Source organism: Saccharibacillus qingshengii, from assembly GCF_013185195.1.
In the GTDB taxonomy this organism is placed as follows: Bacteria; Bacillota; Bacilli; order Paenibacillales; family Paenibacillaceae; genus Saccharibacillus; species Saccharibacillus qingshengii.
The window spans coordinates 169,640-284,982 of the sequence record NZ_JAAZWC010000003.1 but is presented as its reverse complement, the minus strand read 5'-3'; the positions used below and the strand labels follow the sequence as shown (position 1 = coordinate 284,982).

Genomic DNA, 115,343 nt, shown 5'->3' with positions numbered 1-115,343 from the left:
CTTGGTCGCCTGGGCAACAGCCGCAAAGTGCGCGTACAAGCCGTCCTGGTTCGGCCGGTTGTAATAAGGGACGACCAGAAGGACTCCGTCGGCTCCGGCTTTTTCCGCTTCCCGTGTCAGTTCGATGCTGTGTTTCGTGTCGTTGCTGCCGGTTCCCGCAATGATGCTGCAGCGTCCCGCCGCATGACGCACCGCAAGATCCAGCAGCTTTATTTTTTCTTCGTCGCTCAATGTCGGCGATTCGCCCGTCGTGCCGAACACGACGATCGACTGTGTCCGCTGCCGCTCGATCAGCATATCGATCAGAGGGGGAACCTGCGTCCAAGCCACTTCTCCCTGCTCGTCAAAAGGAGTGACCATGGCGGTTATCAGTCGTCCGAAATCCATTTTCATTCTCTCCTTCTTCGTGCTCTTTGATAGGCGCTGTCCGGGTCCGGATTAACGGTGCAGCTCGAAACGGGCATGCAGCGCTTTGAGCGCTTTGACCATATCGTCCTTTTTGACCAGAACCCAAATTGTCGTATTCGAGTCCGCCGATTGAAGGATCTGCACGTTCTGCAGCGTCAGTGCTTCGACGATATGCGACATAATTCCCGGAACTCCGTTAATGCCTCCGCCGATGACGGATACTTTGGCACAGCCTCCCAAAGCGCGCGGTTCATACCCGATAGCCCGTAGGGCAGCCAGCGCGCGTTCCGCTTCGGAGTCGAATACCGTATAAACGGCACCGACCGGCGTTACATTGATAAAGTCGACGCTGATCGCGTTTTCGGCCATCGCCTTGAACACGTTCAGAGACAGCTGTCCGCTTGGATCCGGCTGCTCGACCGTAATCTGCGTCACGCTGCTCACATAGGCAATACCGGTCACGAAGCGGTCGATCACACCTGCCGACACGTCCGCAAAGTTTTCCGGATGCGTAACGAGAGTGCCTTCTTCTTCGGAAAAGGTCGAACGTACCCGGACCGGAATTTGCGCCTGCATGGCAATTTCCACGGCGCGCGGATGAATGACTTTCGCACCCTGATACGCCATATTGCAAATTTCCGTATAGCTGACCACTTCAAGAGGTTTGGCGTCTTCCACCAAACGCGGATCGGCGGTCAGAATACCGTTCACATCCGTATAGATATCCACGATCTCTGCATGCAGGGCAGCGCCAAGCGCCGTCGCCGACGTATCGCTGCCGCCTCTGCCGAGGGTAGTGAGATCTCCGTATTCGTTTTGTCCCTGGAAACCGGTGACGATCACGACACTGTGGTCCTGAAGCTCGCGCAGTACCCGTTCCGGACGCATCTCCAGAATCCGCGCGTTGCCGAAATGACTATCCGTCATAAATCCGGCCTGCGCACCCGTCAGAACGGTTGCGTCGATCCCTTCTTGATGCAAAATGCCGCATAGGGTAGCCGCGGAAATAATTTCTCCGCAGCCCATCAGCAAATCCTTCTCTTTGGCGGGAAGCGATTTGCCGCTTGTTCCCGCCGCCCAGCCCAGAAGCGTGTCGGTCGCGTAAGGATCGCCGCTGCGCCCCATTGCGGAAACGACGACGACCAACTGATAACCGGCAGCCAGCTCGCGCTGGATATGACGGACGACGTGCACTCTTGCTTCTTCCGAAGACAGCGACGTTCCGCCGAATTTTTGAACCCGAATAGCCATGGTCTCTTCCTTTCGTTTATGCCTGCTGCGAACGAGCCGCAATAATTTCCGCGATTTGCACAGCGTTCCACGCCGCGCCTTTGAGCAGATTGTCGGAGACGATCCACAGGTTCAGACCCGTCGGCGAATCGAGATCGCGGCGCAGACGGCCCACGAATACATCGTTTTTGCCGGCGGCTTCGGTAGCCAGCGGATAGGCCTGATTGGCCGGATCGTCGATCACGGTAAGGCCAGGGGCATTTTCCAGCAGTTCGCGAACTTCCTGCAGGTCGTATTCCGAACCCAATTCGACATATACCGATTCCGAATGTCCGTAGACAACCGGAATACGCACACAGGTTGCCGTCACTTGAAGCGACTCGTCGCCCATGATTTTTTTGGTTTCGTTGATCATTTTCATTTCTTCATAAGTAAATCCGTTGTCCGTAAACTTGTCGATCTGCGGCACGGCGTTAAAAGCAATCTGATGCTTTACCGGCAGCGAAGCCACAGGCAGTACATCGGGATTGACCGGTTCGCCGTTCACAATGGCACGGGTCTGGCGGTTCAGTTCGGCAATCGCTTTGGCACCCGAACCCGACACCGCCTGATACGTCGAAACGATGATCCGTTTAAGGCCATAGCGATCCTGCAGCGGTTTGAGTGCGGCAACCATCTGGATCGTCGAGCAGTTCGGATTGGCGATTACGCCGTTGTGCTCGAAAATCTTCTCCTCGTTCACTTCCGGAACGACCAGCGGAGCGGTCGGATCCATACGGAACGCGCTTGTATTGTCGATACATACCGTACCGCGTTTGATCGCTTCAGGCACGAGTGCCTTGCTGACGTCTCCGCCCGCACTGAAGAGCGCAATCTGCACGCCTTCAAAGCTTTCCGGCTTGGCTTCTTCGACGATAACGTCTTGTCCCTTGAACGAAAGCTTGCTTCCGGCGCTTCTCGCGGACGACAGCAGTTTCAAGGTTTTGACGGGGAAATTGCGTTCTTCAAGCAGTCTGAGGATTTGTTCGCCGACCGCGCCGGTTGCGCCGACTACGGCTACGTTAAACGTTTCATTCGACATCTGGGTCTCTCCTTTTATAGGGCAAAATCGCTAAACATCAAGGTTCGCATTGTGAATATCATAGTTTGTATCCAGGCAAAATGCAAGACGAATACATCCGATGTCAACGTTCCGAAACAAAAAAAACCCGCGGCTTTCTTCGAAGCGAAGAGGCCGCGGCTTTCCGCAAAAAGCGCATTATCTGCCGGTGTGGCCGAAGCCTCCGCTGCCGCGAACGGTCTCGGACAGCTCTTCGACTTCGGCAAGTTCCGTCTCCGGCACTTCGTGGAATACCATCTGCGCAATCCGTTCCCCGCGCGCGATCGTAAACGGCTCTTGGCCGAGGTTGATCAAAAGTACCTTGATCTCGCCCCGGTAGTCCGCGTCGATCGTTCCCGGCGTATTCAGGCACGTAATGCCATGTTTGAAGGCCAGTCCGCTGCGCGGACGAATCTGTGCTTCCAGCCCGCCGGGCATAGCGATCGCAAGGCCTGTCGGCACAAGTACGCGCTGCATCGGTTCAAGCACCATCGGCTCGAGGACGGCGGCGTGCAGATCGTAACCTGCGGCAAGTTCGGTCATTTTGCGCGGAATCGCCAGGTCTTCATGACCCGCTAACCGTTTAATTTGTATCAGATGGGACAAGTTCATCTCTCCTCAATGCGTTGATTGCCCGGTCCGAGTTCCCGACCATCGAAACGGCGAACGGTTTGGCAAATAAATGATCGAGTGCAAGGCGGACGTCGGCCTCGGTTACGGCTTCGATCTTGGCAATCGTCTCGTCGAGCGTCTCGTGGCGCCCGAGCATCAGCTCGTTTTTGCCCAGACGGTTCATCTGGCTTCCGCTGCCTTCGAGCCCCATGATCAGACTGCCCTTGAGCTGCTGCTTGCCTTTATGGATTTCAGACTCGCTCAACCCGTTGGCCCGGACGTCGTTCAACACTTCACTGGTCAGCTTGAGCACATCGGCGGTTTGTTTGGGCGCCGTACCCGCATAAATCGTAAAATAGCCGCTGTCGATATGCGCGCTGTGATACGAATACACGGAATAAGCCAGACCTCTTTTTTCCCGGATTTCCTGGAACAGCTTGGAACTCATGCCTCCGCCGATCGAATTGTTCAGCAGTGCCATGGCATACTGCCTCGGATCGTCATAACCGAATCCTTGAAAAGCGAGGCAGATATGATTTTGTTCGGTTTTCTTTTTCCGGTAGACCAGTCCGCCTCCGAAGGACGGAACCGTAATCGGAGATTCGGTCCCGCGGCGATCGAACGAACCGAAATGCTGTTCGAGCATGGCGCGCACATCTTCTCCGAGATTGCCGGCTATAGCCACAATCGTATTGTCGACCGTATAACGTTCGCGAAGGAATCGCTGCAGATCTTCGGAAGACATAGAAGCCAGATGCTCCTGCGTTCCGAGAATCGGCATCGCCAACGGATGACCTTCGTAAGCCGCTTCGACGATCAAATCATGTACGAGATCGTCAGGGTCGTCCAAATACATCGAGATTTCTTCAAAAATCACATTTTTCTCCCGTGCCAGTTCTTCCGGATCGAATTTCGAATTGAAGAACATGTCGGACAGGATATCCATCGCGATCGGCAGGTGTTCATCCAGCACTTTTGCATAATAGCTTGTGTATTCTTTGGATGTAAAAGCGTTCACGTTGCCTCCGATCGCGTCGAACTGCTCCGCAATCGCTCTCGCATCATAACGGTCCGTGCCTTTGAACAGCATGTGCTCGATAAAATGCGAAATCCCGTTATCGGCTTCCGTCTCGTTGCGCGATCCGTTTTTGACCCAGATGCCGAAAGAAACGGAGCGCGAACCCGGAATATGCTCGGCGACTACCCGAAGACCACTGCTTAATGTATATTTTTCCAAAGCTTTATTCCCCTCCTGTGCGCTCTGTCGATAGGTACCGGTTCAAATAAACGTGCAAATTCTATCCTAGCAAATTTTCGCCTTGCACTCAACCGAGTCCGAATGTTTGCTCTTCCTCCCCCTATGGCCGTGTCCGCCGGAGACGTATGCAAAAAAAAGAGCCAGAAGCGAATTCTGTCTCTTTTTTCTACTTTTATGAGAGAAGTCGTTTTACGATTTTGCCGGCGCGCTTTCGGTCAGCAGGATTTTGTGCGACAGATTCACACGGCCCTGTCCGTCGATTTCCGTGACTTTGACCTGAAGCTTGTCTCCGATCGCTACAACGTCTTCGACTTTGGCTACGCGCTCCGCAGCAAGCTGCGAAATGTGTACCAGTCCGTCTTTGCCTGGCAGAAGCTCCACAAACGCACCGAATTTCTCGATCCGTCTAACAGTGCCTTCATATACTTCGCCGACGACCACTTCACGCACGATCCCCTGAATGATCTCGGACGCTTTGGTGATCATGTCTTCGTCGTTGGAAGCGATAAACACCCGGCCGTCCTGCTCGATATCGATCTTGACGCCGGTTTCTTCGATGATCTTGTTGATGATCTTACCGCCTGCGCCGATTACATCGCGGATCTTCTCCGGCTTGATGTTGATGATCGTGATCTTCGGTGCGTATTTCGACATTTTCGTTCTTGGTTCCTGGATCGCCTGCAGCATCTGCTCAAGGATGTGCATACGGCCTTCACGGGCCTGCGACAAAGCTTCGGCCAAAATCTCGCGGCTGATGCCGTCGATTTTGATATCCATCTGGATTGCCGTTACGCCGGCTTTTGTTCCTGCAACCTTGAAGTCCATATCGCCGAGGTGATCTTCCATGCCCTGAATATCGGACAGGATCGAGATATGCTCGCCGTCTTTGATCAGACCCATCGCCACGCCCGCAACCGGCGCTTTGAGCGGCACACCCGCATCCATCATGGCCAGCGTGCTGGCACAGATACTAGCCTGCGAAGTGGAACCGTTTGACTCCAGTACTTCCGAAACGAGACGGATCGTGTACGGGAATTCGGTCTCCGAAGGCAGAACCTTCATCAACGCGCGCTCTCCGAGTGCTCCGTGTCCGATTTCGCGGCGGCCCGGCGCTCTCAGCGGACGGGCTTCGCCTACGCTGAACGGAGGGAAGTTGTAATGGTGCATAAAGCGTTTGGTTTCTTCCGGTGCAACGCCGTCAAGCATTTGGGCATCGCCCAGTACGCCAAGCGTACAGATGCTGAGTGCCTGCGTTTGGCCGCGGGTAAAGAGGCCCGAACCGTGAACGCGCGGCAGCAGAGCCACATCGGAACTGATCGGACGAATTTCGGCAAGGCCGCGTCCGTCCGGACGGACTTTGTCATGCGTAATCAGACGGCGCACTTCTTCTTTGACGATATCGTGCAGGACTTCTTTTACGTCATCCATTTTGTCCGGAGTTTCCAGATACTGCTCAACAAAGCTAGCCACCGTCTCGTCACTGATCGTGTCGATCGCGTCTTGGCGGGCATGTTTTTCGGCGATGCGGACAGCTTCGATCAAACGATCGCCGGCAAAAGCACGTACGGCCGTGTTCACTTCGGCATCGACAGCATGCAGTTTGACTTCCATTTTCGGCTTGCCCGCTTTTTGAACGAGTTCTTCGATTGCGGCAACGATGTCTTTGACGGCATCGTGTCCGAACATGATCGCTTCCAGCATGATTTCTTCCGGAACTTCGTTGCCTTCGGCTTCAACCATCATGATGGCGTCTTTGGTGCCGGCAACCACGAGGTAAAGATCGCTGACTTCCTGCTGGGCAAGCGTTGGGTTCACGACGAATTGACCGTCTACGCGTCCGACAGCTACGCCGCCGATCGGTCCGTCAAACGGCACATCAGAGATGCTGAGTGCAGCGGAAGTGCCGATCATCGCTGCGATTTGCGGCTCGTTGTCCTGTTCGACGCTCATGACGATATTTTGAATCTGAACGTCGTTGCGGAAACCTTCCGGGAACAAAGGGCGAATCGGACGGTCGGTCAGACGGCAGGCCAGAATCGCTTTTTCGCTCGGACGGCCTTCCCGTTTGATGAATCCTCCGGGAATTTTGCCTACCGCATACATTCTTTCTTCATAGTTTACGGTCAGAGGGAAAAAGTCGAGGTCTTTTGGCTGCGTGGAAGCGGTAACCGTACACAGTACGACCGTTTCTCCGTAATGCACCATAACCGCGGCATTAGCTTGTTTGGCCAAGCGGCCTGTTTTGAGCGTGAGTGTACGTCCCCCAAGCTGCATTTCTACTTGCTGTTCCATCAAATTCCTCCTCAGGACATCTATAATCTATGCTAAGTATATAAGAATATTGAAAAATCTTCATTACAAAAACAACCCGGCTGCTGCCGTCGGCTCCAAAAAAGACCATACGGTTCACAACCAGGCTGCTTGTGCAAGACTTTTTAGTTTTAGCGACGCAGGCCGAGCTTTTCGATCAGTGCGCTGTAACGTCTAACATCGTTATTCTTCAGGTAAGCCAGCAGTCTACGACGCCGTCCAACCATTTTCAGAAGACCACGACGCGAATGGTGATCTTTCTTGTGCGTACGCAGGTGATCCGTCAGGCTCAAAATGTTGGCCGTCAGGACAGCAACTTGAACTTCAGGAGATCCCGTATCGGATTCGTGAGTTCTGTGCTCCTCGATCAGTTGATTCTTGCGTTCTTGTGTCAATGCCATCCTAATTCACCTCCTAATTTCATTAAAAGTATCCCCGATAGCCTCGTAACGGCCGGTGAAAGCCAGAGACCAAGCCATGGTTAAGCAGCTTACGCGTGCGCAAGCAACGTAGTTTAGTATATCAAAACTCTATTGAAAAGTAAACCGTTGGTTTATCGGAATAAATTAACCTTTTAAAATGTTCCGCGCTTCATCCGCGTCTTTTGCAATTTGGGCCACCAGTTCTTCAATGCCCGCAAACTTGCGTTCGGAACGGATAAAACGTACCAGATCGATCCACACTTCTTCTCCATAGATACTGCGGTCGAAATCAAACAGATGCGTTTCGAACGTAGGTTTGATATGGCCGTCCGTAAACGTAGGTTTGACTCCCACGTTCATCACCCCATCCAGCACTTCGCTTCCCAAGCCCAGACGCACGGCATATACGCCTTTGGCCGGAAGGACATAGTGACCGGAAGGATCGACGTTGGCTGTCGGAAAGCCGATCGTTCGACCGCGTTTGTCACCGCCTACGACCGTACCTCGAACCCGATAAGGGCGGCCCAGCCAATGAGCGGCTTTCTCGGCATCGCCTGCTTTGAGCGCGGCGCGAATACCGGAACTGCCGACCTTCTCGCCTTCCAGCAGAAAAGGAGCGACGGTCTCGACCGAAATCTTTCCACCGCTGAGCGGAGCGATCTTCTCCGAAGTACCTGCACCTTGAAAACCGAAACGGAAATCGAATCCGACGACTGCCGTTTCCACTTCAAGAGGCATGAGTACCCGATTGACAAAATCGGACGGAGTTACTTTGGAGAATTCCGGCGTAAACTCGCCCACATACAGATAATCGACACCCAGCTGCTCCAGAATCCGCTCTTTGTCCGGCAGCGGAGTCAGATAGCCTTCGTAGTCGCCTTTGCCCATGACGTCTTTCGGATGGGGATGGAACGTCAGCACCGCGACCGGAAGCCCAAGGCTGCGCCCCAATTCCAATGCACGCCGGATGACGCTGACATGTCCCAGATGAAGTCCGTCAAACTGTCCGATCGCCATAACCTGCCGTCCGACGGGGATGGACTCTCCAACCCCGGTTAAAGGATAAGTTAGCGTTACCGTCTTCACTTTTCGATCACCTGCATTTTCCGCCGATCGCCGTTCCGGATCACTGCTTCTCTTCGCCCGAGCGCTGCGCGCTCAGGGAAGAAAGACTTTGACCGGAACGACTTTGCCGGCTTCTTCGTCCCATCTGTAAATCCCGATAAAGCGGTCGTCCGGCGTATACAGCCGGAATTCGCGATCAAGCCCTTCCGCCGAAGGCAGAACTGCCCAAGCCGGAAGTTTCTGTCCTTGAAGCGCATTGATCATCTTACGTTCGTCCACCGTATGCTCCGGCATATGCAAAGCCGCTTTATCGGCGCGAATCAGCACTTCCTGAAGCGTGCCCGCTTCTACCCGCTCTGCAATTTCTTCAAAAGTCAGGCAGCGGTCGAGGGAAAGACCGGCAGACTGCGTACGCTCCAAGCGGGCCATTGTCGAAGGCACGCCCAGCTTGGCGCCGAGATCGACGCAAAGCGTACGGATGTAGGTACCTTTGGAACACAATACGCGAAGTGACACTTCGGGCTGGTCGCCTGCGGCAAAACCGGTTACTTCCAGCTCGTGAATCACGACTTCGCGCGCTTTGCGTTCAACCGTCTTGCCTTCCCGGGCCAACTCGTACAGCCGTTTACCGTCGACTTTGACCGCCGAGTACATCGGAGGTGTCTGCATGATCGGACCGATAAAATCGTTGATTGCTTCTCGGACCTGCATTTCGGTAATGCCGGTCTTCGGCATCTCTTCGATCACCGTACCTGTCAGATCTTCGGTATCGGTCGCAATTCCGAATTTGAGGACTGCCTGGTATTCTTTGGGCATTTCCTGCAAATACTCCACCATCCGCGTAGCGCGGCCCAGGCAAAGCGGAAGTACGCCGGTCACCGAAGGATCCAGCGTCCCGGTATGGCCGATCCTTTTCATCTGGAGCAGTCTGCGGCACTTGGAGACGACATCGTGGGAAGTCATTCCCGCCGGCTTGTGTACCGGAAGCACACCGTCGAAATCGTTCATAGCGATTGTCCGATTCTGGCAATTACCCGTTGGGTCACTTCCGCAAGCGAACCTTCCAGACGGCAGCCGGCCGCGCGGACGTGGCCGCCGCCGCCAAACTCGGCGGCGATGGCAGCAACGTCTACTTTGCCCGCCGAACGCATACTGGCTTTGACCGCATCGCCATTGATCACTTTGAACAGAACGCCCACTTCAACGCCCTGAATATTGCGCGGATAGTTTACGATACCTTCCAGATCTTCATTGGAGGCTCCGGTTTGCATCATATGTTCCGGTGTCACATGCACCCAGGCCACTTTTCCGTCATTCGACATCTTCAGTGTAGCGAGAGCCTGCGTCAATACATCGAACTGCGGCTTGGTCAGCTGCTCCAGCAGCGAATCCGCCAAATCGGGTCCGTTGACTCCGAGTTCCAGAAGATGCGAAGCGATCCGCATGACTTTGGGCGAAGTGCTGGAATAACGAAAACCGCCTGTATCGGTAAGAATACCGGTATAAAGCATTTCTGCAAGATCCCGGTCCCATTCCAATTCGAATGAAGCCAGCAGATCGTACAAAATCTCTGCCGTCGCAGCCGCATCCGCCTTGATCAGGGTCTGGGTTCCGTATTCGTCGTTAGTCGGATGATGATCGATATTGAGCATATTCGCTCCGTCTTCCATCCAATCCGAGACCAAACCTACCCGTTTGAAGTCCGCACAATCCACACAGATCACGTTGCCGTAGGTCCGGGTACGCTCCGTCACACTCATATTGAGAATTCGGTCCGCTCCGTTCATGTACATCATGCGCTGGGGAATAGGGCCTTCATTGATCAACGTGAAGGTTTTGCCTAAACGCGAGAGAAGCCAGCCCACCGCAAGGGTGGAACTGACTGCATCTCCGTCGGGCTGTACGTGCGCCACGACCAGGAAATCATCGTGCTCTTCGATAAATCGTCGCGCATCGATCAATTCCTGCTCATACGTCCGCATCGCCGTCTCCTTTATTGTCCGGACTGGCTTTTTCCGGTTCGTTCGTCTTGATTTGTCCCAGAAGAGTCTCGATCTTGTTGCCGTAGGCAATCGACTCGTCCAGATAGAACAGCAAGCTTGGCGTATGGCGCAGCCGGATTCTTTTTCCGATTTCGCTGCGAAGGAAACCTGTCGCTTTGGCGATTCCCGCCAAAGATTGCTGCTTCGCTTCTTCATCGCCCAGAATGCTCAGATACACGTTTGCTTCGGACAGATCGCCCGTCACCTCTACATCGGTGACGGTCACAAATCCGATCCGTGGATCTTTCAATTCGCTTTGGATAAGCTGGCTGAGTTCCTTTTTGATTTCTTCCGCAACACGGCCTACTCTGATCTTAGCCATTTGTTTTCACCCACCTTTTAGCGCTCGACGGCCTCCATCACATATGCCTCGATGATGTCGCCTTCTTTGATATCGTTGTAATCGAGCGTAATCCCGCACTCGTAGCCTTGGGCTACTTCTTTGGCGTCGTCTTTGTAACGCTTCAGGGAGTCGATTTTGCCTTCGTAGATCACGATGCCGCCGCGGATCAGACGAGCTTCCGCATTGCGCGCAATTTTGCCCTGGATAACCATGGAGCCCGCGATTACGCCGACTTTGGTAACTTTGAACGTACTGCGGACTTCGGCTTGGCCGATGACCGTTTCTTTGAAGATCGGATCGAGCATGCCTTTCATGGCTTGTTCGATTTCTTCGATTACGTTGTAGATGACGCGGTGCAGACGAATGTCGACTTTCTCCTGCTCGGCCGTCAGCGCTGCCTGGTTGTCCGGGCGAACGTTGAAACCGATCACGATGGCATTGGAAGCCGCCGCAAGGATAATATCCGATTCGTTAATGGCACCGGCACCGCTGTGGATAATCTTGACGCGAACGCCTTCGACTTCGATCTTAGCAAGCGATCCTTTGAGCGCTTCGACCGAACCCTGTACGTCGCCTTTGATGATAACGTTAAGGTCTTTGATCTCGCCGTCCTTGATATGCTTGAACAGATCGTCAAGCGTAACGCGGGTGTTGGCGCCCATATCGGATTCGCGCTGCGTAATCGAACGCTTGTCGGCGATGCTGCGCGCTTTGCGCTCGTCTTCGAAGACCATGAACGGATCGCCCGCCTGCGGCACTTCGGTCAGACCCGTAATTTCGACCGGAGTCGAAGGGCCCACTTCCTTCAGACGGCGGCCTTTGTCGTTCACCATCGCCCGGATACGGCCGAAGCAGTTACCGGCTACGAAGGCGTCGCCCACTTTGAGCGTACCGTGCTGAACGAGAATACGAGCAACCGGTCCGCGGCCTTTATCCAGCTCGGCTTCGATGACCGTACCGCGCGCACGCTTGTCCGGATTCGCTTTGTAGTCGTTGACTTCGGCTACGAGCAAGATCATTTCAAGCAGGCCTTCAAGGCCCATTCTTTGCTTCGCGGAAACGTTGACGAAGATCGTGTCGCCGCCCCACTCTTCCGGAACGAGGCCGTACTCGGTCAGTTCCTGCTTGACGCGGTCCGGATCGGCACCCGGCTTGTCGATTTTGTTGACCGCTACGATGATCGGCAGGTTCGCCGCTTTCGCGTGGTTAACGGCTTCGACCGTCTGAGGCATAACGCCGTCGTCGGCCGCTACAACGATAATCGTCATATCGGTAACCTGGGCACCACGGGCACGCATCGCTGTGAAAGCTTCATGACCCGGTGTATCGAGGAAAGTAATTTTTTTGTTGTTAATTTCGACTTGATAAGCGCCGATATGTTGAGTGATACCGCCGGCTTCGCCGCCGGTTACGTTCGTCGAACGAATCGCGTCGAGCAGAGTCGTTTTACCGTGGTCGACGTGACCCATGATGGTAACGACCGGAGGACGTTCTTGCAGATCCGTCTCTTCGTCGGTTTCTTCAAGCGTTTCGAAACGATCGTCTTCGACCGGAATCTTGATCTCGACTTCAACGCCGAAATCGCCTGCGAGCAGTTGGATCGTTTCCAGATCGAGTTCTTGGTTGATCGTTGCCATGACTCCGAGCATGATCAGCTTCTTGATGACTTCCGAAGCATCCTTATGCAGAAGTTTGGCTGTTTCGCCAACAGTCATTGTACCGCGTACAATGATTTTCTTCGGCGTATTGTCGATCTTTTCTCTTGGCGGCTGGTTGCGATTGCCTCCGCGCCCGCCTTTGCCTCCACGTCCGCCTTGACCACCGCGGAATCCGCCACGGCTGTCGTCGGAACGGCGCTGACCGCCTGGACGTCCGCCTTGACCGCCGCTGCGCTGTCCGCCCGGGCCGCCGCTGCTGCGGTTGCCTCCTTGGCCGCCTTGACCACCGCCGCTGCTGCGATTGCCGCTGTAGCTGCTGGTCGAAGAAGTGGTGCTGCGTCCTTGCGAAGAAGCGCCTGCAGGACGGTTTTGCGAACCGGTGCTAGGACCTGTTCCCGTACCTGCCGGACGCGAACTCGATGTGCCTTGACCGCCGGTGCGGCTGCCTTGGCTGCTTGGGCCGCCGCTTGGACGTTGGCCTTGACCGCCGGAAGCCGGACGGCTTGTTCCGCCGCTCTGAGGACGACTTTGTCCTCCGCTTACGGGTGAAGAACTGCGGGTGCCCTGAGGACGGTTACCGCCTTGACTTTGCGACTGACTACTGTTTGGGGTTTGAGGTTTATTATTCATACCTACCTGCTTTTCTTGTGAATTTTTTATTTGACTATCACCGTTCGATTGCGGCTTACTGCTTGGAGATGCCGGTTTAGAGGCGTTCGACTTGATCTTTTGAAAAAATTGTTCCACTTTGCCGATCGCCTCCGGTTCCATCACACTCATGTGATTGTTCACCGGCATTTCGAGTCTTTTCAAAATGGTAATAATTTCTTTGCTGCTCATGTCGAGCGACTTGGCGTATTCATAGACCCGAACTTTGTTCTCTGGTTTACTCAATATACTCCACCTCCGACGTTGTCCCCAGTTTCCTGCGGATCATGTCGGCGAACCCCTGGTCCGTTAGTGCAAACACGAGTCTTTCCGGCTTGCCGATGCTTGCACCGAGACGTTCTCGGTCGAAACCGATCAGCAGGGGAACGCCGTACGTTCCGCACTTGTCTCGAAACTTCTTTTGGGTGTTGGACGAGGCGTCGCCGGCCAAAACGATCAATTTGGCTTCGCGCGACCGGATGGCTCTAAGGACCAATTCGTCTCCGGTAACCATCTTTCCGGCGCGCATGGCCAGCCCCAGTCCCGAAAGCTCATTATTCATCGTCTGCTTCTTTCTCCTGTAACTCCCGGAATTGTTGTTCGACCCGGATAAAATCCCGGGCGAGCTCTTCGTAAATTTCGGCCGGTACCTGCTGTTTCAGCGCGCGGTCGAGCGACTTGTTCTTCTGAGCAAGCTTGAAGCAGTCCGCATCCGCACGCAGATAAGCGCCTCTACCGGATTTTTTGCCCGTCAAATCGATCTCGATCCGGCCTTCCGGTGTACGGACGACCCGGATCAATTCCTTTTTGGGCAGCATTTCCTGGCTCGCTACGCATTTACGCAGCGGCACTTTTTTTGTTTTCATGTTTGAATCCCCCGCTTTCGCCGAATCCGGCTATCAGTCGAAGGACGCGGAGTCCTGCGAAACTTCGCTGTCGTACGTGCGCGCTCTGCCGAACTCTTCCTCCGCCTGCGTTTCACTCTTGATATCGATTTTCCAGCCCGTCAGCTTCGCCGCAAGGCGTGCATTTTGGCCTTTGATTCCGATGGCAAGCGACAGCTGATAATCCGGCACGATGACGCGGGCCATTTTCTCGGCTTCAAACACTTCGACTTCGATAACCTTAGACGGACTAAGGGCATTGGCCACATAATCTTCCACGCTCTCGGAGTAATTGACGATGTCGATTTTTTCTCCGCGCAGCTCGTTTACGATCGTCTGTACGCGGACACCCTTGGGGCCCACGCACGAACCCACCGGATCCACTTCGGGATTGCGGGAGTAAACCGCAATCTTGGAGCGGAATCCCGCTTCGCGGGCGACCGACTTGATTTCGACGACTCCGTCGAAAATTTCCGGCACCTCGAGTTCGAACAAACGCTTCAACAATCCCGGATGAGTCCGCGACAGAATGATTTGTGGTCCCTTGGTGGTGTTCTCCACTTTGGTAATATACCCTTTGATCCGTTCGTTATGCGCGAACTTCTCTCCCGGCATCAATTCGGTCAGCGGCAGTGCCGCTTCGATCTTGCCGAGATCGACGTACAGATTGCGGGCATCCATGCGCTGCACGGTACCTGTCACGATATCTTCCGTCTTGTCGACGAACGCATTGTAGATCAGACCGCGTTCGGCTTCCCGTATACGCTGCGTCACGACCTGTTTCGCCGTTTGAGCGGCGATACGGCCGAAATCGCGAGGCGTCACTTCGAGTTCCGCGATATCGTCGATCTGCAGGTGCGGGTTGATCTCCCGCGCGCCTTCGAGCGATATTTCGGTTCTGTCGTCGAGAATTTCCTCTGCAACCAATTTGCGCGCATATACTTTGATTACCCCAGTATTGCGATTCATATCCACACGCACATTCTGAGCCGTATTGAAATTGCGCTTGTAACTGGAGATCAACGCCGCTTCAATCGCTTCAAAAAGAATTTCCTTGCTGATTCCCTTCTCGCGCTCAAGCTCGTTCAAAGCCTCTATGAAATCCGTACTCATTTCCCCAACGCTCCCCCTTTCAGGACTATCTATATTTAGAAGATAATAGCCAGTCTGGCACTGGCGACCTTGTCGTAAGGCACGGTCGCCTGCTTCTTCCCGATGGCGATCACAAGTTCTCCGTTCTCAAACGAAAGCAGCTTGCCTTCGAATTCTTTGGATCCGCCGATCGCTTCGTAAGTCGTTACGAAAACGTCTTTGCCGACCGATTTCAGCACGTCTTCCGCTTTTTTCAGCGGCCGTTCGGCGCCAGGCGACGATACTTCCAGGAAGTACGCCTCGTCGATCGGATCGTTCTCGTCCAGTTTCTGGCTCATGTACTCGCTGATCAGTCCGCAGTCGTCGATATCGATACCGCCTTCTTTGTCGACGTAGATCCGAAGGAAATAGCTTCCGCCTTCTTTGACATACTCCACATCCACCAATTCGAATCCTTGTTCGATCAGATACGGTTCGATCATTTCTTCTACGGTTGTTTTAATCTTTGGTGTGCTCAAGCATTCACCCTCCAAGCGTTGTCAGGTTCCGTCCGCAAGGGCGGCGCAGAAGATATCAGCCCAAAAGTAAAGAGTGGGTTGCCCCACTCTCTACACAAAGATCTATCTCCCGCTGTGTGTAACTCCAAAATCCTACTCGTATTATACCATAAACCCTTGATGGTGACAAGTACGAAGGCTTTACAAACGCCGCCGCTGCGCTCTTTCTCAGAACAGCGACAGCTGGTTGCTCTCGGGAAGTCCCCGGAAACAGCCCAGTTGGTTAAGCAGTTCGATGATCGTTTTCGAAGCTTTGGATTTTTGCTGGAAGTCTTCGATCGACAGGAATTCGCCGTGGTCGCGCGCAGCCGCAACGCTCTTGGCCGCATTTTCGCCGAGACCCGCAAGCGCCGAGAACGGGAACAAGAGGCTCGTTCCGTCGACGGTAAACTTGTTGGCATCCGAGTGATACAGGTCGATCGTCTTGAACGTGAAACCGCGGGCCGTCATTTCGAGCGCCATTTCCAGAATCGGCAGCATCGCTTTTTCTTTCGGCAGCGCCTGGAAGCCTTTCTGCTCGATTTCGACGATTTTGCGGCCGATCGCTTCGTATCCCTGACAGAACAGTTCGATATCGAAGTCGGCGGCGCGGACCGAGAAATAAGTCGCGTAATATTCGATCGGATGATAGAGCTTGAAATAGGCCGTACGAACAGCCGAGATGACATAGGCGGCCGCGTGCGCTTTCGGGAACATGTACTGGATTTTGAGACAGGAATCGATGTACCAGTTCGGCACTTTGCAGCGCTTCATTTCGTCGATCCATTCCTGGGACAACCCTTTGCCTTTACGTACGCTCTCCGTGATCTTGAAGGCAAGACCCGCGTCCATACCCGCTTTGTAGATCAGGAACAGCATGATATCGTCCCGGCAGCCGATAACGGTTTTGATGTTGCAGGTCCCATTCTTGATGAGCTGGTCGGCATTGCCGAGCCATACGCCCGTTCCGTGCGACAGTCCCGAGATCTGCAGCAAATCCGCAAAGCTCGACGGTTTGGCTTCGATCAGCATCTGCCGTACGAACTTCGTTCCCATCTCCGGCACCCCGTACGTCGCGACCGGTGTACGGATCTGCTCGGGCGTGACGCCAAGAGATTCCGTCGAATTGAACATGCTCATGACCTTGGGATCGTTCATCGGAATGCTCGTCGGATCGACGCCGGTGAGATCCTGCAGCATCCGCATCATGGTCGGATCATCGTGGCCGAGAATATCGAGCTTCAGCAGGTTTTCGTCAAAAGCGTGATAGTCGAAATGGGTCGTTTTCCATTCCGCATTCACATCGTCGGCCGGGAATTGAACCGGCGTAATGTCTTCGATCTCCATATAATCCGGCAGAACGACGATACCGCCCGGGTGCTGGCCGGTACTGCGTTTGACTCCGGTACAGCCGGAGGCGAGCCGGTTCAGTTCCGCCGAGCGCCAGCGTTTCTGATGCTGTTCTTCGTACTTTTTCGCAAAACCGAACGCCGTCTTCTCCGCGACCGTACCGATCGTGCCGGCACGGAATACGTTATCCGGACCGAACATGATTTTCGTAAAGTTATGCGCCTGCGGCTGGTACTCGCCGGAGAAGTTCAAGTCGATATCGGGAACCTTGTCGCCTTTGAAGCCCAGGAACGTCTCGAACGGAATATCGTGTCCTTCGCCCAGCATGGTCGAACCGCAGTCCGGGCAGGTCTTGTTGGGCATATCGAATCCGCTTCTTACACTGCCGTCCAAAAACCACTCGCTGTGCTTGCATTCGGAATTGCGGCAGATGTAGTGCGGCGGCAGCGGGTTGACCTCGGAAATCCCGAGGAACATCGCGACGACGGACGAGCCGACCGAACCCCGCGAACCGACCAGATAACCGTCCTGGTTCGACTTTTTCACAAGCCGTTCGGAAATCAGATAGTTGGCGGAGAAACCGAACTTGATGATCGGGCCCAGCTCTTTTTCGAGCCGCGCGACAATGACTTCAGGCAGTTCGTCTCCGTACATGGCTTTGGCCGTCGAATAGCACGTATCGCGAATTTCCTGATCGGCCCCTTCGATGACGGGCGTATACAGTTCGGAAGGGAACAGTTTGAGCTCTTCGAACCGGTCGGCCAGCTCGGACGTATTGGTGACCACGACTTCTTTCGCTTTCTCCGCGCCCAGGAACTTGAATTCCTCCAGCATTTCTTCGGTTGTCCGCAGATGCGCGTCGGGTTTGTTCTGGTCTTTGAGCGGGCTGAAGCCCGTGATGCCGTGAATAGTGATATCACGGTACAGTTTATCCCGGGGATCGAGATAATGCGCATTGCCTGTCGCCACGACCGGCTTGTTCAGCTTGCTGCCGATCTTGCATACTTTTTCAACCGCAATCTTCAGTTCTTCCGCGCTTCCGACAAGCCCTTTGTCCACCAGATGCATGTACATGGTCAGCGGCTGGATCTCCAAAATATCGTAGAACTGCGCAATCTCTTCCGCTTCTTCGACCGTCTTGTTGAGTACCGCTTCGAAAAACTCGCCTTTTTCGCAGCCCGACAAGATCAGCAGGCCTTCGCGCATTTTCTCAAGCTTCGACTTCGGCATGCAGGGAACCCGCTTGAAATGCTCGGTATGGGACATGGAAATGAGCTTGTACAGGTTTTTTTTGCCTACATTGTTCAACGCGTAGATCCCGCAGTGGAACGGACGGGAGTTGGATAAATCTTTGCCGACAAAATCGTTGAGCCGGCTCAGGTTTTTCAAATTGCGTTCTTTGACGGCTTCGTCGATCAGTCCGTTCAAAATGCCGCCGAGCGCAATCGTATCGTCAATCGCGCGGTGATGGCTTTCAAGAGCCACTTTATATTTGGTTGCCAGTGTATTCAAACGGTGGTTTTTCATCGACGGGTGCAGCAGACGTGCCAGCTCCAGCGTATCGAGTACCGGGTTATGGAGCTCCGGCAGACCGAAGCCTTTGAGCGTCGCCTGGATAAAACCCATATCGAAGCGCGCGTTGTGCGCAACAAGTACGCCGTCGCCGGCAAACTCCACGAACTCGCGGATTACGCTGTCGATTTCGGGCGCGCCCCGCACCATATCGTCGGTAATATTGGTCAGCTGCTGGATATGGTAAGGAATCCGCTCGTGCGGATCGACAAAAGTGGAATAACGTCCTGTCTCTTGTCCGTCTTTCATTTTGACCGCCGCAATTTCGATGATCTTGTTCTGCGTGATCGACAAGCCGGTGGTCTCGATATCGAATACGATATACTCCGCCGACTTCAGTTCTTCTTCGCGGGGATTCAAGACAACCGCCACCGCGTCGTTCACGACATTGGCTTCGACGCCGTAGATCATTTTGATCCCGTTTTTCTTGGCCGCTTTGGCCGCATCCGGGTAGCACTGAACGCCGCCGTGGTCGGTGACCGCAATCGCTTTGTGGCCCCATTTTGCCGCGCGCTTGACATATTCTTCGATCGAACAGACGGCATCCATCGTACTCATCTTCGTGTGCAGATGGAATTCAACCCGTTTTTCGTCCGCTTTGTCCATTCGGATCGGCGGCGTCTTGATCTCCATCAGATCCGAAGGGATCATGACGAGTTCCGGAATCTGCATAAAACGGTCCAGCTCTACGCGTCCGCGCGCTTTGACCCATTTCCCGTTGGCCAGCAGGCTCATCACTTTGAGGTCCTCTTTGTTCTTGGCAAACATCTTCATCTGCAGCGAATCGCTGTAGTCGGTCAGATAGTAAGTGAACAAAGTACTTCCGTTGCGGAGTTCCTTGCTGTCCAATCCGAAGATCAGGCCTTGAATGGTCACTTTCTTCTCTTCGTCCTGAAGATTCTGCAGCGGAATCGCTTCGTCGCGAATATCGTATCCGACCTGGAGCTTGATATTCTCGTCGTCTTCGCTGCCTTCTCCGGCACTGACCTCGGCATCGATCTCGGCCATCATCTTCTCGATTGCAGCCAATTCGTCGCGTTTACGCATCTCGTCGAATTCGGCTTTGGCAGCCGCGGCCGCGCCTTCTTCTTCGCCTACGGTCAACTTGACCTGAAGCTGGAGCCCGAAATATTTGGCATAAAAATCGGTCAGTGCACGGTCAATGTTCCGTTTGCGGCCAAGTTCAAGCGATGTGGCATCGGAAAAAGAAACCGTCGTGACCGTCCCCTGCGTAACGGCACGGGATCTTGCCATCCAGCCGTTAACCGAAGGAATCTCCCGCTGGGCCCATTCGATGAACAGTTTCCAATATTCGTCCACGATTTCGCCCTGCCGATCCTCGCCCGTGTATTGGAACAAGAACCCGATCTTGGCGATATGTTTGAGCCGCTCCTGGATCTGCAGACAAAAGGTCCGATAGATCTGTGCGGGTACCAGGGTGTCTTTGGCAATTACGATTTTCCAATCCCGGTTCGAGCGGCTGATTTCTACCCGGTCGATATAGCCGTCGTTAAAATAAGGGTCCGCCGCGCTGGCCGGCATCTCGGCCTGCCTCATCAGCAGTTCGAGCCGCTGTCTGCGCTCCGCCGTCTCACTCATCGTCTGTCCCCCTTTGTTTCTTAAAAACGAAGAGCTTCCGCGGAGGGCTTCAAACTTTGCCCGCCGCCGGAAGCTTTATTCCGAGCCCGTCTTCATCCGGTTGTCCGGCCGTACCGGCCCGGTCTGATACATCTGTGCCCGATTCGCCGAAAACTCGGATCAATAGGCTTTGGCGAATACGACCGTGTGTTTGGCCGCTTCTCCGCAGGCCACGCAGGTCGATTTGCGTTCTTGGGGATCAAACGGAATGTTGCGGCTTGTCGCGCCCGTTTCGGCACGCACCGTTTCTTCGCAGGCTTCGCTTCCGCACCAGCCGGCGAGGAAGAATCCGCGTTTCGCTTCCATCTGTGTACGCATTTCGTCCAGGTTGTCCACGGAGTGGAAATGTTCGCTGCGGAACTCGAGCGCGCGCTGGAACATCCCTTTTTGAATGTCTTCCAGCAGCTGCTGCACTTCGGCAACCACATTGTCCAGCTGAACCGTCAGTTTGTCGCCGCCAAGGCGCGAAGCCAGCAGGCAGACGCCGTTTTCGATATCGCGTGGTCCGATCTCGATCCGTACCGGTACGCCGCGCATCTCGTATTCGTTGAACTTCCAGCCCGGACGCACATCGGCGCGGTCATCCATATTCACCCGGATACCGGCAGCCTTAAGTTCCGCAAACAAAGCGTCCGCACGCTCGATGACCATGTCGCGCATTTTGGGAGGCCCGATCGGAATCAAAATGACCTGTGTCGGCGCCACTTTTGGAGGAAGAACAAGCCCGCGGTCGTCGCCGTGCGCCATAATAAGCGAGCCGATCAGCCGGGTACTGGTTCCCCAGGAAGTGGTATGCGCGAATTCAAGTTCATTATCCCGGTTCAGATACTGAATCTCGAAAGCTTTGGCAAAGTTGGTTCCCATGTAATGGGAAGTACCGGCTTGAACCGCTTTGCCGTCTTTCATCATCGCTTCGATCGAGAACGTGTCAACGGCGCCCGCGAATTTCTCGGAAGGCGTCTTCTGACCCATAATCACCGGCAGTGCCAAATAATCTTCGGAGAAATCGCGGTACAGTTCAAGCATGCGCATCGTTTCTTCGCGTGCGTCCTTCTCGTCTTCGTGCGCCGTATGGCCTTCCTGCCACAGGAATTCGCTGGTACGCAGGAACGGCATCGTCCGCTTTTCCCAGCGCATGACATTGGCCCATTGGTTGATCAGGACCGGAAGATCGCGATACGACTTGATCCACTTGGAGTACATATGGCCGAACATCGTTTCCGAAGTCGGACGTACCGCCAGGCGCTCTTCCAGAATATCGCCGCCGGCTTCCGTAACGAACGGCAGCTCCGGATTGAATCCTTCGATATGTTCTTTTTCTTTTTGGAAAAAACTTTCGGGGATCAGCATAGGGAAGTAAGCGTTGCGATGACCCGTTTCTTTGAACCTGCGGTCCATTTCCTGCTGAATATGTTCCCAGATCGCATAACCGTCCGGACGGAACACGATACAGCCGCGAACCGGCGCATAATCCATCAGTTCGGCTTTTTTGATGACATCGATATACCAGCGCGAAAAGTCTTCGCTCTGTGGTGTGATTTCGGTAACGAACTGCTTGTCCTGTTTGTCGCTTGCCATGGGTTTCCCTCCGTTTATCAAGCGAACCGCTTCTGCCGCTCCAAGGCGGCAGGGCCGGTTCTTAACCCTTGCTTACTTATTTGGGGTGTTACCCAATTATCCGTTGATAATGCGCAAAATGTCGTTGTAGGTCACCGCGATCATCAGCAGGAAGATCAGTGCGAAGCCGACGAAGTGAACGATGCCTTCTTTGTTCGGATCGATCGGTCTTCTGCGGATCGCTTCGATCGCGAGGAAGATCAGCCGGCTGCCGTCGAGCATCGGAATCGGCAGCAGGTTGAAAATGCCGAGGTTGATACTGACAAGAGCCGTCCACAGAATCATCTGGTCGATCCCCTGGCTGGCAATCTGCCCGGTTGCCTGAAGCGTACCTACAGGGCCGGCCAGCTGATTGATATCAAAACGTTCGAATACCAGGCGGCGAAGCGCATCCAGAATGGCCGTGCTGCCTTTCTGGAAAGACTCGCCCGCAAACTGGAACGTTTCCGTAAAGGAAGCCGTACGTTTGAGCTGCCCCAGCGCAATACCGACCTGAAGCACTTCGCGGCCGTCTTCCGCCGTCACCTTTTTCGGGGTAACCGGAATCTGCACGGCTTCTCCGCCGCGTTCAACCGACATTTGGACTTCTTGACCACCCGAAGCGTTGATCAGCGTCGTGACCTTGGACAAGTCGCCGTCAACCGGCTGTCCGTCGATCGACTGCACAATATCGCCTTCTTGAAGTCCCGCAGCGGCTGCAGGCGTACCCGCGACCACGCTCGAAACTTTGACCCCTGCTGCATTTTCGTCCGGCACTCCCGCGACCTGAACATAAATCAGGAACAGGACGAAAGCCAAAACGAAGTTCATCATCGGTCCGGCAAAAATCGCCAGCGCTCTTTTGCCCACGCTTTTGCTGCGGAATTGACGATCTTTCGGGGCAACCTGAAGTTCTTGTCCGCGCGTCACGATGTCCGCTTTGCGATCCACTTCGAGATGCTGCGTCTCCCCGTCGACATTCAACCGGATTTGCATCCGCTCTTCGATATCCATCCACTCGATCTCGCCGATCACTACATTCCGCCGGGTATCCAAGCGGTCGAGATAAATTTTCTTGACGAGTCCTTCGTCCGACAGCCGCACGGCGATGGTCTGCCCCGGCTGGATCGGATCGAGCTCCGGATCGTCTCCGGCCATCCTCGCATAGCCGCCGAGCGGCAGCAGACGCAGGGTGAAGACCGTTTCGTCTCGTTTATAAGAAAACAGCTTAGGACCGAAGCCGATTGCAAACTCGCGGACGAGAATTCCCGCGCGTTTGGCAAAAAAGTAATGTCCCCATTCGTGCACCGTAACGACGATGAAAAACATCATTACGGTCAGCACAACGATCTGAAGTGTCATCATGTCTGGTCTGATCCTCCCTGTTCGTGTAGCCCGAATCCGCTAAGGCTTTACTTCCGGACGGCAAAATAGAGAAGCCGTATTCGGTTTGTCAGACTCCGGATTGCCGATTATTCGGCAGCCATCCGCCGTGCCCATGTATCGGCTTCGCGAATGATCGAAAGGTCCGGATCCGGATCCGATTCGTGCCGTTGAACGACTTTCTCAAGCGTGTCTTCAATCTGCAGGAACGAAATTTCCCCGCGCAAAAAGCGTGCGACTGCCACTTCGTTCGCGGCATTGAATACGGTCGGAGCGGTTCCTCCCATTCTACCACATTCGTAAGCCATCCTTAAACAAGGGAAGCGCTCGAAATCCATTTCCCGGAAATTCAATTTTCCGATCTCGGCCAGCGACAACCGCTTGGTCTTGAGCGGGATACGATCGGGATAAGTCAGCGCATATTGGATCGGAACCCGCATATCGGGATTGCCGAGTTGAGCGATGATGCTTGTATCCTCAAACTCCACAAACGAATGAATAATACTTTCCGGATGCAGCAGGACGCCGATCTCATCGTAGGACAAACCAAACAACCAATGGGCCTCGATCACTTCCAGTCCTTTGTTGACCATGGTCGCCGAATCAATGGTGATCTTGGCTCCCATCGACCAGTTGGGATGCTTGAGCGCATCTTCCACCGTCACATTGGCCAAGTCTTCCCGGCTCAAATGCCGGAACGAGCCTCCCGAAGCGGTGAGCGTGATCCCGAGAAGCCGATCCCGCGGTTCCCCGTTCAGGCATTGAAAGATCGCCGAATGTTCGCTGTCCACCGGAAGAATCGATACGCCTTTTTCCGCGGCGCGGCGCATAACCAGATGGCCGGCCGTCACAAGCGTCTCCTTGTTTGCCAAAGCGATCGTCTTGCCTTCGTCGATCGCGGCAAGCGTCGCCGGAAGCCCCATGCTTCCGGTCACTGCCGTCACGACGGTGTCCGCATCGGTACCGGCCGCAATCTCGATCAACCCTTCTTCACCGAAATAGACGGACGTCCCACCCGGAACCTGCCCTTTGAGCTTTTCCGCCGCTTCCCGGGTAGCTACCGAGACTTTGGAAGGCTTGAACAAATGAATCTGTTCCAACAGCAGATCAATATTCCCGCCTGCCGCCAGAGCTTCGACTTCGAATCGTTCCGGATGCTCCGAAACGACCTGCAGGGTCTGGGTTCCGATCGAACCCGTCGAACCGAGCAGCGCGATTTTTTTTGTCATTATGGGTGTGCCCCTTTCCGTATCGCTGCGCAATCTCTGTCCGGCTCACTAGTAAGGAAGCAAAAACAGGATATGTACAAAAGGAAACACGGCCAGCCAACTATCGCACCGGTCCAGAATTCCCCCATGTCCCGGAAGAATGCTGCCGGAATCCTTGATTCCGTAGATCCGCTTGTAGGCCGACTGGATCAAATCTCCCATCTGCCCGACTACCGAAGCGGCAAATCCGATCAGCATGGCTTGAAGCGGATTGACCAATTCCGGAGCGGCAAACGAAAAGCCGAGCGCAATAAGCACCGCAATCAAAATCCCGCCCACGGCGCCTTCAATCGTTTTGTTCGGACTGATTGCCGGCCACAGCTTGTTTTTACCGAAAGCTTTCCCGGTAAAGTACGCTCCCGCGTCGCTTCCCCAAATGCTGAGCAGCAGCAGGAACGTCCAAAACAATCCTTGTCCGTCCGGCGTTTCCCTCGAGATGGAAATATAATAAAAACCCAAGCCGACATAAGCCGCACCTAAAAACAGCAGCGATGCCTGCTTGATATTGATTTCGTTTTTGGTGAGCACCGTCGCCGTAAGCAGCAGAAGCAGAAGCAGCCAAGCCGCGTGCATCGGAGGAATCGGAAACTCAAGGTTCCATATATGCCAAGGAAAAGTTAAATAGGCCACTCCCGCATAACCGATCCAGGCTTCCGCACGAAACGGGGCCCCTGTGCTCATTTTGGCAAACTCGTAATAACCGACAAGCGCCATCAGCATGATCAGCGCAGGGTACCAGATTCCCCCCACCACGCATAATCCCAAAAACAACACGCCGGCTACTACGCCGGTTATAATTCGCTGTTTCACCGTTTCATCCTCCGTCCGGGCGACGCCGCTATTTCGAACCGCCGTACCTGCTCACTTGATTTTCGGTGTCTTCAAGTGCCAGGCGGTTATTTTAAACCGCCGTACCTGCGTGTACGACGCTGGTATTCGGCCACTGCTTCTCTAAGATGTTCTCTGCCGAATTCCGGCCAATAGGCGTTCGTGAACCAAAGTTCACTATAGGCAATCTGCCACAGCATAAAGTTGCTGATGCGCAGTTCGCCGCTCGTGCGGATCAACAGATCGGGGTCAGGCATATCGACGCTCTGAAGATGGGCCGAAATCATATCTTGATCGATATCTTCCGGACGAATCCGACCGGTCTCGACCTGACGGGCAATTTCCCGGATTCCTTCAACCAATTCACGCCTTGCTCCGTAATTGAGTGCAAAATTCAATACCAGGCCCGTGTTGCTTTGTGTGAGCCGGATCGCTTCCCGCATCGCTTTCAGTGTATGTTCGGGCAGATTTTCCATATTGCCCATCATGCGTACCTGTACATTCTTTTCGATCAATTCCGAGAGTTCAAGCGCCAGAAATTCCTGCGGCAGCCGCATCAAAAAGTCTACTTCCTCTTTGGGTCTGCTCCAATTTTCTGTGGAAAAAGCATACAGCGTCAGATAGCGAACACCCAGTTCATCCGCGGCGATCGTGGCGCGTTTGACCGCCTTCATCCCGCTCTGGTGGCCCACAATCCGCGGCATGCCGAGCTTCTTGGCCCATCGGCCGTTGCCGTCCATGATGATGGCAATATGCTGCGGCACGTTCTCCGCCGACGGTTCAGCCGGTCCCGAAACTTCTTCGCGCTTTTTGGAACCGATCCACGAGCGAAACCGATTTATCATGTTTTCTCCCCCATGCCTTCAGCTCCCGCGCATGTCCCTGAAAAAGACACAACCCCACCTGGAACGGAGGGGTCGCGGGGTCTTAAACTTCCATAATTTCTTTTTCTTTTGCAGCGATCACTTTATCGACTTCCGCGATATATTTATCCGTAAGCTTCTGGATATCTTCCTGATGGCCACGAGATTCGTCTTCGGAGATTTCGCCTTTTTCCATCTTCTTGATATCGTCGTTGGCATCGCGGCGGATGTTGCGGACAGCCACTTTGCCTTCTTCGCCGAACTTTTTCGTCAATTTGACGAGTTCGCCGCGGCGCTCTTCGGTCAGAGGCGGAATGCTCAGGCGAATCGCGTTACCGTCGTTACCCGGAGTCAAACCCAGGTCGGACTTTTGAATAGCGCGTTCGATTTCGCCCAGCGAAGATTTGTCCCAAGGCTGAATCATCAGAGTGCGCGAATCCGGCGTGTTGATGTTCGCCAGTTGGCTCAGCGGAGTGGGAGCTCCATAATATTCGACTTGAATCCGATCGAGCAGAGCGGGTACTGCGCGTCCCGCGCGCAGCGTGCTCAGGTCGCGTTGAAGCGCCTGAATCGCTTTGCCCATACGTTCTTCCGCGTTTTTCTTCACGCTTTGTGGCATTTTAATCTACACTCCCTTTGACGATCGTTCCGATTTTCTCACCGAGAACGACTCTTTTGATATTACCCTTTTCGGTAATGGCAAATACGATCAGCGGAATATTGTTGTCCATGCACAAGGAAGAAGCGGTAGAGTCCATGACGCCCAGGTTAAGGTTCAGCACTTCCATATAGGTCAGCTGCTCGAACTTCTCGGCGGTGCTGTCGAGGAACGGATCGGCCGAATAGACGCCGTCCACTTTGTTCTTCGCCATCAAAATCACTTCCGCTTCGATTTCCGCGGCGCGCAGCGCAGCGGTCGTATCGGTCGAGAAGAACGGGTTGCCCGTGCCTGCTGCAAAGATCACGACGCGGCCTTTTTCCAGGTGGCGGATGGCTCTGCGGCGAATGTACGGTTCAGCGATCTGCTGCATGGCGATCGACGTCTGCACGCGAGTCGGCACATTGATCGACTCCAGTGCATCTTGAAGCGCCAACGAGTTCATCACGGTGGCAAGCATCCCCATGTAATCCGCGGTCGAACGGTCAATTCCGCTCGCACTGCCGGCGATTCCCCGCCAGATGTTGCCGCCGCCGCAGACGACGGCAACTTCGACACCAAGTTCCACGACTTCTTTGATTTGTTCGGCAATATCCGCAATCGTCAATCCGTCGATTCCGTATCCGTTCTGTCCCGCAAGCGACTCGCCGCTGACTTTGAGTACCACTCGCTTAAATGCAGGCTGCATCAATTATACCCTCCGCTTTTTTCCACTGCCTGCGTACGGGCGAGAACCCTGCTTAAAAAAGAAGGAACACCAAGTGTTCCCCCCATACACAGAAGCTGTGATTATTCTTTAATGGCTTGGCCGAATTACTTAACTTGAGCCATAACTTCTTCTACGAAGTTATCGACTTTTTTCTCCATGCCTTCGCCCAGCTCAAAACGAGCAAAACGACGGATCGAGATGTTTTCGCCGATTGTGCTGACTTTTTCGTTCAGCAGCTGCGAAATGGTTTTGTCTGGATCTTTAACGAAAGATTGCTCCAACAGGCAGTACTCTTCGTAGTACTTGTTGATGCGGCCTTCAACCATTTTCTCAACGATTTTTTCTGGTTTGCCTTCGTTGAGGGCTTGGGCTTTCAGGATTTCTTTTTCTTTCTCAAGTGCTTCTGTCGGTACTTCTTCGCGGCGAACGTAGAGTGGGTTAGCGGCAGCGATATGCATCGCGATGTCGCGCGCGAAGCTTTTGAATTGGTCGGTTTTGCCGACGAAGTCTGTTTCGCAGTTGATTTCCACGAGAACGCCGATACGGCCGCCTGCGTGGATGTACGATTCAACCGTGCCTTCTGTAGCGGTACGGCCGGCTTTGTTCGCTGCTGCGGACAAGCCTTTTTCGCGGAGTACGTCTACGGCTTTGTCGATATCATTGTTGGTTTCTTCCAGTGCTTTTTTGCAATCGAGCATACCTGCGCCCGTTCTTTCACGAAGTTCTTTTACTGCGCTCGCGTTTACTGCCATTGTTGATGACCTCCAGATAAGTATTTGGTTTCGAAATTTACTCCTAAAAAAAGGGCGGTTAAGAGGCTATTCACCACCAACCACCCTCTTTTATTAACTCTGCGATCGTCGGGCATTACGTACCGATTCCGGCACAGCCTGACTTATGCAGTTGTTTGTTCGCCTTGGTTGCCTTCGATGATCGCATCGGCCATTTTACCTGTCAGCAGTTTAACGGCGCGGATTGCGTCGTCGTTGCCTGGGATAACGTAGTCGATTTCGTCCGGATCGCAGTTTGTATCTACGATACCTACGATCGGAATGTTCAGCTTGCGAGCTTCAGCAACAGCGATACGCTCTTTGCGTGGATCGATGATGAAGAGTGCGCTAGGCAGTTTCTTCATGTTCTTGATGCCGCCGAGGAATTTTTCGAGGCGATCCTTCTCTTTGCGGAGCAGGATAACTTCTTTCTTAGGCAGAACTTCGAACGTGCCGTCTTCTTCCCAAGCTTCGAGCTTTTTCAGACGATCGATCCGTTTTTGGATCGTTTGGAAGTTGGTCAGCGTGCCGCCGAGCCAACGTTGGTTGATGAAGTACATGCCGCAGCGTTCCGCTTCGTCTCTCACGGAGTCTTGAGCTTGTTTTTTGGTACCTACGAACAACAGGGTACCGCCTTCGCCAGCCAGGCTTTTTACGAAGTTATAAGCTTCGTCAACTTTCTTGACTGTCTTTTGCAGGTCGATGATGTAGATTCCGTTTCTTTCGGTAAAAATGTAACGATCCATCTTCGGGTTCCAACGACGAGTTTGGTGACCGAAGTGTACGCCAGCTTCGAGAAGCTGTTTCATGGAGATAACTGCCATTCTCCATACACCTCCTATGGGTTTGGTTTTTTGATGTACCTCCGCCGAAATCATTTCCTGTGGAGACTCCGCCCCGGGCGAAGCACCTTCCGCAGAATCAATCAGCGTGTGTTTTAACACCGTTTTCTAGTTTAACATATGCAATGAGACTGTGCAATCCCTGTTAGGCATTATTTTGGTGCGGTTTTGGTTCGGATCTACCGAAAAAGCAAATTGAAAAAGGCCGCAAATTCCGATAGGAATCCGCAGCCCGTTGTCGCTTGCTATTCTTTTTTGGGTGTCGAGATCTCGCGTATGATGTCCGTATACGAGTCTCCCGGTTTGAACGAGTAATTGCCGACTTGAAGTTTGGCCGTTGCACCGGCTTCCGCAGCTTGGCGCTGGAAAGTCACGGCGTCGTCGACAATACCGGCCTGCTCGAGTGCCCTCGACACGGATTGAAGATTCATGCCGCTCTCAATCTCGAACGTCACCCGCGACGAAGCGGCGGCTTCCGACTGCTGGGGCTTTACGTCGCCAGATGCTTTCGGTTCTTCCGGAGCTTGGGGCGCCTGAGCCTGCTCCGTAGAAGCCGCTTTGTCGGGTTTCTGGGGAGCCGCAGGCTTCGTCGAAGCTGCAGCCTGCGGCGCAGAAGGCTTTACCGTCTCCTGCGCTGTCGGTTCGGATACGGAAGGTTTTTCTCCGGCATCCGGTTTCTCTGCAGGCGTGGAGACAGGCTCCGTTGGAGCCTTGGCCGGAGCAGCCGCTTCTGCCGGCTTGGATGCTTCCGCCTTGCCCGTATCCCCTGCAGCGGTATCCGGTTTGTCCACCGTGCCTGCCGGCACGGATTCCGCAGGCTTCGATTCCGCCGGTTTACCTTCGGACGGTGCGGACTCTTCACCAGCGGAGGTTGTCGGCGCGGAGTCTGTCGATGCGGATTTCTCCGGGGCTTCGCTTTTGGAAGCGGACGGTTCCCCAGCCGGTTCTTCCGCAATGCCGGCCGCCTGCTGCTCCGTCCGGGTACTTGGCGAATCGACGGCAGCCGAAGGCGCCGCTTCACGCCCGCTTTGCGCAAGCAGCATCAACTGCAGCAGCAGTGCCCCTGCCATAATTCCGATTCCGAGTCCCAGCATAAAAGAGCGATTTTTGAACACTACGTTTCCTCCCTTTTCGCCAAACGCAAAATCAGTTGGATTTCGCCGCGTTGAAGACCGATAGCCTTAGCAATGGCATCAATGGACTTCCCCTGATCGTGCAGCTCGAAAAGCTGAGGATAACGGAGACGAACCGAATCTTCCGGTTCGGGCTCCGTTTCCACTTGGACTTGCTGGGGGGCAGCGCTCTCGATCAATTCGTTACGCAGCTGCCTTGCCGCTTCCTGCATGGCTCTTGTATCGACAGCCGACATTTCCGCAGACGCCAACTGTTCGATTCTCGCTTCATGCTTGCCCGAGGTGCGCTCCATTTCAGCCAGGCGGCTTCGCATTTCTCCCAGCTGTTCCTGAAGCGAAGACTGTTTGGCCCCCGTCTCCTGCCGGATCTGTACCAGCAGGTTGACGAGGTCGTCATTTTCTTTTTCCATCTCGGCCATATACTGTTCGAGGGTCTTCTCCACTTCGCGTACAACTCGGTCGCTGCCGGTGGCTTTTGGGCCCGTCTTTCCTTTAGGAATAAGAAAAGCATACACAACCGACGCCGCGCCGAGCAGAACCACGTAAAGCCAAGCATCGTTCATCTCAGTTTCCTTTCTTACAGCGACAAGTCAAGATGTTTTCCTTTGAAAGGATGGGGAGCGGCGATTTTGGCGACGCCCGCTTCCTGTTCTTCCGACTCGCCGGCTGCGTTTCGCTGGGAAGTATTCCCTTCCTGCCCGCCGCTGTCTTTGCGAATTCCCGCATCCGATGCTTCGGTAGTGGGCGCACTGCGATGACGAGCCCTTTCAACCTGGGTGTTCGTTTGTCCGGCAAGCAGAGCTTGATCGGTCAAGGGGCGCTGCATCTGATCCTGCTGCATCCGGCTTGTCTCGGGAGCGCGATGAACTGCCAACTGGACCTCTATCGCCTTCATGATCGGACACCCCTATTCCTGTATTCTTATCGAATCTCCGGTACTCCTACCGATCGATCAGTGATTAACGGACATCACGATGTCGCCTTCCAAATATTGAAAAGATACGCGATGTGTCGTTTCTTTCACAAACTTGGTGTAACGGCCGATTACGACCTTAGCGCCGCCATAGATGGTATCGTTCACGACAACGCGCGCGCGGCCGGTATCTTCCAAAATATGTTCGATCTCGAAAATGCGTTCTTTTGCATAGGCGCGTTCCTGCTCCTGCTTGCGCTTTGTCACGCTCAACTTGGCACGAAGGGCCAATTTATCCGCGTTCAGCGTTCCGGCATGCGCCATTTGATCCAACAATCCCAAAGCCTGGGTCGTTTTTTGCATGTTTTCGGCGGTTTCCCGCAGTCGTTTATGTAGGTCCGCCAATTCGTTGCGAAGATTCGGCAGAACGCCTACTTCGATTGCGGTGGCCGTAGCCATCGTATTGCCCACGGTGCGAGCCGTCACCGTCTCGCCGGCTTGTATATGACCGCCCACGATCAATCCTTTGCTTCCGCTGCAGACGACGTTTTTGCCGGCTCTGATTTCGGAATGCAGGATACTTTGCGAAACGATGATATCTTCACCCGCTTCGACATTGCCATCTTGGATAAAGGAGCTTTTTATATTCATTCCGGCTTTGACGATCCCTTTGTGGTAGCCGATCACGCCGCCCGTAATCTCGATAGATCCGTCCGCGAACAATTCGGCACCTTCAACACCGCCCTGAACGCGAATGTCTCCTGCCGCTTTGACACGAAAACCCGGCAGAACGCTTCCGCGAATAACGACCGTTCCTACAAAGTCGACATTGCCGCTGCTGTAATCCACGTCCCCGTGCACTTCGTACACCGTGAATACATTGATTTTTCCATTGTCGGTTTGGCTGACCATTCCTTCGATCGTCGCGTACATCGAAGTTTGCTTTTCATCCGTCACCACGTTTTTCCCGACTTTGAACCTTGCTTCCTTGCCAGGCTTGAACGGAACTTCTTCGCCCGTTACCGCTGTGCCCGGCGTACCCCGACGAGTCGGATGACGACGGGCGAGAAGCTGGCCTTTGCCGACATTTTTAAGACGGATGAGTTCTTTGTAATCGACCCGTCCGTCTTCGCGTTCCATCGGTCTGGCTTCTTCTTCCTTGTCGAACATAAATTCGATCGTGCCATCCACACCGTCTATCGCAGAGGTCCCTCTGGCAATTTCGATTTCGTCAAAAAAGTAGTTCTCCGGCAACGCGACGAAACTTCTGATCGCCTCGTCCAGCAGACCGTGACGCACGTTTTGGTCGTGCAGAAACTGTCTCAAACTTTCTTCCGTACAAGCAAAGTCTTCTTCCGCCTTTGTAAAACGCAGACGGGCCGACATTTTGGACGGTTCTAATACGATGGCAAGATGCCGATCCAAAGCCAGACGCTCAACCACGGACAACCCCTCTTTTCAACTGTGCTTATCGCTGGCCAGTAGCCCCCCGGCCGCCTACCATCCGATGTTACCGATCCTGCATCAGCAGGCTTTTTTGTTTATCCAGTGTCCCGCGCAGGCGCAGAATCGCTTTGGAATGCAGCTGCGAGATTCTTGAAGGCGACAGCGACATGACCTCGGCAATTTCGCTGAGCGACAAATCTTCGAAATAAAGCAGCGAGATGACAATCCGTTCTTTTTCGGTCAGTTTCTCGATTCCTTTGGCCAATGCTTCTTTGAGGTAAAACTCATTGACTTTGTGATCGGGATTCTTGGCCTTCTCGTCGACCAGGACGGAGATCCGAGTTTCCGATTCTTCTTCGCGGATTGGATCTTCAAGCGAAACGAGCGACATGACCGAAACGTCCTGCAGCATCTGCTGGAATTCTTTTTCGGATATGCCCAAGAATTCGCTCATTTCCTGATCGGAAGCGCCTCGCATATTTTCCTGCTCGAGTTTTTGGTAAGCTTCCTCGATTTTCTTCGCTTTTTCCCGTACGGAACGAGGGACCCAATCTCCTTGACGCAGACCGTCAAGAATGGCTCCTCTTACGCGCCAGGAAGCGTAGGTTTCAAACTGCAGTCCGCGCTTGTAGTCGAACTTTTCGATTGCGTCGATCAGCCCCATGACTCCGTTGCTTGCCAAATCGTCCTTGGAAACGTTTTTCGGGAGTCCCACCGCAAGCCGCGAAGAGACGTAATCGACAATGGATAAGTGATTCTCGATCAGTTTCTTCTTGGCTTCGACGTCATTGTGCTCTTTCCAGCTTATCCATAAATCCAGGTGATTCAACTGACCGGATTTGCGTTCATCCATTGTTATCTCCCTCCTTCATCTTCCGTGAGATGACGTACGGCTTTCGCCAGTTCTTCGGGATCTTTATCTTGTGTTGATACCAATTTGGGCGGGTTTAGCGGCTGAAAATCGTTTACTTGTTCTCTTTGCTGCCCGGCTGCACGAGTCTTATCCGCATCCGGTCTCAACAAATCGTTCAGTTCGTCGCTTTCATCCGGCGTTACCAGATCCAGCCGGGCCCCCCGCATCTCTTCTCCCGTTACCGGGTCTGCCACCAAAGAGCCGCTGCCGGTCTTTTCTTTGGGCAGCGGCTCGAGTGCTCCAAGCACGATGCGAAAAAGGAAGGCCAAAAGAAACCAGACCAACGCCCCAATCCCTCCCCGGGTCAAACTTGTAAGGGGGAGGTTGTTTCGGATCGCAAACAAAAAAGTGATGACGAATCCGATTAAAGCGAATATCAGATTTACTCGTATGGTTCCCTTCATCTCTACAATTCCTTTACCCCTTTTTGAACGCTGCGTATGGTCAAAATCCCGTTTTCCGAACTAATCTCGATCGTCCGGCCATAATTGGCCCCCGTGTCTTCGGCATGCAGAGGAATACCCAATTTCTTCAGCATTTCCTTGCACGATTCCACATTGCGGGGTCCGATACGCATCGTGTCCCCACTGCCTGCGAACGCAAACATCTGCGCGCCGCCAGCCATTTTGGCGATGAGCCGCCGCTTGGACGCGCCCATGTTAACCAGTTTGTCAACGAGAACCGGCAGAGCCGTGTCCGCATACTTGGCGATATTAATCTGGTTTTCGCGGGCAATGTCCGATGAAGGCAGCATCACGTGAGCCATGCCTGCCACTTTGGTCTGCGGATCGTACAGCGTCAACCCGACACAGGAACCAAGTCCCGTGGTACGAAGAATTCCGGAATTCCCCACTACATTCAGATCGGCCATGCCCACTTTTACAAGATTCTGTCCGTCAGTCATTGTCGAACGGAACTCCAAGTGCTGTGAAAATTTTGTTAAACGATTCCGGATCCGGAATGAGGAAAAACTGACCCTCGACCTCATCGTTGCCCTGCACAAACGTGGTATCGATCAATAACGCGGCATCGCCCATTTCGCCGAACTGGATCATGCCGTAGCTGAGAATGGCTCCCGCCATATCCAGCGCGAGCGCCGGTACGGTAGGAGACATGGCCAAATTGGTGAAATCCGCAAGCGAAGACAGATAAGAACCGGCCAGAATATTGCCGATTTCGCCCAGTGCGGATTGTTCCATTTCGGTCAATTCCAGTCCTTCACTCGTTTCGAAAGCGGCCAGCCGCCGCAGCAGCGATTTGCCGGCTTCGGGCGCCATAATGTAGAACAGGTTGCCCGGTGCATCGCCTTCGACCCGGAAAAAGACGGTCAGCACGATTTTTTCGGCGCCGCCCACTTTCTCCGCAATGTCTTCGAAAGGCAAAAGCTGTACTTTGGGTACCGCCATATCGATCGGCTTGTTCAAAAGCTGCGACAGCGCCGTGGCCGCATGACCGGCTCCGATATTCCCTACTTCTTTTAGTACATCAAGTTTGAAGCCTTCGAGTTTCGAATAAATCTCCATACTTCTAGTCCTCTAACTGCTCGAGGTGTGCCACTTCACCCCGGTTCAGTACTTCCGCCAGATTCAACATAATCAGCAGGCGGTCTTCGCCGACTTTCGCTACTCCGTCCAGATACTTCGCTTTGACTCCTCCGACGACTTCCGGCGGCGAATCGATGTTGTCGCGATCCAGATCGACGACGTCGTTCGCGGCATCTACGATAAAGCCGACTTCCATATCTCCGACAGCGACAATAATGATACGGGTCTGATCCGTGTATTCCGACTCCACGAGGTTAAAGCGCCCTCTGAGATCGATCACCGGAATAACCACACCGCGAAGATTGATCACACCTTTGATAAACGAGTAGGTCTTCGGTACGCGCGTGATCGGCATCATACGTTCGATCGTACGCACTTTATCAACGTCAATACCGTACTCTTCATTACCCAATGCAAACACAATTACCTTGATTTGTTCTGCCACAAAAAAATCCCCCTTTATTGGGCCCATGGCCCTTGACCGTTCCGCTTATTCCGGCAGCCGCTTTTGCCTGCTATCCGGCATCGTGCGGCGCTGCGAAATGTCATTCGAACCGGCCAAGGATTTGGGTCCCGATCATTTAATAAGCGCGTTTGGATCGAGAATCAAGGCCACTTGACCGTCGCCCAGGATGGTAGCACCGGAAATCCCCTGAACTTGAGGCAAATATTTGCCCAGGTTCTTGATGACGATTTCGTTCTGGCCAATGAAAGAGTCGATAGCCAGTGCAGCCAAACGATCTCCTTTGCGAATGACCACGATTTCCGTCTCTTCTTCGTCGTCCTCGTTGTAATCCGTGGCGTCGAAGAAACGGCTCAGCGACATGAGCGGAATATGAGCCTCGCGGTAAGGAATCAATTTGCTTCCGTGAACGTTTCGAACCTGTTCTTTGCGGATAATGCCCGTCTCTACGATCGAAGACAGCGGAATTGCGTACTTCTCCGAACCCAGGCGAATCATCATGGCGGAGATAATGGACAGCGTAAGCGGCAGTTGAACCGAGAAGAGCGTTCCTTCGCCGAGTGTCGACGTAACGGCCACATGGCCGCCGAGAGAAGCGATTTTCGATTTTACTACGTCCAGACCTACACCGCGTCCCGAAATGTCGGAAATGACCTCCGCCGTACTGAAGCCTGCCGCGAACAGCAGTTGATACACCTGCTCGTCGGTCATGGTCCGCGACTCGTCTTCGGTTACGACGCCTTTTTTGATCGCCGAAGCCAGAATCTTGTTGCGGTCGATGCCTTTGCCGTCGTCCTGGATTTCGATAAACACGTGGTTGCCGCTGTGGAATGCGCGCAGATGAACGGTGCCCGTTTCCGGTTTGCCGGCCGCAATCCGCTCCGCGATCGATTCGATGCCGTGATCGACGGAGTTGCGCAGAAGGTGGACAAGCGGATCGCCGATTTCGTCGATAACCGTACGGTCAAGCTCCGTTTCGGCGCCGGTGATCACCAAGTCAAGCTTTTTGCCGAGCGATTTGGCCAAATCCCGTACCATCCGCGGGAAGCGGTTGAAGACGGTATCGATCGCCACCATCCGAAGTTTCATGACGATGTTCTGCAGGTCGCTGCTTACGCGGCCCATATGCTCGACCGATTCGGTCAGCTCCTGGCTCTTGATCTCGGTAGCCAGTTGTTCCAGACGTACACGGTCGATCAAAAGTTCGCTGAACAGATTCATCAACACGTCGAGACGTTCAATATCGACCCGAATCGTACGCGAAGGTGCGGCGACCACTTTTTTGGTTGCAACCGGTTTGTCTTTCTCGGCGACCAGCGCTTTGTCGGCCTCCACGGGAGCCGCTTCCGAAGGTGCGGTTTCCAAAGCGGCCGAAGCTTCTTCGAGTTCAAGCTTCTGGGCCAGTTGGGACAAGGTGTCGGAATCGATCGAAGCCAGTTTGGCATCTTCGATCTCGGACAGATTCAGAATCATCGAACGCAGTTCTTCCGGATCTTTTTCGGTAATGAAATAAAGGGAGAAACTGCGATCGAATTTCTCTTGTTCGATTTCCTGGACGGTTGGATGCGATTTCACGACTTCGCCGCTTCGCTCGAGCAGATCGAACACCATATAGGCGCGGGCTGCTTTCAGTTGGCAATCCTCCCGAATGGAAACTTCGATATAGAGTACCCGATGTCCTGCCGCGAGCGACTGTTGAAGAATCGAATATTGAAATTCGTCGAGCTGAACCTGTTCTTTGGAAATCGGAGTACCCGAAGCGGCTGCTTGGGGAGCCGCCTCTTTCGCGGCCGGAGCCGCACCGTCGCTGCTTGGCACTTCGCCGCGCACGATCGATTGAAGGGACGTGACGATGGCGGTAACGTCTTCTTTGCCTTCTCCGCCCTGCGTAATGTCTTGAACCATAGCTTCGAGGGCATCGAGACTTTTGAACAAAGTATCGAAGATAAAGTTCTGCATCTTCAACTTGTCGTTGCGGACCAGATCGAGCACGTTTTCCATCTGATGGGTCAGCGCAGCCAGATCTTCGAATCCCATCGTGGCGGCCATCCCTTTCAGCGTATGCGCCGAGCGGAAAATAACCTGTACGATCCCGATGTCTTCCGGGCTTGCTTCAAGCTCCAACATTTTTTCGTTTAACGATTGCAAATGATCATTCGACTCATCAATAAACATGGATAGATATTGATTCATGTCCATCGCGAGACACCTCCTCCGTTAAAATGCAGTTAAGATTTGACGACCTGATTTAATTTTGTTGCGATTTGCGGCAGAGGAAGCAGGTGCATCACACAGTTTAATTCGGCTGCCGATCTTGGCATCCCGTAAACCACGCAGGTCTCTTCGCTTTCTGCAATCGTGGTGGAAATTCCCGAGTCGTACAACTTTTTCATTTCTTTGGCTCCGTCGCTGCCCATCCCCGTCATAATGACCGCATGCCGGCGAACTTCGCTGATCGGAAGAATCGAGTCGAACATGGCGCCTACCGAAGGTCGATGACCGTTCTGAGGCGGAGCGTCGGAGAGCTCAATCGCATACTGGCCGCTGCCGGTACGTTTTACAAGCAAATGCTGGCCACCCGGAGCGATATAAGCCGTTCCTTTTCGCAGAGGCATGCCCTGCTGGGCTTCGACCACCTCGAGCGGACTCAGCGTGTTGAGACGCTGTGCCAGAGAGTGGGTAAACTTCGGCGGCATATGCTGCACGATGACGATCGGAGCCGGGAACGACGCCGGAATATTTTCCAGCAGTTCTTTGAGAGCTCTTGGTCCACCGGTCGAGCATCCGACCGCCACAATCTGGTCGATCACATCGCCGCCCGCCGAAACACGGGAAACCGGCGAAGGCGAAGCCGGACGCTCGGATACTTTGTCGGGTACTTTACGTTCCGACGGCAGCGGCGTTTTCGATCCGGTAAGCGGCGGTGCGGGCTTTTTGATCGATGATGCCGCTGTATCGCCGCGAGGCTGGATCTTGTCTACCGAAGCGGAAGGCCGGGGCGCTGCTGCCGGACGCTCCACTTTTTTCTCTTCGCGCGGCGCCGCTGGACGCGGAGGCTGCGAAGAAGGAGGTACGGCAGGCGTTTTGGCTTTGGGCGCAGGCGAGCTGCCGGTAGATGCCTTGGTTTCTCCCGTGATTTCTTTGCGGTTTCGGTCTGCCGTCAGCGAAGGATCGCTTTTCGGCCTCGGTGTTTCCGCCGCTTTTTCTTCCGGATGTCTATTTTCCTGAGATGAAATACCAGGCTCCACCCGCCGGTCTTCTGCCGGATCGGGCAGCGCGCTTAATGCTTTCGAAGGCGCGGGCTTGTCTTTTCTCCAGGCGGAGTCGTGTACGGCCGCATGCAGTTGACGCAGCAGTGCTTCTCCTACCGCTTCGATATCCTGGGAATTGGATACGGAAGGTTTGCGGATAAAATCGAATGCCCCTGCTTCCAGAGCCATAATCGTCTCTCTCATGCCTTCTTCATTGATTCCCGAGAGCATGATGACCGGCAGGGGATATTCGCCCATAATGACCCGGAGAGATTCCAGGCCGTTCATCTCGGGCATTTCCACGTCCATCGTCACAATGTCCGGTTTGATTTTTCTGATTTTCTCGACCGCTTCCCGTCCATTCGTTGCCGTACCGGCAACAGAGAAGGATACGTCCCGTTCGATCAGGTCGGATACGATCTTGCGCATAAAAGCGGAATCGTCGACCACTAACACGCGATATGGCGTCATTCCCTCAACTCCTGTCCTGCTCCAGAATCAGTTTCACCGTTTTAATAGTCTGTTTACAAAGCCTTTGATTCCTTTCGGCGAATCGGCTCGAACCTGCAAGGAATGTTGCGTATAACGAAAGGCCAGCTCTTGGATGTCTTTCGAAGCCGGACTGTTCGGAAACCGGATAGAGAAAGGCGTCTGCTTTTTGACCGCCTGACTCACATGGGGGTCGTCGCTGACATGCCCGAGAACCGGAATATCCAATTGGAGAAATTTTTGGGCCACCAGCCTGATCTTGTCCGCCGTCTGTTGGGCTTCACGCCGGTCCATGGCCCGGTTCACGACTAGTCGGAATACTGCGGAATGTTCAAGGTCGTGCACCACTTTGACCAACGCATACGCATCGGTAATGGCGGTAGGTTCCGGCGTGGTAACCACGATGCATTCATCGGAGGCGGTAATGAATCGAATCGTCTCTTTGGATAATCCCGCACCGGTATCGAATAGAATGTAATCCAGATCCCGAGCGATTTCTTCAATTTGTCCGGTAAAGTGCAGCAGATCGTCTTCGGAAAGCGAGAACAACTCGGTCATGCCCGATCCTCCTGCGATAAAAGGAAGCGAATTCGGACCCGACTGAATAATTTCGCTCATGCTTTTTTCTCGCTTTAGCAGATGAAACAAATTGTACTGTGAACGGACACCCATTAATACGTCGATGTTGGCCATTCCGATATCGGCGTCGAACACCAGCACTTTTTTTCCCAACTTTTGGAGTTCGAGAGCAAAGTTCAAAGTAAAGTTCGATTTGCCGACTCCTCCTTTTCCGCTTGTAACCGCAATGATGTGTGCCGTTTTCTCGGAAGGATCGGAAGAGTCGGGCTTCCTGGACGGAGCGGGTCTGAGTGAAGAAATCATCTCCCGGAGTGCCGCGGCCTGATCACTCATAAGCTTTGTTCTCCCAGCAGGACATCAACAAGGAGTTCCCCGCCGGGAAGCAGCAGATCATCCGGTACGTTTTGTCCGTTCGTGATGTAGGAATACTTAAGCGGGTACTGATGGAGGAGCCTGAAAATACTGCCAAAGCTTCCGGTTTCGTCGGCTTTGGTGAAGATGACTTTATCCAAAGGATATTGGCTGAAGTTCTCCGTAATTTCGGCCATGTCCCCATACTTGGATGTCAGGCTCAATACCAGATAGGTTTCACTGTGTTCGACGGGAGCGATCAAAGCCTGAAGTTCGGACACCAGCATTTCGTTGCGGTAATTCCGCCCTGCCGTATCCATCAAAATCAGATCGCAGCCTTCAAGCTTCTGAAAAGCTCTCTGCAGATCCCCGGGCGACTGAACGACTTCTAGCGGAACGTTAAGGATTGACGCATAGGTCCGAAGCTGTTCGATCGCGGAGATCCGGTAGGTGTCGGAAGTAATAAAGCCGACCTTTCTTTTTTTCTTGAACATTTGCTCGGCAGCCAGTTTTGCAATCGTTGTCGTTTTCCCGACCCCCGTAGGGCCCGCGATATACACGATGCGCGTTTCGGCTCCGATCCCTCCTCCTTCGCGAGTGGTCGCGAAGTCCCGAATGGTCTGCTTCAACGCCTCTGCGGAAGAGATGGAAAAAGCGGCTTCGTCTGAACTGCGTACATTTTCCAGCCATTCTTCAATCAGGGTTTCCTCGACATGCTGCTCGCGCAGTCGGGTCAACAGCTTCTCCAGGTTTTCCGGAAGCGGGTCGGACCGGTCATCGCTTTTGGACAATTTGTCGATCATCAGACGCATCCGATGAAGCTCTTCGTACAACCTGTCTTCTCCCGCTTGTACCCGTTCGCCCTGGAATTCCCGGATGCTGCGTTCCAACTGGAGCTGCTGCTCGGCTTGGACGGCGGGGGTGTAATCTTCCGGAACCGTCGTCCTTCTTTCCGGAGAAGGCGCGGGCCTCATACTCCCGTTAAAAGAATTATCGGAAGATTGGGCCTCAGGTTTTATATGAAGGTTCTCAAGACTCTTAATTGAAGAAGAAACCGCGACATTTTGCCCAGTTTCCAGCGTTGTAACTTTTTCCTTTTGAGCGTCCGGCATCTGCTGGGATGCACCTGCGGCACTAGCTTTGCGATAAGCGCCAGCCCCCGCACTGCGCGGTATTGCAGCAGGAACGGACAGCGTCGGAGCCGGCGGTTCGGTCGTCTTGCGCGCTTTTTCGTCGGCTTTTTTTTCGGTTTCCAGGGCCGCTACCACTTCCAACATTTTTTTGCCAAACAGTCCGAACAATCCGCCGACTTTCGTTTCTTTGGTGCTCAAGATCACGGCATCGGAGCCCAGATCGGTCCGGATTTTCTGCATGGCTTCAATCATCGTCTCCACTACATAACGCTTAACGATCATAAGTTCACCACTCCGACACTTTGAATTTCAACACTCGGTTCAAGTTCACTGTAGGAGAGTACCGGAATGTCCTGCATGGTACGTTCGATAATTTGGCGCATATACATACGGATGGTAGGCGAAGCGAGCAGAATCGGCTGCTGTCCGGATTGAACGGCACGGTTTACCTGCTCGGTCAGCTTTTGATAGACCGTCTGTGTCGATACCGGATCGAGAGCCAGATAACTGCCTTGTTCGGTCTGCTGCACGCTTTCGGCGATCTTCTTTTCAAGATTCGGCCCTACGGTAATCACCCGCATCGTTTCTCCCTGCTGCGTGAACTGCTGGGTGATCTGGCGCGACAGCGCTTGACGTACATATTCGGTCAATATTTCGGGATCTTTCGTGTAAGTGCCGTAATCCGCCAGCGTTTCGAAAATCGTCACCATATCGCGGATCGAAATTTTCTCCTTAAGCAGCTTCGCCAGCACTTTCTGGATATCCCCGATTGCCAGTACCGAAGGAATAAGCTCGTCGACAAGCACCGGATAGCTTTCCTTGAGATTGTCGATCAGAGCTCTGGTCTCCTGACGGCCCAGCAGTTCGTGGGCATGGCGTTTGACCAGTTCGGTCAAATGCGTAGCTACGACGGAAGGAGGATCGACCACCGTATAACCCGACAGTTCGGCACGTTCTTTGGTCGTCTCGTCGATCCACAGCGCCGGAAGCCCGAACGCGGGTTCCATCGTCTCGATCCCGGTGATACTCTCGTCGTCGAAGCCGGGGCTCATGGCCAGATAATGATTGAGCAGAAGCTCTCCCCGTCCGACCACGTTTCCTTTGATCTTGATCACGTATTCGTTGGGCCTCAGTTGAATATTGTCGCGAATTCGGATAACCGGAACGACAAGCCCCAGTTCCAACGCACACTGCCGGCGTATCATAATGATCCGGTCCAGCAGATCTCCGCCCTGCTGCATATCCGCCAGCGGAATCAGTCCGTAGCCGAATTCGAATTCGATCGGATCGATCTGCAGCAGACTGACCACACTTTCGGGACTGCGTACTTCTTCGATCTGCTGCTCTTCTTCCTGAAGTTCTTCCGCGACCTGCTGCCTGGTCAAGTTGCTCTGCATACGCCGGGCGGCGAAGAAGAGCAGACCGGCAAGCGGAAGGGTCGAGAACCAATGAATCGGAGTCAGGAAGCCAAGCAGGGCGATTGCTGCAGCTACGATATACAGAAGTTTAGGGAACGAGAACAGCTGTCCGACTACATCGTCCGCCAGGTTCCCTTCCGAGGTAGCGCGCGTTACAATCAGACCCGATGCGGTCGAGATGAGCAGCGCCGGGATCTGGCTTACCAGTCCGTCCCCGATAGTCAAGATCGAATACGTCGATAAAGCGTCCGAGAACTCCATGCCGTGAATCGTCATGCCGATAATGAAACCGCCGACCAAGTTGATAATCAGCAGGATAATGCTGGCGATCGCATCGCCTTTTACGAATTTACTTGCTCCGTCCATTGCGCCGTAGAAGTCCGCTTCGCGCTCGATTTTAGAACGTCTTTCCCGCGCCTGCTGTTCATTGATCAGGCCGGCGTTCAGATCGGCGTCAATGCTCATCTGCTTGCCGGGCATCGCGTCGAGCGTAAAGCGCGCTCCTACTTCGGCTACGCGTTCAGAACCTTTGACAATAACGATAAATTGCACGGCGACCAAAATCAGAAAGACGATAAAGCCGATCGCGATCTCTCCGCCCGCAACGAATTCGCCGAATGTCGCGACAACGGAACCCGCATCAGCCTGTCCCAAAATCAGTTTGGTTGTCGAAATGTTAAGCGACAACCGGAAAAGCGTCGTGATCAACAGCAGGGCAGGGAAGATCGAAAACTGCAGCGCTTCCTTGGTACTCATCGCAAGCAGCATGATCAGCATCGCAATCGCAATATTGATTACGATCAAAATGTCGAGCAGCCAGGTCGGAATCGGCAGAATCATCATCAGAATGATTCCAAGCACGCCGGCAAGAATGACTATGTCCGTTTTCTTCATAATTTTCTCCCTCCGGGCTCGATTACTTCACTTTGCCTTTTAACTTGTATACATAAGCCAGCACTTCCGCAACCGCCTGGAAAAGATCTGCGGGAACGGTATCCCCAATCTCCGCTTGAGCGAACAGCGCGCGTGCCAAAGGCTTGTTTTCCATAATAAGTACACCGTTGTCTTTCGCAATCTCCCGGATTCGCAGTGCGACGAAATCCTGGCCTTTTGCAACCACTTCGGGCGCCTGCATCTGGGTACCGTCGTATTTGAGCGCCACCGCATAATGCGTAGGGTTCGTAATGATGACATCGGCAGTCGGAACATCCTGCATCATCCGCTGCATGGCCATACGGCGCTGCCGTTCGCGAATTTTGCCTTTGATCATCGGATCGCCTTCCGCTTTTTTGTACTCATCTTTGATATCCTGCTTCGACATCCGGATGCCTTTTTCGAATTCATACTTTTGGTACATAAAATCGAACACACCAAGAATGAGCAGCGCCGCGCTGATTTTGATACCCAACGATACCGTAACAGACGCTCCAAAATCCAAAATGGCTTCAAGGGACATGGCATGCATTTTTGAAATCACACTGATCTGTCCTTGAAGCGTCGTGTACACCAGGTAACCGATGATAAACATTTTGAACAACGATTTAAGCAGTTCAACTACCGATCTCATCGAGAAAATATTTTTGAATCCCTTAATTGGATTAAGCTTGCTGAATTTGGGGACGAGCCCTTCACTCACAAACAAAAGACCATATTGTCCAAAGCTGGCTAAAATCGCAATCAGCATGGCAGCAATAAAGATTGGGGCCAACAGCTTCATAATCTCGAGCATATACTGCAGCATCATATTCATCACATTGTCGATCGTGATTTCCATATTGATGCGATCCGTAAAGACTTCCGTAAACAGGTGAGTGATAACGGTCAGAAACTGGCCTCCGAAAACCATCAAAATTGCTACCGAAATTAGCAGGACGGCTGCAGCCGGAAGTTCTTGACTCTTGGCAACCTGCCCCTTTTTTCGGCTTTCTTCTCTTTTTTTCGGCGTGCCCTTTTCTGTCTTCTCTCCCGAAAACATCTGCAGGTCGAGTTTATGCCTGAGCTCCAATGTTCCAGCTCCTTTCACTGTCCGCCTTGCTGCGTGCATGCTCATTCCGGCCTGCCCCCAACTGTTCCCAAAAACCCCTGCATACTTTCGGACATCAATGAGAATAAGTGATCGAAAATGTATGTGAGACTTGGCATCAGCAGTAACATCAAGACAAGACCCACAATGATCTTGATCGGAATTCCGATCACGAATATGTTGAACTGCGGAGCGGTTTTTGCCAAGAATCCGAGTCCCACATCCGTTAAAAATAAGGCTACGACGATCGGAGCCGCCATCTGGAAAGCAACGACCATCACCATCGAAAAGGCTTTGAGCAAAAATTCCATAAGGCTGCCGTCATAAATCCTCATAAACAGCTCATTGTCGATAGGTACCCAATTATAACTGTACACAATGGCATCCAACAGCCTGTGATGTCCGTTCATGGACAAAAAGAGCAGCATAGCGATCATGTACTTGAAATTGCCGGTCAGCGGCGTTACAGCGCCTGTTGTCGGGTCGAAAACGCTTGCCATACCGAAACCGATTTGAATATCGAGAACCGCACCGGCGATTTGAATCGCTATGATCATCATGTAAGCAACATAACCGAGCAGAAGTCCGATCAGCATCTCACGTATGATCAGCAGCACATATTCTCCGTCAAAAGCAGCCGTCTGGGTCGTTCCGTAACTTAGATAGACGAGAATCGCAACCATTGTCGCAAGACCGACTTTAAAGCGGGTTGGTACATTTCGCGAAGAAATCAGAGGTGCTATAACAAAAAAAGTAGTCACCCGACAAAAAATGAGTAGGAACACCGGAAAAGCCTGCATCAGATTTATCATCATAAACCGGCCTTATCCGACATATAGATACAAGTTATTTAAAATCGTGTAGGTAAAGTCGACAAGCGTATTCAGAATCCAAGGACCAAAAATCAGAACCGACAGCATAACGGCCACAATCTTGGGTACGAACGCCAGCGTCTGTTCCTGAATCTGTGTCGTTGCTTGAAACACACTGACAATCAAACCTACTACAAGTGCCAAAATCAGCATCGGAGCACTGGCCTTTAATACGACGTAAACCGCCTGACCGGCGAGACCGATAATGAAGTTTGAATCCATATCGTTTCCCTCCCGAATTTATCCGATCCTGGGTAGTTAACCCGTGTCGAAGCTGAGAAGCAGCGACTTGACGACCAGATACCAACCATCCACGAGCACGAACAGCAAAATCTTGAACGGCAGCGAGATGACGGTCGGAGGAAGCATCATCATGCCCATCGCCATAAGCGTACTGGATACGACGATATCGATCACCAAAAAAGGAATATAAATCATAAAGCCCATTTGAAAAGCGGTCTTCATTTCACTGATGGCGTAAGCGGGTACCATGACAGTGAGCGGAATATCCTGAAAACTTTCAGGTTTCTCGGCACCGGTGTACTCCATAAACAGCAGCAGATCTTTTTCACGGGTGTGCTTGAACATGAACTCCTTCATAGGAACAGCGGCCTCATTCAAAGCTTCCATCTGAGTAAGATCGCCCTTAATATAAGGCTGCAGCGCTGTGTCGTTGATCGCAGACATTGTAGGAGACATAATAAAAAGCGTTAAAAAAAGTGCCAGTCCCACGAGCACCTGATTCGGCGGCATCTGCTGCGTACCGAGCGACGTTCTGACGAAACTGAGCACAATGACGATCCGGGTGAAACTTGTCATCAGAACCAGCAGAGCCGGTGCAATACTGATAACCGTAATCAAAAGCAGCACGGAAAGCGTGCTTGTTGCCGGTGCTCCTTCCGAATCGCCGCCTATCTGAAGATCGATATTCGGGATCGGATTTTCCGTGCCGGCGGCATGTACGGTCGGCAGAGCTTGAATAAATACGAATGCGAGTAACAATAGGAAGGTTAACGTTAACTTTTTTTTCATGGTTCCCTCGATCGGTCGGCAGATTCTTCTGGATCCAATAGCTCGTCGACTTTGCGCCGGCGGTCGGATGATTCGCGCAGACGCGTTTCAAATAACTGTTGGAACGAAGCCGCTTCAAGCTCTTCCGCTTCGGGAGGAGGATTTGATCCGCTTCGGAATCTGGATGTGAGTTTGTCTGCCCACGCGGGCAGTGCGATGTTCGGGCCGGTATTTTCCTGTTCCAGTGCCTCGATCAACTGCTTCACTTCCTCAGGACCTGAAATTTTGTCGATCAGCGAAATGTTCTCGCCAACGCCGATCAAATAAATGCTGCCGCCGATCTCTATGATCTGCAGTGATTTATTCTGGCCGAGACCTACTCCGCCGAGTGTACGGACAGAGCGGCCGCTAAACCAGCCCCGGTTTTTTTTGCCCAGGTAGCGGATCAAAAAAACAATAAGGGCAACGATCGCAATCAGGACGAAGATTACCCATACCAGATAAGAATAGGCGCCGGTATCTGCCGTGAAATTCGGCTGCTCTTCGTTCAATAAAAGCATAGGCGCATTACGCGCCAAGCGTTTTATTGATAGCTTCGACAACGCGGTCGGATTGGAACGGTTTGACGATAAAGTCTTTTGCGCCCGCTTGAATGGCATCGATAACCATGGCTTGTTGGCCCATAGCCGAGCACATGATTACTTTTGCGCTTGCATCGATTTTCTTGATTTCTTTCAGAGCGGCGATTCCGTCCATTTCCGGCATTGTGATATCCATGGTGATCAGATCCGGTTTAAGCTCCTTGAATTTCTCGATTGCCTGCGATCCGTCTTGAGCTTCACCTACGACTTCAAATCCGTTTTTTGTCAGGATATCTCTGATCATCATGCGCATAAAAGCGGCGTCGTCCACGATAAGAATACGGTTTGCCATTGATTAAAAATCCTCCCTGTCGTTTACGTTATTGTATGTTTTGAATGCGGTCCCACTGGCTTACGATATCCGTCACGCGTACACCGAAGTTTTCGTCGATAACGACGACTTCGCCTTTGGCGATCAGCTTATTGTTAACCAGGATGTCAACCGGTTCGCCGGCAAGTTTATCCAGCTCGACGATAGAACCCTGGGACAATTCAAGAATATCTTTAATCTGCTTTTGGGTCCTTCCTAATTCTACGGTTACTTTGAGGGGAATGTCCATCAATAATCCTAAATTATTTTCATCTGATGGGCCATATCCGCCGTTTTGCAAATTCCCGAACTGAACAGGCTGAACATTGACATTGCGCCCCGGGGTTCCATAATGATTAGGCTGGGGCGGCTGCTGCATCTGAGGCTGCATCGGCATCTGCCCATAACCCGGATAAGGCGTACCGTAATCCGGCTGCATCCCAGGTGCTCCGTAGCCCGGATAAGGCATCTGGGGCTGTCCTGGCATACCGTAAGGCGGCATTCCCTGCTGCTGTCCCGGGACACCATAAGGATCCGGATACGGGGCATTTTGAGCGGGAGGCTGCTGCATCTGCGGAGCTGGCTGCTGCACTTGGGGTTCCGGAACTGGTGCTGCCGCCTGAGGCTGCGCAGGAGCCGCCGGCTCTTCTTCGGTCATCCCTCCACCCAGAAGCATATTGACCATGTTTTTGGCAAATTCGACCGTAATCAACTGCATGATGGTCGAATCGATCAGATTCCCGATCAGGAGACGGAACGAAACTTTAATCAATGTTTCTTCCATCGGAAGATTACTGACTCCGTCTCCGTTGCTGACGTCGAGAATATCGATCGCCGGCGGAGATATGTTGACAAAACGGTTGAAAAGGGTGGACATGGACGTAGCGGAAGAACCCATCATCTGATTCATGGCTTCCTGCACGGCACTAATATGGATTTCGTTCAGTTCTTCATCCTGGGGATCCCCTTCCCCGCCAAGCATCAGATCGGCGATAATCTGGGCGTCTCTAGTCTTGATGACAAGCGAGTTGATTCCCTGGAAACCGTCTACGTAGTTGACATGCACGGCTACGTGGGGCTTTGGAAACTCTGATTCAAACTGGCTTCTTGTAATGATGGAAACTTTGGGCGTCGTGATATCAACCTTCTGGCCAAGCAGCGTAGACAAAGCCGTCGCTGCGCTGCCGAACGTAATATTCCCGATCTCTCCCAGCGCATCCTGTTCCAAAGAACTCAAAAAGTCGTCGACCGTCTGTTCCGCTCCCTCCGACGAGCCTCCGTCGTCCGATTCGGACTGCCGCAGCAGCGCATCGATCTCTTCTTGGGACAAATAATCCTTACTCGTCAAATTCTTCAACTCCTTCGTTGACGATCTCATCGATTTGTATGGCAAGCCGATCCTTGATCATGCCCGGACTGCCGATAAACTTCAGGTTTTCCCCGACGCGGATAGCCAAACCGTCCTCCGTAGCCTTGTTCAGCGTAATGACGTCTCCCGGAGCCAAACTGAGGAATTCTTGAATCGTCAGCTGCGATTGTCCGAGTTCCGCAATAATCGGAAGTTCCGCCCGCCTTACCCGTTGACGCAGCGCTTCGAGTTCTTCCGGAACACGCGCTTTTTTCTGCGAAACAAACCAGTGGTGCACCGACAACTTAGACATGATAGGCTCAATGACGACGTGGGGAATACAGAGGTTAATCATCCCTGTCGTATCCCCGATTTTTGTACTGAGCGAAATCAGCGCAATTGTCTCATTGGGCGAGACAATTTGCATAAACTGCGGATTGGTCTCCAGCGCTTCCATTCTTGGCGTAAGATCAAAGACCGTTTTCCAGGCTTCCTGCAAATTCTCCAAGGCCCGGCTGAAGATCCGCTCCATGATGATGGTTTCGATCTCGGTCAATGCTCCCGGTTTAAGAGGCGCCGTACCCGAGCCTCCCAGCATCCGGTCTACCATCGTAAACGCAATGTTCGGGTGTACCTCGAGTACCATGCGTCCTTCCAGCGGCTCCGCTTCGAAAATGTTCAGAACGGTCATTTTCGGAATGGAGCGAATGAATTCGTCATAAGGCAGCTGCTCGACCTGCACAACGCTGATCTGAACAAAGGTGCGAAGCTGTGCGGAAAAATAAGTAGTCAAGTTTCGCGCGAAATTCTCATGAATCCGGGTCAAACTTCGAATATGATCTTTGGAAAAACGTACCGCTCTTTTAAAATCGTAGGAACGGATTTTTCGCTGCGTATCTTCTTTTTTGAGTTCGTCGGCATCCATTTCGCCAGATGAAAGCGCGGCTAATAGGGCGTCGATCTCGTTCTGGGATAATACATCAACCAAACCTTTCACCCCCTTCCCATAAACACGGCCGCCCCTTGCGGCACGGCCTCGAATTCATCCAGCAGATTGCAAAACTCTCTGATCAGATATTTGCCAAAATGAAGTTTGTGATACTGACATTCACGACTTCGCCTTCCGGCATCGCTTTGTTGATCAGGTTTTTGAGTTTCGTATTCAACTGCATTTTTCCTTTTGCGGTACCCAGATTTTCAGGCGACATATCCGCAAGTGTCATCAGGATAATCGGTTTGATCGTAATCTCTTTGATTTCATCGAATTCCGCTTTGACCTTCGCGCTATCCAATTGGAACGAAAAGTCCACTTGTACAATGAAGGAAGGATCGGACAGATTCGTTTTGATTCCGGAAATATCGGAACTCACGGCCACGATTTCTTTCGCCGTCAGCTTCTTTTCCTGCTTGGCTTCTTCTTTCTTTTCAGCCGCTGCCGCCGTCGTGTCTTTGTCGTTGTTCCCCAGCACCAGGAATACAGCCACGACGATCAGCGTAATCGCCAGAAACATCGTAATGATCCATGGTAAAAGTTTTTTCATTATTCTTCTTCCCCCGTATTCTGCACTTTGATCGAAGCGGTGTGCAGGCCGATTGCGGCATAATATTCGGTCATCAGCTTGACGACGTCGGCGGACTTTTCCAGCACGATCATACGCTTGCCGTTAACCAGTGTCACGTAAGTGTCCGGCGTTTCTTCGACCATCTCGATCTGCAGCGCATTAAGCCACAGCGGCGATCCGTTCAAACGAGTAACTGGAATCATGTTTTTCCTCCCGTAAATGAGCGGAAAGGAGGCTGTAATCAGCCCGCCCTTCCGCCGCTAATCAAGCCCGGATTAACGTTTCAGGTTAACGACTTCCTGCAGCATTTCGTCGGATGTGGTGATAATTCTCGAGTTCGCTTGGAAACCGCGCTGAGCTGTGATCATTTCCGTGAATTCGCTTGTCAGATCGACGTTGGACATTTCCAGCTGACCGGCTACGATACCGCCTGCTCCGCCGTTGGCTTCGTCTTCCGGATCAAGAGAAATTGCAGCTTCGGGTCCCAAAGCATTCTGGCCAACCCGGTACAGGTTGCCTCCGGCTTTTTCCAAACCTTCAGGATTACGTACCACAACAACCGCAAGGCGGTTTTCCGCATCTACTTCGCCCTCGGCATTCTTGATAGCGACCGTTCCGTCACTTCCGATTTGGAAACTGGAACCCTGCGGTACGTTGATTGCTTCACCGGCTGTGTTCAAGACGAACAATCCGTCGGAGTTGACCAGGTTACCTGCTCCGTCGACATGGAAATCGCCTGCTCTTGTCAGGAATGTGTTCCCGATTTCTCCGCCGCCTTCAAGAGCAACCGCAAAGAATCCGTCGCCGTCGATCCGCAGATCGGTTGGGTTATTGGTTGTCATTGCACTGCCCGCCAGGTGAAGAGTATCAATCGAACCGATCGATACGCCGAGGCCGATCTGTTTGGCATTCGAACCGCCGGTAGGACCGTCTGTCGGCGCTGTTGCTCCGGCTGCCGTTTGGCTGAGAATGTCTTTAAACATAACGCGGGAGGATTTGAATCCGGCCGTATTGACGTTCGCGATGTTATTACCGATGACGTCCAACTTGGTTTGAAAGCCTTTCATACCCGACACGCCCGAATACATAGATCTCAACATTAAATAATTCCTCCTATGGTTTCACACATTTTGATTTGTTCGACTCTTTTGATCTGATTTCATTTTACTTGACTTTGCCAGGAAAAAACCCGGCTATAAAGTGCTATTTTTTACCGCGTCATGCGTTCGGCGGTAATACGGCTTCCTATCGGGCCAGCCGTTTAAACTAGGAAACAATGACGGCGCTGTCGATTTGGGTGAATACATTGTCTTTCATCGATCCCCCGTCGACTGCCGTAACTACGGTTCGGTTGCGGACGTTTACGATCAGGGCCATATCCTGCATAAGAAGCAGCGATTCTTTGGACCCTTTGGCCGCGGCTTTATCGATCGCGCTGCCGATTTTGCGAAGCTGTTCGGGATTGAATTCGATTCCACGCTGCTCAAGCCTTTTGGACGCATGCCCGCTGAATTTCAGCATTTTGTCTTCGAGCACCGTCTGGAAACTTTCTTTGCCGACGGCCGGAGCTGTCGTTCCCCGCGATGTTTTTGGCGGTATTTTCGCCGGATATAGCTGTCCTACGCGAATCGGGTCATTCATTTTACACCTCCGTTATCGCCGGATATCGAAGTCCCGGCAGCCTCCTCTGTAGAGTTTGGTGAGGGCTGGATTTGATTCGTTTGCGCTGCCGCGGCTTGAGCTTCCGCTGTCGGTTCCGCTGCTTTCGTATCGGTTGCGACCGCCGCTTTATCCTCGGCTGAAGCCTCTGTTTCGGCTTTGACAGGCACTGCACCTTCGGTTTTTTCGCCGGTTGTTCCTGCGGGTTCTACCATGGTGATATCCGAGGTAGGAACCAGATATTTACCGACTGCCGCAAACATCTTGCCGTCTTTTTGCAGAACGGAAGCCACATCGCCGGTCAAATAATTTTTCGATTCTTCATCGTACCAAGTGATTTTCTGACCGATCAGCTGCGAAGCCGATCCCATCGAAGAATTCATCTGTGTCAGCTGCGTGGACATATTCATCAACTGCTCCAGCGAGGAAAACTGCGCCATTTGAGCGGTAAACTGCGAATTATCCATCGGAGCGAGCGGATCCTGGTTTTTGAGCTGTGCAATCAGAATCGTCAGAAATTGCTCTTTGCCCATCGTTGCCGAGTCTTTGGAGGAAGCGGCCGATGCCTTTTGCACATTCTGCGCCGAATAGTTGGGCCAAATGTTTGAAGTCGAGACATTATCATTTACCAAAAAGTTGCCCTCCTGTCTAAGTTAAGCTTCTGCGATGAACGAGCTTCCGGACTGTACGGCCGTCTTCTGTCTCAACCATTCGCCGAGTTCTTCGCCAAGTTCAGCCGTCAATCTTGCATCCTCATTAGCTTCTTCCCGTGTACGCGAACGTCTTCCCTGCTGCTGTCCGCTGTTTGCCTGACCGCCGTTTTGATCCATCTGCGACTGCAGCGAAGAACTTTGTGTAACTTCAAGTCTTTCTACGGTCAACCCTTGTCCTTGCAGCGAGCCTCTAAGTTGAATCATCTGCTGTTCCAGCATATCCTTGGCTGCGGCATGTTCCGTTACAAAGTGCGCAACCAGCTGTCCGGCGTGCATCGTAATCCGAATATCCACTTTACCGAGATGATCCGGTGTCAGCGATATTTTCGCTTCGGTAAATCCTTGCTTTTGCAAAATTTCCAAACGGTCTACCACGAGCTTCTCTACTTCTTGAGCCATCCGATGGACCGGTACGGCTTCAACAGGCTTGGCTGGAGTCAGACCGTTTGTGCGAAGCGCCAACTCTCCGGCCGTGATCGTTCCCTGCAGCTTGAATTCCTGCGGAGCTTCTTCCGAAGTCTGTCCGTCCTGCTGGGTTCCATTTCCGGACGACTGACTTTGGTTTTTCGACGATACGACCGTCGAATCTCCCGCGTGTTTGATCTGTCCTTCAACCGCTGGCTTGACCGTCGATTGTTCGGTTTTCGCAGACTGGGTTTCTTCTTGAATCGCAGTAACTTCCGTTCCCTGCAGTACCGAGGCCGACTTAACCTGACTCTGTTGAATCTTGGTTTCAATCGTTTGAATCGTCTCTTCCAGAGCCGCGAGTGCCTGCCCAGCCTGTACTTTCAGTTGAGGATCCGTTTCATTCGACTGCTGCAGTTCAATAAGCTGGGCCACCGTATCCTGCAAAGCAAATTTTAACGTGGCAGGATTGGAAGCCAGGGCTTCGATTGCTGGAGTCTGCTGAGGAAGACCCGCTTCACTCTGCTGACCGGTTACCGGTTGCGGCATCACGCCATTCGTCTGTACGACTTGAACCGTTTGATTCGCCTCGCCCTGCTCACCGGACTCTTCTTTCGCCAACAGCAGCGTTTGAGCCTGTTGAATCCAACCTTGAAGGGTGGACATCAATTCCGGATTTTCCGTAATCTGTTCATCGAGTGTGTCCAACTGCTTCATCAATTCTTCAAGTTTTACGTCAAGTTCTTCCGCGGCCGGCGCGTTGGAGCCGCGGCCGTCTTCCGTAGTTCCCGCTGCTGCCGCAATCAACTGCTGCAGGGCGGACAACAAGGGGTTGGTTGGCGTCTCGGCCGTTTCTCCCGAGGCGGTTCCCGCTGCTGTGGCTCCCATTAACTGCTGGAGCGACTGACCGAACACGGCTGCCGCACCACTTCCCGCAGCAGCGGCTGTAGCTTTTCCTCCTGCCGCAGGTGCCGAAGCGGCGACTGTCATACCTGGAATCGTCATTCCCATTTTTATTGTTTCACCTCCTCTCAAGTGGCTTTAACCGCCGATTAATTTGTTAGCCAACGAAGCGGCTGTTTCGCTGTCCGTACCTGCCATTTGCGACAGGATATTGGAACGCGTCGTATCGTCTACCGATTTCAAAATGGTCAGCACCTTTGTTTGGTTGGTTTTGGCCATTTGGGCCAGTAAGGTTGAAGCACTGGAAGCTTCCATGGAAGAGAAAGTTTGAGCCAACTGATCCTGGTTGAGCGAAGCTCCGCTTGGAGATGCCGCCTGTGCAGGTTGTGCCGCCTTGTCCGCAGCCGCACGCGCCGTGTTGGCCGCCGCTTCCAGCTTGGAAGGAGACGACGCATTTTTAAGCATAATCGATACTTTGGCCGCTTTGTCGGCTGCCATCTTCTGCATGATCGAGGAGCGCTGCTCCGTGTTCATAGCATTCAGAATCATGGCAATTTCCGCATCTGTCAGCGTTTCAAGAATAGGAGCCGCTTTGCTGGCGCTCATGGAACCGTAAGTTTGAGCCAACTGCTTGACCTGATCGCTTGGCTTCTCGGGTTCTTTTTCAGCGGCCGCGTCTTTTGGCTTGGCCTGCGCCGTCTCCAGCTTTTTCGTCAAATCGTCCACTTTCTTTTGCGTGTCGACTTGAGCCTGCTGGACCGTTTTCAATTCGGTATTTTTCTTGGTCAGCTGCGTTTTTAGTTCATTGATTGTCGCTTCCGCGCTTTCGACCTGTTTCTCTTCCTTCTTCTGCGCCTGCTGTTCCGGCGTATAGGTTGGTTTGGGAAACATCGATCCTACGACCGGCACCTTGTTCGCCGTCTCCAATACGGTATTGCGTGTAGTGGGATTGGATAAGGCCAACAGCGCCCCAACCAATACAACCGTGAACAAGATCGGTACGGCGAACAAGAGAATTCGTCCGGCTTTACTGCCCGAAGGCTGCTCCAGATCCAATTCGACTTCCGTTCCGGCTTTTGCCATGTATTTGACCTCCTTTTGCACCTGCGCTGCCCGTTTTGCTGTTAGCGGGCCCGTGAGGCGAAACGAACGGTCGCCATCTCGTCAAGTTCATTTTGCTCGCGCAGTCCTTCGTCTTTTTGGAACGATTCCAGCGCTTTTCCGCGCGCCTGCAGCCATACTTTTTCGTCCAGCATTTTGGTGGTCAGGTGCTCTTTCTTTTCTTCGACTTTTACCTGTGCCATTTGAATGTCTTGACGTTTTTGTAAAATGCACTGATCGATATAGTTGATATAATCCTGCATCTGCTGGAGTTGGAAAGCTGAAACCGCGTTTGTGGCTTTGTCCTGAAGGGAATCGACCATATGATCTTTATCGGAAAACAGTTGTCCTAATGTGTGCGTCTCAGCTTGCAGTTGTCCGATTGCCGAAGAAAGATGCATTTCGGCATGATTTTTTTCGCTTGTTTTCAGATCCACGACTTTTTGGAAAGAATAGTTGAATTTCAACATTTCTTAAGGTCAGCTCCTTGAGAATTCTTGGATTAAACGCTCTATCGTTTCGTGCAGCGTCGTTTTTTCGTCTACCTTTTGTTTCGTGAAGTCCCAGATGCGTTGGATATTTTCTATCGCTTCGTCGATCTCGGCGCTTGAACCTCTTTGGTAAGCTCCGATGTTGATCAAGTCTTCCGATTCTTTGTATACCGAGAGCAGCCGTTTGAGATTGTTCGCCGCATCCGTTTGAATTTCCGGCGAGATATCTTTCATGACCCGACTGATGCTGGCCAGTACGTCGATTGCCGGAAAATGTCCCCGATTCGCAATGCCGCGGTTCAGTACGATGTGGCCGTCCAGAATCCCGCGTACCGCATCGGCGATCGGTTCGTTCATGTCGTCGCCGTCGACGAGCACCGTGTAGAAAGCGGTGATCGATCCGGTAGGCCCCGTTCCCGCACGTTCCAGCAGCTTCGGCAGGCTTGCGAACACCGAAGGCGTATATCCTCGCATCGCCGGCGGCTCGCCTACGGCCAATCCGACTTCGCGCTGGGCCATCGCGTAACGCGTTACCGAGTCCATCATCATCATGACGTTCATTCCCCGGTCCCGGTAATATTCGGCGATGCTCGTTGCGATTAGGGCAGCCTTGATTCGAACCAGAGCCGGCTGATCGGAGGTAGCGACGATCACGACCGAACGTGCCAGCCCTTCCTCTCCCAAATCCCGTTCAATGAAGTCCAGTACTTCCCGGCCCCGTTCTCCGACCAAAGCGATCACGTTGATGTCGGCCGAAGTATTACGTGCAATCATTCCCATCAGCGTACTTTTTCCGACACCCGATCCGGCGAAGATGCCGACCCGCTGTCCTTTGCCGATTGTCAGCAGTCCGTCGATCGCCCGCACACCGACGTTGATCGGCTCGTGCACTCTCGGACGCTGCAGCGGATTGCTTGGAATGTTGAACGTTGAAGCATGGGCCATTCGTGCCGGAAGCAGCGAACCGTCAAGCGGTCTTCCCAGACCGTCGAGCACTTTGCCCAGCAGCTCCGACCCTACTTGAACGGTCAGTGGTTTACCTGTGCCGACCACGTCGCATCCCGGGCCGATCGACTGCAGCTCGCCCAGCGGCATCAGCAGCACTTTGTTGTCCCGGAATCCGACGACTTCGGCCTGGAGCGGCGCAGCGGTTTTGGTGGGATAGATGTAGCACACCTCGCCGATACTTGCATCCGGCCCTTCCGATTCCACCATCAGCCCGATAACCTGTGTTACCTTGCCGTTCACTCGAACCGGATCGAGCTGTTTAAGCTGTTCCAAGTATTTGTCGACTAGAAATTCTTTCATCCCATCACCTCCGCACCGTCATTCGCTTTATACCCTTATTCTACATGCTTATAAAAAAACCACTAAGGCTAAAAAGTGCTATTTTGTCATTAAAAAAAACCCGGGCTCCTACTGAAGTTCCTATAGGAATCTTCATCGACTAGGAGTACCCTTCCGATTCTAGCTCCCCGACGTTTCTTCGTGCAGAGCCAATCGAAGCAGTTCGCGTTTGATTTCGGCGAGCTGGGTATCGATTCTTGCATCCACACTGCCAAAATTCGACCGAATGACGCAGCCGCGGTCTTTGACCGTGGAATCAGGCAGGATTTGAAGCTCTGCCTGCGAGTCAATCGACATAGCAAGCTCTTCACGAGCCGAATTGATCAGCGAAAATTGGGCCGGTGCCACACAGAGCGTGATCGTTCCCTGTTCCCTTTTGCGCGCAAGGGTCTGACGGATCAAGGACAGGGTCAATGCCGCGTCTTCCTCCAGCTTGCGGTCGATAATCTTTTCGGCGATGGCCGAGCTGAGTTCGACAAGAAACGGTTCCGCTTCTTGAATGATTTCACCCTTGGTACGAACCGCTTCCTGGATCAACAGCTGCGATTCTTCGGCAGCCTGCTGGATTTGAACATTCAGCTCCGCTTCCGCTTGAAGCCGGCCTTCCTCATAACCTTCGCGAAATCCCTGAGACTTGACTGCTTCGATCAGAAGCTCATCTTGCTCCCGCTTTTCCTGCCACCAGAGTTCGATCTGCTGCTCCGCTTCCGCCAGCATCCGTTCGGCCTGCTCGGCGGCATCGCGAATCTGGAATTCCGCAAACTCTTTCGCGTCCCGGATCATTTCGTCTTTGGTCTGTATCGTGTGTTGATCCACTGCCGGAAGATACGTTTCGTCGGATCCTTCCGTACCCTCCGGCTTGGGCGAAGCGTAATGCCGATGCAGATCCAGTTTGACAAAGTCTTCTTTTGGCACATACTGCGAAGATTTAATGAGGTTAGACAATAATATCATCTCCTCCACCGCGTGCGATGATGATCTCGCCTGCTTCTTCCAGCTTACGTATAATGCTTACGATACGAGTCTGGGCTTCTTCAACGTCACGCAGCCGCACCGGGCCCATGAATTCCATTTCTTCGCGGAACGTGTCGGCCATCCGTTTGGACATGTTCTTGAATACCACTTCGCGAACTTCTTCGCTCGCGACTTTGAGCGCAAGCTGCAGATCGGCATTTTCCACATCGCGAATGATCCGTTGGATCGAACGGTCGTCGATATTGACGATATCTTCGAATACGAACATTCTTTTCTTGATTTCTTCCGCCAGTTCGGGATCCTGAATTTCGAGCGAATCCAAAATGGTACGTTCCGTTCCCCGGTCGACGCCGTTCAGGATCGAGACGATCGATTCGATGCCGCCCGCCGTAGCAAAATCCTGCGTAACGGTCGAAGAAAGTTTCTGTTCGAGAATCCGTTCGACCTGGGCAATGACTTCCGGAGAAGTACTGTCCATCATCGCAATCCGGCGCGCCACCTCGGCTTGTTTCTCCTGAGGCAGCGAAGAAAGAACGATCGACGCCTGCTCGAACTGCAGGTAAGACAGCACAAGAGCGATCGTCTGCGGATTTTCGTTTTGGATAAAGTTCAAAATCTGACTCGGATCGGCTTTGCGTGCAAAGTCGAACGGGCGAACCTGCAGGGTAGCGGTCAGACGGTTGATCACTTCCAAAGCTTTTTGTTCGCCGAGCGCTTTTTGCAAAATTTCTTTTGCATAGTTGATGCCGCCCTGCGAAATGTATTCTTGTGCAAGACAGATCTGATGGAACTCGGCAAGCACCGAGTCCTTCTCCGAGCTGTCCACTTTACGGACGTTCGCAATTTCGAGCGTAAGCTGCTCGATCTCTTCATCGCGCAGATGCTTGAATATTTGAGCCGAGACTTCAGGCCCCAGCGAAATCAACAGAATGGCAGCCTTCTGCCGACCGCTTAACGTTTGCGCGCTTGCTTTGGCCACACTTCTTCACTCCTATTCATCAGCTAGCCAAGTGCGCAGCAGATTAACGAATTCGTCCGGCTTTTTCTTGGCGAGCGATTCAAGCTGCTTGCGCATCTGGCTTTCTCCGTTGACCGTATCCAGATTGATGGACGGCATTTCGGCAGGAGTCGGAAGCGCCATTTCTTCAAGCAGCTCTTCTTCTTCCCGATTTCTTTTTCTGCGGCGCAGAACCAGGAATACCGCTGCGGCAAGCAGAACGGCCAATCCGGCAATAATTCCCCACAGCAGCGTTCTCGACATTCCGGCGTCGGCTGCTGCCTCTTGTCCTGGTGGAACCGAGCCAAACACAAGAACTTTGGCTGCAAGATCATCTGCGCTATAGTCCACTCCGGAATCAGCCAGTGAGGCTGACACAATATTAGACAAAACATTTTTCACAGGGTCCGATACGTTGTCGTCCAATTCACTTTTGCCCTCAGGTGGTTCAATCGCCACGTTTATGGTTAAATCTTTTACGACATAAGGGCTTTGCACGATTTGCTTGGTGATTTGGTTGACTTGGTAATTGACAATTTTATTGGAGCTTTCCGAAGTGGACTGGCCGGATGAAGTATCGCCCGGATAAGTCGGAACGGCTTCCGTTCCGGTTCCTGCGACTCCGCCTTCTGCCGCGCCCGCTCCGGTGTAACTCTCCTGAATATCCTGAACGCTGAGCTCGATCCCCCGCATGTTTTCTACATCAACGGGCGAATACGTAACTTCTTCCGCGTTGACCTGATCAAAATTCAGCTTCGAAGCCACGAGTACATTCACCCGATCCGGCCCAACTATACTCCCGAGAAACATTTTCACGCTTTTTTCGATATCACTTTCGTATTTGCGCTGGATCGCCAGGTTATCCTGAATCGCTCCTGCCGCTCCGGCTCCAAAGCCGTTGCCTGCATTCGAAGCGTACAATTCGGTGTTATCGCTTGTAATCGTAATATTGTCAACAGGCAGATTCGGCACCGATGTCTTGACGAGATTGAAGTAGCCGTCTACAACTTCCTGACTTGGCCGGTAACCCGGTTTGAAAGTCATGACGACGGAAGCAGACGCCTGCTCCTGATCTTCGCTGCTCGCAAACAAACTTTCTTTCGGCAGGTTGATCAGCACTTTCGCGGTATCCACACCACTCATCATTCTCAGCAGCGATTCAATTTCTCCATTTAAGGCGCTGTTGTATTTGACGTCGAATTCATTTTCGGTCATTCCCAGAGCCGAAGTGGTCGTTCCGAACATTTTGTTGAAACCGACCGAACCGTTCTGAATGATCCCCTGCGATCCGATATCCACACGAACTCTCGCGGCATCCGTACTCGGTACCGACAAAGTCGTACCGTCAGCGCCAAGTTTGTACGGAATGCTGGCCGAATCCAGATAAGTCATGGCCGCAGCCGCATCTTCGCTGTTCATATCCTGAAAAGCCACTTCATATTCCGTTTTGGAAAATTGCATGGTCAGAATTACGATGGTCAGCAGCGTAATGGCGACCGTCGATACCAGCAGTCCCTTTTGGGTTTTGCTGAGCCGGTTCCAATAGCCCAAGAGCGAATCCCTTATTCGGGTCAGTCTTTCGTTCACAATTTCACCCCACTACGCAGCATTGTACTTGACTTGCTTTCGATTACTTTTACAGTTGTGTCCGCATGATTTCCTGATACGCTTCGATGACTTTGTTTCGCACCTGCGAAGTCATTTGAAGACCGAGAAGAGCTTGTTCGGCGGTAATCATGACCTGATCCACATTCGCTTGTCCAAGCATGAATTGTTTCCCGGTCGTATCGGCCGTTTTCTCCATGTCCGATACCCCTTGAAGAGCGTCCTGCAAATACTGGCCGAAGTTCTCGATCGATTCCTGAGGCGTTGCGCCCCCGCTCTCCTGAACACCGGAAACCGCACGGTTAGCCATTTGAACCGGGTTGAACATATGGTTTTGAATCATCGCAATCTCCCTTTCTGCTAGGTCCGCTTAAGCGTCCCGCTTAAAATTTAAAGATCCGTTTATTCCTGCAGCATTACTTGCCGATCTGCATAGCTTTGGAAAGCATAGCCTTGGTCGCATTGAGAGCCGTTACATTCGCTTCATAAGAACGCGTGGCCGAAATCATGTCGACCATTTCTTTGGCGATATCCACATTCGGCATTTGGACGTATCCGTCTGTGTTCGCATCCGGGTGAGTCGGGTTATAGACCAGTTTGAACGGTTCCTGATCTTCTTGAATAGCCGTTACTTTAACTCCGCTTGCCGAACTTTTCCCTTTCATCGCCGAATTCAGCGTCTGGGCAAAAGGCGTTTGGCTGTTTTCCGAAAGGACTGCCACTTTACGCCGGTAAGGCTGGGCTTGACCGTCGACCACTTGGGCACGTGTCGAATCGGCATTCGCAATGTTCGACGAGATGATATCCATCCGAAGACGCTGTGCTGTAAGAGCCGATGCGTTAACATCAAAACCGCTGCTGATTCTCATAATTATCCGTTGCCTCCCAGCGCTGTACGCATCATTTTGATTTGATGATTCACTTCTTCGATGTACGTGTTATACCGCAGCTGGTTTTCGGCAAGAGATGTCATTTCGCTATCGATATCCACATTGTTCTTGTTGTTGTTCATCGCCGTACTGTTGTCGCTGGTAATGCGCGCGGTAGGAATGGAACCCGAAGAACCGATTGCAATATGACGCGAACTTGCCATACGCCCTTTAATCGAACTTACACCGTTCATCTCCGACTGAAGCAGGCTCTCAAAGGATACTTCGGAACGCTTGAAATAAGGCGTATCCGCATTGGCAATGTTGTTGGAAACGACCTGCTGCCTTGTGTTCGAAGCATCGATCGCGCTGCGCAGGCGGTTAAAACCGGTGTCGTTCAGGATATTCATCGATTCCACTCCTTTAGGTATTAAAAACTTGTGCGTATTAAAAACTTGTGCGTATTATAAATTATACAAAATTAACTTCGACTAAACTATTGTTTTTTTGCCCGTACTGCCGATATTTGGTGTATGAACTTGTACTTATTGCTTTAAAACCGCAATATGTCTGTCGTTATAAACTTAATAATGTCTAATCTAAGTTTCTTCGAGTTGGACCTATAAAACAATGAGAAAAAAGCCCTATCTTTCCATGGTTGGAAGACAGGGCTTTTTCTTATTTTAATCAATCCTAAGCAAGCGGCGTCCGATAGCAAAAATGAATAGGCTTACAACGCGTATACGCCGCCCAAAACGGTACCGCTCCATATTTCTTCCATTTCAAAAATATAAAATGAAAGGTCCGCCTCTACAGGATGTATTGGCTCAAATCGCGGTCCTGCGCGATATCGGACAATTTCTCCCGAACATATTCTGGCGTAATCGTCATCTGCTCAAGATTCAGTTCCGGAGCTTCGAACGACAAATCTTCAAGCAGCTTTTCCAAAATGGTATGCAGACGGCGCGCACCGATATTTTCCGTATTCTGATTCACGGAAGCGGCGATACTGGCGATTTCGTGAATCGCTTCCGCCGAGAACGAAATTTCGATATTTTCGGTTTGCAGCAGATTCACATACTGTTTGGTCAAAGCATTCTGAGGTTCGGTCAAAATGGCGATGAAATCTTCCAGCGTCAAACTCTCCAGCTCTACCCGAATCGGGAAGCGGCCTTGAAGTTCCGGAATCAAATCCGAAGGTTTGGACACGTGGAAAGCGCCGGCCGCGATAAACAGAACGTAATCCGTTTTGACAGGACCGTACTTCGTCACAACCGTCGATCCTTCCACAATGGGAAGGATGTCCCGTTGCACGCCTTCGCGGGAGATATCCGGACCGTGGCCCCGGCCTCCGCCGGCGACTTTGTCGATCTCATCGATAAAGATGATTCCGGCCTGTTCGGCCCGGCGTACCGCTTCCTGATTCACGTCGTCCATGTCGATCAGCTTCGATGCTTCTTCCTGGGTCAGGGCTTTACGGGCTTCTCGGATCGGAAGCTTGCGGCGTTTGCTCCGCTTGGGCATGAAGTTCCCGAGCATTTCCTGAATATTCATGCCCATCTGGTCGTTTCCTTGCCCGGCCAGCATATCGAACATATTCGGCATCGCATCTTCGACATCGATCTCGATCACATCGTCTTCGAGTTTTCCGGCAAGCAGCTCAAAACGAATCTTCCGGCGGCGTTCGCTGAGCGTGCCTTCTTCATAACGCGTTTTCTCCGGTTCGGGTTCGGAAGGCGTTTTGCCCTGGCCTCCAAACAGCATTTCGAACGGGTTGCGCTGGGAAGATGAAGATTTGGAAGCCGGTGCGAGAATTTCGACGATCCGTTCGTTGGCCATCTCTTCCGCACGGTCTTTCACTTTTTCCGTACGTTCCGCTTTGACCATCCGGATCGAAGTTTCGACCAGATCGCGAACCATCGATTCCACGTCACGGCCGACATAACCCACTTCCGTGAATTTGGTTGCTTCGACTTTGATAAAAGGCGCGCCTACCAGCTTTGCCAGCCGGCGTGCAATTTCCGTTTTGCCGACGCCCGTAGGTCCAATCATGAGGATGTTTTTCGGCACGACTTCGTCACGAGCTTCTTCGGACAGCAGGCTGCGGCGATATCGGTTGCGCAGGGCAACGGCTACCGAACGTTTCGCATTCTTCTGTCCTACGATGTACTTGTCCAGTTCCGACACGATTTCACGCGGTGTCAGGGCTTCGTTTTTCATGACCATACCCTCCACTCCTTGGTCTATACGCCGCTTCGTTCGTCCGCTGCCGGACTTTGTAGAAACGGACGTACCCACCTGTAATTGGCATTAAAGTTCTTCGACAATAATATTATCGTTCGTATAGACACAAATCTCGGCCGCGACTTTCAACGATTCAAAAGCGATCTCTTTGGCTTCCAGATCCGCATGACGCTTGAGTGCTCTTGCTGCGGACAAAGCGAAGTTGCCTCCCGAACCGATTGCGATAATATCGTCGTCCGGCTCGATAATCTCTCCGTTGCCCGAAATCAGCAGCATGCCGTCTTTATCCATAACGATCATCAGGGCTTCAAGCTTGCGCAGCATCTGGTCGGTACGCCATTCTTTGACCAGTTCGACGGCTGCACGCTGCAGATTGCCTTGATGCTCTTCCAGTTTACCTTCGAATTTTTCGAACAAAGTGATCGCATCTCCGACAGAGCCGGCGAATCCGGCCAACACTTGACCGCGGTACAATCTGCGCACTTTTTTCGCATGCTGCTTCATGATGACGTTCTGTCCCATGGTTACCTGGCCGTCGCCGGCTATGGCCGCTTTACCGTTTTTGCGCACTGCGCAAATGGTCGTCGCGTGAAACGAAATTTCCATCGTGATCCTCCTCTTTCTGCGGCGCGATCAACCGCGGACGGCGTGCAGCGAATGTTCCGCTATAAAAGCCGTCAGCGAGTCGAGTGCGCGCATGGCCAGAGCTTCGTTTTTTTCTTTTTTGTTGCGGATTTTCTGTTCCGGTTTCGGCAGCAGTCCAAAATTGGCGTTCATCGGCTGGAAATGATCCGGATCGGCTGTCGTGATATAACGCGCCATTCCGCCAAGCGTCGTTGCTTCCGGGAAAACGATCGGCTCACGGCCAAGGGCCAGATGTGCCGCATTGATTCCCGCAATCAGACCCGACGCCGCCGATTCGACGTAGCCTTCCACGCCGGTCATCTGCCCTGCAAAAAACAGATTCGGTTTGTTTTTGCACTGATAGGTAGGTTCCAACAGCTTCGGCGAATTGATGAACGTATTGCGGTGCATCACCCCGTAGCGCACAATGTCCACGTTCTCCAGACCCGGAATCATCCGGAATACCCGTTTTTGTTCGCCCCACTTCAGATGCGTCTGGAAACCGACCAGATTGTAGAGCGTACCCGCCGCATTGTCCTGCCGCAGCTGCACCACGGCAAACGGATTTTTGCCGGTGCGGGGATCCGGCAGTCCAACCGGCTTCATCGGACCGAACAAAGCGGTCTGCCGACCTCTTTGCATCATGACTTCGATCGGCATGCAGCCTTCGAAATAGATTTCTTTTTCGAACTCTTTCAACTCCGCTTTTTCCGCCGTAATCAGCGCTTCGTAAAAGCGATCGAATTCTTCTTCGGTCATCGGGCAGTTGAGGTAAGCCGCTTCTCCTTTATCGTAGCGGGAAGCCAGATAAACTTTGTCCATATCGATCGAATCTTTCTCGATGATCGGCGCAGCCGCGTCATAAAAGTAAAAATACTCTTCACCCATAAAGTTCCGAATCTGTGTCGACAGGGAAGGCGAAGTCAAAGGGCCGGTCGCGATAACCGTAATGCCGTCTTCCGGAATCTCGGTTACTTCTTCTTCGCGCACATCCACCAGCGGATGTTCTTTTAGCGCCTGGGTAATCCCCCCCGAAAAAAGATCGCGGTCGACAGCCAAAGCGCCGCCCGCGGGAACGGCACTTGCGTCCGCTTTCCCGAGAACCAGCGAGTCGAGCCGGCGCATTTCTTCTTTCAATACGCCGACCGCTCCCGTAAAGCCGTTCGCCCGCAGCGAGTTGCTGCAGACCAGCTCCGCAAAATAAGAAGTATGATGCGCCGGAGTTTTCACTTTCGGCCGCATCTCGTAAAGCGTAACCGGAACGCCGCGGCTGGCAATCTGCCAAGCCGCCTCGCTTCCCGCCAGTCCCGCTCCGATAACCGTTACCCGTTGATTGCTGCTCACTTCATGTTCCCCCTATATTAAACTTCCGCCGCGTCTTCGCTGTCTTCAAGCACTTCCGTATGATCGCACGACGTACATTGAAGCTTTGTTCCCTGTTTGCTGCGTTTTTCGACCATCAGCGAACTGCATACCGGACAAGGCTTCGCCGAAGGACGATCCCACGAAACGAAATCGCATTCCGGATACTGGTCGCAGCCATAGAATATACGCCCTTTTTTACTGCGGCGTTCCACTACATGTCCTTCTTTGCATTTTGGACAAGTCACGCCGATATTTTTGATGATTGGGCGTGTATTGCGGCAGTCCGGGAAACCGGAACAAGCCAGGAACTTGCCGAACCGTCCCATTTTGTACACCATCGGTTTGCCGCATTTGTCGCACACTTCATCCGAAACTTCATCCTGAATTTCGATTTCTTTCATTTCTTCTTCGGCAAATTCGAGACGTTTCTCGAACGTACCGTAGAATTCCTGCAGAACCCGAACCCATTGTTCTTCGCCGTCTTCTACATGGTCAAGACTTTCTTCCATGTGCGCGGTGAACTCGGCATCCAGAATTTCCGGGAAAAATTGTTCCATCTGCTCGTTGATCAGCTCTCCGAGTTCCGTCGGCATGAATTTCTTTTCTTCGATGGCGACGTAACCGCGTTTTTGGATGGTTTCCAAAGTAGGGGCATACGTACTCGGACGTCCGATTCCCAGCTCTTCCAGCGTTTTAACCAGGCGCGCTTCCGTATATCTTGGCGGCGGCTGCGTAAAATGCTGTTTCGGCTCGATCTCTTTGTTTTCGAGTTTGTCGCCTTTCGCAAGTGCCGGCAGGAATTTGTCTTCTTCCACGCTGCCGTCGTCGTTGCCTTCCACATAGACTTTCATGAAACCCTGGAACCGGACTTTCGAGCCTACCGCCCGGAAAGTCGCGCTGCCCGCGGCAATGTCCACCGACAGCGTATCGAGCACTGCCGACGACATCTGACTGGCCACGAAACGTTCCCAGATCAACTTGTACAACCGGAACTGATCGCGGCTCATCGATGCTTTTACCGATTCGGGATCGCGATCCATCGAAGTCGGACGAACCGCTTCGTGCGCATCCTGCGAGCCTGCGGACTTTTTGGAATATTGACGCGGCGTTTCCGGCGAGAATTCCGCTCCGTACCGTTCGGTGATAAACGCTTTGGCTTCTTCCTGGGCGCTGCCTGCGATCCGGGTAGAGTCGGTACGCATATACGTAATCAGACCGACGGTTCCTTCTTTGCCCAAGTCGATCCCTTCGTACAGCTGCTGGGCTACCGACATGGTCTTGGCTGCACGGAAGTTCAGCTTGCGCGCGGCTTCCTGCTGCAGCGAACTTGTAGTGAACGGCGGCGAAGGATTCCGCTGGCGTTCTCTTTCCTTGACTTCGCTTACCGTAAAGTCTTTCCCTTTGAAAACGGCCATGACTTCCTGCACTTCCTGCTCGCTGTGCAGTTCTTTCTTGCTGCCGTCCAATTGGTGGAACTTGGCTTCGAATTCGTTGCCTTTCACAGCCAATTTGGCCGTAATGCTCCAGTATTCTTCCGGCGTGAATTCCGAAATCTCGTTTTCACGGTCAATGATCAATTTGACGGCCACGGATTGTACACGTCCGGCGGACAGTCCTTTTTTGACTTTTTTCCACAGCAGCGGACTGATCTTGTAGCCGACCAGCCGGTCCAAAATGCGGCGGGCCTGCTGGGCGTTAACCAGATCCATATTAATGGGTCTTGGCGTCTTGAACGCATCTTTGACCGCCTGTTTGGTGATTTCGTTGAAGACGACTCGGCAGTCCTGCGTATTGTCCAAATCGAGCGCGTGCGCCAGATGCCAGGCAATTGCTTCCCCTTCACGATCGGGGTCGGCCGCGAGATACACTTTTTTCACTTTTTTGCTGGCGTCTTTCAGTTCTTTAAGGATAGAACCTTTGCCGCGTATCGTAATGTATTTTGGATTGAATTCGTTCTCGACCTCGACGCCAATTTGGCTTTTTGGAAGATCCCGGATGTGTCCCATAGAAGCTTTAACGATAAATTTACTGCCTAAGTACTTGCCGATCGTTTTTGCCTTTGCGGGCGATTCCACGATGACGAGCGCATCCGCCATAGGTTCGTCCTCCTCTCAGGTTGTGCAAGCGCGGCTTTTCGGACCTCATGTCCTGAACCGCGACGTTTCTTCGGATATTGCGTTGATGAATGTTGGATAGATTTAGGGTCGGAGTTAGCCGTTCGGTTCTCCTACCCATGTATAAACGGCACCGGAGAGCGACCTTACCTGGCTTTTTATGATTAACGATAGCAGAACGGAATGTAAAAGTCCAAAGTCCCACGACGTCTTCCGCTGCAGCTCGTCGATGCTGGCATCCCCTTGCTCCAATATAACGTATATCTTCCGCTCCTCTTTTGTCAATTTTTCATGTCTCTCTTTTTTTGCAGGGCGCTGCGCGGACGGAATGAACAAATGCGCATACTCTTCCAAAATGTGATCCGCGCTGCCACAAGGTTTTGCTCCGTTTTTGATCAATTCAAAAGTTCCTGCGCTTTTCGGCGAAGTGACGGGACCCGGCACAGCGAAGACGTCGCGGCAGGCTTCGAGTGCATAATCGGCCGTAATCAGCGAGCCGCTTTTCTCGGCCGCCTCCACAATCAGCACCCCGCGCGACAAACCGGCGATGATCCGGTTGCGCAGCGGAAACAATCCCGGAGAAGGGCGCGTGCCCGGCGGGAATTCCGAAACGATCAGCCCCTGCTCGGCAATATCGCGGTGAAGCTGCCGGTGTTCCGGCGGATAGGCGATATCGGGACCCGCACCAAGTACCGCAATAGTCGCCCCTCCGCGCTTCAACGCTTCCCGGTGGCAGCAGCCGTCTATCCCCCGTGCCATCCCGCTTACCAGGCATACACCCTGCTCCGCCAACGACCCGGCAATCCGTTCGCAGACGATTTTCCCGTAGGAGGTCGGAGCGCGCGTACCCACGATAGCGATTCCGAATTCATGCAGAAGTTCCCGCCTTCCGACCGTGTACAGGATCCAGGGAGGTTTGGCGGTTTCCTTCATTAAAGTAGGATAAGCGTCATCGTAAAAAGAAATCGGCTCGATCCCGAGCTTCTCCAACTGCAGGGCACGGTCATGGGCCAAGCCTATATTCAGCTGTCCCGCGGCGAGCGCGGATTTACTGTCCGCTCCCAACGCGATCCATTCCCGTTCGGTCATTCCAAACAGCCGATCATAAGGAATCTGCTGCCTGGAAACGATTCTTACCAAACTGTAAAGGCTCTGCCAGCCGATTCCTTTCGTTTCGTGAAGTGCCATCAACCATAAAGCTTCGGGCAAGGGCTGCCGGATCATGGATATTCATCCTCCTTGAGTGATTTGGCAAAAGCAAAAAAAGGCAGCCTTTCTTCCCATAGGGAAAGAAAGGCTGCCTGCCTTGTTTTGATTACTATTTAAGGTTCATGTGGCTTGGACCGCAAATGCCACGTCGATCAACCTGCCGTGAACGTCTCCAGCACACCGCGTTCTTCGAGTACGGCTACAAGAGTCGCGCCCATTTCGGCCGGAGTCGGAGCAACGCGAATGCCGCATTCTTCCAACTTGGCGATTTTTTCGGCTGCCGTACCTTTGCCGCCCGAGATGATCGCGCCGGCATGGCCCATGCGTTTGCCTTCAGGCGCGGTAGCGCCGCCGATGAAGCCTACGACCGGTTTGGTCATATTGGCTTTCACCCATTCGGCTGCTTCTTCTTCCGCCGTACCGCCGATTTCGCCGATCATGACAACGGCCTGCGTGCCTTCGTCATCGTTGAACATCTTCAGAATGTCGATGAACTCCGAACCTTTGACCGGGTCTCCGCCAATGCCGACCGCAGTCGACTGGCCGATACCGCGCGTCGTCAGCTGGTGTACCGCTTCATACGTCAGCGTTCCGCTGCGGGAAACGACGCCCACTTTGCCGGCTTTGTGGATATAGCCCGGCATAATGCCGATTTTGCAGGCTTCCGGCGTAATGACGCCCGGGCAGTTCGGCCCGATCAGGATCGTCTTTTTGCCTTCCATGTAACGCTTGACCTTGACCATATCCAGTACCGGAATGCCTTCCGTGATACAGATGACCAATTCAAGCTCGGCGTCGACCGCTTCCAGAATGGAATCCGCGGCGAATGCCGGCGGAACGTAAATGACGCTCGCCGTAGCACCCGTGGCTTTTACCGCGTCGTTGACCGTGTTGAAGACCGGCAGTTTAACGGTGCTGCCGTTCTCCAAGGTGATCTCGATATCGGTACCGCCTTTGCCCGGCGTTACGCCGCCGACCATTTGAGTGCCGTATTCGAGGGCGCCTTTGGTATGGAAAAGCCCTGTCTCGCCCGTAATGCCCTGTGTAATGACCTTCGTATTTTTATCCACCAGAATACTCATGTCCGATCCACATCCTCCGTATAAATTCGGTTTGCGAAGCTGAAGCCCAAGGAATTAAAGTCCTGCGCGTTAAGCGCTTAGTCCGTATTAACGGACCAGCTCAACGATTCGCTGTGCGCCGTCGGCCATCGAGTCCGCCGAGACGATATTCAGTCCCGATTCGTTCAAGATTTTCTTGCCCAGCTCAACGTTCGTGCCTTCCAGACGCACGACAAGCGGCTTGTCCAGCTTGATCTGCTTCGCGGCTTCAACTACACCGTCCGCAATGACGTCGCAGCGCATAATGCCTCCGAAAATATTGATGAAGATGCCTTTGACCTCGGGATCGGACAAAATGATCTTGAAGGCTTCGGTTACCTTTTCCTTCGTTGCACCGCCCCCTACGTCCAGGAAGTTGGCGGGTTCGCCGCCGTAGTATTTGATAATATCCATGGTGGCCATGGCCAGGCCCGCACCGTTAACCATACAGCCGATATTGCCGTCCAGCGCAATATAACTCAGGTCGAACTTGGACGCCGCGATTTCTTTCTCGTCTTCTTCATCCAGATCGCGCAGCGCCAAAATGTCTTTGTGGCGGAACAGGGCGTTGGAATCGAAGTTGAGCTTGGCATCGAGCGCCATCACGTCGCCGCCGCCGGTCACGACCAAAGGATTGATCTCGGCGATCGAGCAGTCTTTGTCAATGAACGCTTCGTACAGCGCCAGCATGAACTTCGCCGCTTTGTTGACGAGCTCTTTCGGAATATTGATCGCATACGCCAGACGACGGGCCTGGAACGTCTGCAAACCGACAGCCGGGTCGACCACTTCACGGAAGATCTTCTCGGGCGACTTGGCCGCCACTTCTTCGATCTCCGTTCCGCCTTCTTCCGAAGCCATCAGCACGACGCTGCCGGTTCCCCGGTCCACGACGACGCCAATATAATACTCTTTCTTGATATCGCAGCCTTCTTCAATGAGAAGCCGCTTGATCTCTTTGCCTTCCGGACCTGTCTGATGGGTCACGAGCACCTTGCCGATCAATTCTTCGGCGTAGGTCCGCACTTCATCCAGACTTTTGGCGATCTTGACCCCTCCGGCCTTGCCTCGTCCGCCCGCGTGGATCTGCGCCTTAACGACGACGACTGGACTTCCGAGCTCGCGGGCTGCGTCAACGGCTTCCGCCGCACTGAACGCCACTTTACCGCGCGGCACGGAAACTCCGTACTGCTGCAAAACTTCTTTGCCTTGATATTCATGGATATTCATGTGTGAATCCTCCTATCAAATTGGCTCGCACCAGGCGGGTTGCCAGGCAGAAAAAGTACAACCTCAATCATTATAGCACGAGTGACAATCAAAATTGAAACGCTTTCTTAAAATTCGAACTATTCCGCTTTTTTCGACATTTTTTTCAATGCCCGATCCGCTCTTTAAACCAAAGTCCGCGCGATCCGACAAAAAGCCCTAATCCGCTCAACCGCGGGCATGCAAAAAACCGGAACCCCCAAGGGTCCCGGCTGCTTTATTCGATCAGAGCCGCTATAAAAAAACGGATTTATTTTCCCGACGAAGATACGTTTGCCTGATGCGCACGTGCCAGCAGATTCTGGAATCGGCCCAGCAGTTCTACAAATTCCGGTACGTCCATATTCAGATCCTTGGCGAGACATTCCGGAATGGGAGCGGCTTTGTCTTGCAGCTCGCGTCCTTGTTCCGTCAGCGAAATAAACACTTTGCGCTCGTCTTCCGTCGATCGTTTGCGTGACACAAAACCGGCATTCTCCAACCGCTTAAGCAGCGGAGTCAATGTACCCGAGTCCAAAAACAGCTCCTCGCCCAACTCTTTGACCGTTCGTTCGTCCTGCTCCCACAATACGATCAGTACGAGATACTGCGAATACGTTACGCCCAGCGATTCCAGGTAGGGCTGATACATCTTCGTAATCTCGCGCGAGCTGGCATAAATCGAGAAGCACAGCATATTATCCAGCTGAAGCTGTGGATATTCGTTAACCTTGCTCATTCTGCGCACTCCTCTCCTTGCTTCGGTTACTTCCGAATTTGATGTACAAACATAATCGCATTAAATTTGATTGTTGTAAATACGTTTGACGCGAATTATGTAAAAAACCCGCTTATTGACTTACTCGGCAGCTGGCTTACAATAAAGAAAGAACGATTCCGAAAAAGAGGAAGCACCCTTTTCGAGGCCTGCGAGGCAACTCTGCCATCCTGTGAAACGAGGTGTTTTTTGTTATGTATGGAAAAAGTTATAGTGCCTGCCTGTACGGTGTAGACGGCTTTATTGTCGAAGTGGAAGTGGATATCGCGAACGGACTGCCCCAGACAACGATCATCGGTCTGCCCGACTCGGCGATCCGGGAATCGACGGACCGTGTCAAAGCGGCGCTCAAGAACTGCGGATTCCGCTTCCCGAACCGTCGGGTCACCATCAATCTGGCACCGGCCGATCTGCGAAAAGAAGGTTCTTCGCTTGATCTGGCGATCGCGCTGGGCATTCTGCTCAGCGACGAACAGCTGAGTCTGCCGGATGGCCGGCGCTTCGTCGCGGTCGGCGAACTGTCGCTCGACGGCGCTCTCCGCCCCGTCCCTGGCGTTCTGGCCATGGCCGACTGCGCACGGCGCCAAGGATTCGATGCCATGCTCGTCCCGCCCGGGAACGCGGACGAAGCTTCGCTCACCGGCGGCCTTGCCGTTCACGCGCTGCCGCACCTGAGCCTGCTCGTTCCCGAGCAGGAACGCGCGGAACTGGCTTCGGGCAAAGAAAAACGCTATACCTTTGATGCGGCAGGCCTGCTGCACAAACCCGGCCGCTCCGCCGATCCGTCGGAAACGGCTGCCGCGAACGAAGATTACGTGGACGTGCTGGGTCAGGAGCAGGCCAAACGCGCACTGACGATTGCAGCAGCCGGGATGCACAACATTCTGCTGTCGGGACCGCCCGGAACCGGAAAAACAATGCTGATCAAACGGCTGCCCGGCATCATGACGGAGCTGACCGACAGCGAAGCGCTGGAAGCGACCAAAATTCTCAGCGCGGCCGGCCGGCTGCAGAGCGCACGCGCACGCCAGGGCTTGGTTCGTCTTCGGCCGTTCCGTTCCCCGCACCACACCATTTCGCCGTCGGGTCTTGCCGGAGGAGGATCGATTCCGCGTCCGGGAGAAGTCAGTCTGGCCCATCGCGGTGTGCTGTTTCTGGATGAGCTGCCCGAATTTTCGCGCGGAGCGCTCGAGGTACTGCGCCAACCGCTGGAAGACCGCAATGTGACAATCAGCCGCGCCCGCGCCGCTTTCACGTTCCCGGCCCATTTTATGCTGGCATGCTCCATGAACCCCTGCCCCTGCGGCGGAGGTCCGGGGCAAGACGGAACTTCTTCCTGCGTCTGCTCGCCGGCGGCCATCGCCCGTTATCGCGCCCGGATTTCCGGTCCGCTTCTCGACCGGATCGATATGCAGGTCGAAGTTCCGCGGCCTTCCACGAATGAACTGTCCGCATCGGGTACGTCTTCCGCCGCGCTGCGTATCCAGGTGGAAGCGGCTGCCCGGCGGCAGCGGGAACGCTACCGATCGCTGGGGATACAGGTGAACAGCGACCTTAGCGGTGCGGCGCTGCGACGATATGCGGCTCCCGGAAAAGAAGCCCGGCTGCTGCTGGATACCGCGATCGGCGCCATGGGACTCAGCATGCGTTCGCGCGATCGTATCCTTAAATTGGCGCTGACCATTGCGGATCTGGCGGACTCCGATGAAATCCGAAGCGAACATATCGCCGAAGCGCTTCAGTACCGGCAGCTGGATCGCAAAATGCCCGAATAAATTTGGGCATGCAACGCCAAAAAGCGGATTTCCGCCATGGACGGGACAGGAGAGCCTCCGGTCCGGCCATCACGGGAAATCCGCATCGCTAGCGATCTTCAATTCCGCCCCTCTCTCTACAGGGACCGTTCAAAAAGCTTCTTCGATATGCTCCAGAGAACGAATCTCGAGATTTCTTCCCAGCATAACCGCAATCACATCGAAACGGATCAGACGATCCGACCATCCGGCACGCTGGAGATAAATTTCGGCTGTTCGTCTGACTTTGTGGATTTTGCGGGCATCCACCGACTCGGCAGGCAGACCGAAGCCGCTGCCGCTCCGGCTGCGCACTTCGACGAACAATACCGTTTCTCCCCGGGTCGCAATCACGTCCAGTTCACCCGACCGGCAGTTCCAGTTGCGCTCCACCAGCTGCCAACCCTGCTGTTGGATATACAAAGCCGCCGCATCTTCGGCGGCTTTTCCTTTGTCTTTGCGGGTAGGAGGCGATGATTTGCCGGATTCGGCAAACGCGTTTTGCGGCGGGGCGGAGAATTCCTTCATTGCCCGATTCTCCTTGCCGCTTCGCGGTCGCTGCGATAAACGAACGAGAGCAGCTCGGCGACAAGTCCGTACAGTTCGGCCGGAATCTGCTGATCCAGATCAAGCTTCGACAGCACTTCGACCAAGGCGGCATCTTCCTGGATCGGCACACCGGCTTCCTGGGCACGGGCGAGAATCGCTTCCGCGATCGTACCGCTGCCTTTGGCTACGACGCTTGGAGCGGCCATCTGCTCCGGAGAATACTTGAGGGCAACCGCGCGTTTTCGCGCCGTTTCTTCAGGTTTGGCTTCTTTCATATTTTCACATCCACTCCCCGGTAAGACGACGGAACAAAAGACAAGGGAGTTCCGCTCTCTCCCGCGGCACCTTCCGCACGCTGGGGCAGGGTATCCGTCCGCAGCGCCATCAGCTGGTACCCGGCCGATTCCAGCGCAGAAGCAATCTGCGGCTGTCCGGCTTCAAGCAGCGGACGCACCCATTCTTCGTCGTTGCGAAAATTAAGACTGACTTTGCGGTCGACGACCTGAACGTCCACCACCGTATGACCCAGCGCTTTCATGTCCAGGTCGAACCACAGGCGGCAGTTCGAAGCATCGAGTTCGCCTTTGGCCCCCCGTCTTGATTCGATCTGGACCGAAGCGGTCTGATTGCCGTCGGGGCCTACAAACGGGAGAAACATCGTCACTTGGGCAAACGGAGCCGTACGATCCGTATTCAGCAGCAGCTGCTGTCCGGTCAACTGCTGAACGGCCTGCTGCGCCGCGTCTTTTACTGCGGCCGGGAGCGTATCCGAAGCGGAGAGCTGGAGCAGCAGCGACTTGAGCGTCTCGCGCACTTCGGCAGCGGCCGGCGCGGCGCCCGCCGGTTGGGCGGTTCCGGCGGAAGGAAGTTCGCTGCCCAGGCGCGTATTCTCGCCCTGCACACCGCGCAGTACTTGATCTGCGGCGGCCCGAACGGCCGCGGAAATGCCGGGCGGCGTGTCGGTATTCGCCGCAGCCGGAGGGACGGCAGCGGCATTTGCCGTTGGCACAGGCGCTGACGGTACAGGCGGCTGTACAGCCGCCCGGGGTTCCGGCTGCGGCGATGCAGCGGCCGGTGCCGATTGGGCGGCCGCAGGCTGCGCCGCAGCGGGCGCAGGCGGTGCCGTGTTTATCAGCGTCGAACGCGCGGCCTGCTGCTCGTGCTCCGCGCCGAGCATCTTGAGCAGACGGCCGACCCAGGGAGCGTTCTCCGCTCCGTCTGGCGGTGCCTGCTGCGGAGCCGCTTGGGCGGCAGCGGCAGACGGCTGCCCCGCCGCTGCCGTACTTCCGGCGGCGGCGGAATGCAGTTCGCCGAGCAGCGCCTGCACTTTGCGCAGCAGGACGGCATCCGGCGAAGCGGACGCCGTTCCGTTCGCCGCGGCGGTTCCCTGCGCCGCGCGGCTGTCCGCGGCGAACGCCGGAGCGGCCTGCGGAGCCGCCGCTGCCGGCGCTTGGGCCGCGCCGGCTTTGCCTGCCGCGGAAGCTGCGCTGTCCGCGGCTGTGGGCGGACCGAAAGCCCCTGCAGCGGCTTTCGGTCCGCCCGCTTCGCCGGTGCCGGTTCCTGCACCGGCAGGCGCCTGGGCGGCCGAGCGGGCCTGCGCAGCCGGCCCGCTCTCCTCGCTGCCGAGCTGTCCGGCAGCGGCAGTCATGCCCGCGCCGGAAGCTGCCGGCGGCGCGGCGGGGCTTGCGCTGCCCGAGGCTGCGGCAGCTGCACCCGGCGTTGGTGCCGCCGAGGTTTGGCCGCCGGCTGCAGCGGCGCCCGGTGCGCTTCCTGCAGGCCCTGTCAGGCCTGCTGTGCCTGCCTGCCCGCCGGCGTTACGACCCGGCAGCGCAGACTCTTCGCCGGCCGAATCTCCCAGCTGTGCCAGTACGGCCGCAACCTGCTGTTCCAGATTCTGGAGTACCGCGGAAGCGGGAGGCCCAAACACAGCCTGCTGCATACCGGCGATACTCTGCGGCGTGACCGGGAGGCCGCGCTGCTGCAAAATCCCGATCGAACGGACCCACTGCTGCGCATCGACCGCAGCCGGTTTTTGTGCCAGCAGATTGCGTACATCTGCGGCTTGTTCGCGGGTGAGCGGAATCTCGGCCTGCTGCATCATCCGAACGAGTTCGCGGTTCTGCTTATTGTCCGGCAGCGCCAGCTGCTTCAGTGTGTCCTCCATCGACTGGGCGCCTGCGGCGGCACCTGGAGGAGCCGATACCGGCTTCATGACAACCGAACCGTCTTCGGCGGCGGGCTGAACCTGCATAAAAGCGGTCTGGCCTGCCTGCAGCGGCGTTTCCAGCTTCGCATTTACTTTGACGCCCTGAATCTGAATCACCGCTTCTTTGCCATCTTCGGATACCGATTGAACAACGCCGCGCACAACCTGTCCTTCGCGCAGATCCAACTGTTTCACTTCGCCGGGCTTGGCATCCCCAATCATACTTTTGAATAACGATCCGATATTCATCTCGCTCACCTCGCTTTCCCTGTTCGTAGCTGCCCGTTCACGGACAAACCCTTCTATACCGATATATCGGAAAAACATCCCCGCTCGTTAAGAATCCGGTCCCAAATATCCGATTCTATCGCAGCTGTTCGTATTCGGCTTTCATTTTCACCAAAAAACTCTGCCGGTGCAAAGAGCTGATTCCGAGTTCGAGAATACGCTCGCGGTGCGCAGCCGTACCGTAACCTTTGTGTACCGCAATGCCGTAACCGGGGTAGTCCCGTTCCCACTCTCCGGCGCACAGACGATCCCGGGTCACTTTCGCAATGATAGACGCCGCTCCGATACTTTGGCTGAGCGAATCCCCTTTGATGATCGCGCGCTGCGGCAGATCCACCTGAATCGTCTCCGCATCGACAAGCAGAGCCTGAACCTCGACGTTTAACGCTTCCACGGCTATCTTCATCGCAAGGCGGGAGGCTTGTTTGATATTGATCCGGTCAATCGTTTCCGCGTCGACGCGGCCTATTCCGATAGCTACCGCTTCTTCTGTAATGATGCCATACAGCTCATCGCGCTTTTTCTCCGACAGTTTTTTGGAATCGTCGATTCCTTCGATCTTGAGTCCCGTCGGCAAAATAACCGCGGCCGCTACCACATCGCCAAACATGCAGCCCCGTCCGACTTCGTCCACGCCGGCAATCCGTTCGTATCCTTCCGCCCACAGTTCTTTCTCCAGAGCCAGACGGTCAATTTCCACTTTTTCCTTTTTCGGTTTGGGCGGGCCGTCCGCTCCTTTTTTGGTTTTGGGCATGTGAATCTCCTCCGTTTTCTTTATATTAACGCACTTATCTTGTCCAGTTCGATCCGTATGTAAAAAGGACCGCCGCAGCAGCCGCAGCGACCGCCGGGAATGTTCGGCATACGAACATTCCCCCGTGCGATCCATGCTCCTGATTCGACGATCCTCTAACGCGCTGCCTGCGCGGTTTACTGCGGGTACATACAGCTGATGATCCGATAGGGCGCGAAGCCCTAAAACGGTTCTTCGAGCGAGAAACGGCCCATTTTGCCGGCACGAAGTTCCCGGAGGAACAGAATCGAAGCCTTTTGCAGATCGACTCGTCCTCCGCTCATCAGACAGCCTCGCTTGCGGCCGATCCCTTCCATAATCCGGACAATTTCATCCGCATCATCGAACGTTTCCGGGCGTTCGCCGAGCACGAAACGCTCCGACAAACGGCCCCAGTAATGTTCCGCAAAATACTTGATTGCAAAGAAAGTGACTTCTTCCACGTTCAGCACGTCTTCTTTGATCGCACCGGTTACCGCAAGCTTCATGCCGACGTTCTGATCTTCGAACTTCGGCCACAAAATGCCCGGCGTATCGAGCAGTTCCATCTCTTTGCCGACTTTGATCCACTGCTGGCCTTTGGTTACGCCCGGACGGTCGCCCGTCTCGGCGATACTTTTGCCGGCAAGGCGGTTGATCAGCGTAGACTTCCCGACGTTGGGAATCCCGACAATCAACGCCCGGATCGCACGCGGGTTCATGCCTTTGGCGATCTGGCGGTCTATTTTTTCCTGCAGCAGCAGTTTGGCCTGAATCGAAATATCTTTCATGCCGCGTCCGCCCGAAGAATCGGTCTCGATCGCCGTGTGGCCTTCTTCGCGGAAATAGTCGATCCACTTTTTCGTCATTTCAGGATCCGCCAGGTCCGACTTGTTCAGCAGGATCAGGCGGGGTTTGTCTTTTAAAATATCACCGATCATCGGGTTGCGGCTGGACAGCGGAAGTCGGGCATCAAGCAGCTCGATCGCAAGATCGATCAGACTCAGCTTCGCTTCGATCTGTCTGCGCGCACGGGTCATGTGACCGGGAAACCATTGGATTGTCATAACGGTGTTTCACCTCTCTTGGCGGCCGGCCGCTCTACTGAACGCGGCCCGGCCTGTCATGCTCCGCCTGCCGTCTTACGGCCGAAGGCGCTTAATGGTTAACGATATGCAGGTCGCTGAACGGCCAGAAGACCAGATCCGCACGGCCGGTAATATCGCCGTAAGGAACGTAGCCGATCATACGGCTGTCCTTGCTGTTGGGACGATTGTCGCCCATAACGAACACGTGCCCTTCAGGAACCGTTCCGTCCGGGAATTTCGAGTTCGGAAAATTCGTGTTGTTGTTGTAAGTTACGTTGTTGGCGTGAGCCTCGTCCAGCACACCCTGAATATAAGGCTCGCTGATGATCTTGCCGTTGACCGTCACTTCGTCGCCTTCGACCTTGACGGTATCGCCCGGCAGCGCAATCACCCGTTTGATAAATTCCTTGTTGTCTTCGGAAGGCACTTTGAAAACGATAACCTCGTCTTTTTTCGGAGGACGGATGTCGTAAAGAATCTTGTTGACGATAACCCGCTCGCTGTCATGAAAATTCGGCTGCATCGAGGACCCGTCGACCATGTAAGGCGCAAACAGCAGCCAGCGGATCACAAAGACCAATACCAGCGCGATCGCGATCGCCTTTACCCACTCGAGCGTCTCGCTTTTCACTTTATTCTTCGGATTTTTAGGCGCTTCTTCCGATGACTGCGCGGGATGGTTCACGTTTTCTTCCATAGCTTGCCCTCTCCTTACGGTTAATATCCAAACATCAGCATTTTGCAAAAACGTCCGACAGCGAAGCGTCACCTCGCGCCGTCCGGTTTTGAGAAATGCTCATATTTCCGGAGGTTTTGGGAATAAAACGAAAGGAGCTTGTTTCCAAGCTCCCCATTTTCGTCCGCTCTTTTCCCGAAACGGGAAATTAACGACGAACTTCTTTAATTCTTGCTGCTTTACCGCGCAGATCACGCAGGTAGTACAGTTTCGCGCGACGAACTTTACCGTAACGCACGACTTCGATTTTGTCGAGTTTAGGCGAGTTGATCGGGAAAGTTCTTTCCACGCCCACGCCGTAAGAGATCTTACGAACTGTGAAAGTTTCGGCAATGCCGCCACCTTTGCGCTTGATCACAACACCTTCAAACAACTGGATACGTTCGCGAGTTCCCTCGATAACCTTAACGTGCACTTTCAAAGTGTCGCCAGGACGGAAGCTCGGAATATCTTTGCGCAGTTGTTCCTGAGTAAGAGTTTGAATCAGATTCATGTTTGTTTCCTCCTTCCACACATGCGTTCGTACGTCTTCTTCGGAAAAATTTCCGCCTCATCATTCGCAGAGGACCGCAAGATTACACAACGGATTGATTTTACCATGTATACAGGCAAAAAGGCAATAGATTAATGCAAACTTTTTCTTTTTTAACAAATCGATTATTCGGAAAAGCCCCTGCAGAGCTCGCTACCACTTGGAAGAACCCGATGAACGCCCTCCGCCTCCTTTGCCCCAGGAAGAAGATCCGCTGGAGCGTCCGCCTCCCCAGCTGGAACTGCCCGAAGAACGGCCGCCACCGCTGCGGCCGCCCGAACCGCCTCCCAGACCTCCTCCAAAACCTCCGCCTCCCCGGCTGCTCGTATTCGCACGCTGGACGGCTGTTCGATAGTCCCGTTCCATCTCGTCGAACACCTGCCGGGCATAAGCCGTTTGAGAGGCTGCTTCGTCAAACCGCCCTTCCGCGATCTGTCTCCGCGCCTCCGACTCAAAAGCTTCGTACCGCCCGATATACGAACGGGTCTGGAGATACCGGCGATAAGACGGTTCGCGGCCGAGGAACTCCCCGTTCAGCTGCTCCAACTGCCGAATGGCTTCGTTCCTTTGCTGTTCCAATTCACGGATATGCCGGGCAAAATCTGCCGCATTGCGCTCATAGGCGGCCAGCAGGGGCTCCGTTTGCAGCAGATCGACCGGTACGCGCTGCAGCGCGGCCGATACGTCTTCGCCGCCGGATTCGGCGGTATCCAGGACCCGTTCGTATTCCGGCATCCTCACGCCCATTGACCGATACGACGCACCCGCCTGGCGGAAAACGCTGCGCGCTCCTTCAAACCGCTGCTGCGCCGCCCGGTGCTGTGCTTCCAGCTCTTCGGCATAACCCAAAGCGTCGCGCATCAGCTCGCGCGAACGCGCGGTCCGTTCGTCGACCCGGTCGCTTTTTTCCCGTGCGGCTTTGTAATATTGGACCTGCGGGTTGAGTGCCGAGCGGATTTCCGGCAGCAGACGCCGAATCTCTTCCGCCGCTTGGACAATCTCTTCTTGGCGGCGGCGCTGCGAATCCAAGTGGGATTCGGCATACCGGCTGCGCAGCTGCGCCAGCCCCTGCTCGTACCGCGGTTCGAACGCTTCGACTTCCTGCAGCAGCACTTCCGCATCCCGCAGCGATTCCGCAGACGAAGTCCGGCTCTCCAGACGACGGTTCACTATCTGCTTCGCTTCTTCGATCCTTGCGGCAATTCCCTGCGCACACGCTTGGGCTGCCGGTACATCCCCGGATCGGATCAGACCCTGCAGCCGCTCCGTCTCGCCGCCCGCTTCGCTCAATACCCGGAACGGATCTTCTTCGGTCAGCTTCAACTCTTCGCGCTCCACGACCGGGCGAAGTTCGCGCTCCATACGGACGATCCGCTCGGGCCAATGCGGAGCTTGCGCTGCGATGGCGCTCAGCGTTCCCAGACTGCCGGACACTTCCTGCAGTTTGGCTGCCGCCTGTTCCGCTGGTGCGGCTGCCTGCATCACATCGAACTCGTCCAGGCCATCCGCCTGTGCAAGCAGCGCCGACGCACCCTCGAATTCACGCTGGAGGACATCCAGCGGATAGCCGGTTTCCTCGCGCAGCTTCTCAAGTTTCCGGCGCGTCTCTTCGGCAAGGATCTTGCCTTCGCTTACCCGGCGCCGCACATCCGCAAAACTTGCCGCAGCGAGCTCGTAGCGTTCGTTCAGCGCTCCGATCTTGTCTTCCCATGTCCCGACTTCGAGAGTCAGCGTATCCAAACGCTTGCGCTGGGCCCCGGAAGCAAATGTTCCCGGCCGAAACTCTTCGAGGCGCGAAGCCAGTTCTCCGCCCGCCTGATGCAGTTCAACCGTTCCCCGGCTGATCTCTTCCGCTTCCTTCAGCGTCTTGCCCTGCACAAAGCCCATCTCGACTTCGCGGAACAGATCCGACAGCATAATACCGTCCACGACGGCCGAGGCTTTCTGCTGGCGCTGCTTCAGCTCTCCGGCACGCTTTTTCACCTGCGAACCCGCGCGATACATACTGAAAGGGATATATAACACGATTCCGAGGACACCCAGGGCAAGAATCGCGTACAACCATCCTCCTCCCGCCAGGAATCCGCCGGATGCTCCGTTTCCGTTGATATACTCGGCAACGGCAAGCGCACCGGCAGCCGGCCCGTTTCTGCTCGCTTCCGGAACGAAATACCGGTCGAGAATCCGCTGCGCTTCGTTCTTGCCTCCGCTGCCCATTTCCAAGTGAACCGAATTGGGATCGCTCACGATCACAAGCAGCAGCTCGTTTTTGCCCAGCCCCCAGCTGTCATACGTTTCAGCCGATAATCTTGAGCCTTCGCTTTCACTCAACCCGCTTTCCGTCAGTACATAAATCGGACGCGATCCGTTCGACAGTTCTTTTTCCAGCTGCCGCTTCTCGTTTGTGGTGAACAGATTCGCTTCATCGGTGATGATGCCGCTTTTTTGGGGAGCTGCAGCGGTTATCGGCAGCGCCAAGGCAAACAGCAGCAGGACCGCAAACAGTGCAGGCAGAACCTTTTCTATGCGTTTTCTTCCCATGGTAAGTTCCTTCCTTTCTTTTTTCTCTATCGCCGCCGGGACCCCGTTCCTGCGTTCTTTTCTTATGTAACCTTTTTGGGAGCGGCTGTCCCTTCCAGTTTAGCATTTTCCGCGCAAAAAAGAGCGCCGCAAATCCTGCGGCGCTCCGGGCATTTCTTCTATCGGGTGAATCCGGTCTTTAATCGGTCGTAACCGAAGAAGCTTCTTCGCGTTTGAGTTCTTCCAGCCACTTCTGTTCCTGCTTCGTCAACGTCAGGCGATCGAGCAGCTCCGGACGGCGCTGCAGGGTACGCCGCAGCGATTCGCGCCGCCGCCAGGCTTCGATATGGGCGTGGTGTCCGGACAGCAGAACATCCGGGACCTGCATCCCCCGGAATTCGGTCGGCCGGGTGTAATGCGGATATTCTAGCAGTCCGGTGCTGAACGAGTCCGTGATCGCGCTGTTCTCGTTGCCGAGCACGCCGGGCAGCAGACGCACGGTACTGTCGATCATGACCATGGCCGGCAGTTCTCCGCCTGTCAGTACATAGTCGCCGATCGAAATTTCGTCCGTCACAAGTCCGATCCGGATACGCTCGTCGTATCCTTCATAATGACCGCAGATAAAAATAAGATGATCTTCCCGGGCAAACTCTTCCGCTTTCTGTTGGGTGAACGTCTCGCCCTGCGGACAAAGCAGAACGATCCGGGGCCGGGAACCTGAAGCGGCGGAAGCGGATAACGATTCTTCAGATGCAGACGCGGCTGCCGGCGCTTCTCCCGTCCGATCCGCACTGGCCGAAGAAGCGGCGTCTGCCGCCAATTCCGGTCGGCTCAGCAGATCTTCGACCGCGGCAAAAATCGGCTCGGGCTTGAGCACCATGCCTCCGCCTCCGCCGTAAGGCGTATCGTCGACCTGTCCGTGCTTATTGGTGGAATAATCGCGGAAATTCACGGCCGACAGCTTCACCAGGCCTTTGTCTCTGGCTTTGCCGAGAATACTGGCACCGAAGACGCCTTCGAACATTTCCGGAAACAAAGTGAGTACGTCGATCCGCATCAGTCAAGCAGTCCTTCCATGACTTCGATCCGTATCGTTTTTTCGGCAATATTGACGTCTTTCACGATATCTTCGATAAACGGAATCAGCAGCTCTTTGCCGCCTTTTGTTTTCACTACCCATACATCATTGGCACCCGGCGTCAAAATATCGGTAATCTGACCCAATTCTTCGCCTGCTTCGTTCAACACTTTGCAGCCCATGATTTCATGGAAATAATACGCGTTTTCTTCGGCTTCGACCGCTTCGTCTTTTGGTACTTTAACGTCCCAGCCTTTGTATTTCTCAACCTGGTTGATGTTATCGTAGCCGTCCAGTTTGACGACGTAGACATTCTTCTGCTCGCGGGAGCCTACGATTTTCACTTTCAGTATCGATCCGTCTTCCGGCGAAATCAGCAGAAGCTGTTTGCCTTGGGCAAAACGGATTTCAGGAAAATCGGTAAACGGAAAAATTTTCAATTCTCCGCGTATGCCGTGCGTATTGGCAATCTTGCCTACACTCAAAAATTCGGGTTGGGTATTCGGATTCATGGTTGGGTTCTGTCCTTTCGGTTCTGGTCTGGAGTTTTCTTTCATTATATAGGGGCGGCGTTAGCCGGGAAAGTCTTGACCATGTACGAAAAGGGGCTAGGAAGAAAACCTCCTAACCCCTTTTCGTATATCTTTAAGACCGGAGAGGCTTCGGATACGCTGCCGCACCGAACTCTCCCTTTTAAGACTGGATATCCACGGTTACCCGCTTGTCCAGTTTGACTGCTGCCGATGCTACAACCGTACGCAGCGCCTTGGCGATCCGCCCCTGCTTCCCGATGATCTTGCCTACGTCATCGGGATGCACGGAAAGTTCGTATACGACCAAGGACTCTTTCTCTACGGTACGGACTGCAACATCTTCCGGATGATCGACCAAAGCTTTTGCGATAACCGCTACTAACTGTTCCACGTCAACCCCTCCGCGTCACTGTCTTATTTTTGCAGTTTGGATTCATGGAATTTCTTCATGATTCCGGCTTTGCTCAGCAGGTTGCGAACGGTATCGGACGCTTGCGCGCCGGTTTGCAGCCATGCCAATGCTTTTTCTTCGTTGATGCTTACTACTTGCGGTTCTGCGACCGGGTTGTAGTAACCAATCTCCTCGATAAAGCGTCCATCACGCGGGGAACGGGAATCCGATACCACGATACGATAGAAAGGAGCTTTATGAGCGCCCATACGCTTCAGACGAATGCGAGTTGCCACGAAAATCACCTCCTTCAAGAAATAAACTGCTTTAAGGCTTTATGCTAATCGCTTCACTTCCGGCTTAACGGAACGGGAAACGCATGCCCTTACTCATCTTTTGCATCTGTTTCATGGCTTTGTTCTTGCCGCCGCCCTTGGGATCCATCATCCCCGAGAGCTGCTTCATCATCTTCTTCATCTCGTCGAACTGCTTGATCAAGCGGTTGACTTCGGCAAGCGACGTTCCGCTGCCTGCCGCAATCCGCTTGCGACGGCTGTAGTTGATGATGTCCGGCGTCTGTTTCTCCACGCTCGTCATCGAGTGCACGATCGCTTCGATCCGACCGACCTGTTTGTCATCGACTTTGAGGTCGGTCTTCTGTTTCATCTTGTTCATGCCCGGGATCATATCCATGATCTGATCCAGCGGGCCAAGCTGCTTGACCTGCTCCATCTGCTCGAGGAAATCGTCGAAGGTGAATTCCGCGTTGCGCATTTTGCGCTCCATTTCCTTCGCCTTGTTCTCGTCGATTCCGGCCTGCGCTTTCTCGATCAGCGACAGCATGTCGCCCATCCCGAGAATTCGCGAAGCCATCCGCTCCGGGTGGAACGGCTCGAGCGCGTCCAATTTCTCGCCGAGCGAGATGAACTTGATCGGACAGCCGGTCACGGCTTTGACGGACAATGCGGCACCGCCGCGTGTATCGCCGTCGAGCTTGGTGAGCACGACTCCGGTCAATGACAGCTGTTCGTTGAAGCTCTGAGCGACGTTGACGGCGTCCTGACCGGTCATGGCATCCACGACCAGCAGCACTTCATCCGGCTTCGTCTCCGTATGGATCTGCTTCAGCTCGTCCATGAGGTCTTCGTCGATATGCAGGCGGCCTGCCGTATCGATGATGACGTAGTCATGGCCTTTGTCTTTGGCTTCCTGCAGGCCCTTGCGGGCAATCTCGACCGGGCTGACCTGGTCGCCCAGCGAGAAGACCGGAACGTTCAGCTGCTCGCCGAGCACCTGAAGCTGTTTGATCGCCGCAGGACGGTAAATATCGCCTGCGACCATCAACGGCCGGCTTCCCTGCTTCTGCAGCATTTTCGCAAGCTTGCCGGTCGTCGTCGTTTTACCGGCGCCCTGCAAACCGGCCATCATGATAACCGTTGGCGGCCGGGTGTTTTTGTTCAGTTTGGACTGTGTGCCGCCCATCAGATCCGTCAGTTCTTTGTTGACGATATCGATGATGACCATGCCCGGCGTAAAGCTCTCGGTGACTTCCTTGCCGAGTGCTTTTTCTTTTACTTTGCCGATGAAGTCCTTGACGACCTTGAAGTTGACGTCCGCCTCCAGCAGAGCCAGACGCACTTCGCGCATCGCATCGTTGACGTCTTCTTCGGATACTTTGCCTTTGCCCCGAAGTTTGCCGAAAACGTTCTGCAGCCTTGTTGTCAATCCTTCAAATGCCATAGGTTCACCCCCGTTTCGATCACTTCTCTACTATTATATATCGAAAGGCATTCATTTATCGAATTCGCGGGATTGCGCGTGCTCCGCTACTCCAGAGCCTGCAGCTTCTCGGAAAGGATTCCGAGTGTTCGGCGCGTTTCTTCCGGCAGCTTGTCGTCGAACGACAAAGCTTCCAGTTCCCGAATCGTCTGCATCCGGCTCTCGTGCCGCTGCAGCAGTTCCAGCTTCGCTTCGTAATTCTCAAGCGTCTGTTCCGCCCGCTTGATATGCTCGTACACCGCCTGGCGGCTGATTTCGAATTCCGCGGCGATCTCGCCGAGCGAGAAGTCGTCATGGAAATAATACTTGAGAAAGGTCTGCTGTTTCTCCGTCAGCAATCGCTCATAGAAAGCGAACAGCAGATTGATTCGATTCGTCTTTTCCAGACGATTGTCTTGGCTCATCCGGAATGCTCCTCTCGTCAAGGCGAAACACTTTACACATCGATCAACGTTCCCTATCATACCGAAAACAAAAGAAGATGTCAAGCGCTTGCGCTTAACATCTTCAAGGATTATTTGAATTCGATTTTCTATCCCGATGATCCGCTTATCCGAAGCCTGAATTAAGGCAGCAGATACATCAAAATGCAGAAGAAATGCAGGATACTCCCTGTCAGTACGAACAGATGCCAGATCGCATGATGGAACGGAAAAGCGCGCCATACATAGAACACGGTGCCTACGGTATACATCAGGCCGCCTGCGACGAGCAGATGAATGCCTGTGGCAGGAATGGCCTGAGTCAGCGCTCCCCATGCCAGCACGATCAGCCAGCCCATCAGCAGATAGAACAGCGTGGACATGAACAGGAACTTTTTCACGAAAAAGGCTTTGAACACCACGCCGCCGATTGCGATGCCCCATACGAGACCGAAGATTGTCCAGCCGAGCGTTCCGCGAACGGCGATCAGCATAAACGGCGTATACGTTCCCGCGATATAGAGATAGATAGAGGAATGGTCCATGAACTCGAAGAAGTCTTTTACCTTTCCTTCGCGGAAACTGTGCACGAGAGTCGAGCTTGTATAGAGCAGCAGCATGGTAGCCCCGTAAATGGTGAAGCTCACCACATGCCAGGCATTGCCTTTTGCGACTGCAAAAGCAATCAGCAGCACCAGGGCGGCAATACTAAGCGCGGCTCCGATCCCGTGCGTAACGGCGTTGGCGACTTCTTCCCGGCGGGAATACGTATGCGTATTGGCCATGTAGACATTCCTCCTTCTTTTAAAAATGAATCTTTTCACCGCAGCTGCGTTGTTTTCAGAAACATCATATTCCGATTATAACGGCTCCCGCCGCGGTTTTCCACTTCGCCTTCTGCATACAACGCCCGAAAACCGCGGAAAATCCGACATTGTCGGCGGCTTGTCACGGTTTTATCCCGATAAGCCCGCTTTATTCCGGCTGCTGCGGCTCTCCGTTTTCGTCTACCAGTTCTTCTTCGATCAGACCGGCAAACAGCGCATGGACAAACTGCTCCGAATCGAACTCCTGCAGATCGTCCACTTTCTCGCCGAGACCGACCAGTTTGACGGGAATATTCAATTCCTGACGGATCGCCACGACGATGCCGCCTTTGGCCGTGCCGTCGAGTTTGGTCAGCACAAGCCCGGTTACGCCGCTTTTCTCGCCGAACAGCTTGGCCTGACTGAGCGCGTTCTGTCCGGTCGTCGCGTCAAGCACCATCAGCACTTCGTGCGGCGCACCCGGGATCTCGCGCTGGATCACGCGGAAAATTTTGTTCAACTCGTCCATCAGGTTGCTTTTGTTCTGCAGCCGTCCGGCGGTGTCGCAGATCAGCACATCCGCGCGGCGCTGCTTGGCGGCCTGCACGGCGTCGTACATGACCGCAGCCGGGTCGGAGCCCGGGTTCTGCTTGATGACTTCGACGCCGGTACGGGTACCCCAAACTTCAAGCTGCTCGATCGCGCCGGCACGGAACGTATCGCCCGCCGCGAGGATCACCTTTTTGCCTTCGTTTTTGAATTTGTGCGCGAGTTTGCCGATCGTTGTCGTCTTGCCCACGCCGTTGACGCCGACAAACAAAATGACCGTAGGACCTTCCGCGCTCATGTTGAGAGAGTTGTCTTCTTCGCCGCGGAGCAGCTCGACCAGTTTCTCCGACAGCACGGGACGCAGTTCGCTGGCATCGTTCAGGCGGCGCTTTTTGACTTCGACGCGAAGATCGTCGATCAGTTCCATCACCGTATTCACGCCAACGTCCGCGCCGATCAGAATTTCTTCCAGTTCTTCGTAGAACTCTTCGTCGATCTTGCGCCGACGGACCATCAGACTGGAGACGCGTTCGACAAACCCTTTGCGCGTTTTCTCCAGACCGTCCTTGAACTGCTTGGTCACCGAATCGGTCTTGCCTGCAATGCTTTCTTTCAGTTTACGAAAAAAACTCATGCTTGATTGCCTCCAGTCGCGGGATATCCCCTTATCGTCTTTGCCGCAAACGGCACCGCTCTAAGCGATGCCGACTTCTTCGTCTTCCAAACGGACCGAGACTAGCTTGGATACGCCGCCTTCTTCCATCGTGACGCCGTACAGCACGTCCGCTTCCTCCATGGTACCTTTGCGATGGGTGACGACGATAAACTGCGTCTGCTCCGCAAACTCGCGCAAATACTGGGCAAACCGCGTCACGTTCGCTTCGTCGAGCGCCGCTTCCACTTCGTCCAGCACACAGAACGGCACCGGTTTGACATGCAAAATGGCAAACAGCAGCGCCATCGCCGTCAGCGCCCGTTCTCCGCCGGACAGCAGCTGCAGATTTTGCAGCTTTTTACCCGGCGGCTGGGCGACGATATCGATCCCTGTTTCCAGCAGATGTTCCGGATCAAGCAGCACCAGATCGGCCCGGCCTCCGCCGAACAGCTTGGAGAATACCGTACCGAACTGACGCCGGATCGCATCGAACGTCGTTTTGAAGCGTTTGGACATTTCTTCGTCCATCTCGCGGATTACCAGATACAGCTGCGCTTTGGCTTCCATCAGATCGTTTTTCTGCTCGCTCAGGAATTCGTAGCGTTCGCTGACCCGCTCATATTCTTCGATCGAACCCAGACTGACTTCGCCGAGCAGCGTAATCTTGCGTTTGATCTCACGCACGTCGAGCCGTGCCGCTTCCGGATCTTCCGGCAGTTCGTAGCGCTGCTTGGCCAATTCGTATCCGATCGCATAGTCTTCGGTCAGTTTCTGCAGCGTGTTTTCCAGCTCCACGTCCAGACGCGCCGCCTGAATCTCGGTATGCCGGATCTGTTCTTCCACGGCTTTGAGCTCGCTGCGCTGTTTGTGCGTCTCGTTCTCCCGCTCTTCCAGCTTCCGCTGGCGTTCTACGCGGTCCAGCCGTTTTTCTTCGAGACGTTCCTGGGTGCTGCTCTTCAGCTCTTTGGCTTCCCGAAGTTCGCGGACATGTTCTTCGGCGTCCCGGCGGTTGGCAGCCAGCTCCGCTTCCGCGGCGCGCAGCATTTTGCGTCGGTCGGCCAGTTGGTTCGAGAAGGTGCCGGTTTCTTCGCCAAGACGGCTCTGCCTTTCTTCGAGCGAAGCCGTTTCCTGGATCAGCCGGCTTTCCCGGACGCGCAGTTCGGTCAGTTTGCCCTGAAGTTCTTCCTTCGCCGACTCGCCGGCTTTGCGCGCAAACTCCGCGGCTGCGATCGACTGGCGCACCGCGGCTTCTTCGGCTTCCAGCTCTTTGAGCTTTTCCTCCGCTTTTTGACGGCTCTGCCCGGCGTTCTCCAGCTCTTCGTGATACCCCGAGCGTTCTTCCCCGTGCAGCGCAAACTGTTCGTTCACGTGGCGCAGGCCGTGCTCGGTCTGTTTCAGCTCGCCGTCCAGACGCTGCTGATCGGCGCGCAGGGCATCGCCGCGTTCGCGCAGTGCCGACAAGCGTTCTTCGCTCTGCACGGCCAGCGCGCCGTTCTCCCGTTCTTCGCGCACAAGGCGCGCAATCTCGCGTTCGCTTTCCGCAATTTCGCGCTCCAGCTGTTCCAAGACGCGTTTGCGTCCCAGCAGGCTGCTGCCGCGCCGGTTCTGACTGCCCCCGGTCATGGAGCCGCCGGCATTGACCACATCGCCGTCGAGCGTCACGACGCGGTAGCGGTAATTCAGACGCGAAGCGATGCCGTTGGCATCTTCAAGCGTCTGGGCCACGACAAGACCGCCGAGCAGGCTGCCGACGATACCGGCATACCGTTCGTCGGCTTCGACCAGCTCCGCTCCGATCCCGACAAAGCCCTGCGCGCCGGCAGCGGCGCGTTTGTCGCTGTCCGACATATGCCGCGGCCGGATAACGTCCAGCGGCAGGAAAGTCGCACGGCCAAGCTGACGCTGCTTCAGATACCCGATCGCTTTGCGCGACAGCGCTTCGTTCTCCATCACGATATGCTGCAGCGAAGCGCCAAGCGCCGTTTCGATCGCCGTTTCCACCTGCTGCGGCACGCGGATCAGTTCCGCTACCGCTCCGTGCACGCCTTCGAGCTGACGGCCCCGCGAAGCTTTCAGCACTTCTTTGACCCCGACCATAAAGCCTTCGAAATCTTCCTGCATCTCCTGCATGGTATCCCGCCGGGACACCAGCGCTTCGCGCTTCTGCTCCCATTTGCGGGCCGACGAAGAACTGTCCGCCGCGTTTTTTTGCAGCGTATGCAGTTTCTCGCTTTCTTCGATGTACGAGCGTCGCAGTTCCGCGATTTCGGCCGCTGCCTGGTCCAGGGCGGCTTTGCGCTCGGCATGTTCTTGATCCAGACGCTTCTTCTCCGTCTCCCAGCGGCCGGATTCTTCGTTCACCCGGTTCATCCGGCGCATGACGCCTTCCTTCTGCTGGTCGGCATAACGGATTTCGTTGCGGGTCTGCGCCATCTTGTTCATGAGTTCGAGCAGATCGCCTTTGAGCGATTCTTCCTGTTCGTGGCTGATGCCTTCGGTAACGCCTGTCAGTTTGGCCTGCTCGGCCGACAGTTCGGTCTGGAGATGCTCCAGCTCCAAACGGGCCGCGTTCAATTTGTTCTGCACAAACAAGCTTTCCTGTTTGCGCTGGTCGAAACGTTCGCCTTCATTCTCGATCGCCTCGGCCAGCTGCTCCCGGGATTGTTCCAGATTGCGGCGCCGTTCTTCGAGCAGCTGCGCATAACCTTCCGATTTCTCGAAAAGCTCGCTGTAGCGCAGAAGTCGGTTCTGAAGTTCTTCAATCTCGTCTTCCACCGCGCGCAGGACCTGACGGTCACTGTCGAGTGTACGGTCGTGCTCGTCGACGACTCCCGCCAGGCGTTCGCGCTGACGTTCGAAAGCCGCCAATTTTTCCGAGGCGGCTGTCCAGGCTTCGTGGATTTCACCGATCTGATAAACGAAAAGAGCGATCTCTTTGTCTTGAAGTTCTTCCTTGAGTTCTTTGTAGCGCCGCGCTTTTTCCGCCTGGGCTTTGAGCGGTCCGATCTGGTCTTCCAGCTCGGTAACCAGGTCATGGATACGCAGCAGATTCTGCTCGGTATCGGCAAGCTTGCGGTTGGCTTCTTTTTTGCGCGATTTATATTTGACGATACCCGACGCTTCTTCAAAAATCCCCCGACGATCTTCGGAACGCGTGCTGAGAATCTCTTCGATTCGCCCCTGCCCGATGATCGAATAGGCTTCTTTGCCGATGCCAGTATCCATAAACAGTTCCGTAATGTCTTTCAGTCGGCACGGCTGCCGGTTGATCAAATACTCGCTGTCCCCGCTGCGGTGAACGCGCCGCGTGACCGTCACCTCGGCAAAATCCAGCGGCAGTACCTGATCTTCGTTATCCAGCGTCAGCGAAACTTCGCCGTAATTCACCGCTTTGCGCGAATCGCTGCCGGCGAAGATGATATCTTCCATCTTTCCGCCGCGCAGGCTTTTGGCGCTCTGCTCCCCCAATACCCAGCGGATACCATCGGAAATATTGCTTTTTCCGCTTCCGTTCGGACCGACGACCGCGGTAATGCCGCGGACGAATTCCATCTCCGTTTTGTCGGCGAACGATTTGAATCCGGCGAGTTCGATCCGTTTCAGATACATGACCGTCGCTCACCTCCCCTTTCCTGTTGATCCTGTCTGTCTATTGTTATCGGCGGGAAACGCTTTTTCCTTTTACAACGAAAAAGAGCAAAAAGCGGCACGGGCAGATTCGGACATCCCGTTGTGAAGCTTGCGGCCGCTCTTTGCTCTTTTTTTGTAGCTACAGTTTCAGCGTTTCCAGCGCCGCAGCTGCGGCCTGCTGCTCGGCTTCCTTTTTGGAACGTCCGTTTCCGCGGCCCAAGCTGCGTTCGCCCATATACACTTCCGACACAAACTCGCGTTCGTGTGCCGGACCGCGCTCTTCGACAATCCGGTATTCAAGCACACCGAGATTGTGATGCTGGGTCAGTTCCTGAAGCTCTGTTTTGAAATCGCTCATCTGCAGCTTGCCGTCCCAGGCCACCTGCGGGAATACGTAACGGTCGAGGAACCCCCGAACCTCCGCAAGGCCCTGATCGAGGTAAAGCGCGCCCACGAACGATTCGAACACGTCCGCGAGCAGAGCCGGACGGCTGCGGCCGCCCGTCAATTCTTCTCCCTTGCCAAGCAGCACGTAAGCGCCGAAATTCAGCGCTTCCGCGAACTTGACCAGCGAAGGTTCACAGACGATCGCCGCACGCAGCTTGGTCAGTTCGCCTTCGGGCCGACCAGGGAAACGATTGTAGAGAAATTCCGATACCGTCAGCTCGAGTACCGCGTCGCCCAAAAATTCGAGCCGCTCATTGTCATGATGCTGACTGAACCGGTGTTCGTTCACATACGACGCATGCGTGAAAGCTTGTTTAAGCAGAGGCTTATCCGCAAACTGGACTCCTAGTTTCTGCTGCAGTTGTTTCAGATCTCCGCTCAACGTCCCGGCTCCTTACGCTTCGAATTTTTTGAGAATAACGGAAGCGTTGTGGCCTCCGAACCCGAACGAATTGGACATGACAACCTTCAAATCCGCTTTGCGCGCCGTGTTCGGCACGTAATCGAGGTCGCATGCTTCGTCCTGGTTTTCAATATTGATGGTCGGCGCCATGATCTGGTTGTCCAAAGACAGCGCACAGATCACCGCTTCCACACCGCCTGCCGCGCCGAGCAGATGCCCGGTCATCGATTTGGTCGAACTGACCGCCACTTTGTAAGCGTGATCGCCGAGCGCCATCTTGACAGCCTTCGTCTCCGACAGATCGCCTGCCGGCGTCGAAGTGCCGTGCGCGTTGATGTAATCCAGATCTTCCGGCTGCAGATTCGCGCTCTTGAGCGCCATCTTCATGCAGCGTGCCGCGCCGTCCGGATCCGGGTCGGTCATATGATGCGCATCCGCGCTCAGTCCGTAGCCAACCACTTCCGCATAGATATGCGCACCGCGTGCCTGGGCATGCTCCAACGATTCCAATACGAAAACGCCGGCGCCTTCGCCCATAATGAATCCGTCACGGTCTTTGTCAAACGGACGGCTCGCTCTTGACGGGTCGTCGTTGCGGGTCGACATGGCGCGCATCGCGCAGAATCCGGCAAGTCCGGTCGGACGGATCGTCGCTTCGGCACCGCCGCAGATCATCGCGTCGGCATCGCCGCGCGCGATCAGTTTGAACGAATCGCCGATCGAATGCGTACCGGTCGCACAGGCCGTCACGACCGAAGTGTTCGGTCCTTTGGCGCCCAGCTTGATCGATACGTCGCCGGAACCCATATTCGCGATCATCATCGGTATGAAGAACGGACTCACCCGTTTCGGACCTTTTTGCATCAGGATTGTAAATTGGTCTTCCCATGTGCCAAGTCCGCCGATGCCCGAACCGACAATAACGCCGATCCGTTCCGCTTCGACGGTATCGCCGATCTTCAGGCCGCTGTCTTGCAGCGCCTGTGTGGAAGCCGCATAAGCGAACTGCACGTAGCGGTCCATCTTGCGGGCTTCTTTACGTTCGACGTAATCTTCGGGATTGAAGTCGTGAATCTCCGCGGCAATCTGCGTCGGATACTCGCTGACGTCGAAGCTCTCGATTTTCGAGATACCCGATTTGCCTGCGAGCAAACTGTTCCAAAACGTTTCCACGTCCTTGCCGAGGGAAGTCACGACTCCCATACCGGTAACGACGACTCTGTGCTGCTGTTCCATAGGGGTCACCTCTATATTTGCGAAACCCGTTTCCGGGATCATCTGATTTATTGTTCCATAATGAAGGAGAAGTCCCGAGCCGGCTTTGTGAAAAAGCGCGGAGCGGGACTCTTAAACGCCCTTAGGTATGCGATTGTATGTAGCTTACAACGTCACCTACGGTCGTGATTTTCTCTGCGTCTTCGTCAGAGATTTCCAGGTCGAACTCGTCTTCCAGCTCCATTACCAATTCAACCACGTCGAGCGAGTCCGCTCCGAGATCTTCCTTGAAAGAAGCCGTTGGCGTAACTTCCGCTTCGTCGGCGCCAAGGCGGTCCACGACGATGCGCGTTACGCGCTCCATTACATCAGACATCCGATTCACCTCCTCTTCAAAAGGTATTATACGAGAAGCTCCGCCAAAATGCCACTGTTTGCGGCAGGGGACCCGAAACAAGACGTTTACAACCCCTGCCAGCGATGGTTTACATATACATGCCGCCGTCGACATGGAGAACTTGTCCCGTCATGTACGAGGCGTCGGGCGAAACAAGAAAAGCGACGGCCGTCGCGACTTCCTCCGGACGGCCGAGACGGTTCAGCGGGATTCCCGCGAGCAGTCCCTGTTTGATCTCTTCAGACAATACATCGGTCATATCCGTGTCGATAAAGCCGGGAGCCACGCAGTTTACGGTGATTCCCCGGCTGCTGAATTCGCGTGCGCAGGACTTGGTCATCCCGATGACGCCCGCTTTGGCGGCCGTGTAGTTGACCTGGCCGGCATTGCCGATCGCGCCCACTACGGACGAGATATTGACGATTCTGCCGGAACGCTGCTTCATCATCGGCCGGGTTACGGCTTTGATGCAGTTGAATACGCCTTTGAGATTCGTTTCGATCACGTCGTCGAATTCTTCTTCTTTCATGCGCATCACCAGGTTGTCCCGGGTGATTCCCGCATTGTTGATCAAAATGTCGACACTGCCGAATTCGGCGGATACCGCTTTGACCAGTTCTTCCGCTTCGGCGCTTTTGCCCACGTTTGCTTTGAAAGCGGCGGCTTTGACGCCCAGCGCTTCCAGTTCGCGGACCACTTCGAGCGCCGAAGCTTCGTTTCCGGCGTAATTGACCGCGACGTTTGCGCCGCGGCGGCCCAGTTCGAGCGCAATCGCCCGGCCGATGCCGCGCGAAGCGCCTGTTACGAGAGCGTTTTGTCCTTTGATTGGCTGCTGCATGTTAACCTCCTGCTTCGTCGTTTATGCCAGAGCTTCGGCCAGCGCATCCGCACTTTCGAGGCTGTTCACGCTGAAGATGCGCACCGATTTGTCGATTTTTTTGATCAGGCCGGCCAGAACGCTGCCCGGTCCGATCTCGACAAAGGTATCGACGCCTTCGCCGATCAGCCACTGCACGCTGTCTTCCCACAATACGGGAGAATATACCTGGCTGACAAGCGACTGCCGCAGAGCCTCCGCTCCGTCGACCGGACGGGCACTGACGTTGGCGACGACTGGAAGCGTTCCTTCATGGAAAACGATGTCCGCAAGCTTGCCGCCGAGCTGCCCGGCCGCTTCCTTCATCAGCGACGAATGGAACGGTCCGCTGACTTCGAGAGCGATCGCGCGTTTCGCGCCGGCTTCTTTGACCCGGGCGCTCAACGCTTCGACGCCTTCGGCCGATCCGGAGACCACGATCTGCCCGGGGCAGTTCAAGTTTGCCGGTTCGACAACCGTGCCCGCCGCCGAGATTTCCGCGCACAGTTCGGAAAGCTTGCCGCGGTCCGCGCCGAGCACGGCCGCCATGGCGCCTTGTCCGCCTGGGACTGCGGCTTCCATGAACTGTCCGCGGGCGCGAACGATCGCTACCGCGTCTTCGAACGTCAGAACGCCTGCCGCAGCCAATGCGCTGTATTCGCCCAGACTGTGGCCGGCCGCGTAATCGGCCCGTATGCCTTTGGCTTTGACCGCTTCAAGCAAAGCGAGACTTGCCGTCAGCAGAGCCGGCTGCGTGTTCGCCGTCTGTTTGAGTTCTTCGGCCGGTCCGTCGAAGACCAGCTTCGTCAGTTCGAAACCGAGCGTACGGTCCGCGGCCTCGAACAGTCCGCGGGCTTCCGGAAGAGCGTCGTAGGCATCTTTTGCCATTCCTACGCTTTGCGCGCCCTGTCCGGGAAATACGAATGCGATTTTACCCATTGTACATGCTCCTCTCTTACCAGACCAGGGCCGCTCCGCCCCAGGTCAGACCGCCGCCGAAACCGACCATCACGACCCGGTCGCCTTCCTTGATCCGGCCTTGTTCATAAGCTTCGACCAGTGCCAGCGGAATCGAAGCCGCCGACGTATTGGCGTACTTGTCCACGTTGATCATCACGCGGTCTTCCGACAGATCGAGTCTCTGCATCGCGGATTGGATAATCCGGATGTTCGCCTGGTGCGGAATAAACAGGTCGATATCGTCTTTGGTCATGTCCGCTTTGCGCAGCACTTCCTCGGTTGCCGAACCCATAACGCGCACCGCGAATTTGAACACGTCGCGGCCGTTCATTTGAATGAAATGCTGGCGCTGGTCGATCGTTTCCTGCGAAGCCGGCAGACGGGAACCGCCCGCAGCCTGCTTGAGCAGACCTCCGCCCGCGCCTTCGGCACCCAGGTCGAACGATTGGAAGCCCCGTCCTTCCGGAACTTCGCCCAGAATGACGGCGCCCGCGCCGTCGCCGAACAGCACGCACGTGTTGCGGTCGGTGTAATCGGTAATGCGCGACAGCGTATCGGCACCGATGACGAGCGCGTTATTGTACATCCCGTTCTGGATAAACCCGGTTGCCGCGGCCAAACTGTAGACAAAGCCCGAGCAGGCTGCACCCAAGTCGAACGCGGCCGCTTTTTTGGCACCCAGCTTGTCCTGCAGAATGCAGGCCGTCGAAGGGAAGGAGGTGTCCGGAGTTACCGTTGCCACGACGATCAGGTCCAGCTGATCGGCCGTCATGCCCGCCGACTCCAGCGCACGGACTGCCGCTTCGTAAGCCAGATCGGATGTTGCCTGCTCCGGAGCCGCGATATGGCGCTCGCGGATTCCCGTGCGGCTGACGATCCACTCGTCGTTCGTATCTACCATTTGTTCGAGCTCCGCGTTGCCCAGAATTCGCTCCGGTACGTATTTGCCCGTTCCGATCACGCCGACCGGTCGTAAGTTCTTCATTAATCCGTCACTCTCTTCCCGCTGATTTGCTGATTTGCCTGTTCCATACTTTCCGAGATGCTTGATACCAGGCGATGCTCGATAGCCGTCCTCGCCTGTCTTACCGCGTTCTTGATCGCTTCGGCATCCGAAGAACCGTGCGCTTTGATGACAAGCCCGTTCAAGCCGAGCAGCGGAGCGCCGCCATGCTCTTTGTAATCCATTTTCGATTTAAGGCCGCGCAGTTGGGGCATAACGAGCGCCGCGCCGATCTTCGCTTTGAACGAAGAAGTCAGTTCCTGCTTCAGCAGCTTGAACACGGCTCCCGCCGTACCTTCGAGTGATTTGAGCAGAATGTTGCCCGCGAACCCGTCGCAGACGAGCACATCGCAAACGCCGTCCAGAATATCCCGCGCTTCGACATTGCCTACAAAATGGATCGGCAGATCCGACAGAAGCGGGAATGCCGCTTTGGTGAGTTCGTTGCCTTTGCCGGGTTCCGTTCCCACGTTCAGCAGGCCCACCCGCGGACGCTCGATACCGTGCACCTTCTCGCGGTACAAGCTGCCCATCAGCGCGTACTGCGCCAAATGTTCGGGCTTGGCATCCATATTGGCGCCAAGATCAAGGGCAAGCGTGCCGCGGCCGCTCGTATCGAGTGTCGGAATCATCGGCGCGAGCGCCGGACGTTCCACGCCGTTCATGCGTCCCACGACAAGAAGCCCCGTCGTCATGAGCGCTCCCGTATTGCCTGCGGAGATCATCGCGTCGGCGATGCCTTCCTTGACCATGCGGCCGGCCACGACCATCGAAGCGTCTTTCTTGCGGCGAACGGCTTTGACCGGTTCGTCGTCGCTCGAGATGACTTCTTCCGCATGGACGATTTGAAGATTGGGCAGACCTTGTCCGATCAGAGGCGCGAGCTTCACTTCGTCTCCGACAAGCTTGATCGTAATGTCGCTCCACTCCGCCGCAGCGGCAAGCGCTCCCGCCGCCGTGCTTGCCGGCGCGTGATCGCCGCCCATGGCGTCTATTGCTATAATCATTTACGCGTCCTCCCCGTGCATCTTCTGCATACCGTGCTGGTTTGACCGCTATCCCTATTTTCCTATTGAAGAAAAACCGCGCGTCCACACGGCAGGCCGCACCCGGATAACGCCTTCTTGGACCGTTTACTTGTTCTTGTCGTCGGACCGGTAAACGACAAAGTTCCCTTGAAAGACCATTTCTTCGCCGACATAGGACAGGACTTCGACCTTGGCCCTGCCCGCTTTGCCCGGACTGCTCCGGACATAAGCTTTGGCGATGCATTTCTCGCCGAGATGAATAGGCCGGACGAAACGCAGATCCGCCGAGGCGGTCAAAGCGATTTCGTCGTTGATGACCGCGACGGCGAGCGAGTTGGCCTGGGCAAAAATATGATGACCGCGCGCGATCTGCGTGCGGCTGAATACGTGTTCGTCACGGATTTCGAAGATCGAAATACCGCTCTTGTCGAGTTGAAGGTCGATAATATCTCCGATGACTTCTTCCGCAGCCAGCGACCGCACCTGATCGTAAGACCGTTCCGCCATCAGCTTCATCCGCTCGCGGAGTTCGGGAATTCCGAGCTCCATCCGGTCGAGACGGATGGTCTGAATGCTGACTTTGAGACGGCGGGTCAGTTCGCGGTCGGTTACGAACGGATTCTCGTCGATCAGCTCGACGAGTCTCTGCTGGCGCTGACGTTTCGGTAAACGTTCGATGCCGCTCTCCCCCTTGTGCCGGCGCCCGCTGCGCCGCGCATTCCGTAAGCCGCCTTGTAAGGCTTGGACCCAACCGCCGCAGCGCGCTGCGTTTCCGGCAGTTGGGCCTGATCCGAATAATGAGCGCCCGTTTCCGGGCCGCTTCCCCTTTGAAACATCTTCCGCGAAGGCCGCGCAATCGGGTGCGCTTCTTATGTAGGTCCGCCGCCAAAGATTTTAGAACCTGGTACTAACTGCTAGTATAAATCATTCTGCCTGAAAAGGAAAGGGGGAGCATTCGACGATGCCTTCCCGCCCGCACAGAATCGCACGGCCGCACAAAAAAAGTCCCGCCGGGTGGCGGGACTTTCCTGCTGATGCTTATTGAGAAATAACTTCTCTGGACTTGTAAGTTCCGCAAACTTTGCACACGTGGTGAGCCAATTTCAGCTCTCCGCATTGTTCGCACTTCACCATGCCCGGCACCGCCAGCTTGAAATGCGTGCGACGCTTGTCGCGGCGCGTCTTGGACGTTCTCCGTTGAGGTACTGCCATGTTTAACACCTCCTTATTCAAGTCAACCGGCCCGAAGGCCGGATGTTTCTGTGTGACAGCCTGTGCGCTTACTTAAAGAAATCTTTGAGCCCGGCAAGCCGGGGGTCGATTACCGTATTGTCGCAGCCGCAGGCCGTTTCGTTCAGATTCGTTCCGCAGGTCTGGCAGAGTCCTTTGCAGTCCTCTTTGCAGAGCGGCGTGTTGGGCACGCCCAGCGTCACATACTCTTCCAGATACGGCGTCAGCTCGAAAACGTCGTCGTCCGCGAGGATCATATCCTCGTCGTCTTCAAGGTCCGCTTCATCTTCCGCCCGCTTCTTGAACCGCTCTTCGAATTGAAGATTCAATCCGATATGGGCGGGTTCCAGACACCGCGAGCAAACCATGTCCAACTGCCCCTTCAGTGTCCCGCTTACGCCCACTGTTCCGTCGAGCGACGGCACTGCCGTCAAATCGGCTTGAACAGGAGAAGCGGAGATCACATCCGTACGGCCTTGGATCGAGTGTTCGATCGGCACACTGCCTTCCAAACGAACCGGTTCACCGTTTTGAATCGTTCTGCGCAAATGCAGACGCATATTCATCACTCCAAACAAACAAAGTTATTATATCGACTTCACTTCGGTTTTGTCAACTGTCAGTCAAGTATTTTTCATTTACGCCCTTTTCGGTACGCGGCGCGGCTTGGAGAGACATTTCGCTCTTTCGCCGGAGCTTTTGCGCGTGTAAGCTAGGAGAAGTCTTGCCCGATGCGCCCTGAATCCGGGCGTTATCGAACGTCTTCCCGTTCGCAGCGTAAAAAAAGCACGCCGGTCGATACCGGACGAAGTTTTATTCTACCATATATTTTCTGTCTTGTTAAGAGAGGAGACGCGATCTTTATATGAAAACAGTCGGAATGGTCGTCGAATACAACCCGTTTCATAACGGGCACCGGCTGCATCTGCAGCGATCCCTGGAGGTTTCGGGCGCGGAAGCTTCCGTCGCCGTCATGAGCGGCGCGTTCATGCAGCGCGGCGAACCGGCGCTGCTGTCCAAGCGCGCCCGGACCGAAATGGCGTTGGCCGCCGGAATCGACCTGGTGCTGGAACTGCCGGTTCTCTACGCGCTGCAGCACGCGGAATGGTTCGCTTTCGGTGCGGTTTCGCTGCTGGATGCTTCGGGCGTCGTGGACAGCCTCTGCTTCGGCAGCGAAAGCGGCGAGATCGCGCCGCTGCAGGAGCTGGCTTCGCGCATGCAGGCCGGCGAATCCCCGGCTCTGCGCGAAGCGCTGCATCAGGCCCTCGGCGAGGGCCTGAGCTACCCGGCCGCCTACGCCAGGGCGGCCCGCGAGCAGGGCGGCGGCCCTGGAGCCGCGGCCGCCGCCCTGCTGGGCAATCCGAACGATACGCTCGGATTGCAGTACGTGCTTGCGCTGCGCCGGCTCGCAAGCGGCATTGCGCCGCTGGCCGTGCGGCGCGAACAGGCCGGCTACCACGATGCCGGCCTGCCCGCGGGCGGATCGATCGCCAGCGCCACCGCGGTGCGGGCGTCGCTTGCGCTAGGAGCAAGCGGCATCGAAGATGCCGCTCCCTACCTCCCCGCCTCCTCGCTGCGCGTGCTCCGGCGCGAAGCCGCAGCCGGACGGATGCTGGCTTCCGGCTGGGAGGCGCTGGCGCAGCCTCTCCTGGCCGCGCTGATCACGCGCGCGCCGGAAGAGCTTGCCCTCGTCCCCGGGATGGTCGAGGGCCTGGAGCACCGCATCGCCGCCGCGCTGCCGCGCCTGCCCGTTCCGGGCGTCGAGGCGCTGCTCGCCGCGATCAAGACCAAGCGCTATACGCGCACCCGCCTGCAGCGGCTGCTGGCGCACGCGCTGCTCAACCACCGCGGCCCCCTCTTCGGCCGCGACAGCCTTGCCCGCGGACCGCAGTATATCCGCGTGCTCGGCTTCTCGCCGAAAGGCCGCCAACTGCTCAAAACCATGAAAAAAACGGCGAAGCTTCCGGTCGTCGTTCGCCCTGCGGACTTCTCCCATCCGCAGCTTGAACTCGATATCCGGGCTTCCGCCGTTCAGGCTTCCGCTTTCCCTTCTCCCGACGTAAGGGAGATGTACGCCGATTATTATGCGCCGCCGGTCACGGTATTCTGACCGGCATATCGTCGATGTAATCCAGCGCATCCTGCAGGGTATCGACTGAGACCAGCGTCATGGCCGAGTCGGTCTCCTGCACTTTTTTTTCGGCGGCTTCGTAATTTGCGGCGGGAACGAAGAACAGGTCGGCGCCCCTGCGCTCCGCCGCCACGATCTTGTGCTGCACGCCGCCGATCTCGCCTACGGTGCCGTCCGATTTGATCGTTCCCGTTCCCGCTATCCGGTGACCGCGCGTCAGATCGCCGGGGGTCAGCTGGTTGTAGATCTCGAGCGTGAACATCAGCCCCGCCGACGGACCGCCGACCCGGGTCTGCGTAAATTCCACCTCATCCGCCGGATCGTCCGGATCGATCCGCATCACTTCGCCTGTCGAGACGCCGAAACCGGGACGCACCGTGCCGTCTTCGCCGGGAATATCGACAAGTTTGACCGACTGTTCCATAGAGACGCCTCCGCGTTCCAGCGTTACGTTGACCGTATCGCCGGCCGAATACGTTTCCAGCAAGCCGCGGAGTCCGTCGAGGGTGGATACTTTTTTGCCGTCCACCCGAATGATCTTGTCGCCGGCCACAAATTCTTTCTGCTGCGGATCCCGGTCGGGAACCGTCGTGATAAACACGTACTGCGTTTCCACGTCGAATGGAACGCCCGCTTCCCGGTAAGCTGCCGCAACCGCCGAAGATTGCGACGAATTCATGTAATACTCCTGCGTGATCCGGTATTCGTCGTCGTCTTGATCCGTGTTTCTTTTGCCGATATCGGCGTCGTGGTCGAGCAGGGACAATCCGAGCAGCGCCAGATTGGCGTACGTCACGGAGACGGTGGTCATCATGAACGAACCGTTTTCTTCCGGGTCGGCCCCACTCACGCGAACCATCGGTTTAATCTCGTCCGCGCTGCCCGGCCGCTCGATCGTATACGGCGTCGGCATATACACCGAGACATAGACGAGCAGGGCGACGCACAGCAAATAGGCCAGCGTCCGAAAGCGCGGCAGTCTGAAACGCAGCATAATGATCGTTCCCCTTTTCAGCTTATACGCAAACAGGCCGCTGCCGCTAAGCGTCAGGCAGCCTATTTGCTTTTTCTTGATCGGCGCGCGGGTCGGTTTCCCTTCCCCTTCAATCCGGCCGACAGACCGCCATTTTGCTTCGCGGTCTGTCGGTCTTGCGAAACTTGCTTATTCTACGGGTTTGCCGTGCAGCTTTTCCTGAAGCGCGATGCGCACTTCCGGTGTCACCAGTTCGCTTACATCTCCGGCAAACTGCGCGATCTCTTTGACCACGCTTGAACTGAGATACGAATACAGCGGATTGGTCATCATGAAGATCGTTTCCACATTCTCGTTCAGTTTGCGGTTCGTGGTCGCGATCTGCAGTTCGTATTCGAAATCCGTAACCGATCGTATCCCCCGGACCACAACCTGGGCCTGCTTCTGCTCCACATAGTTGACGAGCAGATCACGGAACACATCCACTTCCACGTTCGGCATATCGCTTGTCGCCTGCCGCAGCAGTTCCGCCCGTTCTTCGACCGTAAACAGCGGTTTCTTGCTCAGGTTGTTGAGCACGGCCACAATCAGGCGGTCGTACTGCTTGGCGGCGCGGTGAATAATGTCCATATGCCCAAGCGTCACCGGGTCGAAGCTTCCCGGGTATACGGCAATGCGTTCGATCTTCTCTGCCTGATCCGTCATCCGTTCGAGTCCTCCTCTTCGTCGGGCTGCGAGTCTGCGCCCGTTTCCGGTCTCCAGCGGTAAATGGAGACGGCGATGTCGCCGTACACGGCTTTGCGCTGAAGTTCGAAAGCGCCTGTCGTTTCCGGATATTCATACGACGAGTCGTACTCCAGCACAACGGTCGCTTCCGGTTCCAGCAGACCGTATTCTTCGATCGTCAACATCAGTTCCGCCCCGTTCTTCATCCGGTAAGGCGGATCCAGAAACACCAAGTCGAATTTCGTTTCCCGTTTGGACAGTGCTTTGAGCGCACGCTGCGCATCGTTCCGGTACACTTCGGCCCGGCTTTCGAACCCTGTCGCTTTGAGATTGGCACGTACGACTTCGATACTTTTGGCATCGGCATCAACCAGAATCGCCCGGTCCATGCCCCGGCTTATCGCTTCGATCGCAAGACCTCCGGTTCCGGCGAACAGATCAAGCGCGGTTCCCCCTTCGAAAAAGGGACCGATCATGCTGAATAACGCTTCTTTCACTTTATCGGTGGTCGGGCGTGTTCCTGTGCCCGGCACCGCTTTAAGAGGTCTCCCCTTGGCTTCCCCCGCTACGACTCTCACGCTGTGTGTCCTCCCGTATCTGCATGCTGTGCCGTCTGTCGGCTGCCTTTATCGTAACACAACCCGGCGGCGAGTAAAACGGCGGAATCCGGCCGGCAGCTCTTTGCCGGACATCGACCGCATTAAACCAAAAAGACCGCTTCGTTCCCCTCGGGGGACGGATCGCGGTCTGGATGGTTTACTGCGCGTCTCCCGTTTGACGGAACAGATGCGCCGGCTGGCCTTTCGGACCCGGACGGCAGACAAAGAGCGCGCCGGCCAGCGGCTGCTGCGCTTTCTGCTCGTCGGATAATCCGTCGGCAGCCGTCGTGATATACAGGTCGCCGTAATCGGCTCCGCCAAAAGCGCAGCAGGTGACGTTGTCGACGGGCAGAAGGATCTCGCCGAGTTTGATTCCCGCTACCGGATCCCATTTGCTGACCCGGCCGCCGCCGTAATGCGCGATCCACAGATCGCCGTCGGCATCCACCGCCATCCCATCCGGCCAACCTTCTTCGTGTTCAAACGAAACGACGCTGCGCGCCGAACCGATTTCGCCTTTTTCGACGTCGAATTCGAAGGCTTGCACCTGACGCGTCCCTGTATCGATGTAATACAGAACCGTTCCGTCGGGGCTCCAGCCCAATCCGTTCGATGTGGATACGTTCCCGAACAGCCGCTGCACGGTCAGATCGCCGTCCATCCGGTAGAAAGCGCCCTGCTCTTCCTTGCCGACCAGACTCATCGTACCGGCCCAGAACCGGCCTGCCGCATCGCACTTGCCGTCGTTAAAGCGGTTGTCTTCCCGATGCTCGGGGTCGTGGATCCGGTTCAACTGGCGGGTATTGAGATCATAAAACGCAAAACCGCTTTCCGAAGCCAATACGACCCTGTCGTCCGAATGTCCGACAGCGGCGCCGGCTCTTTCCGGCAGTTCATAGACTTCTTCGCTTCCGTCTTCCGGGTTGTAGAAACGCAGCTGTTTGCCTTCGATATCGATCCACATCAGGGTCTGTTTGTTCTCCAGCCAGTTCGGGCCTTCTCCCAACACCGCCCGGTAATCGGACACCGGTTCGGGTTTGATGCCTTTCAGTTCGCTCATATCGCTGCTCCTTCCGCCTCGCGGATTGCTGTTCGTGACTCGGCCGCGGCATTCGCGGCTTCCGCCGTATCATTACCCATTTTGTACGGGTTGTGACTTTTCCCGGTCTTCTTGGCGGGCCGCCCGTCTGCCTATTTGGTATCCCACTCGAAATCGAGCGTATTCAGCAGGCCGCGGGCGATCAGCATATGGCCGGCCGTATTCGGATGCACATGGTCCCAGCCGTTCGACAGCGAAGACTGGATCCGGTAATGCCCCATCCGGTCGAACGCCGCTTGGGTATCGACCAGTTCGGCGCCGTAATCGCCGGCCAGACGTTTGACTACCGCCCCGTAGCGGTCCATCCGGGAACGCATCGGGTCTTCCTGGCCGCTCATATAGTAAGGAGTCATCAGAATCAACCCTTTGAGTCCGGGCTGCACGGCATCCAGAAGCTCGCGCAGCGTCGCTTCATATTCTTCCAGCGTGACAAAAGGCTCGATTTCTTCCGGCGTGTCGAACTGCCGCCAAACGTCGTTGATGCCGATCATGATCGACAGCCAGTCGGGCTTCAGATCAAGCACATCGCGCTGCCAGCGCTTCTTGAGATGGCGGACCGTATCTCCTCCGATGCCCGTGTTCAGCACAAGCGTATTCAGCTCCGGGTATCCGGTGCGCAGCAGGGCGTCGACCAAAGCGGGATATCCGTTTCCGAGACCGTTTCCGTAACCGACCGGATGAGACCGGCCGGCATCGGTGACCGAGTCTCCGATCAGCAGCAGTTTGTCGTTTCGATTCAATTTCATAACAGGTTCCATCTCCTTAAGTAGACGCGGCTCTGCCGCGTATTCGTTCAGCGCGAAGCTGTCTGAAGCCGTGAAGCGGGGTAAACGAAAACTTGTTTCGCCTTGCAGGCTGCCCGCTTCTTCCCCCTCAGACATTCGCGATCGTTTCCGTAAATTCCTGTTTGTCGCCGAATGGACCGATCTATTTTCTTCGCGAAGGTTAATGCAGCGTCCGGAACTGCTCCGGCGTTACGCCTTCCTGTTTGCGGAAAGTGGCCACAAAGTGGCTGGCGTCGCGGAAGCCGACCAATCCCGAGACCTCCTTGACCGTCATGCGGGGGTGCAGCGTCATCATTTCTTTGGACTTGCGCAGCCGCAGCAGAATCAGATAGGCGTACGCCGTCATACCGAAAGCCTGCTTGAACAGCGTATTGAGATGCCGCGGAGTGATATCCGCCCGCCGCGCCATATCTTCCAGCCCGATATCCGAATCCGCATAATGCCGGTCGAGAAATTCGAGCACCGGAGCGAGGCGCCGAACGGAATTCGACAGCGAAGGCAGACGGTTGACCCTTCCGTCTTTTTTGAGCAGCGTGAGAAACCGGTAAACCTCTACCGAAAAGTTCAGACCCGACAGATCCCGTTCACTGTCGATCGTACCCAGCAGCGACGGAAGAAATCCGCCGAGCTCGGCGCCTTTGTCCCATCCGTAATAAGAAGAAACCGGCAGACCCAACGTCCCGAGTATGGCACCCGCCTGAGGGCCTCCAAACGTCATGTAGAACGTATCCCATTTGCCTTCAATCGGCCGGTAGGAATGACTTTCGCCGGAGAGCAGCAGGATTCCCGAGTCCGCTTCCAGTACGTACTTGGCTCCGCCCATCGAGATCTCGCCTTTTCCCCCGGCTGTCTGCAGCCAGTGGTAACAGGGATAACCGTCGGGGCGGGAAATAGCTTCCTGATACGGGTTGTAACCGATGCTTTCCATGTACACGGGCAGAGGCAGATCCTTGATCTCCGTAAAATACCTTCGTTCCGTCAAATATCGTCTGTAAGCGCTATCCATCCCCGTATCCCCTTTGAACCGAATATTTCTTTTTTCTTATACGACAATCCCTTTTTATTATATTTTATAATATATTGACGTAGATTAATATAGAATTATTCTTATATGTTGAGGTGATTTTTAATGATCAGCAGCAAACTTCCCAAAATCTTTTACGGCGGCGATTACAACCCCGAACAATGGGACGAAGCCACGCATCGCGAAGACCTGCGCATGTTCAAATTGGCCGGAATCGATATCGCGACAGTCAACGTATTTGCCTGGGCACTGAGCCAGCCCGACGAAGCCACTTACAACTTTGCCTGGCTCGACGAACTGATCGACAGCCTGCACGCAAACGGCACTTATGTATGCCTGGCCACGAGCACGGCCGCGCATCCGGCCTGGATGGCCAAACGTTACCCGGACGTACTGCGTACCGATGCCGACGGCCGCAAGCGCAAATTCGGCGGACGCCACAACTCCTGCCCGAACAGCCCGACCTACCGCAAGTATGCGGTCCGGATCGCGGAAAAGCTCGCTCAGCGCTACAAAGACCACCCGGCGGTCATCGTCTGGCATGTCTCGAACGAATTCGGCGGCGACTGCTACTGCGACAACTGCGAGAAAGCGTTCCGCGTCTGGCTGCGGGAGCGCTACGGCACGCTGGACAAGCTGAACCGTGCCTGGAACACCAACTTCTGGGGCCACACCTTCTACGACTGGGACGAGATCGTGCTGCCGAACAATCTGAGCGAACATTGGGGCGAGAACAATTCCACGTTCCAGGGCATCTCGCTGGATTACTCGCGCTTTAATTCCGACAGCATGCTGGAGTGCTATAAACTGGAGCATGCCGTTATCAAGAAAAACATTCCCGATTCGGTGATCACCACCAACCTTATGGGCTTTTTCAAGCAGCTTGATTATTTCAAATGGGCCAAAGAACTGGATATCGTCTCTTGGGACAACTATCCGGGGCTGCAGACACCGGTCAGCTACACGGCAATGGCTCACGACCTGATGCGCGGCCTTAAGGACGGCGACCCGTTCATGCTGATGGAGCAGACGCCGAGCCAACAGAACTGGCAGCCGTACAATTCGTTGAAGCGTCCGGGCGTCATGCGTCTATGGAGCTATCAGGCGGTAGCGCACGGCGCGGACACGGTCATGTTCTTCCAGCTTCGACGCTCGGTCGGCGCATGCGAGAAATACCACGGCGCCGTGATCGAACATGTCGGCCACGAGAATACCCGCGTCTTCCGCGAAGTATCCGAACTCGGACGCGAGCTGGGCGAGCTGGGCGAGCTGGGCGACCGCCTGCTCGATTCGCGCCTGCCGGCCAAAGTCGCCATCTTGTTCGATTGGGAAAACTGGTGGGCCGTCGAGAAATCCAGCGGACCGACGGTTGCGCTCAATTACGTCGATCAGATCCACAAATATTACAAATCGTTCTACGACCGCAATGTGCAGGTGGATATCGTCAGTGTCGATTCCGATTTCGGCAGGTATGACGTTCTCGTCGCTCCGGTACTGTACATGGTCAAACCGGGCACGGCCGATAAGCTGGAGACTTTCGTCAAAAACGGCGGCACCTTCCTGACGACGTTCTTCAGCGGGATCGTCAACGAGTCGGATCTGGTCACAACCGGCGGCTATCCGGGCGAGCTGCGCAAGCTGCTCGGAATCTGGGTGGAAGAAACCGACACGCTGTTCCCGGATATGCGCAACAAGATTGTCGTAAACGGCGAATTCGGCGGACTGAGCGGACAATACGAATGCGGGATGCTGTGCGACCTGCTGCATACGGAAGGTGCGGAGACGCTGGCCGAATACGGCGAAGATTTCTACCAAGGCATGCCGGTCCTTACGCGCAACGCTTACGGCGAAGGACAAGCCTATTATGTCGCTTCGGATCCCGAGCAGCCGTTCATCGACGGACTGCTTGCGCAAATCTGCGCCGACCAAGGCGTGCAGCCGCTGCTGGACACGCCGGAAGGCGTCGAAGTGACCAAGCGTGTCAAAGACGGCGAGGAATTCCTCTTCGTCATGAATCACAATGCCGAGCCATCGGTTTACGAACTGGAAGGCGATTACCTCAATCTGCTGACCGGCGATTCGCTTGGCGGTTCTGCGACTATCGCCGGACGCGATGTACAGATTCTGCAGGCCAAGTAAATTGACATTCCTTTTTTCGACAGAGCCCGCATACCGGAATATCGGTATGCGGGCTTTTTGGGCGGACTCCGATCTTTCATTTACCGTGCGCGTCCGACGTTCTTCGTTATGCGGTTCGAATCGGCCGTCTAAGCTTACTTGATCGCGTACACTCTCGCTTCGTAAGGACGCCATGTTCCAAGACCCGCTTCGTCATCGCCGTAGTTTCCGACAATCAGCGAAGCTTCACGGTCCGCCAATCCGGCCGGCCATTCGAACGGAGTGGATTCCGTAGAGAAGTTAAGCACGATCAGCCAGGTTTCTTCGCCGAGCGTACGCGTATACACATACAGCGTCTCGTGATCCGGCAGCAGCAGCTCGTAATCGCCGTACGTCATGATTTGGTGTTCTTTTCGCAGCGCGATCAGCTTTTTGTAATAATGGAAGACCGAATCGGGATCGTCCAACTGCTGTTTGGCATTGATGGTCTTGTAGTTCGGGTTGACCCCAATCCATGGCGTGCCGGTCGTAAAGCCCGCATACTCGCTGTCGTCCCACTGCACCGGCGTACGGGCATTGTCGCGTCCTCTCGTCTGGATCGCTTCCATGACCGTGCCTGGATCGGCTCCGCCGTGCGTGACGCGCTCGTTGTACATGTTCAAACTCTCGATGTCTTTGTAGTCGTCGATCATCGGGAACTTGACGTTGGTCATGCCGAGTTCTTCGCCCTGATAGACGTAAGGCGTCCCCCGCAGCGTATGCAGCAGCGTGGCGAGCAGTTTGGACGATTGAACGCGGTATTCGCCGTCATTGCCGAATCTCGACACCATACGCGGCTGATCGTGGTTGTTGAGGTACAGGCTGTTCCAGCCTTTTTCCGCCAGTCCGACCTGCCATTTGTCCATGACGGCTTTGAACTGCGGCAGTTTCCACGGCACGATATCCCATTTGCCGCCCGGTCCGCCGTCCAGACGCATATGCTCGAACTGGAACACCATCTGCAGCTCGCCGCGCTCTTCGGCCGTGTATTTTTTGGCTTCTTCGACCGTAACGCCCGGCATTTCACCCACCGTCATGACGTCGTATTTCGACAGCACTTCTTGGTTCATCTCCTGCAAAAACTCATGGATGCGCGGTCCGTCCACGTAGTACATGCTGCCGTCCGCGATCGGAGCGGTTCCGTTCGAAGGCAGGCCTTCCACTTTGGAGATCAGATTGATGACGTCCATGCGGAATCCGTCCACGCCTTTGTCGAGCCAGAATTTCATCATGTCGTACACGGCTGTGCGCACCCGCTCGTTCTCCCAGTTGAGATCCGGCTGTTTTTTGGAAAAAAGGTGCAGGTAATATTGTCCGCGCTGCTCGTCGTATTCCCAGACCGGCCCGCTGAAGAAAGACTCCCAGTTGTTCGGAATGCCGCCGTCCGGAGCCGCGTCGCGCCAAATATAGTAATCGCTGTATTCGCCGTCGGCGTTCTTGCGCGATTCCACGAACCACGCATGCTCGTCCGACGTATGGTTGACGACGAGATCCATCATCAGTTTGATTCCGCGCTCGTGCAGACCGGCAAGCAGTTCTTCCCAGTCCGCCATCGTGCCGAATTCGTCCATGATGTCTTCGTAGTCGCTGATATCGTACCCGTTGTCGTCGTTCGGCGATTTGTATACCGGCGACAACCAGATGACATCCACGCCAAGTTCCTTGAGATAATCGAGCTTCAAGATAATGCCCCGCAGGTCGCCTACCCCGTCTCCATTGCTGTCCATGAAGCTGCGCGGGTAGATCTGATACACAACGGCTTCTTTCCAAAATGTACGTTCCATGCGCGTTCATTCCTCCCGGTATTCGCTATCGCCGGCTGCCCGTGTTCAGGCGGACAACCTTCGTCTTTACCCATTTACCCAGAAAGCGGAAGATTGAGCGGCCCAATGGCAGACTTTAAACATTCGGTGCCTAAACGGACAGTTCTTTCTCTTAATCTTCGCACGAACCGAAACCGCTTATGACGCGACTGCCGTTTGTATCCAAGCTTCGGGGCGGCGAACCGACGCCCCGGGCCTCCGCCGTGGTACAATAAAGACTCCGAACCACAGCGGTTATCCGGCATCCAATTTTGACAGAATCGAGGGGTTTCTTATCTCAAGCGTTTATTCCGAAGTCCGAAATATCGGAGTCTTTGCCCATATCGATGCGGGCAAGACGACGACAACCGAACACATGCTGCAGCGCAGCGGAAGTATCCGCGCGGCCGGCAGCGTCGACGAAGGCACCACTTCCACCGATTCGCTTGATATAGAGCGGGAACGCGGCATCTCCGTAAAAGCGGCTTCCGCGTCGCTGATCTGGAAAGGAACTCGGTTCAACTTGATCGATACGCCCGGTCACGCCGATTTCCTGGCCGAGGTGGAGCGCACGCTGGGTGTGATGGACGGCGCCGTGCTGATCGTATCCGCCGCCGAAGGCGTACAAGCCCAGACGGAAGTGCTGTGGCAGGCGCTGCGCCTGCTGAACGTGCCGACTTTGATCTACGTCAACAAGCTTGACCGGATCGGAGCTTCATTCGAGCGGACGCTTGGCGATATCACCCGTCTGCTGTCTCCGTCGGCACTGCCGGTGCAGCGGCCGTTGTATGGCGAAGACGGAGCTTTTACCGGGACCGAGACGTTATGGGCACACGCTTCCGATTCTGCTGCTCCTGCGCAAAACGAAGATTTGGCGTTCCGCACCGCCGCGGCCGAGAAGCTGGCCGAGTTCGACGAAGAGCTGCTGCTGCGCTACGTCGAAGGCGATATCCCGGATGCCGACGAGGCAGCGAGCAGGATTGCGGAAGGAACCGCCGCCAGCCAGGTCTTCCCGGTGTGCTGCGGATGCTCGCAGCGCGGAGTCGGCATTGAGGAGCTGCTCGATGCTATGCTGGCTTTCCTGCCTACTCCCGCGCCCAAGCCGGATCTTGCGGGCATCGTGTTCAAAGTCGAACGGGATCGCGCCATGGGACGCGCTGTCTGGATTCGCCTGTACGGCGGAAGTTTGCGCAACCGCGATATCGTGCGAATGCACGGCCGGGAGAGCGAAGAGAAGATCGCTCAAATCCGGGTACTCGACGGCTTGAAAAAAATCGATACCGGCGAGATCTCAGCCGGCGATGTTGCCGCCGTGTACGGTCTGAGCGAAGCGGCGATCGGCGATATCATCGGCGATCCGGCGCTTGTTCCGAAGACGCCCCAGCTCGCTGTACCGCTGCTGACGGCCCGGGTCCTTCCCGAAACCGATACCGATTATACGCGCACCGCCGAAGCGCTGCGCGAACTGACGGATGAAGATCCTCTCCTCGGCTTGGCCTGGATGCCGGAGCTGCGCGAACTCCATGTGCGCATGATGGGCGCTATTCAGCTCGAAGTACTCGGAAGCACCCTGCGCTCGCGCTTCGGTCTAAACGTCGACTTCGGTCCTCCGGCCGTGATCTACAAGGAAACACCGGCGCAGCTCTGCGAAGGACGCGTCGCCTACCTCGCTCCCAAGCCGTGCTGGGCGATCATGCACTTCACCGTCGAGCCGGGCGAACGCGGCAGCGGGCTGGTCTACCGTTCGCTTGCCCGCGCCGACGACATCCTGCCATCGTATCAAAACGAGGTCCGGCGCCGTGTCCCGGAAGCGCTCAAGCAGGGATTGTTCGGTTGGCAGGTCACCGATCTGATTGTTACGCTGACTTACGGCCAGAGCCACGTCTGGCATACGCACCCGCTCGACTTCGTGATCGCGACGCCCATGGGCATCATGAATGCGCTGGCCTCCGGCGGCACCAAGCTGCTTGAGCCTGTCCTGCGCTTTCGCATTTCGGTGCCCGAGGCCAATGCGGGCCGCGTTCTCAGCGATTTGTCCCGTATGCGCGCCGAATTCGACCCCCCTTTCGCGGAAGGCGAACGATTCTACATCGAAGGCCGGATTCCGGCCGCCACTTCGCTGGACTACGCCGTCGAACTGCGCTCTTTCACTTCGGGCAAAGGCATACTGACCGCTTCTTTTGACGGTTATCAGGAAGCTCCTCCCGGAACCGAAGCCTCACGCCGGCGAGTCGGCGTCAATCCGCTGGATGAAGCGGCGTATATCCTGAGCGCGAGAGGCGCTTTGTAGATAGAAGCGGCAGTCTGGGAAGGGGGCTCAACTGTGGGCAGAAGAGCCGGGCGGAGATTGGAGGTAGAGACGGCAGGTGGAGACGGCGAATGCCTATTCATCGATTCCCGGTAAGGCGACGAATCCCGTTAATTCGGTGAACTCTTCGCTGATCCGCCGAATGGGAGCTGCTCTGTCCTGTTCTCGTCCAAATAGCTGCGTAGGAACCGTTATTTACCTCCTTCTGCCTGCTCCTGCTCAAATAGCTGCGTAGGAACACCTATTTAAGCGAAAAACGAGTCAAAGCCCCTTTTCACGCCAAATAAGTGTCGTCACGCCGTTATTTTTGATTCAATCGGCTGTTTCGCAAAAATAAGTGTCTTCCTGCAGTTATTACGGCAAAAACCTGTCTGTCAGCTTTTGTCCACGGTTTGGTAAATCAAAAAGAGCCGCTCCCCTATGCCGGGGAAGCGGCTTTTTGTTACTTTTATCTTTCGCAGGGGGACTACGCTCTGATTCTTACAGGTTTTAAGTCCCCGCTTCCAAGTCTTCTATCTCTCCCCGTCTTCCTTCATCCGAAACGGCCACCAGTTGGCTTTGCCGAACGTCTTCACCATCACAGGCACGAAGAAAGGCAGCATGAACAGGGCATAGATTACAAGTCCCGCCAATACGACCGTGGCGATCTGCATCATCGAGAGCACGCCGGACGGAATCATCGAAGCGAACGTTCCGCTCAGAATCAAGACGGCCGACAAGATGACCGTTCCCATATTGCGCATGGCGTGTACAATCGCTTCTTTCGGATCGAGGTCGCGGTGCTCGTTGAAACGGTCCATCAGGAAGATGCTGTAATCGACTCCGAGTGCGATCAGCATAACGAAGCCGAAGAACGGCGTCGTCCACGTAATCCCCGAATAGCCGAGCATGTTCACGAAGATGGCTTCCGTTACGCCGAGAGCGGCGTAATACGTCACAAACAGCGAGAGCATGAGGTACAGCGGCATGATGATCGAGCGCAGCAGCAGAATCAGAATGATCAGGATCCCGCCCATCATCAAGTACACGGTACGGCTGTAATCCGCATTGGATACGGTCTGCAGATCGGCAAATGTACTCGTCACGCCGCTGATTGCCACATCGGCCTGTTCCAGTGCCGTATCCTGTGTACCGCGGTCGACCGCGGCGCGGATATCGTCGACTTTGGCCAGCGCTTCGGTGCTGTACGGATTGTCCGCCAACACGACGTCAAGCGTCATGATCTTGCGGTCTTTGGACATGTAATTGTCGAAGACCTGCTGGAAATCTTCATTCTCCAGCGCTTCCTGCGGAATAAACCAACCGCCCAGCTCGGAGTCGGAATTTTCCTGCAGCTGCGTCAGATAGTCTTCCGCCGAACCGAGGCCGTCTCCGACTTTTTTGAGACCGTCGACGCTCTGATCGAGTCCGTCCGTCAGCTGCGTCAGCTGGTCGGACAAATCGAGGAATCCTTGGCCCAACTGCTTCTGGCCGCCCTGCAGCTGATCCAGGCCGCCGGTAATCGACGGTACCTGTCCGACGATCTCACCCTGGCCGTCGGCAGCCTGGTTCAGGCCGCTTTGCAGCTGTTCGATACCCGCAATCAGCTGATCGAAGCCGCCCGTCAATTGGTTCTGGCCGTCGATCGCCTGCGCGTATC

Annotated in this window: 110 protein-coding genes (2 of these 110 running past the window's edge); 4 read left to right on the top strand and 106 right to left on the bottom strand. The window is 54.7% G+C overall.

All coding sequences use genetic code 11. The features are described 5' to 3' along the window. The 71 genes from dapA to HRQ60_RS04450 all read right to left on the bottom strand — a co-directional run. On the bottom strand, positions 1–387 hold the 5' portion of the coding sequence (dapA, locus tag HRQ60_RS04800) for a 4-hydroxy-tetrahydrodipicolinate synthase (RefSeq protein ID WP_172194494.1). It extends 498 nt beyond the left edge of the window; 387 of the gene's 885 nt are visible here — the first part of the coding sequence; the start codon lies at positions 385–387; the stop codon falls past the left edge of the window. Between the two features lie 51 nt (positions 388–438). Continuing rightward, the gene (dapG, locus tag HRQ60_RS04795; protein ID WP_172194493.1) at positions 439–1,659 is read right to left on the bottom strand and encodes an aspartate kinase; all 1,221 of its coding nucleotides are present in this window, start codon (positions 1,657–1,659) and stop codon (positions 439–441) included. A 16-nt stretch (positions 1,660–1,675) separates the two neighbouring features. Continuing rightward, on the bottom strand, positions 1,676–2,719 hold the full coding sequence (locus tag HRQ60_RS04790; RefSeq protein ID WP_172194492.1) for an aspartate-semialdehyde dehydrogenase: 1,044 nt from the start codon (positions 2,717–2,719) through the stop codon (positions 1,676–1,678). A gap of 177 nt (positions 2,720–2,896) precedes the next feature. After that, positions 2,897–3,349 (bottom strand): dUTP diphosphatase, encoded by a 453-nt coding sequence (gene dut / locus HRQ60_RS04785; RefSeq protein WP_425501623.1) that lies wholly within the window; start codon positions 3,347–3,349, stop codon positions 2,897–2,899. Next, the gene (locus HRQ60_RS04780; RefSeq protein WP_172194490.1) at positions 3,321–4,586 is read right to left on the bottom strand and encodes a M16 family metallopeptidase; all 1,266 of its coding nucleotides are present in this window, start codon (positions 4,584–4,586) and stop codon (positions 3,321–3,323) included. Before HRQ60_RS04780 ends, dut begins: the two co-directional genes overlap by 29 nt. A 210-nt stretch (positions 4,587–4,796) precedes the next feature. After that, complete coding sequence (locus tag HRQ60_RS04775; RefSeq protein WP_172194489.1) at positions 4,797–6,899, bottom strand: polyribonucleotide nucleotidyltransferase; 2,103 nt, start codon at positions 6,897–6,899, stop codon at positions 4,797–4,799. Between the two features lie 149 nt (positions 6,900–7,048). Beyond that, a complete protein-coding gene (rpsO, locus tag HRQ60_RS04770; RefSeq protein WP_141449440.1) occupies positions 7,049–7,318 on the bottom strand; it encodes a 30S ribosomal protein S15 in 270 nt (89 codons plus the stop codon). Between the two features lie 165 nt (positions 7,319–7,483). After that, on the bottom strand, positions 7,484–8,425 hold the full coding sequence (locus HRQ60_RS04765) for a bifunctional riboflavin kinase/FAD synthetase (protein ID WP_172194488.1): 942 nt from the start codon (positions 8,423–8,425) through the stop codon (positions 7,484–7,486). Between the two features lie 72 nt (positions 8,426–8,497). Further along, a complete protein-coding gene (gene truB / locus HRQ60_RS04760; RefSeq protein WP_172194487.1) occupies positions 8,498–9,412 on the bottom strand; it encodes a tRNA pseudouridine(55) synthase TruB in 915 nt (304 codons plus the stop codon). Further along, positions 9,409–10,386, bottom strand: a complete 978-nt coding sequence (locus HRQ60_RS04755) for a DHH family phosphoesterase (protein ID WP_172194486.1) — start codon at positions 10,384–10,386, stop codon at positions 9,409–9,411. The genes truB and HRQ60_RS04755 overlap by 4 nt, the downstream gene beginning before the upstream one ends. Further along, positions 10,373–10,768 carry a 30S ribosome-binding factor RbfA gene (gene rbfA, locus HRQ60_RS04750; RefSeq protein ID WP_172194485.1) on the bottom strand — a complete coding sequence of 132 codons (396 nt, stop codon included), beginning with the start codon at positions 10,766–10,768 and terminating at the stop codon, positions 10,373–10,375. Before rbfA ends, HRQ60_RS04755 begins: the two co-directional genes overlap by 14 nt. Before the next feature lie 17 nt (positions 10,769–10,785). Further along, on the bottom strand, positions 10,786–13,341 hold the full coding sequence (gene infB, locus HRQ60_RS04745; RefSeq protein ID WP_172194484.1) for a translation initiation factor IF-2: 2,556 nt from the start codon (positions 13,339–13,341) through the stop codon (positions 10,786–10,788). Continuing rightward, a complete protein-coding gene (locus HRQ60_RS04740; protein WP_172194483.1) occupies positions 13,334–13,657 on the bottom strand; it encodes a L7Ae/L30e/S12e/Gadd45 family ribosomal protein in 324 nt (107 codons plus the stop codon). Before HRQ60_RS04740 ends, infB begins: the two co-directional genes overlap by 8 nt. Further along, positions 13,650–13,961: an RNase P modulator RnpM gene (gene rnpM, locus HRQ60_RS04735; protein ID WP_172194482.1), complete on the bottom strand. Its 312-nt coding sequence runs from the start codon at positions 13,959–13,961 to the stop codon at positions 13,650–13,652. The genes HRQ60_RS04740 and rnpM overlap by 8 nt, the downstream gene beginning before the upstream one ends. A gap of 33 nt (positions 13,962–13,994) precedes the next feature. Continuing rightward, entirely contained in the window at positions 13,995–15,092 is a 1,098-nt protein-coding gene (nusA, locus tag HRQ60_RS04730; protein ID WP_172194481.1) for a transcription termination factor NusA, read from the bottom strand. A gap of 35 nt (positions 15,093–15,127) precedes the next feature. Next, positions 15,128–15,589 (bottom strand): ribosome maturation factor RimP, encoded by a 462-nt coding sequence (rimP, locus tag HRQ60_RS04725; RefSeq protein WP_172194480.1) that lies wholly within the window; start codon positions 15,587–15,589, stop codon positions 15,128–15,130. A 207-nt stretch (positions 15,590–15,796) separates the two neighbouring features. Continuing rightward, a complete protein-coding gene (locus HRQ60_RS04720; RefSeq protein ID WP_172194479.1) occupies positions 15,797–20,128 on the bottom strand; it encodes a PolC-type DNA polymerase III in 4,332 nt (1,443 codons plus the stop codon). Between the two features lie 159 nt (positions 20,129–20,287). Next, positions 20,288–21,745, bottom strand: a complete 1,458-nt coding sequence (proS, locus tag HRQ60_RS04715; protein WP_172194478.1) for a proline--tRNA ligase — start codon at positions 21,743–21,745, stop codon at positions 20,288–20,290. Between the two features lie 96 nt (positions 21,746–21,841). Beyond that, on the bottom strand, positions 21,842–23,128 hold the full coding sequence (gene rseP / locus HRQ60_RS04710) for an RIP metalloprotease RseP (protein WP_172194477.1): 1,287 nt from the start codon (positions 23,126–23,128) through the stop codon (positions 21,842–21,844). Between the two features lie 107 nt (positions 23,129–23,235). After that, positions 23,236–24,375: a 1-deoxy-D-xylulose-5-phosphate reductoisomerase gene (locus tag HRQ60_RS04705; RefSeq protein WP_172194476.1), complete on the bottom strand. Its 1,140-nt coding sequence runs from the start codon at positions 24,373–24,375 to the stop codon at positions 23,236–23,238. A gap of 48 nt (positions 24,376–24,423) precedes the next feature. Continuing rightward, positions 24,424–25,224, bottom strand: a complete 801-nt coding sequence (locus HRQ60_RS04700; RefSeq protein WP_172194475.1) for a phosphatidate cytidylyltransferase — start codon at positions 25,222–25,224, stop codon at positions 24,424–24,426. Between the two features lie 86 nt (positions 25,225–25,310). After that, positions 25,311–26,087: an undecaprenyl pyrophosphate synthase gene (uppS, locus tag HRQ60_RS04695; RefSeq protein WP_172194474.1), complete on the bottom strand. Its 777-nt coding sequence runs from the start codon at positions 26,085–26,087 to the stop codon at positions 25,311–25,313. Positions 26,088–26,169: 82 nt separating this feature from the next. Next, positions 26,170–26,724 (bottom strand): ribosome recycling factor, encoded by a 555-nt coding sequence (gene frr / locus HRQ60_RS04690; protein WP_172194473.1) that lies wholly within the window; start codon positions 26,722–26,724, stop codon positions 26,170–26,172. A gap of 1 nt (position 26,725) precedes the next feature. Next, a complete protein-coding gene (gene pyrH, locus HRQ60_RS04685; RefSeq protein ID WP_172194472.1) occupies positions 26,726–27,454 on the bottom strand; it encodes a UMP kinase in 729 nt (242 codons plus the stop codon). Positions 27,455–27,576: 122 nt separating this feature from the next. Continuing rightward, entirely contained in the window at positions 27,577–28,224 is a 648-nt protein-coding gene (tsf, locus tag HRQ60_RS04680; RefSeq protein WP_172194471.1) for a translation elongation factor Ts, read from the bottom strand. 143 nt (positions 28,225–28,367) lie between these two features. Beyond that, positions 28,368–29,066 carry a 30S ribosomal protein S2 gene (rpsB, locus tag HRQ60_RS04675; protein ID WP_141449421.1) on the bottom strand — a complete coding sequence of 233 codons (699 nt, stop codon included), beginning with the start codon at positions 29,064–29,066 and terminating at the stop codon, positions 28,368–28,370. Positions 29,067–29,329: 263 nt separating this feature from the next. Beyond that, the gene (locus HRQ60_RS04670) at positions 29,330–30,199 is read right to left on the bottom strand and encodes an endolytic transglycosylase MltG (protein WP_172194470.1); all 870 of its coding nucleotides are present in this window, start codon (positions 30,197–30,199) and stop codon (positions 29,330–29,332) included. After that, complete coding sequence (locus HRQ60_RS04665; RefSeq protein WP_172194469.1) at positions 30,199–30,780, bottom strand: DUF6115 domain-containing protein; 582 nt, start codon at positions 30,778–30,780, stop codon at positions 30,199–30,201. Before HRQ60_RS04665 ends, HRQ60_RS04670 begins: the two co-directional genes overlap by 1 nt. Positions 30,781–30,794: 14 nt before the next feature. Then, positions 30,795–31,112: a hypothetical protein gene (locus tag HRQ60_RS04660; protein WP_172194468.1), complete on the bottom strand. Its 318-nt coding sequence runs from the start codon at positions 31,110–31,112 to the stop codon at positions 30,795–30,797. 57 nt (positions 31,113–31,169) lie between these two features. After that, entirely contained in the window at positions 31,170–32,573 is a 1,404-nt protein-coding gene (locus HRQ60_RS04655) for a FapA family protein (RefSeq protein WP_172194467.1), read from the bottom strand. Between the two features lie 67 nt (positions 32,574–32,640). Next, entirely contained in the window at positions 32,641–33,429 is a 789-nt protein-coding gene (locus HRQ60_RS04650; RefSeq protein WP_172194466.1) for a FliA/WhiG family RNA polymerase sigma factor, read from the bottom strand. 2 nt (positions 33,430–33,431) lie between these two features. Further along, positions 33,432–33,893: a hypothetical protein gene (locus HRQ60_RS04645; RefSeq protein WP_172194465.1), complete on the bottom strand. Its 462-nt coding sequence runs from the start codon at positions 33,891–33,893 to the stop codon at positions 33,432–33,434. A gap of 2 nt (positions 33,894–33,895) precedes the next feature. After that, on the bottom strand, positions 33,896–34,393 hold the full coding sequence (locus HRQ60_RS04640) for a chemotaxis protein CheD (protein WP_172194464.1): 498 nt from the start codon (positions 34,391–34,393) through the stop codon (positions 33,896–33,898). After that, positions 34,386–35,012: a chemotaxis protein CheC gene (locus HRQ60_RS04635; protein ID WP_172194463.1), complete on the bottom strand. Its 627-nt coding sequence runs from the start codon at positions 35,010–35,012 to the stop codon at positions 34,386–34,388. The genes HRQ60_RS04640 and HRQ60_RS04635 overlap by 8 nt, the downstream gene beginning before the upstream one ends. Positions 35,013–35,016: 4 nt before the next feature. Continuing rightward, positions 35,017–35,478, bottom strand: coding sequence for a chemotaxis protein CheW (locus HRQ60_RS04630; RefSeq protein WP_172194462.1), 462 nt, complete (start codon positions 35,476–35,478; stop codon positions 35,017–35,019). 132 nt (positions 35,479–35,610) lie between these two features. Continuing rightward, positions 35,611–37,695, bottom strand: a complete 2,085-nt coding sequence (locus tag HRQ60_RS04625) for a chemotaxis protein CheA (protein WP_172194461.1) — start codon at positions 37,693–37,695, stop codon at positions 35,611–35,613. A gap of 29 nt (positions 37,696–37,724) precedes the next feature. Beyond that, positions 37,725–39,218 carry a protein-glutamate methylesterase/protein-glutamine glutaminase gene (locus tag HRQ60_RS04620; RefSeq protein WP_172194460.1) on the bottom strand — a complete coding sequence of 498 codons (1,494 nt, stop codon included), beginning with the start codon at positions 39,216–39,218 and terminating at the stop codon, positions 37,725–37,727. A 33-nt stretch (positions 39,219–39,251) separates the two neighbouring features. Further along, entirely contained in the window at positions 39,252–40,148 is an 897-nt protein-coding gene (locus HRQ60_RS04615; RefSeq protein WP_172194459.1) for a MinD/ParA family protein, read from the bottom strand. Continuing rightward, complete coding sequence (flhF, locus tag HRQ60_RS04610) at positions 40,145–41,581, bottom strand: flagellar biosynthesis GTPase FlhF (RefSeq protein ID WP_172194458.1); 1,437 nt, start codon at positions 41,579–41,581, stop codon at positions 40,145–40,147. The genes HRQ60_RS04615 and flhF overlap by 4 nt, the downstream gene beginning before the upstream one ends. Beyond that, positions 41,578–43,611 (bottom strand): flagellar biosynthesis protein FlhA, encoded by a 2,034-nt coding sequence (gene flhA / locus HRQ60_RS04605; protein ID WP_172194457.1) that lies wholly within the window; start codon positions 43,609–43,611, stop codon positions 41,578–41,580. The genes flhF and flhA overlap by 4 nt, the downstream gene beginning before the upstream one ends. 22 nt (positions 43,612–43,633) lie before the next feature. Then, on the bottom strand, positions 43,634–44,767 hold the full coding sequence (flhB, locus tag HRQ60_RS04600; RefSeq protein WP_246281108.1) for a flagellar biosynthesis protein FlhB: 1,134 nt from the start codon (positions 44,765–44,767) through the stop codon (positions 43,634–43,636). Continuing rightward, complete coding sequence (gene fliR / locus HRQ60_RS04595; RefSeq protein ID WP_172194528.1) at positions 44,764–45,552, bottom strand: flagellar biosynthetic protein FliR; 789 nt, start codon at positions 45,550–45,552, stop codon at positions 44,764–44,766. Before fliR ends, flhB begins: the two co-directional genes overlap by 4 nt. Positions 45,553–45,564: 12 nt before the next feature. Continuing rightward, positions 45,565–45,834, bottom strand: a complete 270-nt coding sequence (gene fliQ / locus HRQ60_RS04590; RefSeq protein ID WP_172194456.1) for a flagellar biosynthesis protein FliQ — start codon at positions 45,832–45,834, stop codon at positions 45,565–45,567. 36 nt (positions 45,835–45,870) lie between these two features. After that, complete coding sequence (gene fliP / locus HRQ60_RS04585) at positions 45,871–46,644, bottom strand: flagellar type III secretion system pore protein FliP (RefSeq protein ID WP_172194455.1); 774 nt, start codon at positions 46,642–46,644, stop codon at positions 45,871–45,873. Then, positions 46,641–47,282 carry a flagellar biosynthetic protein FliO gene (locus tag HRQ60_RS04580; RefSeq protein WP_425501622.1) on the bottom strand — a complete coding sequence of 214 codons (642 nt, stop codon included), beginning with the start codon at positions 47,280–47,282 and terminating at the stop codon, positions 46,641–46,643. Before HRQ60_RS04580 ends, fliP begins: the two co-directional genes overlap by 4 nt. Continuing rightward, positions 47,191–47,556, bottom strand: coding sequence for a response regulator (locus HRQ60_RS04575; RefSeq protein ID WP_141449400.1), 366 nt, complete (start codon positions 47,554–47,556; stop codon positions 47,191–47,193). The genes HRQ60_RS04580 and HRQ60_RS04575 overlap by 92 nt, the downstream gene beginning before the upstream one ends. Before the next feature lie 28 nt (positions 47,557–47,584). Beyond that, positions 47,585–48,922 (bottom strand): flagellar motor switch phosphatase FliY, encoded by a 1,338-nt coding sequence (gene fliY, locus HRQ60_RS04570; RefSeq protein ID WP_172194454.1) that lies wholly within the window; start codon positions 48,920–48,922, stop codon positions 47,585–47,587. Continuing rightward, positions 48,912–49,910: a flagellar motor switch protein FliM gene (fliM, locus tag HRQ60_RS04565; protein ID WP_172194453.1), complete on the bottom strand. Its 999-nt coding sequence runs from the start codon at positions 49,908–49,910 to the stop codon at positions 48,912–48,914. Before fliM ends, fliY begins: the two co-directional genes overlap by 11 nt. A gap of 82 nt (positions 49,911–49,992) precedes the next feature. Further along, complete coding sequence (locus HRQ60_RS04560) at positions 49,993–50,463, bottom strand: flagellar basal body-associated FliL family protein (RefSeq protein WP_172194452.1); 471 nt, start codon at positions 50,461–50,463, stop codon at positions 49,993–49,995. Then, positions 50,463–50,687 (bottom strand): flagellar FlbD family protein, encoded by a 225-nt coding sequence (locus tag HRQ60_RS04555; RefSeq protein ID WP_172194451.1) that lies wholly within the window; start codon positions 50,685–50,687, stop codon positions 50,463–50,465. Before HRQ60_RS04555 ends, HRQ60_RS04560 begins: the two co-directional genes overlap by 1 nt. 72 nt (positions 50,688–50,759) lie before the next feature. Beyond that, positions 50,760–51,584: a flagellar basal body rod protein FlgG gene (flgG, locus tag HRQ60_RS04550; RefSeq protein WP_172194450.1), complete on the bottom strand. Its 825-nt coding sequence runs from the start codon at positions 51,582–51,584 to the stop codon at positions 50,760–50,762. Between the two features lie 166 nt (positions 51,585–51,750). Further along, complete coding sequence (locus tag HRQ60_RS04545; protein WP_172194449.1) at positions 51,751–52,125, bottom strand: TIGR02530 family flagellar biosynthesis protein; 375 nt, start codon at positions 52,123–52,125, stop codon at positions 51,751–51,753. Further along, entirely contained in the window at positions 52,122–52,775 is a 654-nt protein-coding gene (locus HRQ60_RS04540; protein ID WP_172194448.1) for a flagellar hook capping FlgD N-terminal domain-containing protein, read from the bottom strand. The genes HRQ60_RS04545 and HRQ60_RS04540 overlap by 4 nt, the downstream gene beginning before the upstream one ends. 21 nt (positions 52,776–52,796) lie before the next feature. Next, positions 52,797–54,272, bottom strand: coding sequence for a flagellar hook-length control protein FliK (locus HRQ60_RS04535; protein ID WP_172194447.1), 1,476 nt, complete (start codon positions 54,270–54,272; stop codon positions 52,797–52,799). 30 nt (positions 54,273–54,302) lie between these two features. Next, complete coding sequence (locus HRQ60_RS04530) at positions 54,303–55,247, bottom strand: MotE family protein (protein ID WP_172194446.1); 945 nt, start codon at positions 55,245–55,247, stop codon at positions 54,303–54,305. Between the two features lie 41 nt (positions 55,248–55,288). Further along, positions 55,289–55,732, bottom strand: a complete 444-nt coding sequence (gene fliJ / locus HRQ60_RS04525) for a flagellar export protein FliJ (RefSeq protein ID WP_172194526.1) — start codon at positions 55,730–55,732, stop codon at positions 55,289–55,291. A 12-nt stretch (positions 55,733–55,744) separates the two neighbouring features. After that, complete coding sequence (gene fliI / locus HRQ60_RS04520) at positions 55,745–57,064, bottom strand: flagellar protein export ATPase FliI (RefSeq protein ID WP_172194445.1); 1,320 nt, start codon at positions 57,062–57,064, stop codon at positions 55,745–55,747. A gap of 159 nt (positions 57,065–57,223) precedes the next feature. Next, entirely contained in the window at positions 57,224–58,048 is an 825-nt protein-coding gene (locus tag HRQ60_RS04515) for a FliH/SctL family protein (protein WP_172194444.1), read from the bottom strand. Continuing rightward, a complete protein-coding gene (gene fliG / locus HRQ60_RS04510) occupies positions 58,041–59,057 on the bottom strand; it encodes a flagellar motor switch protein FliG (RefSeq protein ID WP_172194443.1) in 1,017 nt (338 codons plus the stop codon). Before fliG ends, HRQ60_RS04515 begins: the two co-directional genes overlap by 8 nt. 12 nt (positions 59,058–59,069) lie before the next feature. Next, the gene (fliF, locus tag HRQ60_RS04505; RefSeq protein WP_172194442.1) at positions 59,070–60,662 is read right to left on the bottom strand and encodes a flagellar basal-body MS-ring/collar protein FliF; all 1,593 of its coding nucleotides are present in this window, start codon (positions 60,660–60,662) and stop codon (positions 59,070–59,072) included. Between the two features lie 49 nt (positions 60,663–60,711). After that, complete coding sequence (gene fliE / locus HRQ60_RS04500) at positions 60,712–61,023, bottom strand: flagellar hook-basal body complex protein FliE (protein WP_172194441.1); 312 nt, start codon at positions 61,021–61,023, stop codon at positions 60,712–60,714. Positions 61,024–61,096: 73 nt separating this feature from the next. Beyond that, positions 61,097–61,549 carry a flagellar basal body rod protein FlgC gene (gene flgC, locus HRQ60_RS04495; protein WP_172194440.1) on the bottom strand — a complete coding sequence of 151 codons (453 nt, stop codon included), beginning with the start codon at positions 61,547–61,549 and terminating at the stop codon, positions 61,097–61,099. A gap of 2 nt (positions 61,550–61,551) precedes the next feature. Further along, complete coding sequence (gene flgB / locus HRQ60_RS04490) at positions 61,552–61,959, bottom strand: flagellar basal body rod protein FlgB (RefSeq protein WP_172194439.1); 408 nt, start codon at positions 61,957–61,959, stop codon at positions 61,552–61,554. A 400-nt stretch (positions 61,960–62,359) separates the two neighbouring features. Then, on the bottom strand, positions 62,360–63,769 hold the full coding sequence (gene hslU, locus HRQ60_RS04485) for an ATP-dependent protease ATPase subunit HslU (protein WP_172194438.1): 1,410 nt from the start codon (positions 63,767–63,769) through the stop codon (positions 62,360–62,362). A 90-nt stretch (positions 63,770–63,859) separates the two neighbouring features. Then, entirely contained in the window at positions 63,860–64,399 is a 540-nt protein-coding gene (gene hslV / locus HRQ60_RS04480) for an ATP-dependent protease subunit HslV (RefSeq protein WP_172194437.1), read from the bottom strand. Between the two features lie 27 nt (positions 64,400–64,426). Continuing rightward, the gene (trmFO, locus tag HRQ60_RS04475) at positions 64,427–65,761 is read right to left on the bottom strand and encodes an FADH(2)-oxidizing methylenetetrahydrofolate--tRNA-(uracil(54)-C(5))-methyltransferase TrmFO (protein WP_172194436.1); all 1,335 of its coding nucleotides are present in this window, start codon (positions 65,759–65,761) and stop codon (positions 64,427–64,429) included. Between the two features lie 17 nt (positions 65,762–65,778). Then, the gene (gene topA, locus HRQ60_RS04470; RefSeq protein ID WP_172194435.1) at positions 65,779–67,878 is read right to left on the bottom strand and encodes a type I DNA topoisomerase; all 2,100 of its coding nucleotides are present in this window, start codon (positions 67,876–67,878) and stop codon (positions 65,779–65,781) included. Positions 67,879–67,992: 114 nt separating this feature from the next. Next, positions 67,993–69,120, bottom strand: coding sequence for a DNA-processing protein DprA (dprA, locus tag HRQ60_RS04465; protein WP_172194434.1), 1,128 nt, complete (start codon positions 69,118–69,120; stop codon positions 67,993–67,995). 137 nt (positions 69,121–69,257) lie between these two features. Further along, positions 69,258–70,187 (bottom strand): succinate--CoA ligase subunit alpha, encoded by a 930-nt coding sequence (sucD, locus tag HRQ60_RS04460; protein WP_172194433.1) that lies wholly within the window; start codon positions 70,185–70,187, stop codon positions 69,258–69,260. Positions 70,188–70,274: 87 nt separating this feature from the next. Then, positions 70,275–71,435 (bottom strand): ADP-forming succinate--CoA ligase subunit beta, encoded by a 1,161-nt coding sequence (gene sucC / locus HRQ60_RS04455; RefSeq protein WP_172194432.1) that lies wholly within the window; start codon positions 71,433–71,435, stop codon positions 70,275–70,277. Positions 71,436–71,724: 289 nt separating this feature from the next. Then, positions 71,725–72,192, bottom strand: a complete 468-nt coding sequence (locus HRQ60_RS04450) for a MarR family winged helix-turn-helix transcriptional regulator (RefSeq protein WP_172194431.1) — start codon at positions 72,190–72,192, stop codon at positions 71,725–71,727. Positions 72,193–72,425: 233 nt separating this feature from the next. Here HRQ60_RS04450 and HRQ60_RS04445 point away from each other — a divergent pair, with 233 nt between their 5' ends. Next, positions 72,426–74,006: a YifB family Mg chelatase-like AAA ATPase gene (locus HRQ60_RS04445; protein WP_172194430.1), complete on the top strand. Its 1,581-nt coding sequence runs from the start codon at positions 72,426–72,428 to the stop codon at positions 74,004–74,006. A 129-nt stretch (positions 74,007–74,135) separates the two neighbouring features. Here the strand turns inward: HRQ60_RS04445 and HRQ60_RS04440 are convergent, their stop codons facing one another. The 27 genes from HRQ60_RS04440 to HRQ60_RS04310 form a co-directional block, all read right to left on the bottom strand. Further along, positions 74,136–74,552 (bottom strand): YraN family protein, encoded by a 417-nt coding sequence (locus tag HRQ60_RS04440; RefSeq protein WP_172194429.1) that lies wholly within the window; start codon positions 74,550–74,552, stop codon positions 74,136–74,138. Then, the gene (locus HRQ60_RS04435) at positions 74,549–74,848 is read right to left on the bottom strand and encodes an EscU/YscU/HrcU family type III secretion system export apparatus switch protein (protein ID WP_172194428.1); all 300 of its coding nucleotides are present in this window, start codon (positions 74,846–74,848) and stop codon (positions 74,549–74,551) included. The genes HRQ60_RS04440 and HRQ60_RS04435 overlap by 4 nt, the downstream gene beginning before the upstream one ends. Further along, entirely contained in the window at positions 74,845–77,028 is a 2,184-nt protein-coding gene (locus tag HRQ60_RS04430; RefSeq protein ID WP_172194427.1) for a flagellar hook-length control protein FliK, read from the bottom strand. The genes HRQ60_RS04435 and HRQ60_RS04430 overlap by 4 nt, the downstream gene beginning before the upstream one ends. A 115-nt stretch (positions 77,029–77,143) precedes the next feature. Continuing rightward, positions 77,144–77,821, bottom strand: coding sequence for a ribonuclease HII (locus HRQ60_RS04425; protein WP_172194426.1), 678 nt, complete (start codon positions 77,819–77,821; stop codon positions 77,144–77,146). A 221-nt stretch (positions 77,822–78,042) separates the two neighbouring features. Then, positions 78,043–78,906 (bottom strand): ribosome biogenesis GTPase YlqF, encoded by an 864-nt coding sequence (gene ylqF / locus HRQ60_RS04420; protein ID WP_172194425.1) that lies wholly within the window; start codon positions 78,904–78,906, stop codon positions 78,043–78,045. 91 nt (positions 78,907–78,997) lie between these two features. Next, positions 78,998–79,624, bottom strand: a complete 627-nt coding sequence (lepB, locus tag HRQ60_RS04415; protein WP_172194424.1) for a signal peptidase I — start codon at positions 79,622–79,624, stop codon at positions 78,998–79,000. Between the two features lie 187 nt (positions 79,625–79,811). After that, positions 79,812–80,156, bottom strand: coding sequence for a 50S ribosomal protein L19 (gene rplS, locus HRQ60_RS04410; RefSeq protein WP_172194423.1), 345 nt, complete (start codon positions 80,154–80,156; stop codon positions 79,812–79,814). Between the two features lie 192 nt (positions 80,157–80,348). Then, positions 80,349–82,736: a TPM domain-containing protein gene (locus HRQ60_RS04405; RefSeq protein ID WP_172194422.1), complete on the bottom strand. Its 2,388-nt coding sequence runs from the start codon at positions 82,734–82,736 to the stop codon at positions 80,349–80,351. A gap of 178 nt (positions 82,737–82,914) precedes the next feature. Continuing rightward, the gene (gene trmD / locus HRQ60_RS04400) at positions 82,915–83,775 is read right to left on the bottom strand and encodes a tRNA (guanosine(37)-N1)-methyltransferase TrmD (RefSeq protein WP_172194421.1); all 861 of its coding nucleotides are present in this window, start codon (positions 83,773–83,775) and stop codon (positions 82,915–82,917) included. Beyond that, the gene (gene rimM, locus HRQ60_RS04395) at positions 83,775–84,308 is read right to left on the bottom strand and encodes a ribosome maturation factor RimM (protein WP_172194420.1); all 534 of its coding nucleotides are present in this window, start codon (positions 84,306–84,308) and stop codon (positions 83,775–83,777) included. The genes trmD and rimM overlap by 1 nt, the downstream gene beginning before the upstream one ends. 181 nt (positions 84,309–84,489) lie before the next feature. After that, a complete protein-coding gene (locus HRQ60_RS04390) occupies positions 84,490–84,720 on the bottom strand; it encodes a KH domain-containing protein (RefSeq protein WP_172194419.1) in 231 nt (76 codons plus the stop codon). A 23-nt stretch (positions 84,721–84,743) separates the two neighbouring features. Beyond that, a complete protein-coding gene (gene rpsP, locus HRQ60_RS04385) occupies positions 84,744–85,016 on the bottom strand; it encodes a 30S ribosomal protein S16 (RefSeq protein WP_037282436.1) in 273 nt (90 codons plus the stop codon). A gap of 64 nt (positions 85,017–85,080) precedes the next feature. Beyond that, the gene (ffh, locus tag HRQ60_RS04380) at positions 85,081–86,460 is read right to left on the bottom strand and encodes a signal recognition particle protein (protein WP_172194418.1); all 1,380 of its coding nucleotides are present in this window, start codon (positions 86,458–86,460) and stop codon (positions 85,081–85,083) included. Positions 86,461–86,546: 86 nt separating this feature from the next. Then, positions 86,547–86,903, bottom strand: a complete 357-nt coding sequence (gene ylxM, locus HRQ60_RS04375) for a YlxM family DNA-binding protein (protein ID WP_172194417.1) — start codon at positions 86,901–86,903, stop codon at positions 86,547–86,549. A 161-nt stretch (positions 86,904–87,064) separates the two neighbouring features. Continuing rightward, positions 87,065–87,706 (bottom strand): PAQR family membrane homeostasis protein TrhA, encoded by a 642-nt coding sequence (gene trhA, locus HRQ60_RS04370; RefSeq protein ID WP_172194416.1) that lies wholly within the window; start codon positions 87,704–87,706, stop codon positions 87,065–87,067. Positions 87,707–87,896: 190 nt separating this feature from the next. Next, a complete protein-coding gene (gene ftsY, locus HRQ60_RS04365) occupies positions 87,897–88,910 on the bottom strand; it encodes a signal recognition particle-docking protein FtsY (RefSeq protein WP_172194415.1) in 1,014 nt (337 codons plus the stop codon). 60 nt (positions 88,911–88,970) lie between these two features. Beyond that, complete coding sequence (gene smc / locus HRQ60_RS04360; protein WP_172194414.1) at positions 88,971–92,540, bottom strand: chromosome segregation protein SMC; 3,570 nt, start codon at positions 92,538–92,540, stop codon at positions 88,971–88,973. A 160-nt stretch (positions 92,541–92,700) separates the two neighbouring features. Continuing rightward, positions 92,701–93,390 carry a ribonuclease III gene (rnc, locus tag HRQ60_RS04355; RefSeq protein WP_172194413.1) on the bottom strand — a complete coding sequence of 230 codons (690 nt, stop codon included), beginning with the start codon at positions 93,388–93,390 and terminating at the stop codon, positions 92,701–92,703. Between the two features lie 12 nt (positions 93,391–93,402). Next, on the bottom strand, positions 93,403–94,647 hold the full coding sequence (gene fabF, locus HRQ60_RS04350) for a beta-ketoacyl-ACP synthase II (RefSeq protein WP_172194412.1): 1,245 nt from the start codon (positions 94,645–94,647) through the stop codon (positions 93,403–93,405). A 121-nt stretch (positions 94,648–94,768) separates the two neighbouring features. After that, complete coding sequence (gene acpP / locus HRQ60_RS04345; RefSeq protein ID WP_037282458.1) at positions 94,769–95,002, bottom strand: acyl carrier protein; 234 nt, start codon at positions 95,000–95,002, stop codon at positions 94,769–94,771. Positions 95,003–95,111: 109 nt separating this feature from the next. Then, positions 95,112–95,861 (bottom strand): 3-oxoacyl-[acyl-carrier-protein] reductase, encoded by a 750-nt coding sequence (gene fabG, locus HRQ60_RS04340; protein WP_172194411.1) that lies wholly within the window; start codon positions 95,859–95,861, stop codon positions 95,112–95,114. 21 nt (positions 95,862–95,882) lie between these two features. Then, positions 95,883–96,818: an ACP S-malonyltransferase gene (gene fabD, locus HRQ60_RS04335; protein ID WP_172194410.1), complete on the bottom strand. Its 936-nt coding sequence runs from the start codon at positions 96,816–96,818 to the stop codon at positions 95,883–95,885. Between the two features lie 16 nt (positions 96,819–96,834). After that, entirely contained in the window at positions 96,835–97,824 is a 990-nt protein-coding gene (locus tag HRQ60_RS04330; RefSeq protein ID WP_172194409.1) for a beta-ketoacyl-ACP synthase III, read from the bottom strand. Further along, positions 97,824–98,849: a phosphate acyltransferase PlsX gene (gene plsX / locus HRQ60_RS04325; protein ID WP_172194408.1), complete on the bottom strand. Its 1,026-nt coding sequence runs from the start codon at positions 98,847–98,849 to the stop codon at positions 97,824–97,826. Before plsX ends, HRQ60_RS04330 begins: the two co-directional genes overlap by 1 nt. A gap of 126 nt (positions 98,850–98,975) precedes the next feature. Continuing rightward, positions 98,976–99,548, bottom strand: coding sequence for a transcription factor FapR (fapR, locus tag HRQ60_RS04320; RefSeq protein ID WP_172194525.1), 573 nt, complete (start codon positions 99,546–99,548; stop codon positions 98,976–98,978). Positions 99,549–99,908: 360 nt separating this feature from the next. Continuing rightward, on the bottom strand, positions 99,909–100,082 hold the full coding sequence (gene rpmF / locus HRQ60_RS04315) for a 50S ribosomal protein L32 (RefSeq protein ID WP_018975076.1): 174 nt from the start codon (positions 100,080–100,082) through the stop codon (positions 99,909–99,911). A 68-nt stretch (positions 100,083–100,150) separates the two neighbouring features. Further along, positions 100,151–100,660: a YceD family protein gene (locus tag HRQ60_RS04310; RefSeq protein WP_172194407.1), complete on the bottom strand. Its 510-nt coding sequence runs from the start codon at positions 100,658–100,660 to the stop codon at positions 100,151–100,153. Positions 100,661–100,965: 305 nt separating this feature from the next. Here HRQ60_RS04310 and HRQ60_RS04305 point away from each other — a divergent pair, with 305 nt between their 5' ends. Further along, positions 100,966–102,210, top strand: a complete 1,245-nt coding sequence (locus HRQ60_RS04305; RefSeq protein WP_172194406.1) for a tRNA(Met) cytidine acetate ligase — start codon at positions 100,966–100,968, stop codon at positions 102,208–102,210. Here the strand turns inward: HRQ60_RS04305 and HRQ60_RS04300 are convergent. From HRQ60_RS04300 to HRQ60_RS04275, 6 genes are all read right to left on the bottom strand, one after another. Beyond that, complete coding sequence (locus HRQ60_RS04300) at positions 102,197–103,225, bottom strand: YlbL family protein (protein ID WP_172194405.1); 1,029 nt, start codon at positions 103,223–103,225, stop codon at positions 102,197–102,199. The genes HRQ60_RS04305 and HRQ60_RS04300 overlap by 14 nt on opposite strands. 168 nt (positions 103,226–103,393) lie before the next feature. Next, on the bottom strand, positions 103,394–103,909 hold the full coding sequence (coaD, locus tag HRQ60_RS04295) for a pantetheine-phosphate adenylyltransferase (RefSeq protein WP_216671473.1): 516 nt from the start codon (positions 103,907–103,909) through the stop codon (positions 103,394–103,396). Continuing rightward, entirely contained in the window at positions 103,906–104,508 is a 603-nt protein-coding gene (rsmD, locus tag HRQ60_RS04290; protein ID WP_172194404.1) for a 16S rRNA (guanine(966)-N(2))-methyltransferase RsmD, read from the bottom strand. Before rsmD ends, coaD begins: the two co-directional genes overlap by 4 nt. A 178-nt stretch (positions 104,509–104,686) precedes the next feature. Then, a complete protein-coding gene (locus HRQ60_RS04285) occupies positions 104,687–105,589 on the bottom strand; it encodes an SMP-30/gluconolactonase/LRE family protein (protein WP_172194403.1) in 903 nt (300 codons plus the stop codon). A 131-nt stretch (positions 105,590–105,720) separates the two neighbouring features. Continuing rightward, positions 105,721–106,374 carry an SGNH/GDSL hydrolase family protein gene (locus HRQ60_RS04280; RefSeq protein ID WP_172194402.1) on the bottom strand — a complete coding sequence of 218 codons (654 nt, stop codon included), beginning with the start codon at positions 106,372–106,374 and terminating at the stop codon, positions 105,721–105,723. A 199-nt stretch (positions 106,375–106,573) separates the two neighbouring features. Continuing rightward, entirely contained in the window at positions 106,574–107,419 is an 846-nt protein-coding gene (locus tag HRQ60_RS04275; RefSeq protein ID WP_172194401.1) for an AraC family transcriptional regulator, read from the bottom strand. 123 nt (positions 107,420–107,542) lie between these two features. On the opposite strand from HRQ60_RS04275, the gene HRQ60_RS04270 reads away from it, so the two are divergent. Beyond that, positions 107,543–109,576, top strand: coding sequence for a beta-galactosidase (locus tag HRQ60_RS04270; RefSeq protein WP_172194400.1), 2,034 nt, complete (start codon positions 107,543–107,545; stop codon positions 109,574–109,576). Positions 109,577–109,710: 134 nt separating this feature from the next. Here HRQ60_RS04270 and HRQ60_RS04265 read toward each other — a convergent pair whose 3' ends face one another. After that, complete coding sequence (locus HRQ60_RS04265) at positions 109,711–111,378, bottom strand: glycoside hydrolase family 13 protein (protein ID WP_172194399.1); 1,668 nt, start codon at positions 111,376–111,378, stop codon at positions 109,711–109,713. Between the two features lie 298 nt (positions 111,379–111,676). Between HRQ60_RS04265 and HRQ60_RS04260 the strand changes: the two genes are divergently transcribed. Continuing rightward, positions 111,677–113,686: a GTP-binding protein gene (locus HRQ60_RS04260; RefSeq protein ID WP_343044608.1), complete on the top strand. Its 2,010-nt coding sequence runs from the start codon at positions 111,677–111,679 to the stop codon at positions 113,684–113,686. 530 nt (positions 113,687–114,216) lie between these two features. Here HRQ60_RS04260 and HRQ60_RS04255 read toward each other — a convergent pair. Beyond that, a protein-coding gene (locus tag HRQ60_RS04255) for an MMPL family transporter (protein ID WP_172194398.1) crosses the window boundary here: on the bottom strand, positions 114,217–115,343 show its 3' portion. It continues 2,014 nt past the right edge of the window; the window shows 1,127 of its 3,141 coding nt (coding positions 2,015–3,141); its start codon lies beyond the right edge, outside the window — the gene reads right to left on this strand; it ends in the stop codon at positions 114,217–114,219.

What these genes read in the sequence shown, in the direction of transcription:
- dapG (WP_172194493.1), bottom strand. Translation starts at nt 1,659, where the DNA reads ATGGCTATTCGGGTTCAAAAATTCGGCGGAACGTCGCTGTCTTCGGAA.
- HRQ60_RS04790 (WP_172194492.1), bottom strand. Translation starts at nt 2,719, where the DNA reads ATGTCGAATGAAACGTTTAACGTAGCCGTAGTCGGCGCAACCGGCGCG.
- dut (WP_425501623.1), bottom strand. Translation starts at nt 3,349, where the DNA reads ATGAACTTGTCCCATCTGATACAAATTAAACGGTTAGCGGGTCATGAA.
- HRQ60_RS04775 (WP_172194489.1), bottom strand. Translation starts at nt 6,899, where the DNA reads ATGGAACAGCAAGTAGAAATGCAGCTTGGGGGACGTACACTCACGCTC.
- rpsO (WP_141449440.1), bottom strand. Translation starts at nt 7,318, where the DNA reads ATGGCATTGACACAAGAACGCAAGAATCAACTGATCGAGGAGCACAGA.
- truB (WP_172194487.1), bottom strand. Translation starts at nt 9,412, where the DNA reads ATGAACGATTTCGACGGTGTGCTTCCGGTACACAAGCCGGCGGGAATG.
- HRQ60_RS04755 (WP_172194486.1), bottom strand. Translation starts at nt 10,386, where the DNA reads ATGCGGACGTATGAGCAGGAATTGATCGATGCGCGACGATTTATCGAA.
- rbfA (WP_172194485.1), bottom strand. Translation starts at nt 10,768, where the DNA reads ATGGCTAAGATCAGAGTAGGCCGTGTTGCGGAAGAAATCAAAAAGGAA.
- HRQ60_RS04740 (WP_172194483.1), bottom strand. Translation starts at nt 13,657, where the DNA reads ATGAATAATGAGCTTTCGGGACTGGGGCTGGCCATGCGCGCCGGAAAG.
- rnpM (WP_172194482.1), bottom strand. Translation starts at nt 13,961, where the DNA reads ATGAAAACAAAAAAAGTGCCGCTGCGTAAATGCGTAGCGAGCCAGGAA.
- nusA (WP_172194481.1), bottom strand. Translation starts at nt 15,092, where the DNA reads ATGAGTACGGATTTCATAGAGGCTTTGAACGAGCTTGAGCGCGAGAAG.
- HRQ60_RS04720 (WP_172194479.1), bottom strand. Translation starts at nt 20,128, where the DNA reads ATGAGTGAGACGGCGGAGCGCAGACAGCGGCTCGAACTGCTGATGAGG.
- proS (WP_172194478.1), bottom strand. Translation starts at nt 21,745, where the DNA reads ATGGCAAGCGACAAACAGGACAAGCAGTTCGTTACCGAAATCACACCA.
- rseP (WP_172194477.1), bottom strand. Translation starts at nt 23,128, where the DNA reads ATGATGACACTTCAGATCGTTGTGCTGACCGTAATGATGTTTTTCATC.
- HRQ60_RS04705 (WP_172194476.1), bottom strand. Translation starts at nt 24,375, where the DNA reads ATGACAAAAAAAATCGCGCTGCTCGGTTCGACGGGTTCGATCGGAACC.
- uppS (WP_172194474.1), bottom strand. Translation starts at nt 26,087, where the DNA reads ATGATAAATCGGTTTCGCTCGTGGATCGGTTCCAAAAAGCGCGAAGAA.
- frr (WP_172194473.1), bottom strand. Translation starts at nt 26,724, where the DNA reads ATGCCACAAAGCGTGAAGAAAAACGCGGAAGAACGTATGGGCAAAGCG.
- tsf (WP_172194471.1), bottom strand. Translation starts at nt 28,224, where the DNA reads ATGGCAGTAAACGCGAGCGCAGTAAAAGAACTTCGTGAAAGAACGGGC.
- rpsB (WP_141449421.1), bottom strand. Translation starts at nt 29,066, where the DNA reads ATGGCAGTTATCTCCATGAAACAGCTTCTCGAAGCTGGCGTACACTTC.
- HRQ60_RS04665 (WP_172194469.1), bottom strand. Translation starts at nt 30,780, where the DNA reads ATGAACGATGCTTGGCTTTACGTGGTTCTGCTCGGCGCGGCGTCGGTT.
- HRQ60_RS04660 (WP_172194468.1), bottom strand. Translation starts at nt 31,112, where the DNA reads ATGAAGGCGATAGAGGTCCAGTTGGCAGTTCATCGCGCTCCCGAGACA.
- HRQ60_RS04650 (WP_172194466.1), bottom strand. Translation starts at nt 33,429, where the DNA reads ATGGATGAACGCAAATCCGGTCAGTTGAATCACCTGGATTTATGGATA.
- HRQ60_RS04645 (WP_172194465.1), bottom strand. Translation starts at nt 33,893, where the DNA reads ATGAAGGGAACCATACGAGTAAATCTGATATTCGCTTTAATCGGATTC.
- HRQ60_RS04640 (WP_172194464.1), bottom strand. Translation starts at nt 34,393, where the DNA reads ATGACTGACGGACAGAATCTTGTAAAAGTGGGCATGGCCGATCTGAAT.
- HRQ60_RS04635 (WP_172194463.1), bottom strand. Translation starts at nt 35,012, where the DNA reads ATGGAGATTTATTCGAAACTCGAAGGCTTCAAACTTGATGTACTAAAA.
- HRQ60_RS04625 (WP_172194461.1), bottom strand. Translation starts at nt 37,695, where the DNA reads ATGGACATGAATCAATATCTATCCATGTTTATTGATGAGTCGAATGAT.
- HRQ60_RS04620 (WP_172194460.1), bottom strand. Translation starts at nt 39,218, where the DNA reads ATGACGCCATATCGCGTGTTAGTGGTCGACGATTCCGCTTTTATGCGC.
- HRQ60_RS04615 (WP_172194459.1), bottom strand. Translation starts at nt 40,148, where the DNA reads ATGAGTGATCAGGCCGCGGCACTCCGGGAGATGATTTCTTCACTCAGA.
- flhF (WP_172194458.1), bottom strand. Translation starts at nt 41,581, where the DNA reads ATGATCGTTAAGCGTTATGTAGTGGAGACGATGATTGAAGCCATGCAG.
- flhA (WP_172194457.1), bottom strand. Translation starts at nt 43,611, where the DNA reads ATGAAGAAAACGGACATAGTCATTCTTGCCGGCGTGCTTGGAATCATT.
- flhB (WP_246281108.1), bottom strand. Translation starts at nt 44,767, where the DNA reads ATGAGCATGCACGCAGCAAGGCGGACAGTGAAAGGAGCTGGAACATTG.
- fliR (WP_172194528.1), bottom strand. Translation starts at nt 45,552, where the DNA reads ATGATAAATCTGATGCAGGCTTTTCCGGTGTTCCTACTCATTTTTTGT.
- fliQ (WP_172194456.1), bottom strand. Translation starts at nt 45,834, where the DNA reads ATGGATTCAAACTTCATTATCGGTCTCGCCGGTCAGGCGGTTTACGTC.
- fliP (WP_172194455.1), bottom strand. Translation starts at nt 46,644, where the DNA reads ATGAAAAAAAAGTTAACGTTAACCTTCCTATTGTTACTCGCATTCGTA.
- HRQ60_RS04580 (WP_425501622.1), bottom strand. Translation starts at nt 47,282, where the DNA reads ATGCCATTCAAGCGGGCGCAAAAGACTTTATCGTCAAACCGTTCCAAT.
- HRQ60_RS04575 (WP_141449400.1), bottom strand. Translation starts at nt 47,556, where the DNA reads ATGGCAAACCGTATTCTTATCGTGGACGACGCCGCTTTTATGCGCATG.
- HRQ60_RS04560 (WP_172194452.1), bottom strand. Translation starts at nt 50,463, where the DNA reads ATGAAAAAACTTTTACCATGGATCATTACGATGTTTCTGGCGATTACG.
- HRQ60_RS04555 (WP_172194451.1), bottom strand. Translation starts at nt 50,687, where the DNA reads ATGATTCCAGTTACTCGTTTGAACGGATCGCCGCTGTGGCTTAATGCG.
- flgG (WP_172194450.1), bottom strand. Translation starts at nt 51,584, where the DNA reads ATGTTGAGATCTATGTATTCGGGCGTGTCGGGTATGAAAGGCTTTCAA.
- HRQ60_RS04545 (WP_172194449.1), bottom strand. Translation starts at nt 52,125, where the DNA reads ATGAATGACCCGATTCGCGTAGGACAGCTATATCCGGCGAAAATACCG.
- HRQ60_RS04535 (WP_172194447.1), bottom strand. Translation starts at nt 54,272, where the DNA reads ATGGGAATGACGATTCCAGGTATGACAGTCGCCGCTTCGGCACCTGCG.
- HRQ60_RS04530 (WP_172194446.1), bottom strand. Translation starts at nt 55,247, where the DNA reads ATGGCAAAAGCCGGAACGGAAGTCGAATTGGATCTGGAGCAGCCTTCG.
- fliI (WP_172194445.1), bottom strand. Translation starts at nt 57,064, where the DNA reads ATGAAAGAATTTCTAGTCGACAAATACTTGGAACAGCTTAAACAGCTC.
- fliE (WP_172194441.1), bottom strand. Translation starts at nt 61,023, where the DNA reads ATGATTCAAAACCATATGTTCAACCCGGTTCAAATGGCTAACCGTGCG.
- flgC (WP_172194440.1), bottom strand. Translation starts at nt 61,549, where the DNA reads ATGAGAATCAGCAGCGGTTTTGATGTTAACGCATCGGCTCTTACAGCA.
- flgB (WP_172194439.1), bottom strand. Translation starts at nt 61,959, where the DNA reads ATGAATATCCTGAACGACACCGGTTTTAACCGCCTGCGCAGCGCGATC.
- hslU (WP_172194438.1), bottom strand. Translation starts at nt 63,769, where the DNA reads ATGAAAAACGAAGCCCTGACACCGCGTGAAATCGTGTCGGAACTGGAC.
- hslV (WP_172194437.1), bottom strand. Translation starts at nt 64,399, where the DNA reads ATGGAAATTTCGTTTCACGCGACGACCATTTGCGCAGTGCGCAAAAAC.
- topA (WP_172194435.1), bottom strand. Translation starts at nt 67,878, where the DNA reads ATGGCGGATGCGCTCGTCATCGTGGAATCGCCCGCAAAGGCAAAAACG.
- dprA (WP_172194434.1), bottom strand. Translation starts at nt 69,120, where the DNA reads ATGATCCGGCAGCCCTTGCCCGAAGCTTTATGGTTGATGGCACTTCAC.
- sucD (WP_172194433.1), bottom strand. Translation starts at nt 70,187, where the DNA reads ATGAGTATTCTGGTGGATAAAAATACGAAGGTCATTACACAGGGCATT.
- sucC (WP_172194432.1), bottom strand. Translation starts at nt 71,435, where the DNA reads ATGAATATCCATGAATATCAAGGCAAAGAAGTTTTGCAGCAGTACGGA.
- HRQ60_RS04450 (WP_172194431.1), bottom strand. Translation starts at nt 72,192, where the DNA reads ATGAGCAAGGTTAACGAATATCCACAGCTTCAGCTGGATAATATGCTG.
- HRQ60_RS04445 (WP_172194430.1), top strand. Translation starts at nt 72,426, where the DNA reads ATGTATGGAAAAAGTTATAGTGCCTGCCTGTACGGTGTAGACGGCTTT.
- HRQ60_RS04440 (WP_172194429.1), bottom strand. Translation starts at nt 74,552, where the DNA reads ATGAAGGAATTCTCCGCCCCGCCGCAAAACGCGTTTGCCGAATCCGGC.
- HRQ60_RS04435 (WP_172194428.1), bottom strand. Translation starts at nt 74,848, where the DNA reads ATGAAAGAAGCCAAACCTGAAGAAACGGCGCGAAAACGCGCGGTTGCC.
- HRQ60_RS04430 (WP_172194427.1), bottom strand. Translation starts at nt 77,028, where the DNA reads ATGAATATCGGATCGTTATTCAAAAGTATGATTGGGGATGCCAAGCCC.
- HRQ60_RS04425 (WP_172194426.1), bottom strand. Translation starts at nt 77,821, where the DNA reads ATGCCCAAAACCAAAAAAGGAGCGGACGGCCCGCCCAAACCGAAAAAG.
- ylqF (WP_172194425.1), bottom strand. Translation starts at nt 78,906, where the DNA reads ATGACAATCCAATGGTTTCCCGGTCACATGACCCGTGCGCGCAGACAG.
- lepB (WP_172194424.1), bottom strand. Translation starts at nt 79,624, where the DNA reads ATGGAAGAAAACGTGAACCATCCCGCGCAGTCATCGGAAGAAGCGCCT.
- rplS (WP_172194423.1), bottom strand. Translation starts at nt 80,156, where the DNA reads ATGAATCTGATTCAAACTCTTACTCAGGAACAACTGCGCAAAGATATT.
- HRQ60_RS04405 (WP_172194422.1), bottom strand. Translation starts at nt 82,736, where the DNA reads ATGGGAAGAAAACGCATAGAAAAGGTTCTGCCTGCACTGTTTGCGGTC.
- trmD (WP_172194421.1), bottom strand. Translation starts at nt 83,775, where the DNA reads ATGCGGATCGACGTACTCACTTTGTTTCCGGAAATGTTCGAAGGCGTC.
- rimM (WP_172194420.1), bottom strand. Translation starts at nt 84,308, where the DNA reads ATGAATCCGAATACCCAACCCGAATTTTTGAGTGTAGGCAAGATTGCC.
- ffh (WP_172194418.1), bottom strand. Translation starts at nt 86,460, where the DNA reads ATGGCATTTGAAGGATTGACAACAAGGCTGCAGAACGTTTTCGGCAAA.
- ylxM (WP_172194417.1), bottom strand. Translation starts at nt 86,903, where the DNA reads ATGAGCCAAGACAATCGTCTGGAAAAGACGAATCGAATCAATCTGCTG.
- trhA (WP_172194416.1), bottom strand. Translation starts at nt 87,706, where the DNA reads ATGGCCAATACGCATACGTATTCCCGCCGGGAAGAAGTCGCCAACGCC.
- ftsY (WP_172194415.1), bottom strand. Translation starts at nt 88,910, where the DNA reads ATGAGTTTTTTTCGTAAACTGAAAGAAAGCATTGCAGGCAAGACCGAT.
- smc (WP_172194414.1), bottom strand. Translation starts at nt 92,540, where the DNA reads ATGTATCTGAAACGGATCGAACTCGCCGGATTCAAATCGTTCGCCGAC.
- fabF (WP_172194412.1), bottom strand. Translation starts at nt 94,647, where the DNA reads ATGGAACAGCAGCACAGAGTCGTCGTTACCGGTATGGGAGTCGTGACT.
- acpP (WP_037282458.1), bottom strand. Translation starts at nt 95,002, where the DNA reads ATGTCTGATGTAATGGAGCGCGTAACGCGCATCGTCGTGGACCGCCTT.
- fabG (WP_172194411.1), bottom strand. Translation starts at nt 95,861, where the DNA reads ATGCAGCAGCCAATCAAAGGACAAAACGCTCTCGTAACAGGCGCTTCG.
- fabD (WP_172194410.1), bottom strand. Translation starts at nt 96,818, where the DNA reads ATGGGTAAAATCGCATTCGTATTTCCCGGACAGGGCGCGCAAAGCGTA.
- HRQ60_RS04330 (WP_172194409.1), bottom strand. Translation starts at nt 97,824, where the DNA reads ATGAAGAACTTACGACCGGTCGGCGTGATCGGAACGGGCAAATACGTA.
- plsX (WP_172194408.1), bottom strand. Translation starts at nt 98,849, where the DNA reads ATGATTATAGCAATAGACGCCATGGGCGGCGATCACGCGCCGGCAAGC.
- rpmF (WP_018975076.1), bottom strand. Translation starts at nt 100,082, where the DNA reads ATGGCAGTACCTCAACGGAGAACGTCCAAGACGCGCCGCGACAAGCGT.
- HRQ60_RS04310 (WP_172194407.1), bottom strand. Translation starts at nt 100,660, where the DNA reads ATGCGTCTGCATTTGCGCAGAACGATTCAAAACGGTGAACCGGTTCGT.
- HRQ60_RS04305 (WP_172194406.1), top strand. Translation starts at nt 100,966, where the DNA reads ATGAAAACAGTCGGAATGGTCGTCGAATACAACCCGTTTCATAACGGG.
- HRQ60_RS04300 (WP_172194405.1), bottom strand. Translation starts at nt 103,225, where the DNA reads ATGCTGCGTTTCAGACTGCCGCGCTTTCGGACGCTGGCCTATTTGCTG.
- coaD (WP_216671473.1), bottom strand. Translation starts at nt 103,909, where the DNA reads ATGACGGATCAGGCAGAGAAGATCGAACGCATTGCCGTATACCCGGGA.
- HRQ60_RS04285 (WP_172194403.1), bottom strand. Translation starts at nt 105,589, where the DNA reads ATGAGCGAACTGAAAGGCATCAAACCCGAACCGGTGTCCGATTACCGG.
- HRQ60_RS04280 (WP_172194402.1), bottom strand. Translation starts at nt 106,374, where the DNA reads ATGAAATTGAATCGAAACGACAAACTGCTGCTGATCGGAGACTCGGTC.
- HRQ60_RS04275 (WP_172194401.1), bottom strand. Translation starts at nt 107,419, where the DNA reads ATGGATAGCGCTTACAGACGATATTTGACGGAACGAAGGTATTTTACG.
- HRQ60_RS04270 (WP_172194400.1), top strand. Translation starts at nt 107,543, where the DNA reads ATGATCAGCAGCAAACTTCCCAAAATCTTTTACGGCGGCGATTACAAC.
- HRQ60_RS04265 (WP_172194399.1), bottom strand. Translation starts at nt 111,378, where the DNA reads ATGGAACGTACATTTTGGAAAGAAGCCGTTGTGTATCAGATCTACCCG.